Here is a 115,343-nt window from a genome sequence, read left to right as displayed (position 1 = left end):
GGAGCCGCCTCCCACATCAAGGAGGTACAGGATCTTCTCAAAAACGGCAAGTACAACGACGCGAACGGCATCGTCGGCCGGTATATGATCGGCGGCGGCGAGGCAAAATACCAGAAAGTAGGTGCTTTAAAGCTCAGCTTCGGACATGAGAGAGTCGGCGGTTATTCCCGGGAGCTCGACATGAATGACGCTGTTTCAAGAACAGTCTATACCTTCAACGGCAAAAAGTATACCCGTGAATCCTTCGTAAGTCACCCCGACCAGGTAATAGTTACACGCATAACCTGCGATACTCCCGGCTCGGTGTCGCTTTCGGCAGGCTACGACGGAGTTCTCAACGGCGGCGTCACCACCGACGGGAACGATACTCTCGTGGCCAACGGTCACGGCAGCGAGGATCTGTGGATACAGGGAGCTGTTTACTTCTCCTCACGCAGCAAGTTCATACCCGACGGCGGAAGGGTAAGCGCTGGCAGCGGCAAGGTAACGGTCTCCGACGCGGATTCAGTGCTCATACTAACATCTGTCCGCACTAATTTTGTGGACTACAAGACCTGCAACGGCGACGAAAAAGGCGGAGCTGCGGCAGATATAGAGAGAGCCTCAAAGCTCTCATACGACACCCTCTACGAAAATCACAAGGCTGACTATCAGGAGCTTTTCAAGCGGGTTGACGTGGATCTCGGCGGAGATACCGAAGCTGTACGCAAAATGACTACTCCGCAGCGTATAGCAGATTTCAACCGTTCTGACGACCCGAAAATGGTCAAAACCCTCTTCCAGTACGGCAGATACCTCATGATAAGCGCCTCACGCGACGCTCAGCCGATGAATTTACAGGGCATATGGAATAAATACTCCTCCCCGGCATGGGGCAGCAAGGCTACCACAAACATAAATTACGAAATGAATTACTGGCCTGCATTCACTACGAATCTTGCAGAATGCTTCGCTCCGTTCGCAGAGAAAGCAAAGGGACTGGCTGAGGCAGGCAGTGAGACCGCAAAGGTAAACTACGGCATAAACAAGGGCTGGGTGCTCCACCACAACACCGACCTGTGGAACAGAACAGGTCCTATAGACGGTGCGTGGGGACAGTGGCCAACAGGCGGCGCATGGGTATCGAATATGCTCTATGACGCTTACCGCTTCAATCAGGACGAGGAGTACCTTGCGGATATATACCCCGTTATCAAGGGCAGCGCAGAGTTCCTCAACGAGCTCATGACAACTGCAAAGATAAACGGTCAGGAGTACGCAGTGATAAGTCCGAGTACCTCCCCCGAGATAAATCTCCCTGCTTTCCCCGACGCCTGTATAGATCAGAGTGTTACCATGGACAACGGCATTGCCCGTGAGCTCTTCAAGGACGTTGCGGAAGCCTCGGAGATACTTGGCAAAGACTCCGCTCTACGGGACACTCTCAACTCAAGGCTCACAATGATACGCCCCGAAACTATAGGCAAATGGGGACAGATACAGGAATGGGCTCAGGACTGGGACAATCCCAACGAAAAGCACCGTCATATCTCGCATATGTACGCTCTTTACCCCGGATTTGAGATCACTCCCGAGGACAATCCCACCACCGCTAAGGCAGCTGCCACATCTCTCAACGGCAGAGGCGACGACGGTACGGGCTGGTCCGAGGCATGGAAACTCAACTGCTGGGCAAGGCTCGAGGACGGAGCTCATGCATATAACCTCGTAAAGCTCCTTATATCGCCCGTAAACAACTACGGCAGGCTTTACGACAATCTCTGGGACGCACATCCGCCCTTCCAGATAGACGGAAACTTCGGTTTCACATCGGGCGTAGCGGAAATGCTCCTGCAAAGTCAGAATGACGTTATAACGCTTCTCCCTGCTCTCCCGAAGCAGTGGGCGAACGGTCACGCAAACGGTCTCTGTGCACGGGGCAACTTTGAAGTGACAGAGATGAGCTGGAAAAACGGTATACTTGAAAAAGCGGCTATACTCTCCAAGTCAGGCGGCACCTGCACTGTGCGATACGGCGGCACAGTAGTCAGCTTCGACACCGAGGCAGGCAGGGAGTACAGACTCAGCGGCGAATTACAGCTTGACAGCTCAGTAAGCGAGCTGCAGAATCTTGCGCTGAATAAGGAAGTTACAGCCTCGGGCTCCGAGAAGAACGCAGACGCTTCCAACATCACAGACGGAAGCGACAGCACAAAATGGAGCCACAATGACGGGCTCAGCGGCGAATGGGTACAGATAGACCTGGGCGAAAACTACGATATACAGCGCTGGAACGCAAAATTCGCAGGCATAAGGGACGATATAAGGTACAATCCCCGTGATTTCAGACTTCAGGCCAGCTCAGACGGCAAAAGCTGGACTGATATAGCCGTTGTATACGGCAACACAAAGAGCTCCTGCGGACGCAATGTCAGCGGAGTTTCGGCAAGGTACATCAAACTGGAAATGCTGACTTCAACTCAGACAAATGATGGAGGAGCTTCAGTCTATGAACTGGAGATATGGGGCAAGGACGACAAACCGCCTGTTCCCCGCTCAGCTTACAAAAAGTACAGCGGCAGCAGCTATAACTTCATGTACGGCGGTATCCGCAAGGACGATGAGGCAGGCAATGCGATAGGCTACATCACCGACGGTTCGTACATAGTTTTCCGCAATCTCGACTTCGAGAGCGGCGCGGAGGGATTCCGCGTAAGCGCAGCAAGCGCTACAGAGGGCGGTACCATTGAGATACGCATAGGAGGCTCCGACGGAACTCTCATAGGCACGTGCGATATCCCGGGTACCGACGGCTGGAACGAGTATCAGGAAATGAGCTGCAATACAAAGCAGTGCACGGGAGCTCACGACGTCTATCTTGTATTCAAGGGAGACGACGGCTACCTATTCAATGTGGGCGAGCTCGGATTCTACGGCATAAAGGGCGATATCAACGGCGACAGGCGCGTTGACGTATTCGATATGATACGCTACAGAAAAGCCCTCACAAGCGATTTAAAGCTCACAGGTCTTTCCCTTTCAAACGCCGATGTCAACGGCGACAGCGAAACAGGAGTTGCAGACGCAGTAATGCTCCAGAAGCTGCTTCTCGGAAAGGCTTCATAACTCAGAAAAATTTTCCCATATACAATCATCCCGAAAGCCCCTGTGACCGCATGGCCGCAGGGGCTGAAACTTTGTTGACATACACCTTCAACAGTTCGTATCAGGACAGGGGCTATGCCTGCGAAAGCCTTCGCAGTTTTATGAAATATGCCTTTGGCTATCTCGGTGTCCGCCGCATCATGGCTGAGATAGACACAAGGAACTCCCGCTCATACAGGCTTGCGGAAAGGCTGGGTATGCGCCGTGAAGCCGAGCACAAGGAACTCTTTCCGCGCAAGGAGAACAAGGAAATATTCAATAATTTCTACGTTTATGCCATACTAAAGAAAGAATTTGTACAGTAACAGCACAAAAAAAGCCCTGAAACAGTCGGAGACTGCTTCGGGGCTTTACATTTTCCTGCTGTTGGAATACCTTTTCCTGACATTCATGAGTATCGCCGAAAACAAGATATATGCTTTCGTATTTGATACGAACCTGAGTATTTCGGGCTCATCAGACATATTTATCTTCAGGAGCACTCTCGAAGCCACGAGTATAAAGGCGAATACGACCAGCATACGGCTCTGTGAGATAGTGAAGTCCTTCAGTATCATGCGTATCATGAACGCAAAGAACAATATAACAAGGAGAGCCGAAAAGATATCCATTGCCATTATACCGTAAAAATAGGACTGCTTCTCCCTGATTATATACAGGTAGTTCCTGTACTCCTTGATTATCTGTGCGATCTCCACCAGTATTCCCGCCACAGGGAATACCAAAAGCAGAGCGGAACGTTCACTGACCATTATAACGCCAATGAATAATATGAAGATAAGCGGCAGCAGACCTGCTGAGACAGTATATATAACGGTCAGTACATGGTCGTTCCCTACCATTCCGAAGTAACTGTCGTCAAGCGAGCGGATATTTGATCTAATGCCAAGAATATTTGCTATACCGTTTACTGCACAGATAACTGCGTATAAAGAAGTCAATATGATCGATACATAATATAGTGTTTTGCTTGAACGTTTGTAGGAGCGGCGTTCTTCTTCGCTGCCCGACTCACAAACGGGGCATTTTTCTGCATTATCGTCTATTCTGCTTCCGCATTTCGGGCAGACGCGCATTACAGCTTCCAGTCATCACAGAGCTTGTGGATAGCCTCTGTGAGCTGCCTCATATCTGCATTCGTTCTGCCGTCGGAGTCCTTGATAAGAGCCGAAAGGCGATCCGAAGCCGCGATAAGGTCGCTGTATGCGATGTTGAAGTTTGCGGTGTTCCTGCGCTTTGGTATCGGAATGGGCTCTGCGTCAACAGTAACGACATTCTCCGCTATATCGAACTCCGCACCGCTGAACGGAACATATACCTCAGCGCCGAGCTCCTCGCGCAGACGCTCGGCAAAGCTCTCGGAGGAGCTTGCCTCGCCGTGATTGATAAAGTATCTCTGAACTCCCGATACGGACTTAGCCCATGCAAGAAGTCCGTTCACATCGGCATGACCGCTGATACCCGGGAGCTGAGTTATATGGGCTGCTACCCTGACGGTCTCGCCGAAGAGCTTTACGCGCTTTGCGCCGTCAACAAGGGCTCTGCCCAGGGTATTGCTCGCCTGATAGCCGACGAAGAGAATAGTATTCTCCTTTTTCCAGAGGTTATGCTTGAGGTGGTGCTTGATACGTCCTGCCTCGCACATACCACTGGCGGAAATGATGACCTTAGGGCGCGTATCCTCGTTGATAGCGCGGGAATCATCGCTGCTGACGGTCCTGATAAGGTCGGTGAAGCTGATAGGGTTTATGCCCTGACGTACAAAGGAAAGAGCCTCCTCATCGTAGCAGCTTTCACGGTTGCTTATGAATATATCCGTAGCCTCATTGGCAAGAGGACTGTCCACATAAACGGGGAACCCGTCATGTCCCTTCACAAGTCCCTCGGACTTGATATGGCGTATGAAGTACAGCATCTCCTGCGTTCTTCCAACTGCAAAGGACGGGATTATAACGCTGCCTCCGCGGTCGAAGGTCTCCTGCAATACTCTTGCAAGGGACGAGGTATAGTCCGTAGGGCGGTCGTGAACGCGGTTTCCGTAGGTGGACTCCATAACAACGTAATCGGCAGAAGCGATATACTGCGGATTGCGTATGAGGGGCTGCTCGGTGTTTCCGATATCGCCCGAAAAAGCAATAGTCTTTGAAACTCCGTCCTCAGTGAGGGTGAGAAGTATACTTGACGAGCCGAGAAGATGACCTGCGTCGCGGAAAAGCACCTTTATGCCCTCGCAGACCTCAAATTCCTGATCGTACCTGTGAGGTACAAAGAGCTCAATAGCACCGATGGCGTCGTCCATTGTATAAAGGGGCTCATAGTCGGGCTCGCCGCGGCGTGCAGCCTTACGGTTGCGCCATTCCGCTTCAAACTCCTGTATATGGGCACTGTCGCGGAGCATTACCGAGCAGAGGTTTGAAGTAGCCTCCGTAGCGTGTATCTCTCCCTGAAAGCCTCCCGAATACAGCAGCGGAAGAAGTCCCGAGTGGTCTATATGAGCGTGAGTTAAAAGAACAAAATCTATATTTGAAGGAGAAACAGGTATCTGAACATTCTCGAAAACGTCCTCGCCCTGCTGCATACCAAAGTCCACGAGGAACTTTTTGCCGCAAGCTTCTATATAAGTACAGCTGCCCGTTACTTCGTGGGTAGCACCGATGAAAGTCATTTTCATGTGGTTTCCTCCCTGTTCAGATCAAAATCATGCTTCACATGGTTTTGATTCAACTTTGTAGTGAACGGCGCCCTCGCCGTTCACTACATATATTATATCACATTTCCGCGCCATTGTCTACAATAAAACTATTAAAAATGACCGAAGCCCACAATTTACCTTTCGCTATTTAATGATAAACGATAAATTTTTATCGTGAAATCTGCACAGTCCACAGTCCGTATTCATATCTGATTTATGTTTAATCATACAATATTTAATGATAAACATTAAAAACGTATTGACAAACATTAATTGCAGTGATATTATAAGCTCATGGAACGGAGCTTCAATATTCCAGTAACAAACTACAAAAGGAGAAAAGCAAAATGAGCTTATCAAACACATCGGTAATAAAGAAAAGCAGCCTTGTGATAATGATATTATCGCTGCTCGGAGCAGCTATATGTGTAATGGCAGGAATATCTGGCTTAAAAACTCTGCATCTGCCTGTATACGGCGTAGAGGCCGCCGCTTTTGAAGTTTTCATAAAAAGACTGATATACGCTGCAGTTCTTGTTGTCGCCGCATTTATATTTTTCATGATATTCCGTAACGGAAGACCTTTCACACGCGGCAATGTATGGGCTGTAAGAGGAATAGCAGGACTTTTCCTTGCCGCGGCTGTAATCCCTTTATTCATTGAAAAACAGGGCATTGACATATTCAGAGCAGCTTTGGAAGGCATAGGTCCTGCATTCATAGCGGTGCTCTGCCTGTTCTTTGCGGAAATAATGCGATACGGCAGACTTCTGCAGAACGAATCCGACGAGACGCTTTAAGAACAAAGGAGAGATAAATATGATAAATAAAAATATAAATATAATAAAAAGAAGCAGTCTCGTTATAATGATATTATCGGTACTCGGTGCGGTATTAAGCGTCATTGTAGGGATATCATTCTTAACGCTTCCGATGAAGGAAAAACTTACAAAAGATATTTACATCGGACAAATGCTTAGCTACTGCATTCAGGGCGCAATACTCGTCCTTGCTGCCATCGTATTTTTCAGAATATTCAGAAGCAACAGACCATTCACACGGGGCAACATATGGGCAATAAGAGGGATCTCAGGCCTTTTCCTGCTGAAAGCTCTCATTCCCATATTCACCCAAAGTGCCGCTCTCGGAATTTTAAAGGCAGGACTCATCGGATCAGGTTCTGCTTTCATATGCGTACTCTTCCTGTTCTTTGCAGAGATAATGCGATACGGCAGGCTGCTTCAGAACGAGTCCGACGAAACTCTGTGAGGTGAGCCCGTATGTCCATAATTTTAAGACTTGACCGAGTAATGGCTGACAGAAAAATGAGCCTTAACGAGCTGAGTGAACGTGTTGGGGTAAGCAATGTGAATCTTTCAAAGCTCAAGACAGGCAAGGTCAGCGCCATACGCTTTTCCACCCTCAACGCCATATGCAGGGCGCTGGGCTGTCAGCCGGGGGATATACTGGAATTCATCGACGACGGAGTAAACGATTAGCCGATGATATCCTTGCTGAAAAGCCGCATTACGTCCATTTTAAGCGCACGGTTCTGCGGCTTTTCCAGCATCGGGTCGTCCGCAAGCAGCTCCCTCGCACAGTTCTGAGCGCGGTTCATGAGCTCCATATTACAGGCGATATCCGCTATTTTAAGCGGCGGCAGACCATGCTGCGCGTTGCCGAAGAAATCTCCCGGACCGCGCATTTTCAGGTCCTCCTCCGATATTCTGAAGCCGTCGGTGGTGGAGGACATTATCTTCATTCTCTTTACGCACTCGTCCGAGGTGTTGTCCGTGATGAGTATGCAGGTGCTCTCGAAGCTTCCTCTGCCCACACGCCCGCGGAGCTGATGAAGCTGTGAAAGACCGAAGCGTTCGGCGTTTTCGATGACCATAACAGCAGCATTGGGTACGTCAACTCCAACCTCCACAACGGTTGTACAGATAAGCACCTGTATCTCTCCGTCGCGGAACTTCTGCATGACCTTGTCCTTTTCGGCAGCTCTCATCTTTCCGTGGAGCAGAGCCGTAGTATAGCCCATAAGGTCGCCTTTTTCTGCATTTTCCGCATAGGTCTTGACCGCGAAGAGCTCGCTCTCGCTTTCCTCTATCATGGGGCAGACCACATAAGCCTGCCTGCCCTCGTCGAGGCGCTCCCTTACAAAGCCGAATGCACGGCTGCGGAGTTTTCCCGTAACGGCGTAGGTCTTTACGGGCTTCCTGCCTTTCGGGAGCTGAGTTATCGCCGATATATCGAGGTCTCCGTAGATAATGAGGGCAAGCGTCCTCGGTATGGGAGTTGCGGACATTACAAGTTTATGAGGAGAATCCCCCTTTTCTGCAAGAGCAGCACGCTGAGCTACGCCGAAGCGGTGCTGCTCGTCTGTTATCACGAGCCCGAGGGAGCTGTACTCCACGTCCTTCTGTATGATAGCGTGAGTGCCGACTATCACACTTATCTCACCCGAGGCTATTTTTTCGCGTATCTGCGCCTTTTTCTTAGTGGTGGTCGAGCCTGTGAGCAGACAAACGCTGACGCCGAAGGGTTCGAGGAAGTCGCTGAGTGTGCGGAAATGCTGGGACGCAAGTATCTCCGTAGGAGCCATAAGCGCCGACTGTACACCGTTTTTCGCTGCAAAATAGCAAGCTGCGGCTGCAACAGCTGTCTTTCCGCTTCCAACGTCGCCCTGCAAGAGCCTGTTCATAGGAACTCCCCTGCACAGGTCGGCAGTTATCTCCGCCACAGCCTTTTTCTGGTCGTCGGTAAGCTCAAAGGGCAGCCCTTTCATGAACTCCTCAACCCGTGAGGGCTCACTCATTCTGAAAGCAGTGCTGCGGCGGCTTCTCGACTTCATAACGGACATACCTATCTGGAGCTTGAGCAATTCGTCAAAGGCGAGCCTGCGCCTTGCAGTCTCGGCAGCCAGCTCGCTTTCGGGGAAGTGGATATTCTCCAGAGCCTGCATGAGGGGGCAGAGGTCATATCTCCGCATTATATCGTCAGAAAGAGTCTCAAAGGGCTCATTCCGCATTATTTCCAGCGCCTGACGCATATTTGTGCGTATCATATTGACGGAAAGCCCCTGAGTAAGGTGATATTTCGGCTGTATCAGCACCTTTTCGTCCGCGCTGATATACACGGGCGAGCTTATCTCCTTACGCAGGAAAGAACCTGTTACCTTACCGTACATATAGTAGGTCGCGCCCTCTTTCAGCGCCTGAAAATAGTACACATTGTTGTACACGACGATGAGGATATCGTCCATGCCGTCCGTAGCGGCTGCCTTGCAGATGACAAGACCTCCCTTTATGCGCTGCGGCGGCATTTTCTTGAATACAGTCAGTTTCAGCACGTTGTAATCGTTGAGCACAGCCTGCTGAACAGGCACATGGGTGCGGAAATCCAGATAATCACGTGGGATATGGTATATCAGCTCATAGGGAGTGTTCACGCCCAGCTTGCGGTACTTCTCACCGCGTGCCTTGCCGACTCCCTTGAGGTATTCGATATCGCTGAAAAGTGTAGTTGCCATAAAAACTCCTTGTTACGAATAACTGCGGACATTAAAAAGGGCGGACAATTTGTCCGCCCAGTGTGTTTTACCGATTATCTCTGCTCGCAGATAAGCTTGATAGCGGTTCGCTCCTCACCGTCGATCTGGATATTAGCGAAAGCAGGTATACAGATAAGGTCAATACCGATAGGTGCAAGATAACCTCTTGCGATAGCTATCGCCTTAACTGCCTGATTTGCCGCACCAGCACCGACTGCCTGAACCTCAACAGCCTTCTGTTCTCTTATAACGCCGGCAATAGCACCAGCTACAGAATTCGGTGATGAGTGTGATGATACTTTCAGAATTTCCATTACAAATAACCCTCCTGATATAAATATTTGTACGTTTATTGTCAAATGCCTTTAGGCTATTGTACAATTGTATTATAACTTATTATTATAAAAAATGCAATAGTTTTTAGCCAACTTTGTAGACTATCTTATAATTATTCTTTCCATTTTGTGCGTTTTGCCACATTTTTCATCAAAATTAACTATAGTTCCACAAAGGAAGCAATCGCCCTCTGCCACCTGGAATTTAACGGGCATCCTGAACCTGAGCCTGTCCACTGCCGACGCTGTATCCACGCCCAGACAGGACATCTCGGGACCCACCATTCCCACATCTGTGATATATGCCGTATGACCGCCGAGTATGCACTCGTCCGCCGTCTGAACGTGGGTATGGGTTCCGAAAACTCCGCTCACCTTTCCCGTAAGATAGTGTCCCATAGCCTTTTTCTCGGAGGTAGCCTCCGCGTGGAAATCCACGAAGATGTTGGGCGTATCTATCTCACTCAGGAGCTTGTCCATAGTACTGAACGGATTATCGAGGGGGTCCATGTAGACCGTTCCCATAAGGTTCACCACAGCCACCGAGTACGCTCCCATATCCATGATACGGACTCCGCTGCCCACACAGCCTCCCTCGGGGAAGTTTGCAGGGCGCACGATGTAGTCGTACTCGAAGAGCTCCATAGCGTCCTTGTGGCGGAAAGCGTGATTGCCTGTGGTTATCACGTCAGCCCCGGCTCTTACCAGCATTTCCGCAGAGACCCGTGTTATGCCGTTGCCCTGGGCAGAATTTTCACCGTTAACGATAGTTATGTCGATATCGTGAGCCCTTTTGAGCGCTCCGAGCTTCTCGGTGAGGAAGTCGCAGCCCGCTTTTCCCACGACGTCGCCGATAAAAAGAAGATTTTTCATATTATACCGTCACTTTTTCTTTTTTCCGCCAAGATTAGTATCGTATGAGATACCCGTACCCTGCAGGCTGACAGTGGCTTTTTTCTTGTCGTTAACAGTCAGCTTCACCTTTTTTCCTGCAATAGTAGGACCGTCCACGGTAATGCTGCCGCCCTTCTTATTCTTGTTGAACTTGAACAGCTTGCCTATTTTAAAGCTTTTTTTGAAATGGAATCCCATGACAGCTCCTCCTTTTTCAGATATCTTCCATTGAAAGCGTAGCTACTGCGTTAAGGCTTTCGTCGGCGGTAATGCCTGCCAGCAGATTATAGCTGCCCTGACAGGCTATCATAGCTCCGTTGTCGCCGCAGAGCTTCTTTTCGGGCATATAGAACTCGAACCCGCGCTCCCTGCAGGCTTCCGCAAGAGCTGCGCGGACTCCCGTATTTGCGGAAACTCCGCCTGCAAGAGCGACCTTTCTATAGCCGAGAGCCTCGGCGGCGCGTATCGTCTTATCCGTGAGGATATCCGCGATAGTCGCCTGCAGGCTTGCCGCAAGGTCGTTCCTGTTTATTTCCGTACCCTTCTGCTCTGCGTTGTGGAGCAGATTTATCACGTTCGTCTTCAGACCCGAAAAGCTGAAATCGAACTCGCTTCCTGCAACAGCAGGGTGAGGGAGCCTGAAAGCGTTCCTGTCACCCGACTGCGCCGCATTGTCGATATGCACGCCTCCGGGATAAGGAAATCCCATAGCACGGGCGCACTTGTCAAAACACTCCCCTGCCGCGTCGTCGTGAGTCCTTCCCACTACACGGAATCCGGTATAGCTCAGTACCTCGATGATATGGCTGTGACCGCCGCTTGCCACAAGGCAGAGATAAGGCGGTTCAAGCTCTCCGAAAGTCAGATAGTTCGTGGCTATATGACCTGCGATATGATGTACGGGAATGAGCGGTTTACCCGAGGACATGGCGAGTGCCTTTGCAAAGCTGACTCCGACCAGAAGAGCTCCGATAAGACCGGGAGCATAGGTAACGGCGATACCGTCAAGGTCTGCAAGGCTCACCTGCGCCTCGCCGAGAGCCTGCCTTACCACGCCGAGAATGTTCTCGCAATGCCGGCGCGAAGCTATTTCAGGCACAACTCCGCCGTATTTCCTGTGCTCCTCTATCTGAGTGGATATGACTGACGAACGGATCTCGCGGCAGTCCTTTACCACGCTTGCGGCGGTCTCGTCGCAGGAGCTTTCTATTCCGAGTATAAGCATATATTGATTCCTTCTTTTTCCGTTTTAGCTGATCTTGCGGACCATTATGTCCGCGTCCTCAACGGGATCGCTGTAAAAGCGCTTCCTTATCCCTGCCTTTTCAAAGCCGAAGTTCTCATACAGGGATATAGCGGCTTCATTTGAATGTCTTACCTCGAGGGCTATAGTCTCCACCTCTTTCGGGAGGTGGGAGAAAAAGTTCTCGAGAAGCATGGTAGCGATGCCCTTCCTGCGATACTTCTTGGCTATCGCAAGGGTCAGTATCTCGCCCGTATCGGACGAATTGAACCCTGCCAGAACACCTGCGGGCTCTGACATACAGTATACTGCAATGACTACGCCCGTAGGCATTGCTGCTTCCGAGATAAAATCCTGTGCCGACCAGTTTTCGGAGTCGAAGCACTCACTGTCCAGCTCGGAGAGCTCTTCAAATATACATAGCGGAAAGTCTTCAGTAATCCTCTTCAAATTAAATTTACACATAATTATCAGCCCTTTGCGTCATACCAGCTCTTGCCCTGATGAACATCGACTGCAAGCGGAACTCTCATATCGTAAACGCCCTGCATTTCCTCCCTGAGAAGCTCCGCACACCTGTCTGCACAGGCTATGTCTGACTCGATGATGAGCTCGTCGTGTACCTGCAATATGAGCTTAGCGTCGAGTTTTTCGGCTTTGAGGCGGTTATATACGTTTATCATTGCTATTTTTATGAGATCTGCGGCTGTTCCTTGTACAGGAGTGTTCATTGCTATCCTCCTGCCTGCCGCCTGTAACATTTTGTTGGACGATGAAAGCTCGGGGATACGGCGTTTTCTTCCGAACATTGTCGTAACGCAGCCGTCCCTGAACGCATTGTCCACGGTGGTTTCCATGAAGCTGTTTACTTTCGGGTACTTTGCAAGGTAATCGGCGATGTATTTCTTTGCCTTCGCTACGGAAGTGCCGATATCCTTTGCAAGGGAGAATGCTCCGATACCGTAGATGATACCGAAGTTTACGGCTTTGGCTGCGCTTCTCATCTCGGGAGTCACCATGAACAGCGGCATATCGAATACCTGTGCCGCAGTAGATGTGTGTATATCCTCTCCCGAATTGAAAGCCTCCACCATATTCTCGTCGCCGCAGAGATGAGCCATAACGCGCAGCTCGATCTGACTGTAATCGGCGTCGATAAGAGTTTTTCCCTCACCTGCGGTGAAGAACTTTCTCATCTGCGCTCCAAGCTCTGTGCGGACGGGGATATTCTGCATATTCGGCTCTGTCGAGCTGATACGTCCCGTCCTTGTTTCGGTCTGCCGGAACCATGTGTGTATCCTGCCGTCGGGCGCTATCTTGTCAAGAAGTCCCACAACGTAGGTGGAATTGAGCTTTGTGTACTGCCTGTACCTGAGCACGTTGTCAACTATGGGCGCGTAATTTCTCAGCTCCTCCAGCACCTCCGCATTTGTGGAATAGCCGCTTTTGGTCTTTTTCTTGGCAGGAAGCCCCATTTCCTCAAAAAGAACTGTTCCCAGCTGCTTCGGGGAGGAGATATTGAACTCATGTCCTGCCTCGTCGTAGATCATCTGCTGAGTCTCCTCGATCATTTCCGTGAGAGACACGCCGAAGTCCTCAACGCCCTTCCTGTCAATAAGTACGCCGCTGTCCTCCATAGAGGCAAGCACCTCTGTCATTGGGAGCTCCACCTTTTCGAGGAGTTCTGTCATACCCTCCGACTCTATCTCGGCTCTAAGCTTTGCGACAAGTCCGCGGAGGGACAAAAGCTCTGCAAGGTCGCCGTTCTCGCTGTAATAGTGTACGCCGTACTCGGCGCAGAGCTTATCAACAGCATAGTCGGAAGCAGATGTATTCAGCAGATAACCGCATATAGCCGCGTCGCTCCTGAGCCCTTTCAGCCCGCCCCCACGAGCCATAGCCCAGCGATAATGCGCCTTTGCGTCATCTGTAGCCTTGCAGCAGTCCGAAGAAAGAAATGCAAGTATAGTCTTTTCGTCCTCAGTAGTGTAAACTCTGTCACCGCTGCGGACGGACAGCTTGCCGTCGCGGAAAAGATACTCGCATTCGCTTATCTTGCCGATGATATCCTCCGTGAGGCCGCTCACCTCGGCGTTTATCGCCTCAGTCTCCTCAGCCTTTGCCTCGGGAGCCGAATTAGCGCTCTCCGCAGCGTTTATGCCCAGCTTGTCGAGAAGCTTGAACATCTCCAGCTCTGTGAGCATACGTCCGATAGCTCCGTTATCGGGAGTACCGGGCTTATAGCTGTCAAGCTCCCTGTCTATGGGAGCGTCGCGGACGATAGTCGCCAGCCATTTGCTCTCCTTTGCCGATTCTGCGCCTGCCGCAAGCTTTGCCTTTACGCCTTTTGTGAGTCCCGACTCCTCGTACTTCTCATAGAGAGTCTCTATGCAGCCGTACTCCTTTATGAGCGCTGAAGCGGTCTTTTCGCCGATACCTGCAACTCCCGGGATATTATCCGAGCTGTCTCCCATGAGAGCCTTGAGGTCTATGAGCTTTATGGGTTCAAAGCCGTAATCCTCCGTAAATCTCCCGGGAGTATAGTAGATATTCTCCTTGTTCGTTGCAAGTATTACCGTGACCTTATCGTCAATGAGCTGCAGGCTGTCACGGTCGCCCGTGAGAACGTAACACTCGTTTCCGCTGTCCGAACACAGCTTCGAGAGCGTTCCGAGAACGTCGTCCGCCTCGTAGCCCTCGCATTCCACAACTTTTACGCCCATAAGGGTCAGGAGCTCCTTAACCTTCGGGAGCTGCTCAGCAAGCTCGGGGGGCATACCCTTTCGGTTCGCCTTGTAGTAGGATACCGCCTTATGGCGGAATGTAGGCGTCTTCAGGTCGAAAGCCACCGCTACTGCGTCGGGCTTTACGTCCTCCGTATTACGCAGGAAGATGTTCATAAAACCGAAAATAGCGTTGGTAAATTGCCCTTTTTTGTTTGTAAGCAGCTTTATTCCGTAGAAAGCTCTGTTGAGAATGCTGTTGCCGTCGATTGCGAGAAGCTTCATTGCGACCTCCGTGAGTAAGGATATTGGTCCGACAAATGAACCATATATTCATGATTAATTTATGTGCTTAGTTTATATGATACCATAATTTTTTATAATAATCAATACGAAAACCATATTTTTTTGCATAACGACGTATATGTTTTTTAAAAACTTTCGCCAATTTGATGATTAAACAGTCAAAATGCCGAAAACTTGCAATTTTTCACCCTTCATGATATAATAAATAAAATGATATATCTGGAGTGGTAAAAAATGGAAATCATATTTGCAGTCGGAACAGCAGCACTTTTACTCCTGATTTTTGTCGTTCTGCGCGTCAGGAACAAAAAAGCCATAGAATTCTGCATAAGGCATTCCTATGGCGACAAAAACCGCGTAAAGGACGATGTGAGCGACCGGATGGAAGCTGTTTCACTGCTTTATGAGAATGAAAAGAAAAATTACAGCTCCTCAGAGCTCGTTGACGACGTAACATGGGACGACCTGAACATGGATTCGATATTTCTCCGCGCCGACCATACGGACAGCTTTGCCGGGGAGCAATGCCTGTACTCCTCGCTCCATATTCTCAGCGACAAGCCTCAGAGCAGCGTAATGAACAGTGAAAGCGCCGAATTTTTCGACAAGAATGAGGAAAAACGCAATAAGGTCAGAAAGCTGCTGCACAGTGTAGGCAAGCCCATAAACGGCTATTATTCTGTGAATATCGCAGCTGATCTCAGCAATCAGTATCTTCCCTGCAGGCACATCTATCCTCTTCTGCTCATTTCTCTTGTGATCCTCGGAGTTCTCGGTCTGGTCCTGAGAAGTCCTGCCCTGCTAATGCTCTGCTTCGGCAACTATCTTCTTAACCTTGTGATACATATTTTTCTCAGGCAAAGCTTTGAAGCAAGGCTGGAGTCGCTTTTCTCAATGGGGCTTACCATAAATGCAGGCTTTTCCATAAGCAGTATAGTTCCCGGGCTTTCCGGCGAAGTCACCGACAGTCTCAAAAAGCTGAAAAAAGCCGCCTCGGTCATGAATCTTCTCAATATGAAAAATTCCATGCTGAAGTCCGACGATCCGCTTTCTTCACTGGCGTCCTACATCATCGGACCTTTCATGCTGGATATGATACTGTACAACATGGGGCTGAAAGAGCTTTCCGACAAGACCGGCGAGTATCTGAAAGTTTACCGGTTTGTCGGGGATATCGACTGCTCTATCGCCATAGCTTCATTCAGAAGGAGCCTTTCAGGGTATTGCGTGCCCGAGTTCAGTGACGGCAGAAGTATAGAATTTACGGGAGTTTTCCATCCAATGCTCACAGATCCCGTAGCAAACGACATAAAACAGAAGAAAAATATCATACTTACAGGCTCAAATGCCTCGGGAAAGTCCACATTCATCAAATCCGTGGCGATAAATCTCATACTTGCACAGACATTATTCACCTGTACTGCTGAATACGCAAGTGTCCCGCGCTGCGGAGTCATAACATCAATGGCGGTGCGCGACGACCTCGCTTCGGGAGAGAGCTACTATATCCGCGAGATAAAGTACCTAAAACGTATGACGGAATGCGTAAAGCAGGGAAAGCTCCTCTTCCTTGCCATAGACGAGATACTCAAGGGAACCAACACAAAGGAGAGGATAGCCGCTTCAAAGGCAGTGCTCCGCTATTTCAGCAGCACCGACTGCATTCTCATGGTGGCAACTCACGATGTTGAACTTGCGGAAGCTTTTGAAGGCTTGTATGAGAATTATTATTTCTGCGAAAAGCTGGACGAGGAGGACATAATCTTCGATTATACCATACATAAGGGCATATGCCGCTCCAGCAACGCAATAAAGCTTCTCAGCGTCATCGGTTTCCCCGATGAAATAGTAAATTCCGCTCTTTCGGAGCTGTGATAAAAATTCTTCCGTTCAGGTATTGTAAATCATATAAGTTTGTGTTATAATTAATGTGCACTCTGTAACCGCCGTTAGGCGGTTATTGCCCTGAACATAGTTCAGGGAGCGCAAATTCTTTTAAAATTTGGAATTTGCGCTGCACATTTCTTTATGTCAAGCTCATTTTGCCCTTTCGGGCAAAACAAAGTGCAGGGAAAAGAAGTTTTTCCTGCACTTTGACAACTTAAAATTGGCTATAAAACAAATTTTATAGTCAATTTTAAGTTGTTGAGCAGACATTAATTACTAAGATAGCGGTCAGTTTTTTTACCGCGGCAATTTTTACCAAAGGAGTGACGACCACATGGTAGGCTTTGAAAATCATATCGGAAAGATCACTATTTCGGAGAATTATCTCACAGAGCTGGTAAAACACGCTGTCAGCGACTGCTTCGGCGTTGCGGACGTGAGCAATGTCAGCACCTTCCGTTCTGCCGTTTCCGCTCTTACAGCAGGCAAGGCTTTCAGGAAGAACAAGGGAGTCCTGATACGCACCGATAAGGACGGCGGTCTCATCATAGACCTCCATATCAAAGTGACATATGGTACGAATATCACTGCAGCCGTAAACAGCATTACTCATAAGGTCAGCTTCACAGTAGAGGAAGCGGCAGGAATAAATGTCCACAAGGTCAACGTATTCGTTGACGATCTTAACGCTTGACACGTAATATCTTACCTGTTATAGAATTGGAGGATTTAACTGTGATAAACGGTTCTTTACTCAGAGATGCGATAATCTCCGCAGCTGTTACCATAACAAACAGAAAGCGCGAGGTCGACGAGCTGAATGTATATCCCGTTCCCGACGGCGATACAGGAACTAATATGTCAATGACCATCGGCAACTCCATTGCAGAGCTTAAACGTCTTGACTCAAAGGCTCCCGTGTCCGAGGTAGCTTCAACGGCAGCTTCGGCATTTCTGAGAGGCGCAAGAGGAAACTCGGGCGTTATACTTTCACTTATATTCAGAGGATTTTCAAAGGGACTTGCAGGCTGCAAGGAAGCAAAAAGCGAAAACTTCAGAGACGCTCTCCACTTCGGTGTCGAGGCTGCATACAAGGCTGTAATGAAGCCTGTTGAGGGTACTATCCTCACAGTAGTCAAGGCAGCCGCTGCAAAGGCTAACGAGATCTGCGCTGAGACCAACGACGAAGTCGCTTTCTGGGAGGAGGTCTGCGCGGAAGCAGAGGCTACCCTTGCAAAGACCACGGATATGCTCCCGCAGCTTAAAAAGGCAGGCGTAGTCGACGCAGGCGGAAAGGGTCTGTGTATCATATTCAGAGCTATGTGCGATGTGTTCGCAGGCGGAAAGATAGCCGAGCCCGATGAAGCTCCCGCAGCTCAGGAGAGCCAGCCTGATTCGTTCAGAACAGCCGTAAGCGAGTACGATGACGATATAACCTTTACATACTGTACCGAGTTCATGCTCGAAAAGGAGAGCGGCTGCCCCGACGCGTCAATTCTCCGCGCTTATCTTGAAACTATCGGCGACTGCGTTGTTGTCGTTGACGATGAGAAGATAATAAAGGTACACGTACATACCGATAATCCGGGCAAAGCTATACAGAAAGGCCTCGAGTTCGGACACTTCACGAACGATCCCCGTCCGAAGATCGAGAATATGCGTATCCAGCACGAAAACAAGGTCAAGGACGCCCGTGCTGCCGAGGAGGGACTTACCCCCGCAGAGCCCGAAAAGGAATTCGGCTTTGTTGCAGTTGCGGCCGGACACGGTCTTGAGGCTATGTTCACAGACTTGGGCGCAGACGTTGTTGTAAAGGGCGGTCAGACCATGAACCCCTCTACCGACGATATCCTCCGCGCTATACTGAAAACTCCTGCGAACACAGTATTCGTGCTCCCGAACAATAAGAATATAATCATGGCGGCTGAACAGGCTGTGAAGCTCACAGACAGAAAGGTCTGCGTGCTCCAGACAAGGACCATACCCCAGGGTATTGCGGCAATGCTGGCATTTGACGACAGCCGCAGTCTCAACGACAACCGCAAGGATATGACCAAAGCCTTTGAAAAGGTATCGACGGGTCTTATCACCTTTGCCGCAAGGAACTCGGAATTTGAGGGACATCAGATAAAAGAGGGCGAGATACTTGCTCTCGATAACGGAAAGCTCTCGTTTACCGAGCGCGATATAAACAAGGCGACCTACAAGCTTGTAAAGAAGCTCGCAAAGGGTGATGTGAACTATGTTACCCTTATCCACGGTGCTGACGTACCAGAGGAAAACGCCGAGGAGCTGCAGAAGTTCATACAGTCCAAGCTCGGCGACAAGATCGAGGTAATGCTCGTAAACGGCGGACAGCCCGTTTATTACTATATCATCTCCATAGAATAAGATCAGCATATTTTTTCAGAGAGGGCGTATTCAGTACGCCCTCAGTTTGTCAGAAAAACTATATTTTTTAAAGAGACGCCCTCGCTTGCAGGAAGCTTTGAGGGAATATGCGGGGCTTTGCCCCACTCCCCACCAGAGGCGCTGCCTCTGGACTCTGCCAAAGAGTTGTGGACCCTTTGGAATCCCTTTCATGGGCAGAGTGACTTTTTCGCAAACAGAACACTTCCTATAAGGGGGCTGAAATCCTGTGAAATTAAACGGGAAACCGTTTAATAAGAAAAAAATAATTTTCAGATTCTATGTTCCGCACAAAAATAAAGCGCTCATATTGTGAATATATCACAATATGAGCGCCTTTTTAATTATGCATTGCTGCTCAGCCTTTGAGCGCCTTTTCAAGCCATACGTTGGCAATATCAAGCGCCTCGTAAAGTCCGCACTCCCGCTCCGCATTCTTGACGAAAGCCTTGAGAGGGTCAGGTTCGTTCGTATCCATCTGTACGACCCTCACCTTTGAAGTCATCTGCTCCCCGTTCTCCTCTTCTGTCTCGAGGATCTGTATGAAAATTACATAAGGATCTGACATATAACCGTAGTATATCTGATTGCCGCTTCTTACAAGCGGATATCCCTTGTATGTGTTGAATTTCTCGATCATTATATACCTCCTTGAATTACCATGTCGTGACGAAAGCTTCATCCGACTCCAATCTGCGTATGTTGTCCAGAAGAACGCTGACGAATGCCTTTGTGCAGTAATACTTGCTCTCCCCGTCAACAACTATGAGCGAACGCATTACCGAATCATCGTAGAAATCATAGGTCTCCGTCTTTCCCCTGTATGAATCATAGAGCTTTATAGTAGCCTGCGGCTCTCCTGTCGGTACAGGAACTCCGAGGGCAAATTCCTCGGCATTTGAACCGTTGACAAAAGCAAAGAATTTTCTGTATCTCTCCGCGTCGAACTCCTTGCCGTCAAGAGTCACCTTATAGTCATCAGACGAAGGAGTTTCGGGCTTGTTATCGGGATCAACAGGCTTTATGACAAAGTCTGCCTTTTCGCCGCCGCAGCTCGCGCTCAGTTCGGTTATGTTCCATACATAGGAAGTAATGAGCATTTTTGAAGCCACGTCTATAGGCTGAACTGTCAGCCACGGAGCGTTTTCCGCAGCGATGATATATATCACATTATCGCCCTCAAGCATTCCGTAGCAGCACTTTTTGCCGGAATTATCGGCAAATACTTCACTGAGGAGAAGAACGTTCCTTGTGCCGTCCTTGCACTCAACAGTTACTCTGCAGAAGGGCTCGCTGAGACCTGCGTCCTTTATATCTGCATCTTTGCAGTGCAGCACATAGATCTCCGAAGCGGTAAGTCCGAACATTCCCGTTATCGTAGGCGTTGAGCCCTCGACTGTAAGGTAGCTCTCCGTCGGGCTCTTCATCTTGAACGGTGAAGAAGTTCCGCCTGTATGGTCGCCCTCGCTGGTCTTGTCGTACTCGATATAGATATTGGTGTCCATATCTCCGCGCTCCACCTCAACGCTCTTTACGTCGGGCTCTGAGCCGTCGGCAGGCTTTTCAAGCACTGTAGTCTTTACAAAATTCTTGAGTTCTCTCATGTATACGGCAACATTTGACGGCTCAACAGCGTAAACGTCGTTCTCACCGTCCACCATTACGTATATCGACTCTGTTGAGGGAGCTGTATCTCCTATGATGAACTTAGCCTTGTTTCCCGATTCATAGGTGAATTCCACTGTTGCGTGGGGCTTGTCAAAACCGTATTTCGCAGTATCAGCGCAATCCCTTGCAACTGCGGACTTTGCAGCCATGCCGTTTCCGTTGTTGACAAGAGACGCCACCATTCCCTCATCGAGCTTCAGGTCTGTAAATCCTTCGATAGTATAAGCTGCGTCCTCTCCCTCTGCTGTGGGAGCAGACTTCTTTACAACGGTCATAGTGCCGCCTTTGTTGGTTATTACAGCTTTTTTTACAACTCCTGTCTCGCTGCCGCCGTCACTTACAAGGACGGTTCCCTCGCCGTCGGCTGAAGTTGCCAGCAGCTGGAGCTCGCTGGACTTGCCGCCCTTGTCGCCGCTGTCCTCGGGCGTGAGCTTCATATAAGCATATCCTCCGCCCAGCAGCGCTGCAAGTACAGCGCTGAGAGCGATTATTCCCTTTGCCTGCTTTTTCATTACTTATTTCTTCTCCTTAACAGCACGAATACACCGATCGCAGCAATAATGAAAGGTATTACCCACATTACGATAATCTGGATATTTCTTGCCTGCTTTGCGGTAGGAGCTATGAACGAGCTCTGGAGGTTCTTATCGGGAATTACGATACTGCTCTCCTTGCCTGTCATATTGTTGATCGTATAGAGAAGTACGTTTGCATTGTTGAACGTTGTGTTCTGCTGGATATAGGTCTGTCCCGTCATAAGAGGGCTTCCTATTACGAGAAGCTCGCTTGCCATGAGCTTGAACTCCTCGGAGCGCTCTTTTCTTGAGAGCATAACAACAGGTCTTTCGCCCTTTTCGCCGAGCACCTTGTTCTTGCCAGTTATATCCACTGTATAAGAAGTATCGAATGATTTGAGAACTTCCTTGACGATATCGTCGTTCTTCTTGTTGATCTGAGAAAGCTCTCTTGTGTCCTCTGCAATGATAGGCAGCTTTGAGTTTGGCAGCTCGCCTACCGAATCTGTATCACTGATGTTGAGCATTATCATGTCGTTTCTGACAACTGCGTTATCATCATCGAAAATATAGTTGTCCTCAACCTTGATGCTCCAGTCGGCAAGGAATCCGTCGATATTGGTGAGACCTGTCTTGCTGAGGTCGGGGGTATATATCATGTTCTTGCCGTATTTTCCGCCGTTGTAGAGGAAATCGCTGAGGTTCTGGATTATATTCTCGGTAAAGTCAACTGACGGAGCAAAAATTACTACCATATCGTAATCTTCGGGAGAGATCGAGTCCTTTGCTATGTCGATCTCGGTGCAGTCATAGCCGTTCTTGGCAAGAAGTTCTTTCTCAAATGTGACTGCTGCGTTCTGATATAACTGAGCGTCGTAAAGAGTTGCGCCGTTCATTGTGTTCGCAAAGGCTACCCTTACAAGATTATCGTCTGTAACGCCCTTGATAGCTGATGTTATCATGCTCTCGCCTGTGAAGTTGAATATGAGCTGCTGGTTTCTAAGGGCATTCTCGTCCATTGCCAGCATTTCCGTTACCTCGGAGGGTGAGATGACTTTTACTCTTTCGCCGCAGCTTACGATAATGCTGCCGCTTCCGATATCGCCGTTGTAGTACTCCTTGTACTTGTTGATGATATCGGGGTCTACGTCCATATTAACGTATTTTACGTTGACGCTTCCGCTGCCCTGCTTTGCGTATACCGAGTACTTATCCAGTATCTCAGGTATCATCTCGTAGGGTATATCTGAGGGAACACCGTAATTCTGTGCGTAATAGTTCTCTCTGTAGGCGCTGAGCGAATCGAAGTAGTCCCTTGTGGAGGTAACTGTTATGTCAACGTCCTTATCGAGAGCTTTCAGTACACTTATCGACTCCTCGGTGATATCGTACCTGTTATCGGGAGAAATGTCGATCTTGAGCGGTGATCTCTTTGCCACAATACTTACCATGACGTTGATTACCACTACTATTGCTATAACAAGAATTATGATGATGTAGAACATCGTACCGTATTTCAGTCTTCTGCCGTTCCATTTGCTGATCTTTTCCTCAGCAGCTTCACCGGCTGCTTCCGCAGCTTCGGTGACTTCGCCGGCAGTTTCTCCGATCTTCTGCTCATCGAGATCTTTTTTACTCATCTGTATCAAAACCTTCCTTTCACGTATCTCAGCTCCAGCGTCTCTTCTCCAGACCCTTGACGGTCAGGAAATTGAAGACAAATGCTGTGCTGACAAAGAATAACACACTCGGAAGGCTGAATACTCCCCTTGTAAATTCAACATATCTCGAATAGAATGCCATATTGGTAACTGCCTTGTAAGCAAGTCTCTTTGCAAAGTTTCCGTTCTCAAAGGTAGCTACAAGGTTCTCCGAAAGGTAGATAACGAAGAGTACTACCAGGCAGACTACCGCAGAAGCCATCTGATTTTCGGTAAGCGAGGATATGAACAGTCCTACTGCTATGAATGCAGCTCCCAGGAACAGCATTGCGAAGTAATTGCCAAGCAGTGACGGCCATATGACGTCGCCGAGATAATTGATGATGAATGCGTATACGAATATGATGGACTCGGCAATGATGTACAGTGTAAGAGCTGCGAAGTATTTGCCGAGAACGATGTCCCAAAGGCTTATGGGAGCAGTCAGGAGTCCCTGATCTGTCTTGTTTTTCTTCTCCTCGCTGAGGAGCTTCATTGTGAGTATGGGAATGAGGAACAGTACAATGATGAACATTGACTGGAAAAGGTTTGAAGTATCCGCATTTTCCGCGGCTATTACCGTATTATAGAAGAATATTCCCGAAACGAGCCAGAACACCGCAAGGAATACATATGCAACGCCCGATGTAAAGAACGAGCCCATTTCACGTCTGTAGATCGCCAGCATTATTCCTCACCTCCATTGTTTTCTTCATTTTCTGCTGCCTTTTCAGGTTCGGCTTCTTCCTTTTCTTCCTCTTCGCCTTCCTTAACGGCATTGAGTCTGCCCTTATCGTCGACCTTCAGTCCTATTTTCGGAGAAGCAGCCTTTTTCTTCTTGTCGTTCTTGCTGCCTATCCCCTCGTCCATAGTGATCTTCAGGAAGATGTCCTCGAGAGTGAGGTCTGAAAGCTGGAGCATAAGGATATTCCAGCCGTTCTCGCTGCATACCCTGTTTATTTCGCGCCTTACGTCGGTCTGACCGTCGGTCTCCACGTCGTAGTCGTAAATGCCCTTTTCGCGCTCCATATCGGCGCGGATATACTTAACGCCCTGTATGCCCTTGATCGCGTCCGTGATAAGGCGCTTGTCGTCGGCAGTATGAGTAGGTCCCTCGATACGCAGGGTCATCTTGTGTTCGTTGGTGATATTGTTTGCGATCTCGTCCGCAGTTCCGTCAGCAGCTACCTCGCCCTTGTTGATGATGATTATTCTGTCGCAGACAGCCTGTATCTCGGGGAGGATATGAGATGAAAGGATAACTGTGTGTCTCTTTCCAAGCTTCTTGATAAGGCTTCTTATCTCGATTATCTGGTTCGGGTCGAGACCGACTGTAGGCTCGTCAAGGATAAGCACGGGCGGATTGTTTATAAGCGCCTGAGCAAGTCCTACTCTCTGACGGTAGCCCTTTGAAAGGTTCTTGATTATCCTGTGCTTTACGTCCTCTATCTTACAGAGAGAGCATACATCTTTTATATGTGCGCTTCTCGGGAGCTTGCACTTTTTAAGATCGTATATGAAGCTGAGATATGCTTCAACGGTCATATCCACATAAAGCGGCGGTATTTCGGGAAGATAGCCTATGTTAGCCTTTGCCTTCCTGGGATCTTCAAGAATATCCGTACCGTCTATAAGGACCTCTCCCGAGGTTGACGAGATATATCCCGTAAGCATATTCATGGTCGTTGATTTTCCTGCACCGTTCGGTCCGAGGAAACCGAGTATCTCACCCTTTTCGACCTTGAAGCTTATATTCCTTACAGCGACCTTGTCACCGTACTTCTTAGTAAGGTTCCTGACCTCTATCATTGGGTTTTACCCTCCTTATTGCGTATGTTGGCAGCAGAGCGCCTGCCCTGCCGCCGGAATTTACAGCCTTTATTATGTTAATACCTGTATGTGATAACAGAGTGAAAGCAATACGAATTTTTTAAAATATATTCATGACAGACTCTACATCTGCGTTTATCTGCTTTTTCAGTTCGTCAAGCGAGCCGAATTTCCGCTCGGGACGCACAAAATCCCTGAATCTGACAGTTACGGACTTTCCGTAAAGGTCGCCGCTGTAGCCGATGATATGCGTCTCGGCAAGAGGTCTGCGCCCGCCCTTTATTGTGGGCTTTACTCCCACATTCGTCACGGAGCGGTATTCCTTTCCGCCGAACACGGTCACAGTGCTGTAAACGCCGTATTTCGGCACGAGCTGACCGTTCCCGAAGTCCTGATTTATTGTTGGGAAATCAATGGTCCTGCCAATGTGGTTCCCGTCCGCGACCCCGGCGCTTATGAAATAGTCAGAGCCGAGCAGACTGTTTGCCGCGGTGATGTCGCCTTTCAGCAGGAGCTCCCTTATACGGCTCGATGATACCGCGCTTCCGCCGATGTCCACCTCGCCTACGATCTCCACCTCAAAGCCGAAGCGCTCGCCGAAGCCTTTAAGCTCCGCAGCGCCGCATGAAGCCATTTTTCCGAACCTGAAATCACAGCCGCAGCACACATGAGCTGCACCCATGCGCCCTGCAAGTATCTCACGGGCAAATTCCTCGCCCGAAAGTCCGCACATACTCTCGAAGGACGGGCTGAAAACATCGTCCACGCCCATCTGCTCCCAGAGAAGTATGTCCTTTTCGGCTTTTGTGTAGATGTATCCCGACGAGCCCCCTGCCTTACGCAGAGCACACTCGGGCTCAAAGGTAAAGACCGCCGCTGTAAGCCCGTTTTCCCTCTGTGACAGCGCCGCGTTTATAACTGCGCGGTGTCCGAGGTGTACTCCGTCAAATATTCCCAGTGCGACTGCCGAATGTCTTTTCTCCATACAGTCACCCTAAGTTCTTTCCGATACGGAGCTCGCCGCTTTCAAAGTCTGCAAAAGCAGTACCGATAAAGCCCCCGTCAAAGCCGTAGACTCCGTAGCGGTCAACGCCGCTGCGGATATCCCTTAGCCTTGATATATCGAGCTTTACGCCGTTCCTGTACATTTTTGTCTGAGCCTCGCCCAGCCTCAGCTTCGGGAGCTTCTCAAACACACGCTCTATCGGCAGAATGAGCTCTTCGAGCCTGTCCTCGTCCCTTGCCTGCTGTATCTCCTCAAGAGTATGGCAGTCCTCAAGGGTAAAGCCTCCCGACGACGTTCTGACCAGCGAGGTCATTATGCCGCCGCAGCCCAGCTTTTCTCCGATATCGCTGATAATAGTCCTTATATAGGTGCCCTTGCCGCAGGCTATGGACAGAACTCCCTCACGGGCGCTGCTGTCATACTCCTCCAGCACAAGGCTTTCGACCTCTATCTCACGGGCCTGACGCTCCACCTCTATGCCCTGCCTCGCAAGGTCGTAAAGGCGCTGACCGTTCACCTGAACAGCCGAATACATAGGCGGAAGCTGCATTATCCTGCCGATGAAACCGGGGATAACAGCTTCTATCTGTTCGCGGCTCACAGCCATATCCGAGTATCCGCGCACCTCGCCCCACACGTCCTGGGTGTCCGATACGGCTCCCAAGCGGAAGCCTGCACGGTAGCTCTTTGTATTGTCGGGCATTATATCGCAGGCCTTAGTGGCATTGCCCACAAATACGGGCAGCACCCCTGTAGCCATAGGGTCGAGAGTTCCGCCGTGACCGAGCCGCTTTATCCGCAGTATGCCGCGGAGCTTTGCGACTACGTCAAAGGACGTGAAGTCCTGCGGCTTGTCAACGCAGAGTATCCCGTTCATTCGCCAAGAGCCTTTCTGACAGCTTCTATGAGCTGCTTCTTAGCGTCCTCAAGAGGTCCGCTTATAGTGCAGCCTGCAGCCTTTGCGTGACCGCCGCCGCCTATGGACTGGCATATAGTGGATACATTAACGTCCTTTGCGGAACGGAACGAGCACTTGTATACTCCGTCCTCACGCTCGCGCATGAGTATTCCCACCTCTGTGTCCTCAAGCTGGATAGTGAGCGGTGCGAAGCCTTCAAGCTCCTCCATGGACACGCCCATATCCTTCATCATTTCCTGAGTTACGGCAGCTATCGCAAGCTTTCCGCCGAGACAGTACTCCATGAGCTCGTTGACTCTTGCCTCGAGCTTGAGTCTGCCCATAGACTTTACGTCGAACATATAGCGGTTTATACGTGCGAAATTGATATCAAAGCTCCTCATCATCTCTGCCGCTATCTCGTGAGCGCGCGGAGTGGTACAGTCGTACTTGAAACAGCCAGAATCCGTAGCTATGCCCGTATAAAGGCACATAGCGCAGTGCTTCGTTATCTTTATGCCCATGTACTTCGCAAGGTCGTAGATGATCTCGCATGAAGCCGTGGCGTCGCCGCGGAGAAGAGTTTTCTCCGCATAGTTCTTGTTTGAGATATGGTGGTCGATACAGAGCTGCACTCTTCCTCCGTAGATGTCCTTATAATCGCCCATAAGGGTCTCGTCAGCTATATCAACAGCGATGATAGTCTTTGGTTCAAACTCCTCGCCTGCCCCCTCTTCCGTGAGGAAGCTGTAGCGCGACGGAAATTCGTCATGGCATACTACTCTGCTTCTGATGCCCATCTGTGTGAAAATATCCTTCAATGCAAAGCCTGCGCCTATACAGTCTCCGTCGGGATTGCGATGGGTGATTATAACTGCGTCCTCGCAGTTTCTGAGAAAGAGCTCAGCCTCACTGAATCCAATGAACATACAAAGCCCTCCTTTACAGCAAGTCGTGGAGCTTCTTGCTTATCTCCGCGCTTCTTTCGATAGAATTGTCGGCGATAAACGTGAGCTCGGGCGCCTTGCGCATTTTAAGTCTGTGAAAAAGCTCGCGCTTTATAAAGCCTGCGCCGCTTTTCAATCCCTCAACCGATTCCTTTGCTCTCTCGATGCCGTCAAAGCTGGAAACGTATATCTTGCAGCTCGACATATCGCCCGAGAGGTCCGCTCTTACAATGGTGAGCATCTTGTCTATCCTCGGGTCTTTCAGTTCGCGGAGGATAGCCGTCATCTCACGCTTTATATCTTCAGCCATACGGCTGTTCTTGAAATTAGGCATTTTTTTCCTTTCTGTCTTTACAGTTTGACGGTAAAGCCGCCTCCTGCTGTCTCTTCATGCTTCTCGGGCTCGGCAGTTTTTTCTTTCTTCGCGGCTGTCTTCTTTGCAGCCGGCTTCTTTGCGGCAGTCTTTTTTTCTGCCGTTTTCTTTGCTGTGCTCTTTTTTGCGGCAGGCTTCTTTGAAGTCTTTGCCGCAGACTTTTTCTCAGCTTTTTCAGCCTCCGCCTCAGCTGCCTCTACAGCGGCTGTGCCCTCCGGGTCGTTGAAAAATCCGCCTGTGAACATCTCTGCCGAAAAAGCCTCGTCCTCAGCTGTTGCGCTGTAGTCGGGGATATCGTCGTCGCCCTCTTCGCCGTAATAGATATCGGCATATTTTCCGTACTCGGGCTCCAGCTCCACGTCGCTTACGGGACGCTCGATACCCATGAGGTCTCCGAGATCCTCCTCAGGCTCTTCCATTGCGCTGCACTGACCGAGGAGTATCTTCTTTACCGACTGAAAGAAGAAAATATCTATCGGTCCGAAATCGTCCCATGCCAGTGCCTCGTTGCAGTACTGCAGCATATCCGCAGTACTCATTCTGCTGTTATCCATAAGAAATTCCCCCTTTATCATTGATCTGCGAGGAAATTGCCGTTAATCCTCGCGGTATTCCTCAACGATATAAGTCTCGAATATGTCGCCTTCCTTGACGTCGGCAAACTTTTCAAGGCTGATACCGCACTCGTAGCCCTCTGCAACTTCCTTTACGTCGTCCTTGAAGCGCTTGAGGCCTGCGATCTTGTCGTCTGCTATGATGATACCGTCACGTACAACACGTACCTGACTTCCTCTTGTTACCTTGCCGCTGAGTACGTAGCTTCCTGCTACCATACCAACGTTGGATATCTTGTATACCTGACGTACTTCAACACGTCCCTGCTCAACATCGCGGTACTTCGGAGCGAGCATACCCTTCATGGCTGTGGAGATCTCCTCGATAGCGTCATAGATGATACGATAGAGTCTGATATCCACTCCGTCGCGGACTGCATTCTCTGCCGCAACAGGGTCCGGTCTTACGTTGAAGCCGACGATGATAGCGTTTGAAGCGCTTGCCAGCATTACGTCGCTCTCCTTGACAGCTCCGACTGCTCCGTGGATAACTCTTACTCTTACCTCGTCGTTCGAGAGCTTCTCAAGAGACTGCTTTACAGCCTCAACAGAGCCCTGTACGTCAGCCTTGACAACAATGGGGAGCTCCTTGATCTCGCCCTCTGCGATCTGGCTGAACAGGTTGTCGAGAGTTACCTTGCGGTATGCGTTGAACTGCTCCTGCTTAGCTTCGTGCTTTCTCTGCTCAACCAGCTCTCTTGCAAGTCTTTCGTCCTCAACAGCGTTGAAGATATCGCCTGCGCTCGGAACTTCTGCAAGACCTGTTATCTCAACAGGTACGGAAGGACCTGCCGCCTTTACGCTTCTGCCCTTGTCGTTGGTCATTACGCGGACTCTTCCCACAGCAGTGCCTGCGATAAGGACGTCGCCCTGCCTGAGAGTACCGTTCTGTACGAGAAGCGTAGCGATAGGACCTCTGCCCTTGTCGAGACGCGCTTCGATGACTGTACCCTTTGCAAGTCTGTCGGGGTTAGCCTTGAGCTCCTTGACCTCTGCAACGAGAAGAACGTTCTCGAGAAGCTCGTCGATACCCTCGCCTGTCTTGGCTGAAACAGGTACGCAGATAACGTCGCCGCCCCAGTCCTCGCATACGAGGTCGTACTTTGTGAGCTCTTCCTTGATACGGTCGGGATTTGCGCCCTCCTTATCCATTTTGTTGATAGCAACGATAATGGAAACTCCGGCAGCCTTCGCATGGTTGATGGACTCTATGGTCTGCGGCATGATACCGTCGTCTGCTGCAACTACGAGGATAGCGATATCCGTGATGTTCGCACCTCTTGCACGCATTGATGTGAACGCCTCATGTCCGGGAGTATCGAGGAATGTGATGTCCTGTCCGTTGATATTCACCTGATATGCGCCGATATGCTGTGTGATTCCGCCTGCCTCGCCTGCGGCAACGTGAGCGTTTCTGATACGGTCAAGGATAGAAGTCTTACCGTGGTCAACGTGTCCCATTACGACTACAACAGGGCAGCGAGGCTGGAGGTTTGTATCGTCGTCGTCCGTGTCGTCGATAAGACGCTCCTCAATGGTAACGATAACTTCCTTTTCTACCTTTGCGCCCATTTCGTCTGCAACGATAGCGGCTGTATCAAAGTCTATCTCCTGATTGATCGAAGCCATTACGCCCAGCTTCATGAGCTGCTTGATAACGTCTGTGGCTGTAGCTTTAAGACGTGTTGCAAGCTCGCCGACTGTGATGTTGTCGGGGATAAGCACCTTGAGCTGCTGCTTTCTTGCTCTTTCAAGCTCCAGTCTCTTGAGCTTCTCGGTCTCCGACTCCTTCTTGGAGAACTGCTGACGTGTTCTCTGTGCTGATTTCTGATTTATCTTCTGCTTCTTTGAAGAGTAGTTGTCGTTCTTGTGCTTGTTGGAAGTAGCCATCTGGTCGTATCTCTCATTGTACTTGTCGAGATCGACATAGCTTCCTCTTGTATCGACTGTACGGCGCTGAGTGGACGTCTGCGCTGTCTCGGAGCTGAAGCTCGCGTTGAACTTTGTTCTCTCGCCTCTGTCCTGAGCCTTTGCAGGTTCCGTCTTCTTCTTGTCCTTTTTCTTGTCGTTCTTCTTGTCCTGTACAGGTGCGGCAGGCTTGGGAGCTTCCTTTGCGGGAGCTGTCTCCTGCTTCTTCTCGGGCTCTGCCTTGGGAGCCTCCTGTACCTTTACGGGCTCTGCCTTTGCCTCGGGCTTGGGAGCTTCCTTTACGGGAGCTGCTTCCTGCTTCTTTTCGGGCTCTGCCTTGGGAGCTTCCTGTGCCTTTACGGGCTCTGCCTTCTTCTCGGGCTCTGCTTTTTTAACCGCAGCAGCCGCTTTCTTCTCGGCAGGCTTCTCAGCAGGCTTTGCTTCAGCCTTCTTCGGAGTGCTCCTGGGCTCCTCCTTTTTCTCCTGTTTCGGAGCAGCTGCCTTCTTCTCGTCCTTCTTCGGCTCGGCAGACTTTTTCTCAGCAGGCTTCTTTGCTGCTTTTTTCTCCTCCTTCGGCTCCTCTGCCTTTACAGGACGGGGATCGTTCTTGGAGTTGAAGTAGTCGTTGAAGGAATTGACGGAATAGCGGTCCTTTGTGTAGTGCTCGAGGACCGTATTCATCTCCTCCTCAGTAAGTGAAGAGCCTGTTTTCTTCTTTGTGTCGCCCTTCTCCGCAAAGAGATCAATGATCTCCTGTGCAGGGATATTAAGATCTTTTGCAGCGTCGCTTATCTTTATCTTTTTTGCCATAGGCTTGATTACCTCCATAATCTTTGCCGCGCGAATATGCGGCATTATAAAATGTTTTGCATAAACATCTATATCAACGCATTACTGCGATACCTCGGATATTATCTTTTCAAAGCCGTCCGAAAAGCCCTTGTCGGTAACTGCGATGACACCTGTTTCCTTTCCGCAGAGCCTTCCTATATCGTACTTGCTCACGTCTGTATCCAGGTGCTTTATGCCGAACCTTTCACAATAGAACCCGACTTCCTTTTTTGTCTTTCCGGAAGTGTCGCAAGCTGTAAGTATACAATGAGCTGTACCGTTTTTCGCAGCCTCGACAGCGCTGTCGAAGCCCTTTACCGCCTTGCCTGCCCTGAGACATATGCCCAGCAGATTAAGCGTCCTGCGATTCTTTTCCGAGCTCATTCATCATCACCTCGTATACGCTTTCCTCTATCCTGCATGAGAATGATTTCTCGAAGCGTCTTGCCTTCCGTGCTTTTTCAAGGCATTCGGTGCTTCGGCATATATAAGCGCCTCTGCCTGCCGCCTTGCCCTTGAAATCAAGACTTATCTCGCCCTCGGGAGACTTCACCACGCGGATCAGCTCCATTTTCGGTTTCATCTCATTGCAGCCGAGACACATTCTCATAGGTATTTTCTTCGGCTTCATGATTATTCCTCGTTTGCAGGAGCTTCTGTGCTTTCCTCTGCTTCTGCGGCAGCTGTCTCAGCAGCTGTTTCCTCTGCTTCGGCATTCTCGCCGATCTCCTCGGCAGGAGGAGCTGCTTCAAATACGGGAGCTACGAAATCAGGGCTCAGCTCGGGAGCTTCCTCGTTGGTAACTGTGTCGAACTGAGGCTTGATGTCGATCTTGAAGCCTGTGAGCTTCGCAGCAAGCTTTGCGTTCTGACCCTTGTTGCCGATAGCAAGTGAGAGCTGATTGTTTGGAACGATGACAGTACAAGCCTTCTCCTCCATGGAAGTGATGACTGTTTTCAGCACCTCTGCCGGAGCAAGAGCTCTTGCAATGAACTCCTCGGGCACCTCGCTCCACGGGATAATGTCTATCTTCTCGCCGTTGAGCTCGTTAACTACAGCTGTTATTCTTGAACGCTTCGGACCGATACAAGCTCCGACAGCGTCAACGTTCTCATCCTTTGACCATACGGCTATCTTTGTTCTCGAACCTGCCTCACGGGATATGGACTTTACTTCAACAGTGCCGTCGTATATCTCGGGGACCTCCTGCTCGAAGAGTCTCTTCACGAGGTCCTTGTGAGTACGTGATATCTTTACTACAGGCTTCTTGTTCTTGCCGATGATGCCTGTGATGTAGACCTTGACCATTCTGCCCTCTTCCAGGTTCTCGCCCGGTATCTGCTCGTTGCGGAAGAGGTAGAGCTCTGTTCCGTCATAAACGACTGTGACCGTACCTCTGCCCGGTTCTACCTGAGATACCTTTGCAGTGATACATTCATGCTCCTTCTGCTCGAACTTGCTCAGCATCTGCTCGCGGTTGATCTCCCTGAGGTCGCCCTTGATGGACTGCTTTGCGGAGAGAGCCGCCATTCTTCCAAGCTTGGAGATATCCAGCTCCTTCATTATGGTTCCGCCGACCATAGCGTTGGGGTCCATAGTCCTTGCGACGTCGATGTTGACCTCGTTCTCGTCGATAGGCTCATCGTCGATGATATCCTGTCTGATGTACATTTCAAACTTTTTCGTTTTCGGGTCGATCTCAACTGTGATCCTTTCCTCGCTGTGGGGATAAGCTCTTCTTGCAGCCTTAAGCATAGCCGACTTTACCTTTTCGATGAGAAGGTCGGTCTCCACGCTGTTTTCCTCGCCGAGAGCCTCAAGCGCCCTGAAAAAGTCCTTATTCATGTTCATGTCTGTAAATTCCTCCAATATATTTTATTTTGTTTTTTCACATTTCAGAAATCGAGATACAGCTTTACAAAAGCTATATCCGCCAGTGGGAATTTCTTTTCCTCACCGCTTTCAAGTGCGACTGTCACGCCGTCCTTGTCTGCGCTCACAAGCTGAGCCACGATCTCCTTTTCGCCGTCCACTGCTCTTATGAAGCGTACCCTTACGGTATCTCCCTGACAGACCTCGAAGTGCTCCTCTTTCACGAGTTCGCGCTCCAGTCCTGCCGAGCCGACTTCCAGCATATAGCTCTGTGCAATGGGATCCTTCTCGTCGAGGATATCGCTTATGGGAGCGTTTGCGCGTTCACAGTCCGCAATAGTTATCCCCTCGTCCTGATCGATGAACACGCGCAGATACCACATAGCGCCTTCCTTTTCGTAGCAGACGTCCCACAGATAGTAGCCAAGCTCATCGGTTATGGGCTTGATAAGATCGTATACCTTTTGTTCCGTACCGCCGAACTTTTTGAATTTCATAGGCAGTTTTTCCCGATATATCGGGTCTCTCCTTTCTCTGCAATGTAATAGTGCCGATATAAATACTAAAGACCGGAAGGGCTCCGGTCTTTGGGTTTACTATCATCATGTAATATTATATCACGGTTTTTCGCAAAAATCAAGTGTTTTTCGGAATTTTTTTCAAAAAACCTCAGTTTTTTCTGAAGTGAGAAAAAAACGGACCTGTCCGTTATCATTTTCTTTCCGCAAAGCACAGAAGATCTCCCCCGAAAGCCGTGCAGAGGCTTCAAGGGGAGATCTCATTTATTATCAAATCCCAATATATCTTTTATCATGAAAGTTATTATTACATCATTTCCGTCAGCGGATATTCTTTGCTACTTCCACAGTAGTCGTTTTGATATTGTTTGCCATATAATAACGGTCGTCGATCTCGAACTTGTCCCTGATAGGATCAGTACAAGGGTTTATCCACGTTCTCGGAGGCAATTTTGTATAAATTTCCGTCCATGTATTCGGAGGCAGTTTTGTCAGGACAATAGTTGTCCGGACAGGTCTGAACTCCTGAGAAGGAGTTGTTCCCCTGAACTGAAACTCCTCATTTTTGAGCTGGAATTCTTCGTTTTCAATTACCATTCGGTTGCCCTTCTCATATGTGTCTGCATTCGCTATCATGCTGAACATGGGAACTGCACACATTGCTGTCGCTGCTATCGCAGTCAAAGTCATCTTAAAATCAGCTTTCATAATGATTCTCCTTTACAAATAAAATTTGTTTATCACCCTTATTTTTTGTTTTGTGTTCTTCTTTTTCCGTTCTTACATATTGATGTTGATGTTGGTTTTCGTTCGTATTGCTTTTGATTAGGTGTCGCGCAACCCTATGCTTTTATTATACTCAAAAACTGCCGTTTGCAAAGATGACATCTGTCACTTTTCCGGTGACATTTGTAATTACATGAATGACATATGTAACTTTTGATAGATAAAGAATACAGGCGGCTGTATATAGCCGCCTGCGTATATATCCTTTTTCTTTCTTCCGTTCATCAGTCCCAGCTGTCAACTGTAAGTCCCAGCTGCGGGCAGGCTATCGAGCCCGACTCGTGTATCCTGAAATCCAACTCATAGCTTTCATCGGGAGGTTCATTGATCAAGTTCTCAATACTGTCGCTGTAATACACTTTATGATTCAATGTGAATTCACCCTTATAACCGCCAACATCTATGGCGATCAAAGAATCGGGACACACATCATTTCCCCAGTTCTCAGTGTAAAAGCTGTATTTCACTTCCTCGCAGAAAGTTACCTTCTCCTTATCCCCCACATAGTCGGAAGCGATGAGGAGAGTCGGAAACGTATCAAAGGAATTTTTTGTAACGTATACTTCAAGCTTTACATCACCGAACTGTTTCGATATCCTGTTATAACCCTTTATCTCATCGCCGAATCTGTACCCTGCGAACAGCGAATCCTCAAGCTGCTCATCTCTGTAAAAACGCACACTCGGATATACTGCCATTTCTTTCTTCTGACTGTTCATTTTCGCACTGAACGCTATCATTATTATCAGCCATACCAGTATCATTCCGCCCAAAGCGCTCAGTATTGTGACGATAACGAACTTCACAGGCGGCATCATCGGTTTTATATCCGCTTCTCTGCCCTCTGCAAGGCGTTTTTTTATCCTTCTGCTGTATATGGTCTTATAAACCGCAAATGCAGCGGCTACTATGACCGCGATCGCTAATACAGGCAGAACGATACTTACGATACTTATTCCTTCTTTCATGTTTACCCCTCCTTAAATCCCTAAGAATTCCTTGAATATGTAGTAATACGTCCGCGTTACGTCCACCTTTGCGCCGTTTTTCATAGTCAGCAGGAACTTCTGTGACAACGCGGGACGTATGCTCTTTATATGCGATACTGACACTATCACTGAGTTGCTAACACGTATGAATTCCTTGGGGTCGAGTATCTCCTCAAGGCGTTTCAGTGTTTCCGAGAGCCTGTACTCGTCATCTCCGCAGTACGCCGCAATGTCATGGGCAAAGCTCTCGATATGAGAGATATCCTTCGTATCGAGCCTGTATATCTCGTCGTTCCGCCGCGCTATGAGGTAAGATACCGTCACGTTCTGCTCGGAGAGTATCAGCTCCGCGTCGTCGTCAACGTCTATCCCAAGTTTTACCAGCTCAGCCGCTATCGAGTCATAGTGTTCATCGCTTACAAGCAATCTTATCTTCATTGCCGGCTGCCGCCTCCTTTTCCCTGTATCATTGATAAGCTTATCGTTCAGACGCAGTCTCTGCCGCTGTCTGTGATTTTATTATAATAGACCCGCTGTTAAAAATCAATACTCTCAGCACACCTTGCACTCACGGATTCACAGCTTGCATACAGGTCAGCATACCGTTCGGGTAAAACGAAATGTATAAACATCGGCACTGATATGATAACAAACAGCAAATTCATAGTATAATATTACAAATTGTAGTAAAATATTATGCCATTTTTGCTGTTGTTCACGATTTATTCATCTTTACCCCCTTGCCAAACGTCCTATTACATGGTATACTTAGAGTGATATTTCCTGCCCGAGGAAAGCACTGTCCAACGGCAGAATGATAAGGAGAATGGTTTTTATGCAGTACGGACACTTTGACCTTGAAAACAAAGAATACGTCATCACTAACCCCGCTACCCCCGCACCCTGGGCAAACTATCTCGGAGATCCCGAGTACGGCGCTATGATATCCAATAACGCCGCAGGCTACAGCTTCGTTAAATCAGGCGCAAACGGCAGACTTTCACGTTTCCGCTTCAATTCGGATATGGCACTGCCGGGACGTTACATTTATATAAGAGACAACGATACCGCCGATTACTGGTCGGCTTCATGGCAGCCTGTGGGCAAGCCTCTTGACAAGTACAAGAGCGAATGCCGCCACGGTACCGCTTATACTGTTATTTCCGCTGAATATGCGGATATAAAGTCCGAAACTACATATTACGTTCCCTACGGCAAGACCTATGAGGTATGGAGAGCAAAGGTGACAAACAACTACTCAAAGGAGAGAAAGCTCTCTGTTTTCGGCTTCATCGAGTTCACAAACGAGCCGAATTACGAGCAGGATCAGGTAAATCTCCAGTACACACTGTTCATCACACGCACAAGCTTTGAGGGCGGCAACCGCATACTCCAGCACATGAACGAGAACACAGGCTTCGACGAGAACGGCTACAACGGTCAGGAGCGCTTCTTCGGCATGGTAGGTCAGCCCGTTACAGGCTGCTGCGGAAGCTTCAGCGACTTCATCGGCCCATACAGGACATTCTCGAACCCTATCGCTGTCGAGAACGGCAAGTGCAGCGGCGTTATGAACTATAACTCCAACTCATGCGGCGCTCTCCAGAGCGATATCACTCTCGCTCCCGGCGAGACAAAGGAGTTCATCTTCGTCCTCGGCGAGCGCAAGGACCCCGAGGCTGCTGCTATACTTGAAGAATACAAGACAGCAGGAAAGGTTGACGCTGAAGTAAAGCAGCTCAAGGACTACTGGCACGGACAGCTCTCAAACTTCAAGGTTGAGACTCCGTCAGACGAGTTCAACAACATGATAAACGTATGGAACGCTTACCAGTGCTTCATCACTTTCATATGGTCAAGAGCAGCTTCATTCGTATACTGCGGACTCAGAAACGGCTACGGCTACCGCGATACGGTTCAGGACATACAGGGTATAATCCACCTTGACCCCGAAATGGCAGCTGAGAAGATACGCTTCATGCTCTCTGCTCAGGTTAGCAACGGCGGCGGTCTGCCCCTCGTTAAGTTCGACCACAACGCAGGCCACGAGACCTGCCCCGACGAGAACGACGAGCACAGCGTTTACGCCAAGGAAACAGGTCACCCCTCATACCGTGCAGACGACGCACTGTGGCTCTTCCCCACTATCGTCAAGTACCTCGGTGAGAGCGGCAACAAGGGCTTCCTCGACGAAGTTATCACCTATGCGGAAGAGGGCGGCGGAAAGGCTACCGTTTACGAGCACCTCAAGAATGCTATCCGCTTCTCCATGGAGCGTCTCGGCAGTCACGATATGCCCGCAGGTCTCCACGCCGACTGGAACGACTGTCTCCGCCTCGGCGCACAGGGCGAGTCCACATTCGTGGCATTCCAGCTCTACTACGCTATGAACGTTATGCGCGACATGGCTAAGGACAGGAACGATACAGACTACATCGCATACCTCGACGGCGCTCAGAAGAAGCTGGGCGACGCACTTGAAAAGTGCTGGGACGAGGACAGATTTATCCGCGGAATCCGCGACAACGGCGTTATCGTCGGCGCTAAGAAGGACCCCGAGGCAAATATGTGGCTCAATCCTCAGAGCTGGAGCGTTATCTCACGCTTTGCTTCCGACGAGCAGGCTGAAAAGGCTATGAACAGTGTTCACGATATACTCAATACACCTTACGGAGCCAAGCTCCTCGAGCCCCCTTACAAGTATCACCACTTCAAGGGCGCACTCATGCAGGTGTTCAACCTTGATACAAAGGAAAACGGCGGTATCTTCTCACAGTCCCAGGGCTGGCTCATACTTGCCGAGGCTCTTCTCGGTCACGGCGACCGCGCATTCGAGTACTTCCTTGAGAGCTCGCCTGCCGCTATGAACGACAAGGCTGAGATACGTGTTATGGAGCCATACGTACACGGACAGTTCACCGAGTCCAAGGCTTCTCCATATGAGGGACGTTCTCACGTTCACTGGCTCACAGGTACTGCTTCAACAGTTATGGTCGGCTGTGTTGAGGGTATATGCGGTATGAGGCCCGACCTCGGCGGACTTGCTATAGCTCCGTCTATCCCTGCTAAGTGGGACGGCTTCAGGATAGAGAAGAACTTCCGCGGCAAGAAGCTCAACATCACTATCGACAACTCCGCACACGTTCAGAGCGGTGTCAAGGAGCTCACACTCAACGGCGAGAAGCTTGCAGGCAATTACGTTCCTGCTGACAAGCTGGCAGCTGTAAACGAGATAAAGGTAGTTATGGGCTGATGCGTAATGTGTAATGCATAATGCAGAATTAAAGGCGAATCCGAATAATCGGGTCCGCCTTTTTTTGATATGTAGAGGAGCCCGCCCTCGGGCTCCCGACATGGATTATACGCCTATCACGGGAGGGCATGGGCGCCAGCCCCTACAGATTTTTGTGCATATGCAACTATCCACGCACTGTCTGATTGGCCAAAATCACGAAAATGACAAGTTTGCTTTGCAAAGTCTTGACAAGTACACTTGGCAGTGCTATAATACAATTACCAAGTATACTTGTCAAAAACCGCCAATAAAACTTTGCATGATATGGGAGGTAACATTTATGAATAAAGAAGAAATACTCGCTAAAAGCCGACAGGAAAACAAGAACCGCGATTACGCAGAGATAGAACGCCTGAAAAAAAGCACCTTTTTCGCTCTTATGTGCAGTATAGGCTTCACCTGTCTGTGGACCGTACTTTCGCTCATCGCTACATGGCGCGTGAATTTCGCTGTTATCGCCACGGAGTTCTTTATGATATTCTCGATGCACCTTTATAAAGCTGTCAAAAGCAAAAAGCCCGTGGATATATTCTGCGCGGCAAGCGCCTGCTTTTCGTTCCTCATTTTCTTTACTATAGCAATATGCGAGCTTTTCAATATCAGACCATAAGGCGGTGGCTAAATGATGGACGATTCACTTATACTCCGGAACCGGCTTAAAGAGATACGCAAGGAACAGCGCCTCTCACAGGACGAGCTTGCCAAAATGGTTGGTGTTTCCCGAAATACCATAAGCTCCATAGAAACGGGACAGTTCAGTCCCACGGCAAAGCTTGCGCTGATACTATGCATTGCTCTTGACAAGAAATTTGAGGACATATTTTATTTCGACTGACAAAAAGCGCTTCCGATAAAGGAAGCGCAAAATATTTTCCGCAGGCTGTAATTTTCTCCGCACAGCGGGTACTAATATACAGATACGTATCATATACCACAAAGCAGGAGGTGAATGCCTTTGAATGAATTTGAAGAGATATACAACAAATATCAGCCCGAAGTCATGCGATTTCTCATGCACCTGACTTCATTCGACCTCGCCGCCGCAGAAGAACTCACTCAGGAAACATTCTATCAGGCGTTCCTCTCGTTCGGAAAATTCCGCGGCGAGTGCAGTCTCAGAACTTGGCTTTTTCAGATAGCCAAAAATATCTATGCCAAATACATACGCAAAGAGACTCGTCAGCGCGATATCAGGGAACAGCAGTCAGACCTGTCAGTTCCGCCGCCCACCGACGATATCGAGCAGAAGGAAGTGCTCTCAAAGCTTCGGGAGCTCATTGACGAGCTCAATGAGCCTGCCCGTTCCGTTGTACAGTACCGCCTGTATTCGGACATAAGCTATGCGGAAATTGCCGCGATACTGAAAATACGCCCGAATACTGCGGCTGTCATCTATAACCGCACAGTTGTGAAGTTCCGGAAAATAATGAAAGAGAGGTACGGATATGAAATATGACCATGAGATAATACGCGACCTCATGCCCCTGTGCATTGACGGTATAGCGTCGGAAAAGTCCAGAAAAGCCGTAGAAGAGCACTTAGCCGAATGTGCCGAATGCAAAAGCGAGTGGGAGCAGATGAAAGGCAATATACAGCCCTGCGAGAATATCCCTCTGCCCGAAGATACGGCTAAATACACAGCGACCGCAAAGCGCGTCCGCAAACACCACCGCTGGATGCTTCTTAAAGTCACCTGCGCTGTGATAGCTGCTCTATTCGTTATAGGCATAATCGGAAATTTCATCGACGGCGCAAGATTTTCTCCCAAAAGTATCGCAAAGCAATTCATAGGCGAATGGTGCGACCTTTCAGAAGCTAAGATAACATTCCTTGGCACTGTAAAAAGTCCCGACAGACAGTGTGAATCCACTTTTGCCCTTGTAGACCGCCCAGGCGAACCTACTATGCTTGCAGAAAGCACCGCAGACCGCAGCGACTTGCTGAGAATCGGAATGTGGAGCGGCACAGGAGGCAGCATAGGAGACCTGCAAACAGATAAAGCTATAATCGTTGAAGGTGGGGCGTGCTCCTATGATAACGGTCTTAAATACTGCGGCTGTACTGCATTTTACGTAACAGACAAACGCATAAAGAAAATAAGCTACGTGGAACACGGAAAAACATATACTCTTTTCCCCGACGAGAACGGCTTCTGCGGTACAGGCTATTCTATTGCTGCTCAGTATGAGTTTGAAACAGATCCCTTTATAATCAGTGAGGGTACTGCCACTGACGAAAACGGAAAGGTACTTTATGAAGTACAGGAAGTTTCCAAAGGCATAAAAAAAGGCAAAGAATACTCCAAATACGACTGGGTAAAAGTCGAATAATTACACAAAAAGCGCTTCCGTGTACATGGGGAAGCGCTTTGTTATCATTGATTATTTCTTGACTCTTCAAATGCTTTGGAAGCCTCTTCGTAAGCCTCCTTAGCCTTGGCTGAACCCTCACTGATCCTTGCCTCGGCTTCGGCGATCTTAGCCTTTACCTTTTCGTACTCCTCAGAGTTCTTGATATCGTCACTGGCATTTTCAAATTTAGCCTTCATATCGGCAACTGCCTTTTCGTACTCGGCTTTCATTTCTTCCCTTGCCTTTTCGGACTCGGTCTTTACTTTTTCAATTCCCTCGTTAAACTCGGCTTTAGCCTCTTCAGCCTTTTCCTCTATCTCAGCCTTCATCTGTGAAGCTGCATCTTCAAGCTGCTCCATCTTTGACTTCTGATAAGCAAGCGGTATCGACTTTCCGTCCTCGTCGTAGAAAACGATATTGTCTATATACATATCCGACTCGTTAGCGATTCCCCAGCGCATGATAAGGAAATTGGCGTCCTCCATTTCCTCTGTCCAGCACTGTCCGTCATCGGCAAGCAGGAACTTGAACACCGCGTGAACGTTGCCCGAGGTCTCGAAATTGTACTCGCCGCCGCTGAACTCCTTGAAATCGTACCACTTGTTGTCCTTTGCGGTGACAGTACCGCCGCCTCCGCCTATCCAGCCGGGAGCTCTTACGCCGTCTGCGTCGTCGGTCTTGAGGTGGTCTGCGGTAGCCTGAGCGTACATATCGAACTCGATGCTCCTTACCTTTGCCGCACCCTCGTTTCCGAGCAGCTTTGTAGCGCTTATTATTACTTTCTGGACCTTTCCGTCCAGCGGAACTGTATTATCGTCTGCAAATCTGAGCATTTTATTGCCCATGAGCTCAACTACGGAAATAGTTCCCGAAGCGCAGTCCTTGTCCTCGTTCCTTGTAGTCACGAAGTCGAATATACCGTCGTCAAATGTGACAGTATTAGGGTCTGTAGCCTCAACAGGTACAGGTGGGAGAAGCTCCTCGGTGGTCTCCTCGGCAGCTGTAGTTTCTGTGGGAGCTGTAGTTTCCTTATTGTTATCCTGCTTGGAGTCGGAACTCTTCTTGTCCGAACATCCTGCCGCACAGGCTGCAAGAGCAAAAGCCATAGCGCCTGCGATAAAGCTTTTGTAATTCATATGTGTATCTCCTTTGTGTATGTGAAAGCGCAATGTGTCTGTTTACAAATCCATTGTAGCACAAAAAGCTACACGTGTAAAGTGATTTTTCGATTTTTCACAAGCCTATCATAAGAGTTTCCGACTATCGGCATAGTTGGGGAACATATGTCAGTCCGCTCCTGAGCTTCAACAATGTTTGTCTGTTCCTTCCCTTTGTCCCTTCCGATATACAGGGATTTTTTATAATAATCAAAAGACAAGGGGAGCAAGGGATAAAGAGACAAAGGGACAAAGCTGCTAAAAGCTACTTGTCGCGGTGCTGATAGAATATGTCGACCGTTTCTATCATCATCTCAAACGGCAGCACCTTAGGCGATATCTTTACGGACACATAGGACTTCCCTGCGCCGTTGAAGGCAATCCTGCCCTTGTACGCCTTTTGCAGAGCCGCTATCTGGTCTGTCGAAATGTACTCGGTATAGAAGTACATCGCGCCGTTTTTCTGTGATATCTCGGTTATTCCCAGGTGTGCAGCCTTGTTTCTCAGCAGTGAAACGTCGATAAGTCCCACCACTGACTTTGGCGGTTCGCCGTAACGGTCGATAAGCTCGTCTATGAGGTCAGTCTTGTCGCTCTCGTCGTTGACAAGCATTATCTTGCGGTACATATCTATACGCTGATTAAGGCTTGAAATGTAGTCCTCGGGGATATGGGCGTCGATCTGTATATCCACGAGACACTCGGGTATCTTTTCGGGCTGTATGCCCTTTTCCTCCGCGATAGCTTCCGAAAGGAGCTGCAAGTACATATCGTAGCCTACAGCCTCCATGTGTCCGTGCTGTCTGCCGCCGAGGATACTTCCCGCACCTCTTATCTCAAGGTCGCGGAGAGCTATGCGGAAACCGCTGCCGAACTGTGTGAACTCCCTCATGGCGTTCAGTCTCTTCGTAGCTATCTCCGTGAGGACCTTATCCCTCTGATAGGTGAAATATGCATAGCCTCTGCGGTTTGAACGTCCAACACGTCCGCGGAGCTGATACAGCTGCGAAAGTCCGAATCTGTCGGAATCCTCGATAATAAGGGTATTTACATTAGGTACGTCCACACCTGTCTCTATGATAGTGGTGCATACAAGGATATCCACATCATGCTCCACGAGCTGCTCCCATATGTCGGACATCTCGTCCTCGCTCATCTGACCGTGAGCCACGGCGATACGGGCTTCGGGGAGCATTTCCTGCAAACGTGAAGCGCAGGCGCGTATGGTCTCAACGCGGTTATGGATATAGTAGACCTGTCCTCCGCGTCGGAGCTCCCTGACGATAGCCTGTACTACCGTACCCATATTGTACTCGATGACGTAGGTCTGAACGGGATATCTGTCCTGAGGCGGCTCCTCGATGACAGACATATCGCGTATGCCGCTCATTGCCATATTGAGGGTCCTCGGGATAGGCGTTGCCGAGAGCATGAGCACGTCAACTCCTGCAAAGCTCTCCTTGAACTTCTCCTTGTGAGCCACGCCGAAGCGCTGTTCCTCGTCGATTATGGCAAGTCCCAGGTCCTTGAATACCACAGACTTCTGTATTATCTTGTGAGTACCTATCAGGAGGTCAATACGCCCCTGTTTCAGCTTCTTGATTATCTCCTCCTGCTGTTTCGGGGAGCGGTATCTGCTGAGGAGCTCGATATTCACGGGGAAGTGCTCGAAACGCCGCAGAGCCGTCTGATAGTGCTGATAGGCAAGAACCGTCGTAGGCGCAAGTATAGCGCACTGCTTGCCCGAAAGGACGCACTTCATGGCAGCTCTCAGAGCCACCTCGGTCTTGCCGAAGCCAACGTCGCCGCAGAGCAGTCTCTCCATAGGACGGGGGCGCTCCATATCAGCCTTTATTTCGGCGATAGATGTGAGCTGATCGTCGGTCTCGACATAGGGGAAACGCTCCTCGAAATCGCGCTGTATCTCGTCGTCGGGATAGAATGCGAAGCCCACGCTCTTTTCACGCTTTGCATAGAGGGCGATGAGCTCGTGAGCCATGTCCTTGACAGCGTGTTTTACGTTGTTCCTGGTCTTCTGCCACTCGCCTGAGCTGAGCTTGCTGAGCTTCACGCCGCTGTCATCGCGGGGACCGATGTATTTGGACACCATATCCAGCTGGGTTACAGGGATATAGAGCTTATCCGTACCTGCGTACTGTATGGTGATGTAATCCTTTGTTATTCCGTCCATTTCGAGCTTGCGTATACCGATGAAACGTCCGATACCGTGACCCGAATGTACAACGAGGTCGCCCTCGGTGATATCCGCAAGGGAGCGTATCTCCTCTGCCTTATTCTTCTTTTTGCGGCGCTTTCTGCGGACCGAGTCCATAGAACGCCCCTGTGTTATGAGAACTGTTTTGTTTTCGGGATATTCAAATCCGCCGCTGAGACTTCCCGACATGAGCAGCACACGTCCGCTCACAGCCTCGGAGCTGTCAGTGAGGATATCGCAGGGAATGCCTTTTTCTCCGAGGTCCTGCTGTATGATAGGCAGGGTCTTGTCGCTGCCTGCCGCAAGTATCATCTTGTAGCCGCGGCGTCTGAAGTCCTCAAGGTCCTCGACGAGCTGCTTCATCTCACCGCTCCACGCGGCAGTCTGCATTGCCTCGAAGCTGACGAGCCTGCGGAAATCTATACGCTCTCCGCCCTGCATGAAGCTGCTCATATAGAGGCATACTTTCTTTTCCGCGATATGCTGCACTTCGGAGAGCTCCAGCACATAACCGTCAAGTCCCTTGCAGAGCTGTCCGTCCTCCATGAGTATCTTTATATCTTCATTATGGCGCGTAAGAACTCCTGCGGCGTTGTCCATAACGTCGGAATAATCGCTGAAAAGCACAACTCCGTCTATGTAGTCGAAAACCGTGGAGGGCTCGCCGTAGACAAGTGGGTAGTACTTGACGCTGTGAGCCAGTATCTCCCCTGCCCTCAGCCTGTGAACGTCTGCGCCGAGATGCTCGCGGACCGCGTCCATGCGCTTTCCGCGGACTTTTTTGCACAGCTCCTCTATCCTGTCCGCAAGCTCGTTGTTGTCATAGAGGACTTCGCCCGAGGGGTAAATCTCCACCTTTTCGAGAGCCTCCGTGCGTCGCTGAGTATCGGTCTCGAACTCTGAAATGCTGTCTATCTCGTCGCCCCACAGCTCTATACGGACAGGCTTATCCGCCTGCACGGGGAAAATATCGAGGATAGAGCCTCTTATTGAGAACTGTGAAGCACCCTCAACCTTTTCGCAGCGCTGATAGCCGCACTTTGCAAGAGTCAGCGCAATATCCGTCAGGTTTATCTCCTGACCCTGCGTCATCTCGATCCCTGCAGCGATAAGAACTCCCACAGGGATAACGGGCTGCATAACAGCCTCGATACTTGCACATATCACGGAGCAGCGGCTCTTTGCCGCCTTTATGAGCGCTGATATGCGCATATGCTCGTACTCGTGGTTGGTACTGTCAACAGGAGTGAAAACAAGCTCCTTAGACGGAAAAAGCACAGCCTCCTCACTGCCTGCCATAGTGTTTATGTCATCGCAGAGCTTCTTTGCTTCGGCTTCTGTGCCTGTAACAACGAGGTTTATCTTCTTTCCGCCGAGAGCGTGAACGAGCTGCGCCCTGTGTATATGGGAAAGGCCCGTCACGGAGACGGGTGAGATATTCTTATCAATGGCTTCACGCAGACTTTTAAAGCCTGCAAGCTCGGTAAACGTGTCTTTAAAGATGTTCATTGCTCTCTCCGTTAAAGAATGGATGTCATGAGTTGTACTTGTTCATGGCTTCGTCCGTTTTGCCCTGTACCATGAGCTTTATGCACTCGCAGGCGTTTTTCACGGACTCATTCATGAGCTCTCCGTCCTCCTTGCCGAACTTTCCGAGCACCCACTTTGCAAGGTCGTAGTCGGGGTGAGGCTTCTTGCCCACTCCCATTTTTATGCGTGGGAAGTCGTCCCTGCCGGTCAGTTCGCATATGCTGCGGAGACCGTTATGTCCTCCGTGGCTGCCCTTGCGGCGTATGCGGAGCTTTCCGCAGTCAAGTGAGATATCGTCGCATACCACAATGAGGTTCGCCGCGTCTATCTTGTAGAACTCCAGCGCCTGTACAACGGCTTCGCCGCTGTTGTTCATAAAGGTAGTAGGCTTCAGCAGCAGACAGCGTTTACCCTCGATAGTTACCTCGGCAGTCTTGCCCTTGAAGCGCAGCCGGCTTATATCTTCGCCCAGCTGCTTTGCAAGCTCGTCAAGCACCATGAAGCCTGCATTGTGACGGGTATTCTCATATTCAAGTCCGGGGTTGCCCAGTCCGGTTATCACATATTCTATTTTACCTCTTGCCGCGGAAGAATTTGCGGCTATCCTGTCGAACACATCAAAAATACTCATTCAATCTCTCCTTTTGTTCCGCAATTATCATTGCAGGGACTGATACCTGCATCAGCCCGACCGCATATGTGAAACATCACGGGACAGTATAGACACTGCCCCTGCATTTTTAATCTATCATATTGGCGCATACCCTGCACCCCGCATACTAACGGCTTTATCATTCCAGGCCGTGAAGCGATTCGACTATTTCAAGTCCGTATCTGTCTGCGAACTCCCTGCCTCTCTTTATTGCTGCGCTGTCGCAGAGGGCTCCGGGGATATGTGCGTCACAGCCGATTATGGCCTTGTTGCCGATCTTCTGTGCGATACTGAAAAACCTGTCCGAGGGATAGTGCCTGCCGCCTGCCATACCCAGCAGATTAATCTCAACAGGGATATCCTTGACTTTAAGGTACTCGCACAGGCGCGTCATATGCTTTTCGTACTCCTCGTCGCCGCCCATGTAGCGTATCAGGTCGGGATGAGCTACATAGCGGTATCTTCCCGACTCCATTCCCTCTATTATCCTGTCGACGTACTGTATGAGCAGACTCTCCCTGAATACGGGAGCTCCCATGTAGTCCCCCTCGTACTCGGGGTCGTTGAAATGCTGTCCCATTATCATATAATCAAGGGGATAATCAGCAAGAAGTCTGTCCTGCGCTTCGATGAGCTGAGGTATGTACTCCGCCTCAAAACCTATATATATCCTGATATCGTCGGAATATTCCTTTTTAAGGTCAGTGAGCGACCTGAAATATCCCTCGACCTCCGATAGTTTCATTCTTATATCCGAAACATACCCGTTATCAAACACCCACGGACAGTGATCCGCAAAGCCGAGGACCTTTATTCCGCCTGCAATAGCGTGCTCAACGAACTCCCTGTCCTCTCCCTGCGCGTGTCCGCAGCGGCAGGTATGCGTATGGTAATTGGCAAACATTCCAATCTCCCCTTTCAAAGTATGATTATACCACTTTTCGGAGAAAAAAACAAGTAGGGAGACGTTCCGCCTGCTATCAGCCATTCTCCGGAAGAGTTCCTCATTGACAAATCCCGCATACAGATGTATGATTAAAGAAAAAGGAGGGCATAAGCTATGGTAAGTATCGGTTACAGAAAGTCAAAGGCAGGCTTTGACAACTGCTTTGAGCTGAATTTCAACGAAAAAGAACTCATACCGTCAGTTTTTTACAAAAACGGTGAACGCGGAGCTGCTCTGCGCTTCTTTATTGAACTGCTCAGAAAAGCTGATATGCTCGCCGGAACCGAAAACGGCCAAGAACTCATGTGGTGCAGACAATATAGATGTAATATGGGAGATGTTCCCTTTACTATGGTGTATGACATTGATTACGATATCGTTTCTTTCTCCGTTGAGCCCGAAAACTGCAAGTACAGAGAAGAGATCGCTGAAAGGCTCCGTTATTTGGTTGAAACGGCAGAATAGCACAAAAAGTCCGGAGGTATACTGTGTACTCATTTAGCAGTTTTGTACTCTATATAGGTACCACAGTATACTTCCGGATTTTATTATTCGTTATTTCTGTGCGTTTGCAGCTGCTGCTTTCTTTGCCTTTTTCTTTATTATCCTGTTGGACTTTCTGAAAACGAAACCAAGGAGGAGCTCCGCGCCGCCGATTATGAGCAGTATCACTGATAACGGGAGAAGAAGGCTCTCGGACAGGTAGAAGCCCACATTATGTGTGAATGTGAAGGCTACTGCCGAGCCTACGATGATAACAAGTCCCGACAGGAACACTATTATTCCCACGATATTGAATATCGTTGCAAAGAAGCCCGTTACGTGCTTTGCGCGCTTGTCCACGATAGCGCTTATCCATATAAGGAAGAGCAGTACGATACCGCCGATGATTCCGATAGTTATGAATGAGAACAGGTAGCTGAGCTTGTCAATGTCAAAGCCGAGCTGTCTTCTCCACTCTCTTACGCTGAGAGAATCGGAGAAATTGTCCTTGTCGAGATTCTTTTCGAGAAGCTCATAGTCCTCGTCGGTGAGCTCGTATCCGAACTCGTCCTCTGCGGCGCTGCTGTTTGCTTTCACGAAATCATTCACAAAATCGCCTGCTGTTATTGAAGGATTTGAACCTTCGCCGTCTATTATGAAATCAAGGTAGTCCTCCGCAACCCGTCCTGCGTACTCACGGAAGTCGGTCGCAAGGAGATATCTCTTGAAAGCCGCTTCGTCTGCCATTCCATGAGTTGCAGTCCTGAAGCCGAGTGAGTTGTACAGCGTCTTTGAAAGCTCCTTGCCGTCAAATTCGGCTGTGAGAACGGTCTGGTCGTTCAGCTTTTCAAATCTTCTCCTGATGACCGAGCCGTTTGCACCCAGCTTTATCGCAAGTACAAAGCTGAACAGGAGCATGAACAATACTGCGAATATAGTCACAAGTGAAGCTCCGAAGATACGTCCTCCGCCTACCTTTTTGCGGACCTTCGGCTGCTCTGCCGGCTGCTGCGGCATGGGCGCAGGCTCGGGAGCTGTCTGTACCGGCTGCTGGGGCGGTATTACGGGAGCGCTCTGCTGTGCGGCATACTGCGGATTGCTGTAATAGTCCTGTCCGCCCTGAACAGGTATCTCCATTGTATTGCTGTTGTCATTGAAAGCGTCGGCAGCGCCATTCACAGCAGCTGCGGGAGCCTCCTGTTTCGGGAACTCCGCAGGCTTATCCCCGTCAGTATGTAAGACCTCCGTAACGCTTTCGGGCTCGGGAACAGGGTCAGGCTCGGGGAGCTCTATTGTCTCCGAGGAGCTGAGTATCTCCGTAGGCTCGTCGTTGAGGAGCTGCACGTCCTCCTGAGTAAGGCTGAGAGCCTCCTCGTTATTTGCGATGACCTCTTCAAGATGAGGAAGAATGGAGGTTGGCTCGTCGTCCCTGAAAGTTTCCTTAGCCTCTTCTGCGGCTTGTTCTGCCGTTTCCTTTATTTCTCCGGCAGTTTCCTTTATTTCCTCTGTAGTCTCGTTCACAGTTTCTGTAACAGGTGTATCTTCCTTTTTGAGCGAAGCTCCGCACTCCGTACAGAACAGAGCGTCCTCGGGCATTTCGCTTCCGCACTTTTTGCAGATCATAATATTCCTCCTGTTTTTTGTGTATTCCGTATCTTTAAGCTTACAGCCGCCTTAAATCGGCTTCTGAATTTATAATTATTATAAGTCAAAAGGTAAAATATGTCAAGTAAAAAAACTGTTACATTATATTACATATCTGCTTTTTTGGCGATAGGATACGTTTGATGTCGAAAGAACAGAAAACAAGCCCCTGACATAATGTCAGGGGCTTAAAAAACTAAATATCAGTGATGATAAAGGCAATACCCTTGTCAAGTCCGCGGAGAACGTCCCCGGGAGTATCTTTTTCGCTGTCAAAGTATACGAAAACAGGTTGCTGCGCTGTATCCGCCCTGCTGTCAAGTACAGTGAAGGACACGTATCTGTAAGGGCGGAATCCGCTCTCCGATACTATAAGCTCGCCAAAACAGCGGTCAGTGTCAACGTCTGCCCAAAAGTGTCCGGGAGAGTCGTTCTTTACCGTTATTTTTACTTTGCCCTGATATTTCTGCGATATCTCCTGAAGCCAACGCTTCACCGAGGAGTATATCTCCCCGTACATTTATCTTACCTTTGAGCCGACAGGTATGCTGTCGTCCACAAATATCACCTTAACTCCGTCGGGAGTATCAGCCGCGCAGATCATGCCGTTGCTGTCAACTCCTCTGAGCTTTACGGGCTTGAGGTTTGCAATGAGCTGGAGCTTCTTTCCGATAAGGTCCTCGGGCTGGTAATACTGAGCGATTCCCGATACTACCTGACGTCCGCCCATTCCGTCGTCAAGCTGCAGGCAAAGGAGCTTGTCCGACTTCTTCACCTTTTCACAGGCAACTACCTTTGCAACTCTTATCTCTACCTTTGCAAAGTCGTCGATAGTTATCTCGGGTGCGAGCTGTACAGCTTCTGCGGGAGCTTCGCCCTTTTCCTCTGCTGAGAGCTTTGCCTTTGCAGCCTCCATATTCTTTGTGAGTATGGCGTTGAGCTCCTCTATCTCCTTGTCAACGTCTATTCTCGGGAAGAGTATCTCTCCCTTATGGACTGTTACATTCTCGGGAAGTACGCCGAACCTGCCGAGCTTTTCGTACTCGACATCTGCTGCTGTTGCGCCTATCTGCTCCCATACCTTCGGCATTGTGGTAGGCATGAAGGGGGCGAGGAGAGATGAGGTTATACGGATAGCTTCAAGAAGATTGTAGAGAACTGCCGCAAGGCGAGCCTTCTTAGCCTCGTCCTTGCCAAGCTTCCACGGCTCTGTCTCGTCGATGTACTTGTTTGCACGGTCAACGACCTTTGATATCTCCTCGAGAGCCTGTTTGAGCTTTGTCTCGTCGATACATTTGTCAACTTCGCCGCAGAGTGCGGAAACTGTTGCCTTGAACTCGTCGTCGAGAGCGTTGCTTTCGCGCTCTGTCGGGAGAGTTCCGCCGAAATACTTGTCAGCCATTGCGACGGTACGTGAAACAAGGTTTCCGAAGCCGTTTGCAAGGTCGGAATTGATACGGTTTATCATTATCTCGTTTGAGAAGAGGCTGTCTGCTCCGAGAGCCATTTCGCGGAGGATATGGTATCTTATGGAGTCGCAGCCGTAACGCTCGCCAAGTACGAAGGGGTCAACTACATTGCCGAGGGACTTCGACATCTTTACGCTCTCGCCGCCCTTGCTCTGCATTGTGATATAGCCGTGTACTGCAAGGTGCTTCGGGAGAGGCAGGTCGAGAGCCATGAGCATTGCAGGCCATATGATAGCGTGGAAACGCATGATGTCCTTTGCAACCATATGAACGTCGGCAGGCCAGTACTTCTCAAAGTCGCTGTGTGCCGAGTTCTCATAGCCGAGAGCTGTGATATAGTTTGAAAGCGCGTCTATCCATACGTATACAACGTGCTTTTCGTCGAAAGATACGGGAACTCCCCATGTGAATGAGGTTCGCGATACGCAGAGGTCCTCGAGACCGGGCTTGATGAAGTTGTTTACCAGCTCAACAGCTCTTGTCTTCGGACGGAGGTAGTCTGTCTCCATGAGGAGCTTCTCTATACGCTCAGCAAAGGGAGACATCTTGAAGAAATAAGCTTCTTCCTTTGCGAACTTGACAGGTCTGTGACACTCGGGACAGCAACCGTTCTCGTCAAGCTGGGAGTCTGTCCAGAAGCTCTCGCATGGAGTGCAGTACTTGCCCGAATATTCGCCCTTGTAGATGTAGCCCTTGTCGTAGAGAGCCTTGAATATCTTCTGTACCGCTTCTACGTGGTAGTCGTCAGTGGTACGGATATATCTGTCGTAGGAAATGTTCATGTATTTCCAGAGGTTCTTGAATTTGCTCACGATAACGTCAACGTACTCCTTGGGAGTTACGCCCTGCTCGGCAGCTTTCTGCTCTATTTTCAGGCCGTGCTCGTCTGTGCCTGTAAGGAACATTACGTCATAACCCTGCATTCGCTTGTAACGGGCTATAGTATCGCAGGCTACTGTGGTGTAGCAGTGTCCGATATGCGGATCGCCCGACGGATAATAAATCGGTGTGGTAATGTAAAAGGGTTTCTTTGACATAAGGATCGCTCCAATCTTAGTGTTTATTTCCCGTTTCCAAATGAAAGAAAGGGATACAAATTATATTATAGCACATTTTTCCTGCGTTGTCACGCTTTTTTTGTATTTTACATCTGTATAATTATTTCAGCCTGACAGCACAAAATCAGTTGACAAAAACCGCTTTTTTGGTATAATATAAACATAGACCTGCCATACAGGCAAAAAGAAGGAGTGATCATAATGAAATTACGAAAAATATCAGCAGCATTTCTCGCGTCAGCTATGCTCATTATTCCGTTCGGTTCAGTCACAGCCGCGTCTGCGTCCGAGAGTGATGCAAAGCAGACTGTCACGGAGATAAAAGTCGTTCCGATAACAGAGGAAAAGCTTGTGGGCGACTGGCATATATACAAGGTCATCGACAAGGCAAGCGGAGAAGACCTTACGGCATCGAAGGGAATATATATCGACTGGATATACACCTTCAGTCCCGACGGCTGGGTACTGATAGACCACGGCTCGGGCAGCAGTCCTTCCGTGAAATGGCAGATAGTCAGCGGCGAGGTCGTTACAGACTCAAGCGAGACCCTTGTTTATGACGGTACCGACCTCATACACAAGGAGGGCGTTGACGGCTGTTCGTTTTACTGGCGCAGAGTCGTCAGGCTCGGCGATCCCACAGGCGACGGTATCATAGACGCAGTTGACGCTTCAAGGGTGCTGAAATCATATGCTGTATTCTCAACGGGAACCGAAAGCCCAACAGAACAGGAAATTGCGACCTCCGACATAAACAAGGACGGACTTATCGACGCGGTGGACGCTTCAAGAATACTGATATACTATGCTTACAGATCCACAAACGGAACCAGGTCGCTGGCGGAATACTTTGAATTAAAAATATAAATTTTACGCTCCAAAAAAAGCGAAAAATTAACACATTATCTATTGAAATGGTAATTTCGCAATGTTATAATATATATAGAAATATAACTCGGAGAGGAGAATTTCTATGAAACTTGCGAGGTTACTGGGAGCGGCAGTAGCAGCGTATTTTATTGTTTCAGCCAATTTTCTGCCTCATTTTGCAGTCGCGGACAAGGCGATAGGAGACCCGTACATACTCGAGGACATAGACCCGTTTGATTCGCCCGTAAAGCCTACGCTCTCCCTGAGCCGCCTTGAGCTCACACTCGAGGAAGCAGAAGCCGAGCCCGTCCGTACCATAGATATGACCATTAAAGGCGCAAATAATAAGTATGCTCCTACAGCTCTGCATATCAATTACGATGAAAGGCTTACCCTTGTTATGGACGGCGATTTCTGCGCCGACAGGGGCAAGGCCATTGCAAAGCTCGATGACGTGCAGTTCGTTTCGGGTCCGCACAGCTTCTGCCTTGTCACAGCAGGCAGTACTGACAGCGGCAAGGACGGCGTTATGTGGAGCTTCAGCTTCAGGCTGCCCGACGACGTAAAGGCAGGGGACGTTTTCCCTGTCTGCATAGAGTATCAGCACAAGGAGCTTACAAACGACCTTTTCACCAATATCAACAACGACCGCACAGGTCAGCTCATGGAAGCCTGGATATTCACAAACGGTATCCAGCACGGCTATATCAGGATAAAAGAACCCGTTACCACTACTACCGTGACTGAAACTACCACGACTACTACTTCCACTACTACAACGACTTCCACCACAACAAGCACGACCACTTCGACTACTTCAACCACGACCACCGTAACGACAACCCAGCCCGTTACTACAGCTCCGAAAAGCTTGTATATGCTGGGCGATCCCACGGGGAACGGCATTATCGACGCTGTGGATTCATCTTATGTTCTCGGAGCTTACGCGAGGTTCTCCATCGGCGAGGAAGCCCCCGACGAGAAATGCCTTGCGACCTGCGATGTAACAGGCGACGGCCTTGTGGACGCAGTGGACGCTTCAAAGATACTTTCCTACTACGCTTTCATCTCCTCATCAAGTGAACCCAAGAGCTTTGAGGAGTTTCTTACAGGCTGATACAAAACGCCCCGAAAGAGTATGTGTGATACGCATAGAGGAGTATTTGTGAGAATTTATTGAGGGAAACCCTTTTGAAAAAGGGTTTCCCTAACAGGGACCTGTCCCCTCTGTCCTTCGGACATCTCCCCGTACAACGGGGAGTAATCCTCAAACTCCTTTCCTAAAACTTCCAGCTTAAATTTTTCCAAACAGGACGCCCCCTGTAAGATATACAGAGGGCGTTTTTATTATGTCAGGCGTCCTGTTTGGAAAAATTTGGGTTAAAAGTCTTTGGAAGGGGGTTCGGGGGAGAACCTTTCCTCAGAAAGGTTTCCCCCGGTAAATCCCATATAAACTTCTTTACGAGTACCGCGCATATTCTTTCGGGGCGCTTTTCTTATCTCTGCTTCAATAATACTTCTGCTATGGCGATATCCTCGGGAGTCGTTATCTTTATGTTGGTATAGTCGCCTACGGTCATTGCCACCTTGCCGCCGATAGCTTCAACGAGCTGGCAGTCGTCGGTGAAGTCAAGTCCGTGCTCGAGGGCAAAATCTATTCCCTCAAAATACAGTCCGCGCTTGAATATCTGCGGAGTCTGGGTGATATAGAGTGTGCTCCTCGGCGGAGTATCGACTATAAGTCCGCCGTCCACTGATTTTATGGTATCCTTTACGGGAACCCCGAGAGTTGCGCCGCCGAATATGGAAGCGTCCTTTATGACCTTTTCGATGTGTTCGGGCTTTACGAGGGGGCGAGCGCCGTCATGGACTGCAACGAGCTCGCTGTCCTTTGATATCTTCTTAATGCCGTTGATTACGCTCTCCTGACGGGTGGCTCCGCCTGTGGTGCAGGCTGCGAGCTTCGTAATGCCTGCGAGCCGTGCTTCCTCCTGTATCGCCGGGATATCGGCTTCACGGGCAACTATCACTATCTCACAGACGCTCCCGCAAGCCTGAAAAGCCTGCATGGTCACGCCTATGACCTTCCTTTCGCCAAGCGGGAGCAGTATCTTGTTCACGCCGCCCATTCTTGTGGAATTTCCTGCACATACTATAACTACAGATGTTTTCATATCAGCTGTTTCCTTTCTTTTTATCCTTATCGGGCTCTATTGGAGCTGTTCTTATGCGTATCACGGGGAGCTTTTCGAGGGTGAAGCTGTAACTGAACATTCCGTCCTCTGCTGTGAGGTCGTTTTCACCGCTTGCCGGAGGTGCAAAGAGCTTCAGTGTCAGCTCGCTGCCGCCCTGTATATTCTTTTCGTAAAACGCAGGCATGAGGTCAACGCATTTCGTCGCCGGAGACTTGTAGAACCAGCGTCCGTTGAGCTCCAGCATAAGGTTTGAGTCGTCCTCGAAGTACAGCTCGCAGAACACGGGCGGAGCTTCAAAATAAACAGGTATGGCTATTCCCTCCGCGTCCTCGGAGCTTCTCCATATGAGCTTCACAGGCAGCTCCGTCTCGCCGCCCATAGTCATCGAGGGGAGGAATCTTTCCCTGTTTATGAGCTCCCTGTAGGTCTGCATTACGGGCTGTTCTATGCCAACAGCGGCGTTGTTCGGGTCTTCGCGCTCAAGTCCTAGCCGTCCGCGGTCGCGGAACTGATAAAAGCAGATGCCCGACAGCCAGTCCGCCTTTTCTTCTTCAATAATATCGCAGAAAAGCCTTATCATATCCGCCTGTTCATAAGGACCTGTCACGTTTCCGTCCGCATTATGCTCCGACATGACCATAGGCTTTGAAATGCCGCCGTTAAGGTACCTGAACCGCTCATAGCTCCGTCTTGTGAGCTCGAATATCTCACGTACAGAGCACCTGTTGTGAGTAGTACCGCCGCTCTCGGCAACATCTGTCGGCCAGCCCCAGTGGAGAGCCATATACTTGTCCACCGACCATATATCCGTATCGAGGACAGCCTGTGCGAACTCCTCTTCTTTCACCATTTTTTCGGCATTTATGTCCTCGATACCTCCGATACAGAGGACAGTCCGGACATTCGGCGCGTGTTCTTTTATTATTTTCACGGCGCGGCAGTAAAAGTCCGCCACCTGCCGGTAATCCGCTCTCCTGTTGAACTGGAACCAGTTCCCCGTAGCCTCATGGTTTATACGCAGGAAAAGCCTGCCGAAGCTTTTCAGGTCCTCGCCTATAGCCGCAAGGTGCTCGTCGGAAACAAACGGGTCAATAGTGAGTGTAAGGGTAACGTCCTGACCGTGCCTGCGTATATCGCGCATGGACTCAAAGGGCTCCCCGTCCCTGCTGCCATCAAGACCACCGAGATACGGGAAATAGTCGTCATAGGGGTAGTCCCACTGGAATGCTATCTTCTTGTCCTTGTAGTACTCGGATATACGCGCAGGCCACTCCTTGTCGAGAGGATAGTAGCAGTACATGAGACTGACGCTCCTGTGCGGTCTGCCGAGCCTGCTGAGTATGTAGTCCTGACTGACGTATTCGCCTCTTTCGCTGCCGTCGCCGAGGTCAGCTGCACAGACAGCTCTGCCCATTTTTATCTTATACGCCTTTTGCATTGGATAGTTTCCTTTCCTGGTGATAACTGATATTCACACTTATTATAATATACATTATGAAAAGTGTCAACGAAAAAAATCTCCGCAAGCTGAAAAACCGCAAGGAAGCAGAGCTCCCTTGCGGTTCCGACTTTTTATTCAATTACATCGTAACGATGAAGCATACGCTCTTGCCTGGCTGATTGAGTACGTGTATCTTGAACTTATGCTTGTCTGCAACTGATTTTGCGATCGCAAGTCCAAGTCCGTAACCGCCTGTAGCACGGTTTCTTGATTCGTCGCTGCGGTAGAAGCGCTCGAATATCTTTTCGGTATCGGCTTCCTTTATGCCCTGACCTGTGTTGTATACCGAGAACAGCTTTCTTTCGCCCGAACGTTTAAGCGTTACCTGTATCGTACCGCCGTCGTTGGAGTACTTGAGGGCGTTGTCGATGAATATCGCCGCCATCTGCTTGATGTGCTTCTCGCTGCCGCTGAGCATGATGTTGTCCTCGATATTGACCTCGAACTTCTTATTGCTCTCGAACGCCTGACACTCAAATGGCAGAGCCGTATTCGCAATAGCCTTGCTGAGGTTAAAGTATCTGCGCTCCAGCTCATTATTGCTGTTTTCCAGCCTTGTGAGGTTAAGAAGGTCGTTTACGAGAACGCTCATACGGTCGGTCTGCGATTTTATGTATGCAAGCCACTTGTTATCGCCTATCTCACCCTCGAGAACGTCCGCATTTGTGGATATTACAGTAAGAGGAGTTTTCAGCTCATGGCTCGCGTCGGAAACGAACTGCTTCTGCTTGTCGAATGCTTCCCTGATAGGCTGAATGCTCTTCTTGCTGAGGAAGTATGCGAGCACTGAAAGAACTATAAGGGCTATGATACCTACGATTATTGTAGTGCGCTTGAGCTGGTTGAGCATATCCTTTTCCGAGCTCTTGTCCGTAAGTATCATGATAGTGCCGTTCGGCTTGCTTGCCCTGTAGTACTGATACGAGTTTATCATACCCGTATCCTTTCTGTCGTTTATGATAGCGCTCGTGTACCTCTGGGCTCTCTCGTCGATGATGTAGTCGTTGTAGAGAGTTGCAAGGTACTTGCCGTTGGTATCAGCCATTATGGCAAAGTACTTGATAGAACCGATATTCTCAGGTATAGCCTCAACGCTTGTCTTGTTCTTAGGAGTTGAAGAGCCTGTATTCGAATACGGAGCGTAGCTTTCTCCATAGAAGCCGAGCTGTACTATCTGATAGTCGCCGCTGTCGCAGGCTGTCTGAGTGAGTACCGCGTCGCTTGACTCGCTGTCCGTATCTGCCTCTGCCTCCTCTGCATCGGGAACGCCGCTGCTTACCTTCGGGGTAAGGTGTTTATCGTATTCATTGAACTTCTTGATGTACTGATTATCGGGGTTCATGGGGTTCATGGGGTTGTTAGGCATCCACCATGTGTAGGGATTCGAGCTGCCCCACCAGTTCTCGTTCTTGCCCTGAGGCTGAGTGAACCAGGGAGGAGTTCCCTGACCGTCCCATGTGCTGCCGTCCTCGTTTACCCATTTGGTTCCGTCCCATTTCCAGCCGTTTATGCCGTTGTTCCAGTCCTGATTCTGGTTCTGATTGTTCCACTGGCTCCAGTCCTGGCCGCTGTTCTGGTTGTTCCACTGACTCCAGTCCTGACTGCCGTTCTGGTTGTTCCACTGACTCCAGTCCTGACTGCCGTTCTGGTTGTTCCACTGACTCCAGTCCTGACCGCCGTTCTGGTTGTTCCACTGGCTCCAGTCCTGACCGTTGTTCTGCTCGCTCCACTTTTTCCAGTCATCTTCACTCCACTTGGTCCAGTCCTGACCGCCGCCGAATCCAAAGCCGCTCCAGTTCTGACCGCCCTGACCGTTATTGTCGCCCTTGTCCTTGTTCCAGTCGCTCCAGCTCTGACCGCCGCTGCCGGGGACAGTAAATCCGCCTGGGCTGGTCGGGATAGCGAACCAGGTAAATTCTTCGCTTTTGGGCTCGGTCTGCTGTGGTTCAGTGCCGGGTTCGGAAGTATTTCCATCGGAATTATCTCCTGATGTATTTTCCTCGCCCTCAGTTGCCGCGTCTGTGTTTTCAGCCGTAGTCTCCGTGGATGCGGGAGCTGTTCCCGAAGAGGCAGCAGCAGTTCCCGAGGAAGAAGTCACCTTCTTATCGTCTGCGGGCTTCGGCGGAGGATTATTGTTCCTGCCGTCATTGGCAGTATCTCTTGAATCAAAATAGAATTCGTGCTTTTCCTCATTATAGCCGAGATTTGCGGCGATATCCTGCAATACCTCCTTTGACTCCTCACTCATGACCGCTTCCGTGATAACGTTTATTCCGATTATAAGTGCAATAAAAACAGCAAGAAGAATACTGACGATCATACCGAAAAGCTTCATCTGCGCTTTATTGAACATTCGGTCATGTACTTTTCTGAACATCTGTCATTCCTCCTTTTTATAGTTTTATTCCAGTGAATAGCCTATCCCGCGGGCAGTTTTTATCTGTACGGGAGCCGATATCACCGAGAGCTTCTTTCTCAGGAAAGAGATATACACTTCAATATTATTGTACTCCACGTCGCTCTCATAGCCCCATATCTTCTCGATTATCCTTTCCTTTGGAAGTATCTGCTTCGGGTTTGATATGAGGAGCTCCATTATCTGGTACTCCTTGAGGGAGAGCTTCACATCGTTTCCGCGCCACATTACGGAACAGGTATTTTTATTCAGCTCGAGACCGTTGTAGTCGAGCCTCTTTTCATCAACGAGCTCGCCCTTTCTTCTTGTGAGAGCGCGTATACGCGCAAGGAGCTCGCCCGTAACGAACGGTTTAGTTATGTAGTCGTCGGCGCCGCAGTCGAGGCCGTTTATCTTGTCCTCTATCTCGCTGCGCGCGGTAAGGAGCAGTACAGGAGTGTTTATCTTTTCCTGTCTCAGCTTCCTCAGGATCTCGATACCGTTCATGCCGGGAAGCATGATATCGAGTATTATACAGTCATAAACGCCTGTGAGCGCATTATCGAGCCCGTCTATTCCGTCGTAAACGGTATCGACATTGTACATATTTCTTTTAAGTATCTCGGACAGGGCGTCCGCAAGCTGCATCTCGTCCTCTACAACGAGAAGTCTCATAATAAATACCCCCTTGATATTTCAGCCGCCGTATGCGGCATAAATAAGCTGTGGAAATGCTGAGATCAGCTCTTGATGAGTATACCATTCCACTCTAATACTATTATAACACAAAAAATTGAAATAAGCTTAAAAAAACAAAATGTTCAATATGTTGATTAGGAAAAAAATTCGTTGCATTTTTGTGCACTTCAACAGTTTTGTATTATAAGGTTCCGCAAATGTTGACTATAAGATAGATTTGTGCTAAAATTGATATACAGAATAGAAACTATAATTTACTGTTTTTACTCATTATATGTTTTTTGTAATGATACTATATAAATTGTTATACGTACACTACATTAATATAGATAGGAGGGGCGCAAATGTTATCACCTATGGAGCGTAAAAAAATAGGATTTCCGCTGCTTGCTTCGAGTGCAGCCGAGCTGAAAAAATATGTGGACGTCTATAGTCTTTTCGTTGAGAACGGCTATACCAGAGAGCTCTGCGACGCTTATTCGGACGCTTTCATCGACAACGCCAAAAAGCCCGCTCCCTTCGATATCATACAGCTCGCGTCCCTTTACGACAAGATAATGGACCATAAAACGGCGGCCTTTTACCTTGACAAACTTGCCGAAAAGAAGCTCGGCGGCGAGGAGCGCTTCGACTATTGCACGGGTATGCTGAGAACTATCAGCAAGATTGGCAACTGGCGCGACGCCGAGGACTTCCGTACACGGAATATAGGCTTTTTGCAGAAGCAGACACCTAAAATGTCGCAGAAAAAGCAGGCAGACCTGTATATCGCCCTTTCACTGGCGGACTGTGCCGCTAAGAGCTACACTCCTGCACTGAAACTGCTGAAATTCGGCTATAAACCGCAGGGCAAGAACGATGTCACTCTACTGGAGATATTCGTAACGGCAGTGTATATCTTTGCGAGGGCAGGCGACAGCGAGGGACTCAACGGAGCTGTCAGCAACGCGGAGGGCTGTCTGAAGCTCTTCAAGAATATGGATTTTTCATGGGAAGAGGCTTATTACAAGAGCCGCATCGAAAACGCCGAAAACGGTATAATATGACATCAGGCTCCGACTGCGGTCGGAGCTTTTATGCTTTCTACAGACAGGAAATTTTAATTAAAAAATTAGATTATGTAAAAAATCAGTATATTTTGCAAAAATTGCGGCCACAAGTCAATTGTTGCTATTTTTAATAATATTTAAATGAAACATGGTCAGTTCGGCTTTTGAGCATAATGACGAACATATCACTTTTGTGCTGTTAAATATATCAACTCTGCAAACGGCGTAATTATAGGAAATATTCAATTGCTTTTTTGTTCTGAAAAATATACTAACAATATTTCACTCGGATTGTAAACAAAATATTAACAAATCAAAACAGAATGATTGTTAATAATTTCTTAATTTAAAACTTTATATCAATTTTAGCAATATAGTGCTAATTTCGAGCAATATAATCAATTGAACTTCCGCCCCACATGGTCTATAATACAATTGTTGGAAGAGAAATGTGCCGAAAAATCGGCTTCTCTACCACCACATAATAATGTTAAGATATATTATGTGTCCTGTAACAAAATCGGCAATTATATCCTGTGTTGCTCGATCCGGTTTTAAACTCCGCCGGATCCCAATTCCAACCATCCAGTTTCAGCAGACTTCTGACTAATCACAACTGTTATTAAACATTAATGCCTATAATATGTTTAATCGCCTAAAGCAGTTTAATGACGCTTGATACGTTAGCGCAGTCGTGGCAGCATAGCAAACAGGTATAAGGCACTGCGGAATTTGTGCCCGCCGTAAATGACGTCTGAGTATAGAGGGTGCTCGGCGTCACCTGATAGCGACCTTGATTGGCTATTGAGAGGGTGTCAATGAAGGTCGTTATTCTTTTGCTGTTTTCGTTCTATACCATATATGAAAAGGTCTGCTCACGGGCAGACCTTTTTCTCGTTCCATGCAGTTACTGCGTCCGGCAGCTCCCGAACGCAATAATTGCTTTTTTATTTATTTTCCAAGCTTTGTCTTGAGCTTTCTGAGGGTATAGCCCTCGTTTATCTTCATAACGCCTCTGTCAATGGCAAGCGCGTAATCGGGAACATCTCTCGTCACTGTTGTTCCTGCGGCTGTATAAACGGCTTTTCCGAGCTTTACGGGAGCTATAAGGTTTGTATTGCAGCCGATGAAGCAGTTGTCGCCGATAACGCAGCGGCTCTTTGCAATACCGTCGTAGTTTACGGTAACGGTTCCGCAGCCGATGTTCACGCGCTTTCCGATGTCGCTGTCGCCGACGTATGCAAGGTGTGCGATAGCCGTCTTTTCACCGATAGTGGAGTTCTTTATCTCCACGAAGTCGCCTATCTTTGCCTCAGACCTGATAAGGCTGTCGGGGCGGATATGTACGTAAGGGCCAATATGAACGCCTGATTCGATAACAGAATCATAAGCCTGAACGGTATTGAGCTTTACGCTGTCGCCTATCTTGCAGTTCTCAACTACAGTATTGGGTCCGATAACGCAGTTTCTGCCCACCGATGTGTTCCTTCTCAGGATAGTGTTGGGGAGTATCTCCGTGCCTACACCTATCTCAACGCCGCGCTCGATGATAACGCCGTCAGTACAGGTGAACTCCACGCCGTTTTCGAGGTGCTTGTTGATAACCGCCATTCTTGCGTATGTATTGAGCTCGAGGAGATCTTTCCTGTCGTTTGCCCCCTTGATTATGTCGGCATTGTCCGACTTGAAAGCTCCTGCGTTCTTGCCCTCAGAAATGGCTATGGAAACCGTATCCGTCAGGTAGTACTCGTTCTGGGCGTTATCGTTGGTGAGCTTTCCGAGGAGCTCCACAAGATCGGCAGTCCTGAACCAGTAGGCGCCGGAATTTACTTCCTTTACGGCTTTCTGCTCGTCAGTCGCGTCTTTCTGTTCAACAATGCCGCTTATTCCCTTTGCGCTGCGGATTATTCTTCCGTAGCCGAAGGGATTTTCCAGTTCTGCGGTTATTACTGTTACTGCATTTCCCTGTTTTTCGTGCATTGCAAGGGAGTTTCTGATAGTTTCCTCGTCGATGAATGGGGCGTCGCCGCAGAGTACAAGGGTATTGCCGCTGGTATCGTTCTCAAGGAAGGGGATAGCCTGCTGTACCGCATGGCCTGTACCCAGTCTCTCAGCCTGAAGGACAGTTGTGTACTTCTTTCCGAGATATTCGTCGATCATTTCGCCCTTGAAGCCCTTTACCACGCAGATATCAGCTATATCTGCCGACTCGCAGGCAGTTATTACCCAGCGTAGCATAGGCTCGCCGAGGACCCTGAAAAGGGGCTTGGGCATTTCCGCTTTCATTCGCTTGCCCTGTCCGCCCGCTAAAATTACAGCTTTATTCATGTTTTATACCTCCTCAAATAGCCGCAGTGTCATTTCTGCGGCGCAGGCTCTGATGTCTCCTGCTCCTGTGTTGTCGCCTCTGCCTGTTCAGACGGCTGCTGTGTCATACCGAGAAGATACTCTTCCGACGCAGGTATGAGTTTCCAGCCTTCCCCCTCAACGAGGACTACCGTTACGGGATCGGTAAACTCACTGGTCTCGCCGTCTTTTTCTATGCCGATATTGACATTTACGCCGTAGCCGTCCTTTATCTGATAGCTCCTGCCGCTTATCTGCAGACCCAGAGCAAATGCGTCAAAATACTGCTGTGCGGACTTTATAGCCTCGTCGCTGAGTCTTTTTCCGCCGTCCGTGCTGAAAGTCCTGAGCGTTCCGCCTGCGCCCGAGCTCATAGCTGCGGCAAATTCCTGCTTCATGCCCGACTTTTCCATACCCTCTATCATTTCCTCGGGGTACATACACTTTATCATTGTATCAACTTCGCCTGATACACTGCTTTCCGCAAATTTCTTGAGAGTCTGTTCCGCTTCTGCCGGGACAGGCGTCTCAGTCTGCGCCTGAGCAGTTGCCTGAGCTGCGTTCTCCCCGCTCTTTGCCTTGCCCGGCTTTTCACTGCACGAAGCCGCGCAGACCGCCATCAGGCATACAACAAGCAATGCTGTAAGCTTTTTCATGTTTCACGTTCTCCTTTCATGCGCTCATACACCTATTTTTACATACTTTAGCCGTAAATGCAAGTGTTTTTTGCGAAAATTACTCCGCTTTGTTGATTTTTGTACAAATATAGCATTTTTAACGTCTTATTTTTGGCATTGAAAATATGGTAATTTTTTCTTTAATGTGTTATAATATGTTTAACTCGGATGATGTCCCTTCGGATAAGCGTCCGGTAATGTAAAAAATGGAGGTATACACCAATGGCAAATAAGTATTGTTACCTTTTCTCAGAGGGTAATGCCAACATGAGAGAGCTTCTCGGCGGTAAGGGCGCTAACCTCGCTGAGATGACAAACATCGGTCTCCCTGTTCCTCAGGGCTTCACCATCACAACAGAGGCTTGTACTCAGTATTATGAGGACGGCGGAATCTCTGACGAGATCATGGCAGAGATCAACGAGTATATCGTTAAAATGGAAGGAATCACAGGAAAGAAGTTCGGCGATAAGGAGAATCCTCTCCTCGTTTCTGTTCGTTCAGGCGCAAGAGCTTCAATGCCTGGCATGATGGATACAATCCTTAACCTCGGTCTCAACGAGACAGTTGTTAACACTATCGCAGAAAAGTCAAATAACCCAAGATGGGCTTGGGACTGCTACAGAAGATTCATCCAGATGTATTCTGACGTAGTTATGGAAGTTGGTAAGAAGTACTTTGAAGAGCTTATCGACCAGATGAAGGCTAAGAAGGGCGTAACTCAGGACGTTGAGCTCGACGCTAACGACCTCAAGGAGCTCGCAGGCCAGTTCAAGGCTGAGTACAAGGCTAAGATCGGCAAGGACTTCCCGGACGATCCTAAGGAGCAGCTCATCGGCGCTATCAAGGCTGTATTCCGTTCATGGGATAACCCAAGAGCTAACGTTTACAGACGTGATAACGATATTCCTTTCTCATGGGGTACTGCTGTTAACGTACAGTCAATGGCATTCGGTAATATGGGTGACGATTGCGGTACAGGTGTTGCCTTCACACGTGATCCTGCTACAGGTGAGAAGAAGCTCATGGGTGAGTTCCTCACAAACGCACAGGGCGAGGACGTTGTTGCAGGCGTTCGTACTCCTATGCCTATCCAGCAGATGGCTGAGACATTCCCTGAGGCTTTCGCTCAGTTCAAGGAAGTTTGCCAGACTCTTGAAAATCACTATCACGATATGCAGGATATGGAGTTCACTGTTGAAAACAAGAAGCTCTATATGCTCCAGACAAGAAACGGTAAGAGAACTGCACAGGCTGCTCTCAAGATCGCTTGCGACCTCGTTGACGAGGGCATGAAGACAGAGCAGGAAGCTGTTGCAATGATCGACCCCAGAAACCTCGATACACTTCTCCACCCCCAGTTCGATACAAAGGCTCTCAAGGCTGCTACTCCTATCGGCAAGGGTCTCGGTGCTTCACCCGGAGCTGCTTGCGGTAAGATCGTATTCACAGCTGACGACGCTGTAGAGTGGGCTGCTAAGGGCGAGAAGGTAGTTCTCGTTCGTCTTGAGACATCTCCTGAAGATATCACAGGTATGAAGGCTGCACAGGGTATCCTCACAGTCCGCGGCGGTATGACTTCACACGCTGCCGTTGTTGCACGTGGTATGGGTGAGTGCTGCGTATCAGGCTGCGGCGATATCAAGATGGATGAAGCTAACAAGAAATTCGAGCTCGCAGGCAAGACCTTCAAGGAAGGCGACTATATCTCGATCGACGGTACAACAGGTAACATCTACGACGGTATCATTCCTACAGTTGACGCTCAGATTGCCGGTGAGTTCGGAAGAATCATGGCTTGGGCTGACAAGTACAGAACTCTCAAGGTTCGTACAAACGCTGATACTCCTGCTGACGCTAAGAAGGCAAGAGAGCTCGGCGCTGAGGGTATCGGTCTCTGCCGTACTGAGCATATGTTCTTCGAGGCAGACAGAATCGCTGCTTTCCGTGAGATGATCTGCTCAGATACAGTTGAGGGACGTGAGGCTGCACTCGCTAAGATCGAGCCTATGCAGCAGAACGACTTCGAGGCTCTCTATGAGGCTCTCGAGGGCTGCCCTGTAACTATCCGTTTCCTGGATCCTCCTCTCCACGAATTCGTTCCTACTGAAGAAGCTGACATCGAGGCTCTCGCTAAGGCTCAGGGCAAGTCAGTTGCTGATATCAAGAATATCATCGCTTCACTCCACGAGTTCAACCCAATGATGGGTCACAGAGGATGCCGTCTTGCTGTAACATATCCTGAGATCGCTGCTATGCAGACAAAGGCTGTTATCAAGGCTGCTATCAACGTTAAGAAGAAGCACGCTGACTGGAACGTTAAGCCTGAGATCATGATCCCGCTCGTTGGCGACGTTAAGGAGCTCAAGTACGTTAAGAAGGTAGTTGTTGAGACTGCTGACGCTGTTATCAAGGAAACAGGCGCTAACCTCGAGTACGAAGTTGGTACAATGATCGAGATCCCAAGAGCTGCTCTTACAGCTGACGAGATCGCTAAGAACGCTGACTTCTTCTGCTTCGGTACTAACGACCTTACTCAGATGACTTACGGCTTCTCACGTGACGACGCAGGCAAGTTCCTCGGCGCTTACTACGACAAGAAGATCTTCGAGAACGATCCTTTCGCTAAGCTCGACCAGACAGGTGTCGGCAAGCTCATGGAAATGGCTATCAAGCTCGGTAAGCCTGTTAATCCAAAGCTCCACTGCGGTATCTGCGGTGAGCACGGCGGTGATCCTACATCTGTTGAGTTCTGCCACAAGATCGGCCTCGACTATGTATCCTGCTCACCTTTCCGTGTTCCGATCGCTCGCCTCGCTGCTGCTCAGGCTGCAATAAGCGAAAAGAAGTAATTCAAGACTATATCAAAATCGGCGATTTTACGCTGTTTCATGGCGATGCGGAGATGTACTTCAAAGCTAAGTCCGAGAAGCGTGAATTCCATAATTGGCGTGACATCCGTGTAAACGTGTATGTCTGAGCCGATAGAATAGTTAATGATAAGGCTCTCACAGTTTCGGCTGTGAGAGCTTTTTTGTGTCTTGAAATATAGGCAGATTACGTAAAAGTGTGTTTTAGTTGACAGATTTTTGCGTAAAATGCGTTTTTACTTGACACTTTTCTTTTAACATGATATAATCAAGAAAAAGTGCGAGGTGATGCCTTATTACTGCGGTAACTGAACTTTTGATCGAGCTTTGTGACTTTGATCCGCTTGAACCTATAATTGCAAGCAAATACTATAAAGAAAAAGAGCGTAACAATCGCTGGAGCGAGGCATACTATTATAAGCTGCTTGAAAGAGCCTGCAAAGAAAAGAAGCTGATCAGACTGTGCAACGGTATGTATTGCCGTCCCAAATATACACCCTTTAGCTTTAAGCTGACAAATGATGATATAGTTGAGATATTCACTGCCTCGGGACGAGGTTTTGAAGTCGGTGAGAAGCTGTTTCATGACACCGGAATCATGTTAGGCGATTACAAAACCAGAACAGTTTATACTTCTCTGCTGCGTGACAGCAAGATGAAGATAGGTAATGTGCAGTTTATCAGGCATGAAATAGAATATTCTACTCTGTATACTGATACAATAGCTATGCTCGAAGTCTGTGCCAACTATTATAAAATATGTACAGTGGATCATACTAAGTTGATAAAGATGTATACAAAGTTCTTACGATCATACAATGATGAGGTCACGCATGAAGTGATAGAAAAGGTTGGTTATCCTAAATCCGCCATAGCTTTTCTTCGTATGATACTTGATACTCATCATATTCCTAATACGCTCGGTGAGTTCCTTTCTGCAAGGTCTGTCTACAAACATCCGACGATTTCTGAAATTCAGGTGAAGAGCGATTGGGATAGAAGAAATCTTAGGAGAAGGATAGGAGTCTGATAGTTTTTTATGGTATATATTGGTAAAACGTGATAAGCCAGAATCCTCATAGGTCGTTTCTATGAGGATTTTTTGATACGAAAGCAAAAATAACATCTGAATGAGAATTTTTCTCAATTAAGTGTTGACATTTTGCGCTTTTTGAGTATAATATATAGTAAGGAGAAAAAAAGGAGGCTTTACATTATGTTATTACAGTTCAATTTTAAGAATTTCAAATCATTTAAGGATGATACAATACTAGATTTATCGGCAACAAAGATTTCTGAATTTAATAATCATGTTGTTTCTATTGCAAATGAAAAGGTATTGCCTGTTGCAGCTATATTTGGTGCGAATGCAAGCGGAAAGTCTAATGTTCAGGAAGCTTTCAGATATATGTCAACGTATGTTATCAATTCACTCGATTATGGCGATGAATCTGATTCAAAAAAGAATTCGAGATTTTTTAAGCCGACTCCGTTTTTATTCGATAATACAAGCAAAAATGCAGAATCTTCATTTGAAGTGTATTTTATTGACTCAGAGGAAAATGGAGCAAAGACTTATAATTATGGATTCACTGTCGACAGTAATGGCGTATGTGAGGAATGGTTAAACTATAAGTCAAAGTCTTCAAGAGGCGATTTCAAGCGTATTTTCTATCGTAATGGAGAAGAGTTAGATTTTGCAGGTATTCCTGCTAAAAGTCGAGAGAACTTGATTATCGCATTAGAAAAGGAAACCTTGGTTGTCTCACTTGGTGCTAAGCTAAAAATAGCAAAGCTTAAGTTTATAAGGGATTGGTTTGTGCATAATGATTTTGCGGATTTTGGCAGACCAATAGAGAACTTTTTCTTATCTCAGCTTATACCGGAAGGATTTGAAGAAGATGAAAAGGTTAGACAGAAAGTAGTTGATTACTTCTCGTCATTCGATCCTTCAATAATTGGTTTTAATGTTGAAGTTATCAAGTCTGAAATCGATGATTCGGATAAGAAGCTCAGAATTGACGCTGTTCATAAAATGATAGACTCTGATCAGACCACCTCTATCCCGCTTCAGCATGAATCAGCCGGAACGCTTAAAATGTTTGCATTGTATCCAATGTTACAGGATGTGCTGTCAACGGGTGGCGTTTTCTTTATTGACGAGCTTAATGCCAGACTTCACCCCCTGCTTGTAAGAGCATTTGTTATTACGTTTCTCGATCCTGAGATCAATACAAATCATGCCCAACTTATCTTTACATCTCATGACTCTTGGCAGCTTAACGGTAATATCCTCAGAAGAGATGAGATCTGGTTCACTGAAAAGGATTCAAATGGAATATCATATCTTTTCTCATTAGCTGATTTTGTAGATGAAGATGGAGTTAAAATCCGCAAGGACGAGAATTACGAGAAGAACTATCTGTTGGGTAAGTACGGAGCAATACCGACTCTGAAACATTTTGATATGTTCAAGGGGGAATAAAGTATGGCTCATGTTGAAAGAAACGGAAAACGGAAAACTCGTGATCAACTTGCCAAAAGAAGAGTTCCAGAATTAGGTTACTACTTCATAGTTACTGATACGGAAGAAACTGAACAGAACTATATGTATGGACTAAGAGATTCTATTCCGAAAGAATTACAAGGCAAGTTGGTGATTAAGGTCATTAAAACCAAATCCAATAATCTTGTAGATGAAGCCAGAAATCTTGCCTCCATCAATCCGCAGTACGGCGAGATATGGATAATCTTTGATCGTGATAAGGTCAAGAACTTTGACGAGATAATTCGCCAAGCTGAGGATAAAGGCATTAACGTCGGCTGGACTAATCCATGTATCGAGGAATGGTTCAACGCTTACTTCGGCGCTATGCCTACATATCAGGATTCTGTCGCTTGTTGCAACGGCTTTGCACAGACCTTCAAAAGAGTTACTGGTCAGAAATATGCTAAGTCGGATAAAGATATCTATGAGAAGCTTAATCGTTATGGAGACGAAGGACAGGCAGTAAAACTCGCTCAACAGAAGTACAATGAGCACATAGCAATCGGTAAGGACAAGCCGTCAGAAATGTGTCCTTGTACTACTGTGCATAATTTGGTTGGAGAAATAAAATTGAAGATATCAAAGAGGTGATATTGCATGAACGAAATTGAAAAACATATGCAGCATGAAATGATAAAAGACATGATGAAACAAGCGATAGACAATAATCCCCTTCTGAACCCAATTCAGAAAGAACAGCAAAAAGCACGTGTAGATGCCTGTGCCGCTCAGGCTGACAGAATTGAGAATATGTTATCTATGATCAAATACTTAGGTTTATGAACCAGAGAGAAAGGGGTAACTTATGGTAAATGATAACACTGCCAATGCTCAGGAAGCAAAAGAGAAGGAAATCGAAGCAATCAAGAACCGAAAGCCACGTATGGCTATTTGTTATGACTTTGATAAGACCCTCTCTCCAGATGATATGCAGACATTCACGCTTATTCCTTCTTTTGAAATAGATGCAGCGAGCTTTTGGGAAGAGTCTAATAAGCTGGCTAAAGATAATCTCATGGAAACAAATCTTGCGTGGATGTATCAGCTGCTTCATTATTCAAAGTTTAAGAGAAAGTCAATCCGCAAAGAATATTTCCGAGAAATAGGAAAGGATGTTGCCTTATACAAAGGTGTAGAAGACTGGTTTGACAGAATGGATAAGTACGCAGAGAAACAAGGAATCATTCTTGAGCATTATATTATATCTTCGGGTCTAAAAGAAATCATAGAGGGAAGCAGGATAGCAGATAAATTCAAGCGAATTTATGCTTCATCATACTATTATACTCCAGATGGTGTTGCTGAATGGCCTGCCCAAGCTGTTAACTATACAAATAAAACCCAGTTCATTTTCAGAATAGCCAAGGGAATATTTGAAGAATATGATGACAGAGTTAATGATTCCATGCCAGAAAATAAGCTTTACATACCATATGAAAACATTGTTTACATTGGTGACAGTGCAACAGATATTCCTTGTATGCGTCTTGTGAAGAGTAAAGGTGGGTACTCAATAGGTGTTTATGATCCTGATAAAAATATACGTAAAAAAGTGTATCAGCTTTTTAATGATGGAAGAATCAATTATTTTGCACCTGCGGATTATTCATCTCGCAGTGAACTAACAAAATATGTCAAGCAAATTATTGATGCTGTTGCTGCTAGAGAAAAGATGAAAACTGAGCAGATGGTATTAAATGTTGATGCGGCGTTATTCAACTCTATTAAAGCATTTGAGCAAATGTATGATTTGACTAAACACCAAGCTTCTAAAAAGATGAAAAAAGATATGGAAGAAACTATCAGCGAAATGAAGGCATTTATTCCTGGAAATATAGAATAGTGTATTCATTGATAAATAAGAAGCTAAATAAAGAGGTGATAAAATGGATGAGAAAAAGCCTACAATCAACCTAAATATTGTGCTGTTTAAAGAAACAGTAAAAGACTATACTGATGCATACGAAAAAGGTCCTGATATAAATGCTGTTAATATTAGAGAGGGCATAAAGTATAAGGGGATAATAGTCTACTCTAAAAGTAAACATACACAACCCAAATGGAAAACTTTGGTCGATGAAATATCTGAAAGCAAAATAGATCTATCTGCGAATACATCAAATAAAGCAGCAATTATTGTTAAAATAAGAAGCAGATTTATGGCTGTAGTTTTAGGATATGGAAAAAGCTTATTGCGTGCCGATAAGTTTGAACGGAATTTTGGTTTAAAAGCTGCACTGAACATGATTGAAGAAAAACAAATGAGAAGCATTCAATCAGCTGTAATAGAAGATATGATAGTATCAACTCAGCAACAAGCAAGTCGCAGAACGTCACAAGAAGAGTTTGATCTAAATGCTTACAGTGATATTCTTCGTTCTATTACTGGAAAACCGTATGATGAAGATTTGGGTAATACAATTAGTGGAAAAGATACATTATCCGTTTCTGTTCCTATGGACATAAACGAATTGGGTGAGAAACTAGAAAGATATTTAGAAGCATATCAAGACGATAGATACAAAAGAATTGGTTTCAAATGGGTTGATAATATTAATGAAATCCGGGATACAGAGTTAAAGGAAAAACTGAATGATTGTTTAGGAGAGAGTCTTATAAACAAGGATATTCATAATATGTATATTGCTCCTCCAGATATAATTGATCCGGAATTAATTGAAGGTTATTGTTTTTCAGGAGTCGGAAAGGACTTGAAGGATGTTAGTAATTATTCATTTGATCCGAATTTACTGGAATATTCTGAAAAGCTAGACTCAAACGACACCAAAAGAATAATTGATAAAATTCGCAGGGATAGATTGATGACAATAGATTCAAATGGCGCACAAAATGCTATCTGCAATGTTTTTTCATCAATAGTTTGGGAATGTATATTATCTAATAAAACATATATAATATGGAACGGATCTTGGTATTATATTGAGAACGACTTTTTTAAAGAAGTTAATGACTATATAAGTAATCTTCCGTTATGTCCTATCACGCTTCCATCGTGCGATACAAATGAAAGTGAAGGAGCATATAATGAAAGAGTGGCTCAGAATGATGCTGCAATTTGCTTAATGGACAAAAAACTCATTAGTTTAAAAGGTAGCGCAAAGCAAATTGAGTCTTGTGACTTGTTCGTCAACAACAAGATGATGATTCATGTGAAAAAAAGAGCTAATTCATCTCAATTAAGTCATCTGTTTTCTCAAGGAAGAGTATCTGCTGAGTGTTTTTTGTCTGATGAATTATTTAGAGAGCAAGTATATTTAAAGGTTAAAGACAAACTCGGTGATAATGTTTTTAGTTATAAGGGAAAGCCAAATCCAAATGAATATGAAGTAGTCTATGCGATTATTGCAGAAAAATCAGATTGCTCAGTCAAAAAACTGCCATTCTTCAGCAAAGTAAACTTAATGCTTACTTGTCAAAGCCTAGAACGTACAAGATTTGGGTATTCTATCTGCTTTATAGAGCAAAAATGATTACGTAGTACTTATTATCATAGATATTGAAATATTTACATATCAATTAAAAACGATAAACTTGATTTCTGGTATTGGGTTTATTGAGCTGCCCTGAGCGCCCAGCAGGCTGCAATCAACGAAGGAAAGTAATTCACGACTATATCAAAATCGGCGATTTTACGCTATTTCAGGGCGATGCAGAGATGTACTTCCGGGCTAAGTCCGAGAAGCGTGAATTCCACAATTGGCGTGATATCCGTGTAAACGTGTATGTCTGAGCCGATAGAATAGTTAATGATAAGGCTCTCACAGTCTAAGTCGGTAATAATATAGAAGTTTTTCAACAACTATTATGTAAAGACCTATACAGTGAGCTATGAAACAGAACAGGCAGATACTTCAAACGATGTATCTGCCTGTTTTTTTATAATAACGCTCGAACTTCGAGTAATCTGTTTCTTACAGCTGACAGCTTGCTTTTTCGACCCAATTATGCTACAATATGTATATACTATTCCATATTTTGATTAGAGGTGGCAATGTATGAGTAAGCCTAGTAATACACTGTATAAAGCATTGCAGGATTTTCCTCGTAAACGGATCACATTGGAGGAACTCAGCGGATTATGCTCAGATTCGGAACAACTTAACGAACAGATAAAAGAGCTTACCAATCAAGGTGTATTAGTGCCTATCAAGAGCAGTGGAACAAACGGAAATCAGAAAAATCCTTTGTTTATGCGATACACTATCTGCATTGAAAACACGATACAGGTGTCACCAGATGAGATCAATGCACTCCATCCGAGACTTTCAGCAAATGGATATCTGCTTCGTAATCGAATGCAGTTTGTCAATAACAGGGCGTTTTTGTGCCGTTTGACCGAATGGCTTACCAATCAAAAGGGCAATGATATGATGTCGAGGCGTGAGCGTTCTTTTGCCATCTTCGGTGAAGAGAAGGAATTGGATAATCATTTAAGATTATTGGAAGCTATCGGAATCACAGGAGATATGCTTCGATATTATGAAACGCCTGAACAGTGCTTTTCGGATTATATCCCCGTCCGAAAGTCAACTATGACCTTACTCATTTGTGAAAACAAGGATATATGGTTCAATATTCGTCGCCTTATGTATGAATCCCAAGCTAACACATTATTTGATACTCAAATTGATGGTGTGATTTTCGGGCAGGGCAATGACATCACGGGTAAGGATAAATTCCGTTCCTATGCTGCTTATCTTGGGGCTGATACAATTCGTTTTCTGTATTGCGGTGATATCGACAGAGCCGGCTTTGATATCTTTCTGCGGCTTTGCAAAGCAGCAGAGGAACTACATATCGAATTGTTCCTTCCGGTATATAAAAAAATGCTGGAACTGAGCCGTAACATTCAGCTCCCCGACAGTGAGGATAAGCGATGCATCATTCCTGAAATGTCTGGGATACTACTCAAATTTATGGTTGATGAACAGGAACAGATCACTCATATACTGCAAAATAATAAGCGTCTGCCACAGGAGATTCTTTCGTATCCCGTACTGGCGGAAAACATGAGGTAAGAACATGATTTCAGCAGAAACCAAAGAATTATTACTGGATTTTGAGAAGCGAATGCGATTCGTGAATCTTATCAAATACTGGCTGCAAAGAAGTAAGCCAACGGAGATTCGCGAATTGTTGCATAATGATGATGATAAGACCGACAATCTTATCCTTATGGTAATGGTTTTTATCATGGACAGTACTCTTCGATACGGCGAACGCTGCACAAAACAAGATATCACAGCGTTTCTGCGAGAACTTGCTGATGTGTACGATTATGAACTGGAATCAGCCAAGATACTGGCTGATTATATCATAACAGATGTATTACAAAGCAACGGAAAAGTGCGCTCATTTGATACTTTTTACAACAGCGAGGAACAGTTCAGAGATCAACGCTCACTTATTCTCCTTGAACAGCAAAGCGGCAGTTATGTTCTGACAAATGAAGCGTATGAGTTTTTGTTTAGAACTAAAGAGATTGACAGCGAACTGGATTTTTCTGTTAACCGTTTCAAATTACAGGAGTTTATCAAACGTGGTAACTACGGTAAAGCGCTTCGGGAGAGCCGTGAACTGGTCAGTCGAGTAAGGAATCTGAAAACAAGAATGGATGACTTTATGCTTCGGTGCAGGACCAATATTTCCGAAGTGTCTATTGATGAATATGAGGAGATCGTTGCACAGGTCAGGGATTCCTTTGAGGACGAAAACAAGCAGCTTAGTGATATCCGCACTCTTGTATCAGCAAAGCTGCAAGCAATCGCAGATGCCCAGATCAATACAGACAAAAATATTGGTCAGATAGAACAGGAAATACGAGAAATTCTCAAAAACATTGATATTGTAATAAGTGAGCAGAGCCGTGTATTCAATCAGAAATTTACACTAGCTGAACTATATGCCGTTCTGTTAGACGATAGTTTTTCTTATTTGCAGGCAGGTCGCTTTGACATTGAACAGGAATTATTGCTCCCGTTACAGAAAATGCAGCTGTTCGATACCAGAAGTGTTGGAAGTCTGTTTACTCCGCTTTATCGTCCTTCATTTCCACATTTGTTTGGTCTTGATTTCTTTTACAGCAGGCAGAATGATATCAGAGAGAGCAACAGAGATGACGGTATTGATATCAAAAGCGAGTATGCCGCCGAAAATGTAGCAGATATCAGAAATAAACGATATGTAGATATTATAAGCGGTTTGCTGTCATATACGGAAAACAAACCAGTTTTCTGTTTCAGCGAGTATCTTGCTTCTGCTTCAAAAGAACAGTTACAGGAGCAGATGCAGGAAAAATCATTGCCTGATGTCATGCTGAAGCTCTACGGAATTGGAGAGATTGATGTTGCAGGCTGGCGTTCAGAACAGCAGAATATTATCGTGCCTGTCGGTGAATTTGATCTTTCCTATTGCCTGAGCGAACTTCCCAAAGAATTCGTGCAGATGGAGTCGATACTGATACATAAGCTTGATGAAGTAATCACTTTACTGGATTCTGCGGGCGGCAGTATCAAAATGAATGATTTTAAGATCGAGGTGAGAAGATGAAACCAGAAGGTCTGAAACTGTTTGCAAAACTCATGGAAAAGGGATACATTACCCGTGAACAGGAACCAACATATTATGAGTATTACAACGATCCGGAAATTGCTTCTGAGCTTGCAATCATGGAGCAGGAACTTGACTTCAAGCTTTACAGGACAAACGGCAGGCTTTATCTTCTACCGAATCCAAGCAATGAACTATTTTCACAGGATAACAGCGATTTCCGACGCAGTGTCGGTAATGAAAAGCTGGAAGAGCTATACTTGTTAAATTATATGGCAATCTTTCTTTTGCATGAGCTTTACGGTGGAAAAGGAAATACGCTCCAAACAAGATATTATATAAAAGAGTCGGATTTTCTGGGTGAGTTTACACAGCATTGCGAGCAGGTGCGAACTGAAGGCGAAGTACTGAAAAATGCATCAGCTCAGTACAGTATAGATTTTCTGCGTCTTGCTGACAACTGGCTTGCTAAGCGTGGTGATGAATCCAACTCATCAGATACCAAACACGGCTGTTTTATGAAGATAATCAGAAAGTTCCGTGATGAGGATCTGTTGTATGAAGCAGACGGAGTGTGGAAGCCAACGGTCAAGTTAAATGACCTGATGCCGTATTATTTATCTCAGAATCGTATTGCTGAAATACATTCTATACTGGAAGGAGGAAAGTCAGATGCCGGCGATTCGTAAGATTAGAATTGTCAATTTCAGATTCAATGAAGGTACGAAGCTGATACCAGACGAGATATTCTGTACCGAGAATGCTGATGGAAAACCGATCGATACCCTGCTGAATCTTGATAACGGCGGCGGTAAGTCTGTGATCGTTCAGCTGTTGCTCCAACCAGTTTGCCCGAAAGCAAAGGTTCAGAATCGCAATATTAGCGATTATTTCCAAAAGGGTACAGATCATGCGTTTGTCCTGATAGAATGGGCATTGGACGGTTCCTCTAACAGTCTGCTGACCGGTATCGCATTGGCTGCAAGCACGACAGCAGATGATGAGAACGAAAGCAAAACGGTTCGTTATTACACGTTTATGCACGATTATACAAGAGCCGGCGATAAACTCGACCTGATCAATCTTCCACTTACCGAACGGACGGGCAATCATATCCGTCCTATGTCGTTTGATGAGCTTCGTAAGTATTTGCAGAACAGAAAGGTCGAATATTATCCTTCCGATTCGTTGCGGCGATATCAGAAACGCTTGGAGGAATACGGTATTCTCCACACAGAATGGGAAAATATCCTTGTTCGCATCAATGCAGTGGAGGGCGGTATTACTAAATTCTTTGAGGAATATCGAACCGCTGACAGACTGCTTGACAAGTTCATTATCCCCGGTGTCATGCCGAATGATGCAGCATCAGCGGAAGCGTTGGAAGAAATGTTTGTCCATTATGCTGACAGCTATGCAGGGCAGGAAGAAAATCTTCGCTTGCAGTCACAGATCAAAGCTTTTACGGAAAAGCTGCAAGGGATACTTCCGTTTATGAAGAATATGTGGGATGCCGAAGATGCAAGGATACAGGCAATTCGTTTGCTGGCTGACCATTTATTCACACTTGATCATCATATCAAACTGGAAAGTGAGAAGCAAGCGCAGATCGAACAAACAATAGCCAACTTGAAAGAAAAACTGCATCATATCAAAGTGGAAAAGGCATCGGAAGCATTTTATCTTGCGCAAGAAAGCTATGACAAAGCATTTGAGGAACTTGAAAAATGCAGACTGCAAAAAGATGATGCTGAAAACCAGCGTGACAAGTTTGTCCATATGGTCAAAGTATTGAATGCTGCCAAGGAATACGCAGAGCTACTTGAACTGCAAAATGATGAGAAAGCATTGACTGCACAAATCAGAGAGTTGGAACAGGGAACGCAGGATTTTCGCATTCTTTCCTTGAAGTATTCACTTTCCTTACTGGCAACTGAACTGATTCAACAGACAGAAAGCAATTTGCATCAGGAAGAATTTGCAAGGAAAGAACAATCAGATGCACTCTGTAAGGTAAAAGAAAAGATAGAACAGATTACCACACAACTTAATGAAAATAGTACCAGCTTAAATCAGACTATCGGCAGCCAAAAAATAATGCATGAGCAGATCAATCGGGGGCTGTCAGAGCTTGCTTTACACATCACGGTCATGCTTGACGGCAGTTATTCTAAGGAGGATATCGAGAGTATCCGTTTGGGCTATGATAAAATGATCAAAAATGCAAATAACGAAATTGAAAGATGTCAAAATGAAGCAGAACAGCTCGGGCAGGAGCTTGATGCTCAGGATGCAGAGCGCACAGAGCTGACTGAGACACGGGCAAATTGTAATGTCAGCCTGCAACAGCATGAGACCGCAATGAAACAATACAGCGATGCGTATAACTCTGTTCTTTCTGTACTGGAGCATCTGTCAATACCTGAAAGCCGGTTGTTTACTGATGAGCCGATAACAAATCTTGATAATATACTTGCAAAGCTGAGAGAACAACTGAGACAAACCGAGCATTCAGCTGAATTGCTTACAGAACAGCTCAGATGTATTGAAGCAGGACAGCTACACCTTTCTAAAACAGCAGTTGACTTCTTGCAGGAATCGGGCGTTTCTTTCCAAACAGGCGAGCATTATCTGAATTTTCAGTCACTCAGAATACGTGAGGATATTCTTGCAGTCAATCCGCTTGTCGCTTATGCCGTCATAGTTGATTCCGAAAAAGAGCAGATAAAGCTGCTGTCACAAACAACAGATTTATGGCTGTCGGCTGTTATTCCGGTATATACACGTTCTGAGCTTGCCGATATGGCTGACGGGAAATGGAGTGAGCATAACCGGTTCCTCTCTGCATTTGATAAGGAATACTTTAGTGATGCCTCTGCTTACAAAGATCTCATACAGCAAAGACTTAATGATGCAAAAGCTGAGATTGAACATATTAAGCGTCAGATAAGAGAGTGGGAATCAGAACGCCATATACTCACAGCATTTACATATACCGATGATTATGAACAGCGTATACAGGAACAGATCATTTCCTGTCAATTGGAACTCCGAACCATACAAGATAAGCTATCAGCGCTTGACAAAAGAAAAGCGGATATCAAAAAGCGCACAGAGGAACTTCGTGAACTTATAGATGCAGAGCAACGCATTTTACGCCAGACAGAAAATAATCAAAAAGAATTTGAGCGTATTTGCAGTACAATTTCGCAATATGAAGAACTAAGCAGACAAATAACTGATATGGAATCAGCCTGCAAACAGCTTGCCGCTCAGATCGAGTCAGAGCAAAGGAAAGAAGGCAGGATTACAGAGATCATACAGGAATGCGACGACAAAATCAAGCATTTCAATGAAAAACTGACAGAATATCAGAATTTGACTGTCGAGCTTAAAGACACACCGAAAGCAGAAGTGCTTTCCGAAGATTATTCTGCAATGCTTGCAGAATATCGTATGTATCAGGAGAGTCATTCTGCAAATCTTCAGGAGCTTAATAGACAACTGCAAAAGGTGCAGAAGAGCATAGGAACAAAAGAAAAAGGCATTCAAAGATTTCATATTGAACCAACAGAATATGAAAGCACCACATATTCCGACGATGCTTATCATCGTGTAGCGGAAATGTCTGCTCAGGCGCAAAAGGAATGTGATCAGGCTTCCGAACAGTATTCGGCTGCTGTGGAATGTCATGCTAGAGCCGAAAGCGCATTTGAACAGGCAAAGGCTAAGCTCTCAGAATTGCATACCGAGCTTCTGCCACGATCAGAAGTGGGGGCGGATTTTGAACGCCGTATAGCAGAATGTATGTCTGCTTTATGTGATTCTGAAAAGGTTGAACATGAATGTGCGGATAAATTGACTGATTTGAATGCAGACCGTAAATATACATCTAAATATGCAGAACGATTTAAAGTGGAATATGCAGATTACACGCCAAAACTGTCAGATGGTCTGCAAGATACCAACGAACTTCGTGATACCATAGAGAACTGCATTGAAAAATTGAAACAAACCGAAAGCAAAACGAAGAAGTATCACAGCACAGAGCTTGAACCGTTCAGAAACACGCACACCTTGTTTACGGGAACGCTTGACGGTATTTTATCTGTTATCGACAATCATGATATCGCAGGTGATAAATACTTCACGCTTTACGAGCGTACAGAAGGTGATATAAAACGTTATCAGGATCGCATCGCTCAGCTTGCTGTTTTGCTAAAAGATGTTGAGGACAGCAGAAAGCAGCTTGTCACAAATTGTCTTCAGCGTGTCGGACGGCTGTATGAGAATCTTACGATACTATCAAAGAAGTCAACGATACAGATCGGTAATGCGAAAAAACAGATGATACGAATTGATCTGCCTGTCATTGAACCCGTGAGCGAGCAGCCTGCTGAAAGGATAAATCAGTATATTACAGAGCAGGTGAAAAAATATCTGTCCGAACAGGATTCTTCGGCAAAATCACATCACGAACATCTGGCAATCAGGCGGCTTCTGAATTGCTATATCGGCAAAGAGACCATTCCAATCATTGTTTTCAAGATTGATAAGAATGTCCAGAACAGCCGTTATCGTTCATGGCAGGACGCATTGAAAGCTAATTCTGGGGGAGAACAGTTTGTTGTATTGTTCTCACTGATCGTTTCCGTAATGAATTACACACGGAGTCTAACGAGTAGTCTGAGCACTACAAGTGGAGTGTTGATTCTTGATAATCCGTTCGGACCTATCTCATCACCGCATCTTCTTGAACCGATGTTCCGTATTGCACGGCATTTCCATATTCAGCTGATCTGCCTGACACATCTTGGTACAGCTGCTGTAACGAGCTTTTTCGATATGGTATATCAGCTTCGTTTTAAAAGTCTTCCGCTATCAAACATGGAAATACTGGAAGCCGAGGCTAAACAGCATATGGAACACGCTTATTATTTGTCGGAACAGCTTTCACTTTTTTGATAATAGCAACAGGGCATTGCCAATCAACAGCAACGCCCTGCTTTTTTAATATTCGTCCTCGTCCGAACATTCCTCCAACCCGTGAAGGAGCTGAATGTAAACACACTCTGCTCGTTCGTGTTCTTAGCCGTCCGTGGACATCATGAGTTCAAGGAAATATGCCTTGGCTTCTTCGTAGTCCGTCCAAACCTCACGCTTACCATTATAAACGATAGTAACCTTACTCGATCTCGGCATTGCCAATTCAGGTGTTTTCAACATAGCTTCTGTGCAGAGCTGTTGTATTTTTCTGATAAAGAGGTATCAAATGATAATCTCATTTCTTCTCAAACCTCCCATAATACCTATCCAGCTTCTCATCGCAGATATCCAGTATCCTCCGCACCTCGTCATCGGTAAGATTCTTCCATACCGTCGGTTCGACTTCGATGATGCCGAGAGTTTTGGTATGGCGGAGCATCTGCATATCCTCAAAACGCTTGAAGGGATTGGAGAGGATATTACGTTGAGCATCTTTGTCGGTATAACCGCCCTTTGCAAAGATGCTGTTGGACTTCTCGACCACAAGCCCTGCGCTTCTGCGTTCCTCATAGAAACTGCGGAAGTATGCGGAGATATCATCGAGTTTGACACGCCCTTTGTTGTCAGCGTTGGCAAATATAGCTTTGAGCAGAACAGGCTTGTAGGAGTAGCTCATATCCATCTGCTCAACCATTTCCATGAAAAGCTCCTTGCGGTTGCTGTCGTTTATCAGTTTCCAGCCGTTTGCTTTTGCGGTGGCTTCGAGCGTTTCCTCGGTGAAGTATTTAAGCTGTTTGTGCTCGCTCATGGGTACGATCAGGTCGGGGATTATCTTTCCTTCACGGATATATTTCTCAACTGTCTCGGACTGCACATCAACACGGCGGATAAACTCCATCTGAGATATCATTCCAGCAGCTTCTTCCTGCCAGTTGAAAACATCAACGGCTTCGTAGTCGGTGGCACTTACGGGATAATCTACAAGTGCGACAGGCTTTTCGCCCTTTTCGTATAACGCTTCTTCGGCGGCACGGTCTTTTCCGAGAACCATTTGCCCGGGGCGGTACGTTTTCAGCCTGAATAATCTGTGCAGAGAATAAGGCATATTGTACTGGCTCGCGTTGTCTACGAAGTCAAACACCATGAGGAAATCCTTGCCGTCCGCAAGTCTCATGCCTCGTCCGAGCTGCTGAGTATACAGAACCTTCGACATGGTAGGTCTTGCCATGAACAGCACTTCCGTTTCGGGACAGTCCCAGCCCTCATTAAGCAGGTCGCAGGCGCACATCGCTTTGATCTCGCCTTTCTGGAACTTCGCAAGCATCTCCTTGCGTTCCGAGGATTTCATACTTCCGCTGACCGCGGCGGCGGTAACTCCTCGCTCCCTTATCATCTCCGCTATCTGCTCGGCGTGTTTTACACTTGCACAGAAAATGACAGTTCGTTTGGCGCTGACATATTCCATGAAAGTATCCACGATCAGCGTATTCCGTTCTGGGACAAAGATCTTGCTTTCAAGGTCACGGATATTGTACTGCACACTGTTGAATCGCACCTTTGTCAGGTCGATATTTGTATGTATACGGATACAGCGAACAGGCACAAGTTCGCCTATCTCAACGGCTGTCTGTATATCCAGCTTGTGTGCGGTATTCTTGAATATTTCGATGATATCCTTATCATCTGCACGCTCTGGAGTAGCGGTAAGTCCCAACGTGAATTTCGGTTTGAAATATGCAAGCACCTTTTGATATGTATCAGCAGAAGCGTGGTGAGCCTCGTCGATTATGAGATACTCAAACTCGTCCTCGCGGAACATTTCAAGGTTCAGCGCAACGCTCTGGATACTGCCGCAGACGATAAAAGCGTCACGTTCCTTGACCGCATCGCCGAACTTACCGACAGAAACACCCTCCCACAGTTTTTTGAAAGTTTCATAAGCCTGATTTACGAGCTCTATTGTATGAGCGAGGAAAAGTGTGCGTTTGCCGCAACGCTTTGCATCGCTCACGGCTGTAACGGTCTTGCCCGTTCCAGTTGCATGATAAAGGAGTGCGATAGTTTCGTGATGTTCACGCATTTCTTCAAGGGACTTCAATGCCGCAAGTTGATGCTCTTTGAGTTGTAGATCCTCGGCATTGATAGTCTTTCCACGCTGTGCGGGAAGATAATCTGCTATTTCACGAAACAGCGGATGCGAGCCGAGAAAAATCCTGAGTTCGTCCTTTACGGTATCGGGCTGTACCTGCAACTGACGCACCGCCCAGCGGTAAACTTCCCACCCGTTATGGATCATGCTGTTCTGTTTCAGCAGATCGTCATAAAACTTATTGCGTGATACAACAGACGGATTGTGACTTGCTTCATCATCTATCTCGATAGCGATACGCTTTCCGCCGTTTTCAAGGAAGAAATCAGCATAGCGGTCGTTCTGATATATATCGGTGAAGTGATACTGCGGGTAAAGAAACGCCGCCTTTTCCGCACCGAAGGCGTCCGAAAAAAGCTCTATAAACAGATTCTCGGGTGCGCTTCCGCTCGGTGTAACAAGTCGTTCACTCATTGCCGTCCTCCACATACTCCAGGTATATCTTGTCCTTGAATCCGCCGCGCTTTTCAGCCTTTTCACTGCGGACTTTTTCAAGTTCCGATACCGACCACCCTCTTGCTTGGGCGATAGCGTACATAACTTCAAGCATATCAGCAAGTTCCTCGATACTCTTATCAACTTGATACTCGGCAACTTCCTCGCCTAGCTTTTTATCCAGCTCGGCTATGTATTCATCTTCTGTGAGGATATGGGTATGTGCCGTCTTTCCGGCGTTTGCTATTATCTCAGGTATTTTGTCACGGACAAGTTTATTGTGTACTGCTCTCATTTTATCACGCTCCCTAGCAAAGGCTTTTATTTGCTTAAATTATACCATTTTATATGCTATATGTCAATGAATAAAAGACTATAATCCATATTAGTTAATGACTGTTCCATTATATGAAAAGGCTCCCAGAAATCCATCTGAGAGCCTCGTTTCATATTTATGGATAACAGAACGGAAACCACATCCGAAAGCCATTACAGACCTTTTCCGTTCGCCTGAGAGCATACCGCCTACAATATCAAAAAAGCTGACCTGAATTAGTATCCACCTTAACAGCAAACTTGTTCTGAAAGTGCAGTTCTTCTACGATGAGAACAGCTGTGTTATCGGGAGCATTCCTGAGTGAACCAACGAAGGTGATCGTTCCGCCTTTTGAATAGAGAAAGCTCACTGCACTTGCATTGTCATCAAACGCAAGGCAGGTGAATGTGTCTGTCTCGACAGCATCAATACCTTTCTGCTTAGGCTGCTCAACAGCGATGCTGAATTTGCAGTATTTGAGGTCGTCTTTGGTTGTAACAGCAGGCTCGGTCAGAAGCCTGCCTGACATCATGATCTTGTTCAACATAGTATGCTCCTTTCAATCCTCGTCCGAACACTCATCAAGTCCGTGCATGAGCTGAATATATACGCACTCTGCTCGATCGTGCTCCACGCCGTCCGTGGACATCATGAGTTCAAGGAAATATGCCTTGGCATCCTCATAGTCCGTCCAAACCTCACGCTTACCGTTGCAAACGGTAGTGATCTTGTTCGTTCTCGGCATTGCCAATTCGGGTGTTTTCAACATATCTGTGTACCTCCATAAGTTTTATCGTGAATCCATTATATCCGATAAAACAACTGGAGTCCAGCATATCGGAATGATTGTAATAATTCTTGTGAAAGGCGCAGCAAAATGTGGATTTTCCCCAGTGCATAGCGCTGTGATTGAAATGAAGCCCTTATCTGCTGATTGACCTTTCGCCCGTGATATGGTATAATTACCATACATGAATTATTCAGCAGGAGGCGCAGAAATGAACGAACGAAACGACAATATAGAGATCATCGGCGCAAGCGAGAACAACCTGAAACACATCAGCGTCACGATACCGAAAGGACAGCTTGTGGTATTCGCAGGCGTGTCGGGTTCGGGAAAAAGCTCCCTTGCCTTTGATACGATAGCGGTGGAGAGTGCAAGAGAATGGCAAAGTTCCTATCCGCTGTTTCTGCGTAACAAGATGCCGCACTATGAACGTCCGAAGGTGGAAGAGATACGCAATCTCACACCGTCCATTGTGGTCGATCAGAGGGCTATGGGCGCAAGCTCACGCTCAACGGTCGGAACGGCGATCGACGTTGCTCCGCTTGTGAGACTGCTGTTTTCCCGTATCGGTCAGCCATCGGCAGGCGGTTCGATGGCGTACAGCTTCAATCACCCCATGGGTATGTGTCCCGACTGCACGGGTATCGGTGAACAACTTGTTATGATCGAGGATAAAATGTTCGATCCGGACAAAACTCTTGCAGAGGGTGCTTTGCAGTTCAGTCAGTTCTCGGCAGGCTGGCAGACTTACCTATATCAGAATAATCCGCTGCTTGATCCGCACAAGAAACTGCGTGACTTCTCAGCGGAGGAAATGGAGATACTCAAACAGGGCGCAAAAGAGAAAGTACAGGTCGAAATACGCTCCAACAATACAGGGCGAGTTGATAAGGTGGATTATGAGGGTGTTATACCTCGTTTCTATCGGCTGTATCTCCGCCGTGACATCACAAAGCTTAAACAGAGTTTGCAGGACGAGATCATGTCTCTTGTCGAGAAAGGGCATTGCCCGACCTGCGGCGGTACGGGCTTGAATCCTGCCGCACTCGCTTCAAAGATCAACGGACGGAATATCGTAGATTACATGGATATGACAGTGACCGAACTACTGCCTGTGCTTGATGAGATCACCGAGCCGAGGGGGATTTCCCTTGCAAAGCAAATCAGGGCGTATATCCGGAGAATGATAGATGTGGGCATCGGCTATCTTTCATTTTCAAGAAGAACCGATACGCTTTCCGGCGGTGAATTACAGCGTATCAAAATGGTGCGCAATCTCGGCAGTAGCCTTTCCAACATCACCTACATCTTCGATGAGCCAACTGCCGGACTTCACCCTGCCGATGCGGAGCGCATCGGGAAACTGCTCATTGACCTGCGCGACAAGCACAACAATGTGTTCATCGTGGAGCACAGCCGTCAGATGATAGAGCTTGCAGACCATATCATCGAGCTTGGCGAAAATGCAGGAACACAGGGCGGCAGGATCGTCTATCAGGGCGATCTGAATGGCTTGCAATCTGCGGATACGCTGACAGCACAGATGATGCAGCAGAAGATTCAGCTCAACACCTCGCCGCTGCAATGGTCAGAGGGCTTCCTGATCGAAAATGCCCATTGTCACAATCTGAAAAATGTGACCGTGACCATACCGAAGGGCGTTCTGACTGCTGTTACGGGTGTTGCAGGTTCGGGCAAAAGCTCGCTTGTTTGCCATGAATTTGTGAAGCGTAATCCGCAGGCTATCGTCATCGACCAGAAAGCGATCGGCACATCTATCCGTTCCACACCTGCGACCTACACGGGCGTAATGGACGAGATCAGAAAACTATTCGGCAAGGAAAACGGTGTGGCTGCAAGCTGGTTCAGCTACAATTCAAAGGGCGGCTGTGCGGTCTGCAAAGGTACGGGACAGATCACCTACGATATGGCGTTTGCCGAGCCTGTTGTCGTTCCCTGTGAAGAGTGCGGCGGTCATCGCTATAACCCGACTGCGCTTTCCTATACCTACAAAGGAATGAACATCGAGGAGGTCATGAGCCTGACGATCGAGCAAGCTATGGACTTCTTTGACAGCAAGAAGATACGTTCTGCTCTGCAAAGTATGATCGATGTAGGACTTGGTTATCTCACCCTCGGACAGCCAACAAGTACGCTGTCCGGCGGTGAGGTACAGCGTGTGAAGCTGGCAAGCGAGCTGTATAAACAGGGCGAAGTCTATGTTCTTGATGAGCCGAGTACGGGACTTCACGGCAAGGATATCGAAAAGCTCCTTGCGCTCCTGCGAAAGCTCATGGACAACGGAAACACCGTCATCATAGTGGAGCATCGTCTTGAACTCATCGCACAGGCGGATTATATCATCGACATGGGACCGGAGGGCGGCTCAAACGGCGGTCAGGTCATGTTCAGCGGTACGCCGGAGGAACTGCTTTATTGTGAGAAATCAAAAACAGCGGAGTATCTGAGGAAAAGCATATAATAAGCGGAAGCTGTTGCATATCGCGACAGCTTCCGTTTTTATACCTTGATCTCTCCATTGCAGATACCCGCAAACACATCTTCGGGTATCATCGGAGAGCATATATCCGCAAGCAATTTTTCATCTATCTCGCCTGTATCAGCATACTGCTTTCCTGCCTGCTTCACAAGCTCCAATCTCGGCACAGTTACCTCTGCCGCTTCGGGTGCATTGAACATCGGACTTTCGGGTACAGTAATGATGGTATGATTATTCGGGAACATCAGCTTGAACTGCATGACCGCTGGCTCGAAATTCTGCTTGCTGTTCGGGAATCCGCAGCCGCAGATCATCATGTATTTCAGGTGCGAAAAGTCTGCCTGTCCGACATGAACGTACCTGTCGCCCTGCTTCTTCATCGCCATACTTGAAAGCGGCATCGTGCGGTCAGCAAAAGCCTTCATCGGCGCAGGCATTCCGTAGCAGTAAAGTGGGTAGCTGAACAGCAGAAGATCGCTCTCCAGAACCTCACCGAGTAGCTCTTTCATATCATCGTTATGGATACACTCTCCGCCGTTGCGCTTGCAGGTGAAACAGCCCGTACAATATTCGATATGCTTGTCGATGATATTGACGATGTGTACATCCTGCGAAGCGGCTTCTTTCATGCCGTCAAGGAACGCTCGTGTGATGTGCATCGTGTCACTTTTCGCACGCTTGGAACTGCCATTAAGAACAAGTATTTTCATAGTGATTTTTCTCCTTCCGTCTATCAGTTTTTCTGATGATATTTTTATTATAAATTAGTGCGGAAGTCACGTCAATCCACGCTCCGTAGAGTGGATAATTATATTCTTTTTTCTTATCAAAAATCCGGGGGTTTAGGGGTGTCCCACTAGCAAGCTTAGTATCATGTTTCCACGAAAGTTGTGGCCACATGATACCGTGCTTGCTAGATTGGTTTTTACTCTCTTTTGGGGTATTCAAATTTCATGCTGTTGGTTTCATGATTCGGGGGCTTGGGGGAGTATCCCTCAGCAAGCTATGCGAGGCGTTATCACGGGTTTCCGTGGGAACGAATTGCCGTGCTTGCTGAGGTTGATTTTTACCCCTTTGTGGCATCTCTGTTACCGAGCATCAGGCTCGGTATTTTTGCTCACTTGTGGTTCAAGGGATAGCATCAGTTCTTGTATATTTTCTCGGTCGGGGTCATAGGGGCAAAGCTCCTGTCAAGCTATGTATCACAGCATTCAATTTTCCAAAATTGTAATGCGGGGATACCGAGCTTGCTGGGAAGAAATCAATAATTACATTAGCATTCATTGTGTTAAGATATGTATTCGCCGTCTATAAAACAAGCAACATATTAATTTTGCTTATGGTTGACTATTTTTATTTTGTGTTGTATAATATAGCAAACATAATTGTAAAAGCGATTTGTAACTAACGTAATATAAAGATAGGAGGATTATTATGGGCATCTCATTCAGAGACTCTGCAAGCTTTGGAAAACGTATGGAATATAACCTTGTTGGTCAAATGCTAATGGAAGGATTAGATGTTTATCTTCCTCTTGTTGATGATCATGGAGTAGATTGTATTATCAAAAAGGCAGATGGGACTTTTATAGAAATACAGATCAAAGCCCGTTCGAGTAAGGTCACTGACGGAGATGCGGCTTTGTTTTCAGCAATTACACATGAATTAACTCCAAATTTTTATTTCGTATTTTACTCGGAACGTTTGGATTCAATGTGGATATTATCTTCAGAAGAATTTCTTAATGAATGCGTGACCAATAAAAATGGAAAGAATAAAGGAAAAAGAAGCATCTGGTTTAATGGCAATAGAACTGATAAGACAACAGGTAAAAAAAGAGAATACTGTAAGAAGCAATTTGAAAAATACTTGTGCACAGATTTTTCTCGTTTTCATTAATTACATAAATATGGACTATATCTATCACTATAACTCTCCGCTCGGCAGCATCACTCTCGCAAGCAGCGGTGAATCACTCACAGGCTTATGGTTCGACGGACAGAAATTCTTTCCCCATAAACCGATATCTGAAAGCACCGAAGAAGAACTACCGATATTCACGCAGGCTATCAAATGGCTCAATACATATTTCGGCGGCAAAGCTCCCGACTTTACTCCGCCTATAAGTTTGACTGCAACTCCGTTCCGCAAGGCGGTTTATGAGATACTGCTTTCGATACCATACGGACATACTATGACCTATGGCGAGATCGCAGCTATCATCGCCGAGCAGAAAGGTACCCATCGTATGTCAGCCCAGGCAGTTGGCGGTGCTGTCGGGCATAATCCCATTTCGATCATTGTCCCGTGTCACAGAGTTATCGGCACAGACGGCAGCCTGACCGGATACGCCGGAGGTCTGGATAGAAAGATCAAGTTGCTGACACTGGAGAAAGCACTATAAATCTAAAAATACCTATGAAGCACTGAGCATTATCGCTTGGTGCTTTTCATATTTCCAGTATAAATTGCACTGGGGAAAAATGAAATTCAACCTAAAGTTCATGCGCAATGAATCTGGACTTTTTGTATCGGTGTGCGCTATAATATTATCAGCCGATGGGGTTCGGCTGATTAACAGAAATATAAAAAGAGAGAAAGCAGGGGAAGTACCTGCTATGGAGGAACAAAAATGACATCAGAGAGAAAAAGAAAGAATGTCACACAGAATGCAACCAAGCAGGAGATCGGTGCAGCTTTGAAGCTGATCGGGCTTCTGTACGAACAGGGTGAGATACCTAAGCACGTTTACCGCAATATCTGCAACGAATATTACGGCAAAGGGCTTGACAACGGCGCAGATGCGCGCTATACTATACCAAACACAGAAGATAAGGAGGCGGTATGATGTACGGATATAATACAATCGCAATGCCGAAGAACGTTGTCATCTATGCAAGAGTTTCTACCGAGCACGAAGCACAGCTCTCGGCTCTGGAAAACCAGCTCGACTGGTACAAACCATTGCTTGAACAGCATCCCGAATGGACATTTGTCCGCAGTTATGTTGACGAGAGTATCACGGGAACATCGGCGAAGAAACGTCCTCAGTTCATGCAGATGCTCAGCGATGCGAAGAACGGCGACTTCAACCTGATACTTACCCGTGAAGTATCACGTTTCGCAAGAAACACGGTTGATACTCTGCAATACACCCGTGACCTGAAAAAGCAAGGAGTGGAAGTCTTCTTCATCAATGATAATATCAGGACTTTCGAGGGTGACGGCGAGCTTCGTCTGACTATAATGGCGACGCTTGCTCAGGACGAGAGCCGTAAGACTTCTATCCGTGTAAAAAGCGGTCAGCAGACCTCTATGGAAAACGGTGTGTATTACGGCAACGGAAATATCCTCGGTTATAACAGAGTCGGCAAAGAACTTGTTATTGATCCCGAGCAGGCTAAGACGGTGCGTAAGATTTACGACTGGTATCTCGACGGTATGGGCGTAAGGCAGATACAGTTCGAGCTTGAAAAAGAGGGAGCCCTTACTGCTATGGGCAAGACCAGGTGGTACGAATCCAACATCAGCAAAATACTGAAGAACCCGTTCTACGCAGGCATACTGGAATATCACAAACAGTTCACTCCCGATTTCCTTGAACAGAAGAAGATAAACAATTTCGGTGAGATAGACCGTCTGAGAGTTGAGGGTAAACACGAGACTATCGTTACGCTGGAAGAATTCAACAGGGTGCAAGAGATAATGGAAAGTAAAAGGCTGAAAAATCCTGCCAACAAGACAGGACGCAAGGAAAAGGGCAAGAAGCCTGTTTCGGACGTATGGTGCAGGCTTCTGGTATGCTCCTGCGGATGCACATTCAACCGCAAGGTATGGCACACCACATCAAAGGGTACGCAGTACGGGTATATGTGCTACTCGCAGATACGCAACGGCACTATAAAGACAAGGCTCAAAAAGGGACTGCCCATAGACGGTATCTGCACATCTCAGATGATACCCGGCTGGAAGTTACAGTTCATGGCGAAGAACCTGTTCCGTGAGTTTCTGAGGAACACCGACAGGATACTTGACATTGCCGAGGAGATGCTCGAAAAACATATCGACGATGAAGAGGTCGTTGAGGATAATACCGAACTCATCGCACAGAAAAAGGCAGAGCTTGAAAAACTGGAAAAGCGTCTGAACAAACTCATCTCCATGAGGGCAGACGATGAGATCACCAAAGAGCAGTTCTTGAACATGAAGTCGGAAGTAGATACGCAGATAGCTTCTTTGCAGGAGCAGATTAACGAGCTCTCACCGACGGAGAAAGTCAAGGATACAAATGATGTTCCCGACTACAACGAGCGTATAACTATGCTGAGATATGCTCTTGAACGGTACACTAATTTCGACACTGATGAAGATATTCCCGAGGCAGTTATCGAAGCATTTGTAGAAAAAATAGTAGTGAATGAGAACTCCTTCGATTGGTATCTGCACTTCACGGGCGATGACAAAACTCCGAAAACGTGCAATGTGGAAGGTGACAAAAAAGCTCATAAAATCGGGCTTTTCGGGGCATCTTATGCGCCTGCGTTGGTGGAGGGCTGCTCAGGCTGCTATCGCTGACAAGAAGTAATCCTTCTCCGGAGATAAAAGTGATATAAAATAATTAAGTCCTCACAGTTTCGCGCTGTGAGGACTTTTTGTACTTTTCCCCTCACAGCCGAAAAAAACAGCTCTCCGCAGCGGAGAGCTGTTTTCCATAATTGCAGTTGCCGTGAGGCTTTTACTCTGAAATCAACATCATCACTTCTGATACTTCGCCTTATCCATTTCGCGGATAGCAGCACGGCGTATCTTGCCGCTGCCGACAGTCTTCGGCAGTTCGGAAACGAACTCAACGACTCTCGGGTATTTGTAAGGGGCGGTACGCTCCTTGACGTAATCCTTTATCTCCTTGACGAGCTCGTCGGAGCCTGTTTTATCCTTGGTAAGGACGATAGTAGCCTTTACGACCTGTCCTCTGATCTCATCGGGAACACCTGTAACCGCACATTCGAGCACATAGGGAAGCTCCATGAGAACGCTCTCGATCTCGAATGGTCCGATACGGTAGCCTGAGGACTTGATAACATCGTCAACTCTGCCGACGTACCAGAAATATCCGTCCTCGTCCACCCATGCGGTATCGCCTGTGTGGTAGAAGCCCTCCCGCCATGTCTCGGCAGTATTCTCCTCATCGCCGTAGTAGCAGAGCGCAAGGCCCGGAACTCCGTAGCCGGGAACGCCTTCCTCTTTCAGTTTAACGCAGATCTCACCTGTTTCGCCGACGCCTGCAGGAGTACCGTCAGGGAGAAGCACCTGCACATCGTACTGCGGATTAGGCTTGCCCATACTGCCGGGCTTAGGCTCCATACCAACAACGTTTGCAATGGTAAGTGTTGTCTCGGTCTGACCGAAGCCCTCCATGAGCTTGATACCCGTTGCGCGGTAGAACTGGTGGAAGACCTCGGGGTTGAGGGCTTCTCCGGCGATACAAGCGTATTTCAGTGAAGAAAGGTCATACTTTGAAAGGTCCTCCTTGATAAAGAAGCGGTACATAGTCGGAGGAGCGCAGAAAGAAGTGATATTATACTTCTTGAACATCGGAAGTATATCATCTGCATGGAAGCGGTCGAAGTCGTAAACGAATACAGCAGCCTCGCACATCCACTGACCGTAGAGCTTGCCCCAGAGTGCCTTGCCCCAGCCTGTATCCGAGATAGTGAAGTGCAGACCGTTGGGGTCGGCATTCTGCCAGTAACGAGCAGTAACGTAATGACCGAGGGGATACTGATAGCTGTGGAGCACAAGCTTCGGATTGCCCGAAGTACCCGAGCTGAAGAATATGAGCATAGGGTCTGTTCCGCATGGAGTATCGGAAGTGCGCTCGAAGTGGGTGCTGTATGCAGAGAGCTCCTCGTTGAAGTCATGCCAGCCCTCGCGCTGACCGTTGACCATTATCTTTGTTCTGAGTGAAGGTGAAACAGCATTTGCCTTATCGACCTCGTCAGCCACATCGCCGTCAGCAGTACATACTATAGCCGAAACCTTTGCGGAATTGAAACGGTACTCGAGGTCGTGCTCCTTGAGCATATTGGACGCAGGGATAACAAGGGCTCCGATACGGTGAAGCGCGATTATCGAGAACCAGAACTGATAATGGCGCTTGAGAATGAGCATTACGCGGTCGCCCTTCTTGATACCGAGAGACTTGAAGTAATTCGCAGTCTGACATGAATACTTCTTGATATCCTTGAATGTGAAGCGACGCTCGTTCTTGTTTACGTCAACATATATCATAGCAGTCTTGTCGGGACATTTTTCCGCCATTGCGTCAACGATATCGTATGCGAAGTTGAACTTATCCTGATCCACAAAGTGAACTCCGCTGAGTATGCCCTCCTCGTTGGTCTCGCACTGTACGAACTTTTCCGATACAGGGTGGAGCAGACCTGCCTTATCCACATTGGTAAGGTGATGTTCTGCGACGTGCTCCTTGTATTCGGTCATACCCGTCGTTCCGCGCGGAGCCATTACGAAAGCGTATATCTCGCAGTCCTCGCCGCCGAGAGCGACTTCGTCATGGGGCATTGAGCTGTCGTAGTAGATACAGTCTCCCTCATGGAGCGTTTCTGTATGCGAACCCACTGTCATGCGAAGAGTTCCCTTGATAACGATATCCATTTCCTGTCCTGCATGGCTTGCCATATGGAGAGGCTGTGACAGAGCCTCCTCGGAATATGGAATAACAACATGGAAAGGCTCTACGGTCTTGTTCTTGAATCTTGAAGCAAGGCGGTTATAGGCAAAGCCCTTTCTGCGGACGATAGGAACTCCCTCGCCCTTTCGTGTGACAGTATAGCCACTGAGCTCAGGGCTGCTTCCTTCCATGAGTTCGGTTATCTCAACATTGAATTTATTGGCGCATTTATATATAAAAGTGAAGCTGAAATCCTGCTCGCCCGATTCGAGCTTCTTGTATTCCTCCACGGAATAATCCGTTGCGGCAGCCATTTCCTCGACCGAAATACCGAGGTCCTCGCGCAGATGTGAAATACGCTCTGCGACTTCCTTTATCCTTACTTCTGCATTCTGTAAATTCGTCATTTCGCTCATAATAATCTCTCCTTTAAAACTGTTTATTACTGGAAAATGAAACTGGCGCAGAAAAACTACTGCCGCTGTCCTTTGCCGCGAAAAACAAAAAACCCGTCTCAAAGATTTTTCTTTGAGACGAGTATCATTAACTGATCACCCGCGGTACCACTCAAATTGTGCCGCTATTGCGTAACACCACTTCAGACTCCAGCAAGTCCTATTCATTCACGCAGAATCACGGAAGCGCTTACTGACAACTTTCAGCACTTCGGCTCAGAAGGGATACACAGCATTGCTTATCACCGACTCGCACCCACCGTCGGCTCTCTGTAGACATTGGCGATACCTTGCTTGTCTTCCTCATAGCTTATGTTTGCATTATATCATACAGAAACGCATTTGTCAAGCCCTTTTTGAAAAAAGTCACGTCGATCTCCTGTCAGTTATCACGCAAACGTGCTGTTTTTATTTTCAAGTCCCAGGAAGTAGGTGTTATTCTCGGTAAAAGTCACGACATAAATGTTGTTTTTGACTTTTTCAATGTCCTCCTGCGGAGCTGACTCATGTCTGATGCACGAAGCGATAAACAGCTCCTTGACGGCTTCCTCAGTCTCGTTTCCGTACCTGTAGATGATAAGCTCTGCCGTTTCACTGAGCAGTCTGTCAAAGATATTGTCCATCCACCAGCCGTCATTTTTGCCGAATGACATTCCGTAGATTATAAACAGATCGGCTTTTTCGAGATAATCGCAGTACTTCTTGGCATACTGCGCCAGATATGACTTTACCATATTCTTTTCCGGCAAAAGCGTCTTGTCCTCAGCAGAGTCTATACCGAAAAGCATGGAACGCGGTATATCCTGAACTCCGTGGGGATGTACCACATCACACAACACATATGACGACCAAACTGTCGGATTGATATCAGAATCATCAACATAAAAAGTGAAATTGGTATCTACTGTACGATATCCATGAGGCTGAAACTGAAATTTATCCATATAAATATAATTATCCAGCAAAGATGTATAGTTGAAATTAGCAAAAACAAAATCAAATAAATCATAATGAGAGGTGTTTGCTCGGAATTTTAGTTTCCATAACGATTTATGATCTAAATCCAATAAAAACTGTGATAAAGACTGCATTGCAAGTTCTTTGCTCATAACGTCGCTGTTGACTTTAAGCAGAACATCAGCGTCAACGATATCATTCAGGAACTGGGTAAAAAGTCCCTGGAACCGGTCAACATCTTTTTCAAGCATCTCCAGATTCTGCTTGTTTGCGTTCCTGTCTGTCACAAACTCCGTTATCAGCTCATCGATAACCAATTCAAAATCGCTCCAGTTCTGTATGTTATCGTTTTTCTTTTCGGTCAGTCTCTTGTAAAGCATATTCCTCTCGTCTGTCAGGGAATAATAGGTTATGTAATTGTAAAAATCCACATAGCTCGTTGTTTTTTTCGCCATTTTCCCTTCTTTGTATTTATTCAGAAGAGCTATATCAAAACCGTTTCCCACAAGGACGAATATATTGCGCTGCCTGTTCAGCCTTTCAAATTCATTTTTAGTGTATTCTCCGAACATTATTACTCCTCTCCTCTTTTACGGTCTGTTATGATGATCATACGGATATTATATCATATTTTAATTATAAGCGCAAGGAGCTGTATACATAAAAACATATCGCCTAAGCCCTCCTCCACTATAATCTGTAACCCAACTTATACCTCTGTTTATTGACATTTGCGTCCGCATTATGATATAATAGATCAGATCACAGCAGCAAGGAGTACAGATATGGGCTACATTTCAGAACTTCGCAAAGCTCTTGGCAGCAGACCGCTTATCATGGCAGGTGCAGGAGCAATACTTATAAATGATAAAAACGAGATACTTCTCGGCAGGCGCACAGACAACGGCTGGTGGGACTATCCCGCAGGCTCAATGGAGCTTGGCGAGAGCTATGAGGAATGCGCGCGCAGGGAAGTCCTTGAAGAAACAGGGCTTTCATGCGGAAAGCTGGAATACTTCATGGAACTGTCAGGAAAGGACTCCTTCTATGAGTACCCAAACGGCGACCAGGTATATCTTGCGGGTATACTTTATATATGCCGTGACTTCTCAGGCAAAATGAAAGTACAGAAAGAGGAAGCCTTCGAGCAGGACTTCTTCCCTATCGACAAACTTCCCGAAAACATCGCACAAGGGAAAATGAAAACGATAATATTTGAAAGAGTCAGAGAATATCTGAAAAACTGCTGATACCGAAAACATAAAAAGCTCCCTCAGGATTTATGTGCGATACTCGTAAAGAAGTATATATGGGACTTACCGGGAGAAACCTTTCTGAGGAAAGGTTCCCTCTGACAGAGGGGACAGGTCCCTGTTGGGGAAACCCTTTTTCAAAAGGGTTTTCCTCAATAAATCTCACAAATACTTCTCTATGCGTATCACACATATAATCTGAGGGAGCTTATTTTCTCAATAATCCTTAGGCGTCTTGCAGACTGAGCATACTTTATCAAATATGCCTCTGAACTCGCCGCCGCAGTGCCTGCACCTGCCGATGTCCATATTTATCGGCTCCTGAGCCTTATTATACGCAGGGAAAGCCCAGTAATTCTTCTGGAGCATATTGTACTCTACATTCACAAGCTTAGGGCAGTTATGGAAGGTAGCCGAGTTTTTCTCGAACTTATACGGATTGCTTCCTCTGTAGAGCTCCGTGTCCCCTGCAAACGATACAAACTCGAGGTCTGTACAGTCCGCAAAGGCAAGAGGATAGATAGCTTTCACGCTTTCGGGAATATTCAGCTTTTTCAGCTTAGAGCAGCCCCTGAAAGCCTGATTTCCGATATATTTTACTGTACTGGGAATATTTATGCTGCTTAGGCTTTTGCAGTTTCTGAACGCATTCATACCTATTCTGAAAACTCCCTCGGGTTCACCGCCGTCCGGGTGCAAACACTCGAACATGATATCCTCAAGAGCTGTACACTCCGCAAAGGCAAAGTCCTCGATAGTCTTCACTCTCTGAGGGATAACGATATATTTAAGGCTCGTGCAGCCCTCAAAGATACGCCACGGGAGAAGCTCTATCCCATGAGGGATATTCACCGATTCGAGGCTTGTACAGCCTGTAAGGGCGCTTGCTTCGATATTTTTTATACTGTCAGGGAACCTGACCTCTTTCAGTCCCACGCAGCCGTTAAAAACATCTCTGTCGACCGTTTCGACGCTTTCGGGGATACGGACAGACCGCAGGTTCTTACAGCCTGCAAAGGCGCCCTCGCTGATTATCTCCACACCGTCGGGAATATACACCGACTCGATATTATTCATGCCCTGAAAAGCGTTTTCACCTATGACCGTGATACCGTCGGGTATCCTTACATCGCTTTTCGTATAACCGTTATAGCGTATCAGAACGCTTCTCTCCACAACGAAGTCGCTGTCATAATTGTAGGGAGTGATCTTCAAGTCAATATCCTGAGGAGCTGTTTCGTTGAAGCAGTTTACAGCCTTTTCAACGATAAAGGGCTTTTTGCAGAACGGGCATACAGAAGCGTCCTCCTTATCGTCGACGGCAAGAAATCCGCCGCATTTATAGCATTTTCCCTGTACAAACATTATGCTCCACCTTCTTTCAGCAATGAAATGAACCGATTCCGATAATTCTCCAGTTTATATTATTATATCGTATTTTTATTTACAAGTCAACAAATATTTTGTTAATTTGCAACAATTAATCAAAAGTTATTGCTATGACAAGCTGCATATGCGTAAGTTCTCCGCGAGAAAAGCTGCGAATCCGAAAACAGGCTGTACGCCTTTCCTGAAACCTGCAATGAACATATTGCAGGTGTTCCACACAGCAATTGAGGAACTTTCCGCATTTTTCGATGAATTTTATAACAAAATGCACAAAAAACGACTTGAAAAAAATACATAGCAATTTTTGCATAATCTATTGTATTATAATTCATTATATGGTATAATAGTGTAAATGCGATTTTTCAAACCGCTTTTGTCACCAAAAATAAAGGAGTAAAATTATGAAGTTCGGATTTTTTGACGACTCTAAAAAGGAATATGTTATCAATTCCCCAAAGACTCCCTATCCGTGGATAAACTACCTCGGCAATCAGGGATTTTTCTCACTTATCTCAAATACAGCAGGCGGCTACTGCTTCTACAAGGACGCCCGCCTCAGACGTATCACTCGTTACCGCTACAACAACGTGCCTCTTGATATGGGCGGACGTTATTTCTATATCAACGACAACGGTACCATCTGGAACCCCGGCTGGTCGCCTGTAAAGACAGCTCTCGATTCATACGAGTGCCGTCACGGTATGGGCTACACAGTTATCACAGGTAAGAAGAACGACCTCAAGGCTGAGGTAACATTCTTCGTTCCTCAGAACTACGACGGCGAAGTTCAGCAGGTAGTCCTCACAAACGAGGGCAAGGAGACAAAGAGCTTCTCTATCTTCTCAATAGCTGAATGGTGTCTCTGGGACGCACAGGACGACTGCACAAACTTCCAGAGAAACTTCTCCACAGGCCGTGTTGAGATCGAAGGCTCAACTATCTACCATGTAACAGAGTACAGAGACAGACGTAACCACTACGCATTCTATACTGTCAACGATACTATCGACGGCTACGATACAGACCGTGATTCCTTCCTCGGAAGCATCTACAACGGCTGGGAGAATCCTGAGACAGTAAAGGCAGACAAGCCTGCAAACTCATTTGCAGACGGCTGGTCGCCTGTAGCTTCTCACTACAAGAAGGTAACTCTCGCTCCCGGCGAGTCAAAGACTCTCATCTATATCCTCGGCTATGCCGAGAACCCCCAGGACAAGAAGTTCGCAGCTGAAAAGCCTGCAAACCTTCTTACAAGAGAGTCATGGGTACTCAACAAGGAAAAGGCTTATGCAATGATTGAGAAGTACAACACTCCCGAAAAGGTTGCAGCCGGACTTGAGGAGCTCCGCAATACATGGGAAGAGCTTCTTTCTATCTTCAATGTAAACACACCTGATGACAAGGTAAACAGAATGGTAAATATCTGGAACCAGTATCAGTGTATGGTAACATTCAACCTTTCACGTTCCGCTTCTTACTTCGAGAGCGGTATCGGACGCGGAATGGGCTTCCGTGATTCCAACCAGGATATCCTCGGATTTGTACACCAGATACCCGAGCGTGCAAGAGAGAGACTTATCGACATCGCTTCAACACAGCTTTCAGACGGCGGCTGCTACCACCAGTACCAGCCACTTACAAAGAAGGGCAACGCTGATATCGGCGGCGACTTCTCAGACGATCCGCTCTGGATGATACTTTCTGTTGCAGCATATATCAAGGAGACAGGCGACTGGGGCATTCTCGACGCAAACGTTCCTTTCGACGACGATCCGAACGGCAAGCACACAATGCTCGAGCACCTCAACGTTTCCTTCTATCATATCGTAAACAACCTCGGACCTCACGGTCTCCCGCTTGCAATGAGAGCTGACTGGAACGACTGTATCAACCTCTCATGCTTCTCAGACACACCGGGTGAGTCCTTCCAGACCTACACCAATCCCAAATTTGCAGCAGAGGGCGGCTACTCAAAGGTTGCCGAGTCCGCATTCGTTGCAGCGCTCTTCACATACACAGGTCCTGCATTCGTAGGCATTCTCGAGCACCTCGGCAAGAAGGACGAAGCTGCAAAGGCTCAGGCTGAGATTGACAAGATGAAGAAGAACGTTATGGAATCCGCATTCGACGGTGACTGGTTCATCAGAGCTTACGACGCAAACGGCGAGAAGATGGGCTCCAAGGAGTGCGAAGAGGGTAAGATATTCATCGAACCACAGGGCTTCGCAGTAATGTCAGAGATAGGCAAGGATCAGGGCGCAGATATCAAGACCCTCAACTCTATCGACAAGTACCTCAACTGCGAGTTTGGTCTCGTTCTCAATAACCCTGCATTCACAAAGTACTATATCCAGTACGGTGAGATCTCCACATATCCCGGCGGATACAAGGAGAACGCAGGTATCTTCACACACAACAACGCATGGATAATCTGTGCTGAAGCTTACGCAGGCAGAGGCGACAAGGCATTCGAGTACTACAGCAAGATAGCTCCTGCATTCACAGAGGAGACATCTGATATCCACAAGACAGAACCTTACGTATACGGTCAGATGATCGGCGGTAAGGACGCAAAGAACTTCGGTCAGGGCAAGAACTCATGGCTCACAGGTACAGCTGCATGGAACATGGTAGCTATATCGCAGTACATTCTCGGTGTACAGCCTGTATTTGACGGACTCAAGGTAGATCCTTCCATTCCTCACGAGTGGGACGGCTTCACAGCAGTTCGTAAGTTCAGAGGAGCAACCTTCAACATCACAGTCAAGAACCCCTCGCACGTATGCAAGGGCGTAAAGTCTATGACAGTTGACGGCAAGGCAGTAGAGGGATGTGTTATCCCTGTATGCAATGGCGGCACACACGAAGTTGAAATTATAATGGGCTAATAAAAAGGGCAGGCTTTGAGCCTGCCCTTTTCAGTTATTAGTGATTAGAAGGGGCTCACAGTGTGCGCCTGCAGCTCATGTTATATCACCGTAAATATATAGGTAACGCCGCGCCTGACAGGCAGACGTACCCTCTGTCCTACGGACATCTCCCTGCACTACAGGGAGTCACCCTCGGCGTTCCGAAAGAAAAACCTATACCCCGTAAAAGCCTCCCCCTATACGTCACCCGCACCACAAAAACGCAGTTGACGCTCACAAAGATTGTGCATAATTGCGCTTGAAAAATACGTAATACCGTGCTATAATAAATTCAACCTAATACATAGGAATTTAGTAGATAAAGGAGCGGTTATCAATGACACGGACAGCTCAGAATGACAAGATAAAGCGTTTAGTCCTGACAGGACTGTTTTCGGCGCTGATATTCGTATTTACAGCGTATATTCACGTACCCACAGGTGCAGGCTACACCCATGCAGGCGACGGATTTATCTATTTAGCGGCTTGTATGCTCCCCACGCCCTACGCAGTAGCGGCAGGAATGATAGGCGGAGCTCTTGCGGACGGTCTTACGGGCTTTCCTGTGTGGATACCTGCGACCATAGTGATAAAAGCCGTAACAGCGCTGTTTTTCACGAACAAGAGCGAAAAGATACTCACTCTGCGGAACATACTGGGAATACTCCCCTCTCTCATAGTCTGCGTAGTCGGCTACAGCCTCTATGAGGGAACCGTCATGGCAGGCGGCTTCAATAAGGGAGCAATAATAGCGGCATTCAGCCAGACCCCGTTTTACGCCATACAGGTAGCTGCAAGCTCTGTACTTTTCATAGCAACAGCGGCTGCATTTGACAAATCGGGACTGAAAAAGCGCATATGATATTAGGACTGCTTCGGCAGTCCTTTTTTATACTTATTATAATGTGCGGACGACTATTAGTCGTCCTTTTTTATTTTTATACATCAATTTTTTGTAGGGGACGGCGTTCTCAACGTCCAAAAAATAAAAAACCGTCCAGCTTAAACGTCCGATGATTTAATCTGTGCTTTGTGAGTTCTTCACAAGAACATATGTTCATAATTATGCACCCATACGAAACTGAAAATTATTTTTTCCTTATTAAACGGTTTTCCGTTTAATTTGGGCCCATTTCAGCCCCCTTATGAACAGCGTTTTGTTCAGACTAAATCAAAGGAGGTCTTATTCATTTGAAGAGAGATCAAAAAACGAAGCTCAACGCTTTCTGCTGCAATTATGTTATACTCGGCAATGCCGAGGAAGCCGCAGTAAGGGCAGGTTTCCCCCGTGAAACAGCCCTTTCCGGGAGCATAGAGCTGATGAAGACCGAGGAATGCCGACAGCTTATATCGCAGCTCCGCCAGCTTCTCAGCGACGGCGGCAGCGTAGCCGCAGGACTGAAAAGACTTGCATTCGGGAGCTGCTCCGACGCGGTATATCTGGTTTTCGCAGACGAGCTGCCACCGCCCGATGTTATCGGCAGGCTCGACCTTTTCAACGTGTCCGAGATAAAACGTGTAAAAGGCGGCGGAGTTGAGGTGAAGCTTTTCGACAGGCTTAAAGCTCTTGAAAAGCTGTTCGAGCTGGAAAATGCTTTCAGCGACCGAAGCAAGGCGGAAAGCCTTATAAAGGCGCTTTCCGCAGACGAGGAGTGTGAGGAGCTTGACGATAACTGAGTTTTCACCGAAGCAGCGGCTTGCCATGAAATGGTGGAATATGCGTGATTACGGCAGACGCGACGCGATAATCTGCGACGGAGCCGTAAGGAGCGGAAAAACTCTTTCCATGTCCCTCGGTTTCATGTTCTGGGCAGGCAAGTGCTTTGACGGCTGCTCATTCGCAATGTGCGGCAAGACCATCACATCTCTCCGCAGAAACGTCATAACGCCTCTGCTCCCCATGCTTGAAAGCAACGGCTTCATCGTAAGTGAAAAGGTCAGCAAAAACTACTTCGACATCACTCTTCTTGGCAGGACCAACAGGGTCTACCTTTTCGGCGGCAAGGACGAAAGCTCCGCCGCACTGATACAGGGTATGACTCTGGCAGGAGTATTCTTCGACGAGGTGGCACTTATGCCGCGTTCCTTCGTGGAACAGGCTCTTGCAAGGTGTTCTGTGAGCGGCTCGAAAATGTGGTTCAACTGCAATCCCGACAATCCCTCCCACTGGTTCTACACCGAGTGGATAAAGAAGCTGAAAGCAAAAAACGCACTCTATCTTCATTTTACAATGGCGGACAATCCATCGCTTTCCGACAGCGTCCGCAAGCGCTATGAGCGTATGTATTCGGGTACCTTCTACGACCGTTTCATACTTGGCAAATGGACGCCCTCACAGGGTGTCGTCTACCCCATGTTCAGCGAGAACAGGCACGTATTCAGCGGTGATATCGACTGCGAAAGATACGTGATATCCTGCGACTACGGAACGGTCAATCCCTCATCTTTCGGCTTGTGGGGACTTCATGACGGAGTATGGTACCGCCTGAGGGAGTACTATTACGACTCGCGGAGAGAGGGCATATCCCGGACCGACGAGGAGCACTATTCCGCTCTTGAAGAGCTCGCAGGCGGCAGGACTATCGAAAAGGTGATAGTCGATCCGTCGGCGGCAAGCTTTATCGAGTGCATACGCAGGCACGGAAAATTCCGCGTAACAAAGGCAGATAACGACGTCATATCAGGCATACGCCTTGTTAGCTCCGCCCTTAAACAGGAGAAGCTGAAATTCAGCAGCAGCTGCCGCGATATACTCCGCGAGTTCACGCTGTACAGCTGGAATGAAAAGGCAGGCACGGACGCTCCCATAAAGGAAAACGACCATGCAATGGACGATATGCGCTATTTTGCGGCGGATATCTTCGGCAGACAGGACGCCTGCGACTTTATCGCACTGTCCGTCTCACGACAGAACGCAGTTCAGTAAGGGCGTTTTTCCAAAGCCGTGCGCGGCAAAGCAGACATTTGCAGCTGCAAAACGCCCTTGAATAAAACACGAAAGGAGAAAAAATGAAGCTTTTTCAGAAGAAAAGCGCTCCCCGACCCGTTCCTGAGCTTGTAAGCGCGCAGAGAAGCGGCGGCTGCGGATTTTCCCTGCCTGCGGCAGTTCACCCCTGCGAAAAGGAGCTCTACGACAGGCTGCGATACGCAGTTCCTATCATAGACGCTGCCATAATGAAGATAATCAGGCTCACAGGCGGATTTCGGGTAAAGTGCTCGGACGAGAGCTGTCAGCAGGAGCTCGACAGCTTTCTCGAAAACGTCCCTGTAGGGCTTACAGGGCGGTCTGTAGGCTGTTTCGCGGATAATTTCCTCGACAGCCTCATCACCTACGGCAGCGCTGTGGGCGAGATAGTCACAGACAACGCCTGTCAGCGCATTGCAGGTCTGTGGAACGGCGATATATCGCGTATCCGCATAGCTTCGGGGGCAGACCCGTTCAGCAGGAGCTACAGTATAAAGGCTCCCGACGGAAGTTTCCGTAAGGTCGCTCATCCCGAGCGCATAGTCTATTCATCACTTACAGGCGGTCACTCCGTTCTCCGCGGCTTGCCGTCACTCAGCGGGATCCTCATGAGGATATACGAATGTATCGGTCAGAACTACGACCGCGCAGGCAATGTCCGCTACGCAGTGACCTACAAGCCCCAGGGAGAAGCAGGAGATATGCTTAATACCCGTGAAAGAGCTCAGCAGATAGCCCGTGAATGGGCTGACGGCATGAACTCGGCAAAATACGGACAGGTCAAGGACTTTGTTGCGGTGGGCGACGTTGATATAAAGGTCATCGGAGCCGACAACAAGCTTTTCGATACCAATGTGCCCGTAAGGCAGATACTCGAGCAGCTCATCGCAAAGCTCTCAATACCGCCGTTCCTGCTGGGTCTCTCCTGGAGCTCAACGGAGCGTATGTCCTCTCAGCAGGCTGATATACTCACCTCTGAGCTGGAGTACTACCGCAGGCTTCTCACACCCGTGATATGCGATGTGGGAAACGCATTTCTCGCTTCCACAGGTTCGGAGGCGACCTGTTCTGTAGAATGGGAAAACATCAATCTGCAGGACGAAACAGCCCTTGCGGAGGCAAGGCTGAAAAACGCACAGGCGCGCGAAATTGAAATGCGCCTTGAAAAAAATGTATAACATGGAGGTACGAATATGTATAACGATATCAAACTTGAAAAGGGACTTTACAATCTCAGCGGAAAATCATTCACAGCAGCTCTCGAGGAGCTTGACCCGTCTTCTGCATATGCAGGGACTCCCCTTGAAAAGCTGGACGCTTTCGAGAGACAGCTCAAGCGCTTCAATATCAGGATAAACGGTCAGGACTGCGACTGCGTCGAGAAGTTCTTCTCCACAACGGAAACTGCCGTTCTCTTCCCCGAATTCGTCACACGCTGCATAAGAAAGGGCTTCAACGAGACCGTTCTCAAGTCGGTATGCGCCGCAAAGACCGTATGCTCAAGCAGCCAGTATCTCGGCTGCGTCCTTGACGACTCCGAGACATATACATCTACTGCTCAGGCAGTTCAGCTCCCCGAGGCTACCGTAAGAGAGGGTACTACAGCCACAGTGCTCTCCAAGTTCGGCAGACTTATCAGCGCTTCATACGAAGCTATACGTCAGCAGAGACTTGACGTTTTCGGCGTAATGCTCAGAAGCGTAGGCGTAAGACTTGCGGTATCGGTAGTCAAGGAAGCTGTTGATGTCCTTATCGACGACCTTACTCCTATAACAACTTCCGCACTTACCTATGACGACCTTGCAAAGCTCTACGGCGAGTTCGACTGCTTTGACATGACAACTGTCATCACTTCCCCCGAGCTTGCTTCAAAGATAGCTGCTATGGAGCAGCTCAAGGACTGCTCTGCGAATGCGGACGGAAAGCTCATTCTCCCCTTCGGCTCTGAGCTCGTAAAGACCTCGGCTGTGGACAGCGATACTGTTATCGGTATCGACCACGATTTCGCACTGGAGTTCATCACCAGCACAGACCTTGTAATGGAAACGGACAAGCTCATCGACCGTCAGCTCGACCAGATGACCGTATCTATCACCTGCGGCTTCAGAAGGATAACTCCCGACGCAGTAAAGGTGCTTACAGTATCGGCCGGGGAATGATTTTTCGCTCCCTGATAAGGGACGCCCTCTCTTTCAGGGCGTCCCTCTTCACAAAACATTCCCCCGGACTGTTTTGTGAATTTACCATTGCTGGGCTTTGACTCACACCCCACAAGGACTTTCAGTCCTTGACCTGACCAAAGGGTCGTGAACTCTTTGGAATCCCTTTGTCATGGGTCATTTTTACAATTGAAAGGAGTTACCATGAACAATATTATTCTCGACAAGATAAACCGTTTCACGCGCAGAAAGCTGAGCGAAGACGAGGTCTACGTCTTTTCGGTCATTCTCTGCGACAACGACATCGACCGCGACTGCGAGCGATTCTCCGATGAAGCTCTCGAAGCACTGAAAGAACGCTTTATCGGCAAAACAGGCATTTTCGACCACGAGGCAGCTGCCGCAAATCAGAACGCCCGTATATTCGATACGGAGCTCATAACGGACAGCTCCCGAAGCACAGCCTACGGCAAGCCCTACAGATACCTCAGGGCTATGGCTTACATGGTCCGCACCGACGAAAACAAAAACCTCATCGCCGAGATAGACGGCGGCATAAAAAAGGAGGTCAGCATTTCCTGCGCCGCCGCAAAGCGTATCTGCTCGGTCTGCGGCTGCGATAAGAATACCGCCTCATGCTCCCATATCAAGGGCAGAAAGTACGGCGGTCAGCTCTGCCACACCGTCCTCGATGACATCACGGACGCCTATGAATGGAGCTTTGTCGCCGTACCTGCACAGGTAAACGCAGGAGTTACCAAAAAGTACAGCGAAGCCGATACCGTTAAGGCTCAGGCTGTTCAGACAAGCTCCGCAGCCGATGAGGAGCTCCGCCGCGATATACGAAAACTCGCCTATTTTTCGGGTGGAAGAGCTGCCGCGGACATTGCTTCACTTTCGGCTGCGAACCTCGATACTCAGCAGCTCATAGCTCTCCGCAAAGCCTTTGAGAAGCAGTGCGGAAAAAGCCGCGCGGAGGTACAGCTCAACACTTCGGCGGCAGAAGAAGAAACAACGGATATGTTCTCAATGAAAGAGGAGGGATAATATGGACAGGCAGACTGTTACCGCGATCTTTGAACTGTTTACGGGAACTCACAACGGCATCGAGTACTATCAGATAATCGACCTCGCTATCTACGAAACAGGCAGTATGCTCCTGCCCGACGCCGACAATACCGACCTGCGACTCAATTTTCTAAGCGCCGCTGTCGCCTTTTACCGCTTGCAGCAGATATTCGCAGCAAGAGAACGCGCGGAGTGTACCTACGCAGGCAAGGTCCTGAAGGAATCGCAGAATACGGCTTACGACTACTCAAAGCGACTCCTCAGGGACTATGTTTCACTTTGCAGCGACCTTATTTACACTAAAAACTTCATTTTCAGCAGCTTTTCAAGCGGAGAGGACGTGATCTCATGTTAAGGGAAATCATCGACGATATCATCGAAAAACTCGCAGAAAATCAGGTATCCCCCGTTTACAGCGCCTTTGACGCAAGAGCTCTTGACCGCAAGGGCAGCAGCTTTTTTACCATTGTGGGCATAAACAGCTTTGAGTCCTCGCAGCCTATCTACTCGCAGTACAAGGTGTACATACCTTTCAAGGCGGAAATAGAGCTTACCGTGGCAGCTCCCGACAGCTATTCCATGACGGAGCTCTATGACTACTACGATACAGATATCGCGCCCGTTGTCTTCGATATGTCTGGACTTACCTGCACTCTCAGCAAAATGGGCGTGAAGTTCGACAATAATATCAGGCGCCTTGTCCTGTCCGTGAGGATAGCGGCAAGCGGCATAACCTCCGCCGAAAGGAGCAACCTATGAGCACTGTTACAGAGCTTTCACACCGCGAAGCACAGCCCGTAAACATCAACGGTATCACCGTTTACTGCGAGCGCTTCCGCGCTTTTTCGGCAAGGAACATCAATGAGGAGTCCACTGTCGACGGGAATACCGTCGTCACCGAAAACGCCATAAGGAGCACAAGGCTCGTCTTTTACGGCAGAGTATGCACGGAGGACTCTCCCGAGGACTTCATACTCAATTTCAATCAGCTGGTACATTCAGCTTCTGCGTTTATCGTGGATTTCACGGGACTTACATTCCCCTCCTGCCGTATGCTCAGCTACAGCTTCGACAGCAAGGGCGGCGACTGGGCTGACGTCACCGTTACTCTCGTCACTTCCGATACCATAATAAGGAGCAATGGAGCATGAACGTCTATATTATCCTCAGAACTGCGGACGGCGCCTATTATACCCAGAGCAACGTACTTTCCTTCAGTTTCAGCAAAGACCTGTACACGCCTTATACGACTCTTACGGCGCATATCTGCACTTCTTCACCCAAAATACCGAATATTGCGGAGATCACTCTCAATGTAAACGGTTTCCCCGTTCATCACGGTCTCATAGACAGCGTAAAACAGGAGAAAAAAGGAAACTGCCGCTTTATTTCCATAAGCTCTCGCGGCTTTACTTCCCTGCTCTGTCAGAACCAGATAGAACCGGGACTGAAAATGAACATCTCCTTCAATATGCTCATGGAGGACTTCTATACCCTCCCATATGTTTTCCACGAAAACGACTCCGACAACAGCAGCTATATCTACGTGAAGCCCAATACCTCAATGTGGGACGCGGCTGCAAATCTCACCTACAAGCGCAGGGGCACTTACCCGTATATAAGGGGTACGAATACCGTTATGATGAGCCCCGTGACGACTCCTGTCACCTTTGACTACAGCGGTGAGAAGTTCATTTCCACGGGCATAGAACACGTAAACAGCAGACTCGGCAGCGATTACCACATGGCTGATATCAACGGCGACTACGGCAATTTCGACCTCAGCGACAGCGACGTTTCGGATCTGAAGATCGTCCGTCACAAGTACTTCGACCTGGATATGCGCTTCCTCTACGCCCCTCAGCAGGCTCTTGTCTACCGCGATAAATACGACTTCCGCGGCAGGGAAAGAGTTTTCTGCTCCTATAACGGCTATCACGGCGAGGACCTCTGCGATATCGTCAGCTTCGACAGTGTAAGCTCCGAGCGCGTAGGTTCGGTCACTATCCGCGGCAGCAGCAAGGGTATTTTTACAGAGGTGGGCGTTTACAGGGATAAGTTCCCGCATATAAGCCCCAATGCATAAAAAAGTCGGAGCCAACGCTCCGACTTTTATTTTATTACTTTGTCTCGGGAAGCTCGGGAATGAGACGGAGCAGATACTTCTGTATGGTCACGGCGTCGCCTGTGGTCATACCGTCCTTTCCGCTTACGTCTGCGTTCTTCACACCCTGCGCTGTTATGCGCTTTTCGTCCCTGCCGTCAACTCCGTACTTGTTCGGATTGGCAAGAGCCTGCATTATCAGTACTGCATCGGACATATCTATCGCGCCGTCACAGTTTACGTCGCCTGCCTTATAGTCCTTGTCATACCCGAAAGGAGCTGTTGAAACAACAGGCTTTGTAGTCGAAACAGAGGGCGTTGTAGTTGCCGCTGAAGTTGTGGTCGTTGTTGTAGTTGTAGTCTTTGATGTGGTAGTTACGGGCTTTGTGGTAGTCGTTGTGGTTACGGGAGGCTTTGTCTTGCCGTCCGAAAGCTGTCCGTAAACTATTCCGCAGCCGACAGTTGACATATAAACCTTTCCGAACTCGTCAAGGTCGCCTACAAGGTAGTTTCCGTTTCCTGTGCCGCCATAGAGGTGGTCTGTATTTATGCAAACCCATGAAGCGCCGCCGTCTGTTGAACGGTAAATGCCTTCCTTGTCGGACTCCTCGGGCTTTCCGTAGATGAACAGTGTGTTCAGTCCGCCTGACTTCTCGGGAGCGCCGTAGCCTATGCACTTGGCATACGCAACGTTCTCAAGGTGCTTGACTGTCTTGCCTTTGTCGGAGATGATATAAACACCGTGATTTGCACCTGCAAGAGCAACTGTGCCCTTTCCGAGGTAAGCAAGGTCGCCTGTATGCTCGAACTTCCATGAAAGTTCCCAGTTGTACGGGCAGATACGTGTTTCGGTAAATGTTGCGCCGTAGTCCTCGCTGATGAAGTAGGAATAGTGGGACTCGTCGTATGTAGGCTCAGTCTTGGTCATATCCGATGACCAGTAGTCGTTGTGCTGAGCGCCCGATGCATAAACTACAGCAGGATTCTCGGGATCAACAAGAGTGTACACGCCCTTTGAGCCCTTAATTCCTTCGCTTGTTTTCCATGTTGCACCGAAATCGTCGGTATATGAAACGCTGCCTGTTGCGCTTGTGTTGATTATTCTGTACTTGCCCTTTGAAAGCTCGGTTATGGAGAGCTTTCCGCCTGTGCAGGCAGGCTTGAACACCTTCCATGTCTTGCCGCGGTCAAGGGTATAGTAGCCGCTGCCTGTGTTGTTTGTATCGCCGTTGGCAGTTCTTGCCCATACGTCTGTGTTCTGAGGGCATACTGCTATTGCAGAGGTAGAGCCCATGTTCGGATTGTACTGAGGAGGTATACCGTCAACGGACTGATGTACAAATCCGTCGTAGTCGCCGATAGCGGAAAGATCAAGTCCGTCTGCGGTGCTTACAAAGTCAAGGGAAACAACTTCCTCTATGCCGTCGGGCTGGAAGTGGAACTGCGGAAGATCGCTCCATGTATTATCACAGGCAAATACGCCGTTGCCCGATGTGGAGAAGGTCCTGTCGGGATTTACAGGGTCGATAACGTAAGAACCTACCCAGTGGATAGCCTTGTCGTATATCCAGTCATAGCCGCCTGTTGAGAGGTAATCCGCAAGGGGATCCTGTCCCCAGTTCGGCGAATAACCGGGAGATATCTCTCTCCATGTCTTTCCGCCGTCTGTGGAGCGGAAGAACTTGTCGCCCCAGCACGGACCGTGCTCGTCTGTCCATGGTCCCCAGAGCTGAGCGTTTGCGAAGAGTCCGCAGGTCGAAGATACCATATGATCGGGATTTGCAGGGTCAACGCTTATGCCGCTGTAGCCGCCCTGTCCTGCCGCCTCCATAGCGTCCTTTCCCGGGTTATAGAGATGTGCGAGAGGCGATATATCGGTAACAGTGCCTGTCTTTGAGTCGAGCTTCTTTACGCTGCCCGAGGTTCCGCCGCTGCCGACCTGGACAGCTCCCTGAAATGCGAAGAAGATATTGCCCCTGCCGTCGCCTGTGATCCTTCCGGGATAGTTCTTGGAGTCAAGGTCGCCGCTGATATCCGTGAATTTATCGTCCTTCACATCAGCGACAACAACGCTGTTCTTGCCTGTTGTGGAAGCTCCTACGTATACCTTGCCGCCGTAGATGTAGATGCAGGCGATACCGTTCTGAGCGTAGTATTCGTCGCCTGTAAGGGCATGACGCATATTGGAGCCCCATGTAGGCCACTTTATCTCGTGCTTGAAGAGCCCGAGGTCGCCGTAGCTCTTTACAGACTTCCATGTCTTGCCGCCGTCCGTGGACTTGATAAGGCATGAGTCGCCTGCGTATACGTCGCCGCCGCAGTATATGGTCTTGGGATCGTCGGGGTCAACGGCTATGGACTCGCCTGTCTGTCTGCCGTTTCCGTTACCGTGTACCTGTATCATATCGGTAACGTCGATCTCCTCGAAGGTCTTGCCGCCGTCGGTTGTCTTGAAGATAACGGTCTTTTCAGCTGAGAAGTATGCACAGCCGCAGAGGAAATATACCGTATTATCGTCTGTAGGGTCTATCGCCATTGCGTCAACGCTGAGGAGACCGCGGTCGTCCTCGTCGATGAAGCCGAGAAGCTGCTCCCAGCTGTCGGTATCATAGTTGAATCTGTATGCTCCGCCTACGTCGGTACGTGCATACATTGCCTTCCTGCCTGTAACTATTCCCGAAACGAAGCCGCCTCCGCCTATTTTGAGGGTGCCCCATTCCATTTTGTCGGCAATGCTCGATGTGGCTGCATTTGCTGTGCCTATGCTGCTTTCCGGTGTGCCTATAGCGGAAGAACAGCCTGCACATATGCTCAGTGCACAAAGACCTGCCAGTGCTTTTTTCATTGCTTTCATTGTTCTTTTCCTTTCTGTTTTATATGTTTATGTTCGTATTCCCAATTCTTTATCCTTGCCTGTTTTTCGACTTTATTTTAACATTTTAAATGTACGGTGTCAAGGCGTTTTCGGCGTTATGACACTATAGGATATAATGAGAATACTATTTTGCAGAAGGCAAAAATAATCATTTCTCTAATTCCCGAGAAACTGCGGATATGCTGTGGTAAATGTATAGAAGGTACAGGATTTCTATACAGTTGCCACAGTATCGTAATGTTACGGGCAAAAAAAATACGCAGCCTTTCGGCTGCGCGAGAGTGTTGAGCAATGAAACATATGACATCTGAAGATCTCATTATAAGCGCTTTCCTTTTTTCTTTGCGGAAAGCGTGGAATCTGCTAATAAAACATACCTCAGAGTAGTAGAGAAGGCAGACACCACAGCCCGTTTTGATCGGTACGCAACCTGATCAGCACTGTTTTCCCCCCAGTTCCTTCACGACTGCAGCGTCCGGCTCCCTTCCTACATTCACGATATATACATATCATATCCCGAAATATATTCTATCATAGGCTGTTCCACATGGTTCAACAAAAAAATTACTTATTTTCCGGCGTCAAAAATGACGCTTTTTGGCAATATTTGGATATTTGCACGGCTGTTAGCTGATAAAAGGTGCTTCAATTTTGAAATTCCCCACAAAAAATGTTCTGTTTTTGCTTTACAAACAGTGCAGAATGTGATATAATGTTATTATATATTTATTTTGATTCAGTAGGTGTCGCTTCAATGAAATTGGTTTCAGAATTTCTGCAATTGAATTTACTGTCTGTCGCGCTTATTCTCGGTATCATAATAATGCTCATTGAAAACCGCAGGGAACGTCCTTACGGTACGGATCATGTTATAGCCATTGTCATCATGCTTTCGGTCATTGTCGTAAATGCAGGTATAAGGGACTGGTTCATGCTGTTTGGATATGATTCTGAACGAAACTACAGCCGCGACGTGGTATTGACACTTTTTAACCTGCGTACGGCTACCGAGCATATTCTTTTTCCGCTGATAGCCTATGTGGAGCTTCTCCTGATAGCTCCTGTGCAAAAGAAGCATATCATATTCATTCCCGAGGTCGTCTGCATAATCTCGGAGATAGCCAATATCGCAAAGCCCGGTATAATATTCAGATACAACAAGCACCTTGATTGCGCTGACGGGCCTCTGATGATGCTGCCTTACTTTGTGGGTATGATATATCTGCTTCTGCTCATGAGGTACTCTATCCTTTTCATCAAGGAAAAGGAAATGAGCAAGGGTGCCACGGTCATATTCATCGTTTTCCTTACTCTTGCGGAATGTTACCTTGAGGCGGCCGGCAAAGTTAAAGACCTTATGGACGAGATCGTTGCACTCGACGTTATTATATACTACTTCTATCTCGTCGCTATCTATCAGAGCGAGATGAAGATAAAGCTCCGAACCAGCGAGCTCGAGCTTGAGCGAAGTAAGCGTATGCTCATGATATCGCAGATACAGCCCCATTTTATGTACAATTCCCTGACTTCCATAACCTATCTCTGCGATAAGGACGCTTCTCAGGCAAAAAAGGCTCTCATCGACTTCTCAAAGTTCCTGAGAAAGAACCTCGAAGCCATGAGCCACAAGAACCTCGTTCCCATTACTGAGGAAATAGAACACACAAAGGTCTACCTTTCGCTGGAAAAAATACGATTCGGCGAGGACCTTGACATTGTTTTCGACATTAACGATATCGACTTCATGCTGCCTGTACTGACTGTACAGCCTCTCGTGGAAAATGCCGTTAAGCACGGTATCAACAGGTCCGAGAGCGGCTGCGGAACAGTGTGTATCTCCACCGAGGAAACGGAGGAGTTCCACAAGGTCATAATCAGGGACGACGGCGGCGGCTTCGACGTCAACACCCTTAAAGACCTGGACGGAAGCCATATCGGTATTTTCAACGTCCGCAAGCGCCTTTACGACGAGTGCGGAGGCAAACTCATTATAAAGAGCGCTCCCGACGAGGGAACAGAATGTACTATTCTTATTCCAAAGGAGATCCACGATGAAAATTCTGGCAATTGATGATGAACGTTTCGCATTACAGCTTCTTGTAGATACACTGCACAAGGTCTGCCCCGAGGCGGAGATAGTCTCGTTCCGCAGGCCGTCGCAGTTCATGGAATACGACAACAGCGAGCCCTTTGACGCCGCATTCCTCGATATCAGAATAGGTCAGATGTCGGGCATACAGGTGGCTATCGAGCTCAAAAAACACTCGCCTATGTGCAATATCGTATTTGTTACCAGCTATTCCGAATACGCCTTTGCGGCTATACAGATGCGACCCAGCGGCTATATCATGAAACCCTACACGGAAGAGGATATCCGCAACGAGTTCAATAATTTCAGATACACCACCCAGCCCGAGGACAAGAACAGCGACAAGCTGAAAATACGTACCTTCGGAAATTTCCGCGTTTTCGGCAAGGACGACTCGCCTATGAAGTTCTCGAGGACTATCTCAAAGGAGATCTTCGCCTACCTCATCGACCAGTGCGGCTACCCCGTAACAAGCAAGGAGATCGCCGCGGACGTTCTTGAGGTGGAGGACTTCGACAGACCTACCTCAAAAAAGATATCCCAGTATGTCTCTGACCTCATAAAGGATATCGAAAACGCCGGATTCCATAACGTCATAATCAAACAGAACCGTCAGATACTTGTGAACAAGGAGGCTGTGGACTGCGACCTGTATGACCTTTTCGCAGGCGATACCGCTGCTTTCAATACCTATCACGGCGAGTATATGATAGACTACTCATGGGCTGAGATAAGCGACTCGGCAGAAAGAATAAAAACCCTTGGGTATAAATTCTGAATTCTACGGAGGCGCCTTCACCTGCAAGGCGTCTGTCGTATGTGGGGAGTCACCCTTGACCTGACCAAAGGTTGTGGACCCTTTGGGATCATATGTTAAAAAATGCCCGAAATAAACACTTTCGGGCATTTTGTCATATCAACGATCTGAAGAAATCACACTCGTCCTTGTTGGCTTGTGCGGCTTCGGGGGTCTTTATATTACAGTGGAATACATGATACAGCTGCGTGTTTTCGTCGCCGTATTCCCTGAATACGCAGGGAACTCCCCTCTCCTGCAATGCCTTTTCGAGCAGCGGCGACTCGCTCCTCAGGTGGTC

The 115,343-nt window shown here is 47.6% G+C and carries 98 protein-coding genes, 1 pseudogene and 1 other annotated feature (2 of these 100 cut by a window edge); of the genes and pseudogenes, 47 read left to right on the top strand and 52 right to left on the bottom strand.

What is annotated here, in order from left to right; genetic code table 11:
* Together IKW96_RS12400 and IKW96_RS12395 are read left to right on the top strand one after the other, a co-directional pair.
* A protein-coding gene (locus IKW96_RS12400) for a glycoside hydrolase N-terminal domain-containing protein (RefSeq protein ID WP_296575323.1) crosses the window boundary here: on the top strand, positions 1–3,105 show its 3' portion. The gene continues 342 nt to the left of window position 1, outside the view; 3,105 of the gene's 3,447 nt are visible here — the last part of the coding sequence; its start codon lies beyond the left edge, outside the window; the stop codon is at positions 3,103–3,105.
* A 71-nt stretch (positions 3,106–3,176) separates the two neighbouring features.
* Positions 3,177–3,449 (top strand): GNAT family protein, encoded by a 273-nt coding sequence (locus tag IKW96_RS12395; protein ID WP_296575321.1) that lies wholly within the window; start codon positions 3,177–3,179, stop codon positions 3,447–3,449.
* A gap of 45 nt (positions 3,450–3,494) precedes the next feature.
* On the opposite strand, the gene IKW96_RS12390 is transcribed toward IKW96_RS12395, so the two are convergent.
* Entirely contained in the window at positions 3,495–4,220 is a 726-nt protein-coding gene (locus tag IKW96_RS12390) for a zinc ribbon domain-containing protein (RefSeq protein ID WP_296575318.1), read from the bottom strand.
* Positions 4,220–5,815, bottom strand: a complete 1,596-nt coding sequence (locus IKW96_RS12385; RefSeq protein WP_296575314.1) for an MBL fold metallo-hydrolase — start codon at positions 5,813–5,815, stop codon at positions 4,220–4,222. Before IKW96_RS12385 ends, IKW96_RS12390 begins: the two co-directional genes overlap by 1 nt.
* Before the next feature lie 368 nt (positions 5,816–6,183).
* Between IKW96_RS12385 and IKW96_RS12380 the strand changes: the two genes are divergently transcribed.
* From IKW96_RS12380 to IKW96_RS12370, 3 genes are read left to right on the top strand one after another with little or no spacing between them, the layout of a single operon-like run.
* Positions 6,184–6,636, top strand: coding sequence for a DUF2975 domain-containing protein (locus tag IKW96_RS12380; RefSeq protein WP_296575311.1), 453 nt, complete (start codon positions 6,184–6,186; stop codon positions 6,634–6,636).
* Positions 6,637–6,655: 19 nt separating this feature from the next.
* Positions 6,656–7,105 (top strand): hypothetical protein, encoded by a 450-nt coding sequence (locus IKW96_RS12375; RefSeq protein ID WP_296575309.1) that lies wholly within the window; start codon positions 6,656–6,658, stop codon positions 7,103–7,105.
* 11 nt (positions 7,106–7,116) lie between these two features.
* Positions 7,117–7,335 carry a helix-turn-helix transcriptional regulator gene (locus IKW96_RS12370; protein WP_296575306.1) on the top strand — a complete coding sequence of 73 codons (219 nt, stop codon included), beginning with the start codon at positions 7,117–7,119 and terminating at the stop codon, positions 7,333–7,335.
* On the opposite strand, the gene recG is transcribed toward IKW96_RS12370, so the two are convergent.
* From recG to polA, 7 genes are all read right to left on the bottom strand, one after another.
* Positions 7,332–9,368, bottom strand: a complete 2,037-nt coding sequence (recG, locus tag IKW96_RS12365; protein ID WP_296575303.1) for an ATP-dependent DNA helicase RecG — start codon at positions 9,366–9,368, stop codon at positions 7,332–7,334. The two genes, IKW96_RS12370 and recG, sit on opposite strands and share 4 nt — an antisense overlap.
* 74 nt (positions 9,369–9,442) lie before the next feature.
* Positions 9,443–9,703, bottom strand: a complete 261-nt coding sequence (locus IKW96_RS12360) for a stage V sporulation protein S (RefSeq protein WP_024861514.1) — start codon at positions 9,701–9,703, stop codon at positions 9,443–9,445.
* A 123-nt stretch (positions 9,704–9,826) separates the two neighbouring features.
* Positions 9,827–10,597 (bottom strand): TIGR00282 family metallophosphoesterase, encoded by a 771-nt coding sequence (locus IKW96_RS12355; RefSeq protein ID WP_296575300.1) that lies wholly within the window; start codon positions 10,595–10,597, stop codon positions 9,827–9,829.
* Between the two features lie 9 nt (positions 10,598–10,606).
* Complete coding sequence (locus IKW96_RS12350) at positions 10,607–10,816, bottom strand: DUF4236 domain-containing protein (protein ID WP_296575297.1); 210 nt, start codon at positions 10,814–10,816, stop codon at positions 10,607–10,609.
* Between the two features lie 16 nt (positions 10,817–10,832).
* Positions 10,833–11,843, bottom strand: a complete 1,011-nt coding sequence (gene tsaD / locus IKW96_RS12345; protein ID WP_296575294.1) for a tRNA (adenosine(37)-N6)-threonylcarbamoyltransferase complex transferase subunit TsaD — start codon at positions 11,841–11,843, stop codon at positions 10,833–10,835.
* Between the two features lie 24 nt (positions 11,844–11,867).
* Positions 11,868–12,311, bottom strand: coding sequence for a ribosomal protein S18-alanine N-acetyltransferase (gene rimI / locus IKW96_RS12340; protein ID WP_296575291.1), 444 nt, complete (start codon positions 12,309–12,311; stop codon positions 11,868–11,870).
* Positions 12,312–12,331: 20 nt separating this feature from the next.
* Positions 12,332–14,869, bottom strand: a complete 2,538-nt coding sequence (gene polA, locus IKW96_RS12335) for a DNA polymerase I (RefSeq protein WP_296575288.1) — start codon at positions 14,867–14,869, stop codon at positions 12,332–12,334.
* 255 nt (positions 14,870–15,124) lie between these two features.
* Between polA and IKW96_RS12330 the strand changes: the two genes are divergently transcribed.
* From IKW96_RS12330 to IKW96_RS12320, 3 genes are all read left to right on the top strand, one after another.
* Positions 15,125–16,765: a DNA mismatch repair protein MutS gene (locus tag IKW96_RS12330; RefSeq protein ID WP_296575283.1), complete on the top strand. Its 1,641-nt coding sequence runs from the start codon at positions 15,125–15,127 to the stop codon at positions 16,763–16,765.
* A gap of 346 nt (positions 16,766–17,111) precedes the next feature.
* A complete protein-coding gene (locus tag IKW96_RS12325) occupies positions 17,112–17,471 on the top strand; it encodes an Asp23/Gls24 family envelope stress response protein (protein WP_296575280.1) in 360 nt (119 codons plus the stop codon).
* 41 nt (positions 17,472–17,512) lie between these two features.
* On the top strand, positions 17,513–19,168 hold the full coding sequence (locus IKW96_RS12320; RefSeq protein ID WP_296575278.1) for a DAK2 domain-containing protein: 1,656 nt from the start codon (positions 17,513–17,515) through the stop codon (positions 19,166–19,168).
* 376 nt (positions 19,169–19,544) lie between these two features.
* On the opposite strand, the gene IKW96_RS12315 is transcribed toward IKW96_RS12320, so the two are convergent.
* The 18 genes from IKW96_RS12315 to IKW96_RS12230 all read right to left on the bottom strand — a co-directional run bounded on the left by IKW96_RS12315 (position 19,545) and on the right by IKW96_RS12230 (position 36,079).
* Positions 19,545–19,826 carry a hypothetical protein gene (locus IKW96_RS12315; protein ID WP_294752295.1) on the bottom strand — a complete coding sequence of 94 codons (282 nt, stop codon included), beginning with the start codon at positions 19,824–19,826 and terminating at the stop codon, positions 19,545–19,547.
* Between the two features lie 16 nt (positions 19,827–19,842).
* A complete protein-coding gene (locus IKW96_RS12310; protein ID WP_296575275.1) occupies positions 19,843–21,366 on the bottom strand; it encodes a DUF4340 domain-containing protein in 1,524 nt (507 codons plus the stop codon).
* The gene (locus IKW96_RS12305; RefSeq protein ID WP_296575272.1) at positions 21,366–23,009 is read right to left on the bottom strand and encodes a Gldg family protein; all 1,644 of its coding nucleotides are present in this window, start codon (positions 23,007–23,009) and stop codon (positions 21,366–21,368) included. The genes IKW96_RS12310 and IKW96_RS12305 overlap by 1 nt, the downstream gene beginning before the upstream one ends.
* A 28-nt stretch (positions 23,010–23,037) precedes the next feature.
* On the bottom strand, positions 23,038–23,757 hold the full coding sequence (locus tag IKW96_RS12300; protein ID WP_296575269.1) for an ABC transporter permease subunit: 720 nt from the start codon (positions 23,755–23,757) through the stop codon (positions 23,038–23,040).
* On the bottom strand, positions 23,757–24,878 hold the full coding sequence (locus IKW96_RS12295) for an ABC transporter ATP-binding protein (protein WP_296575267.1): 1,122 nt from the start codon (positions 24,876–24,878) through the stop codon (positions 23,757–23,759). The genes IKW96_RS12300 and IKW96_RS12295 overlap by 1 nt, the downstream gene beginning before the upstream one ends.
* A gap of 121 nt (positions 24,879–24,999) precedes the next feature.
* Entirely contained in the window at positions 25,000–25,884 is an 885-nt protein-coding gene (ribF, locus tag IKW96_RS12290) for a riboflavin biosynthesis protein RibF (RefSeq protein WP_296575266.1), read from the bottom strand.
* Positions 25,885–25,888: 4 nt separating this feature from the next.
* Positions 25,889–26,782, bottom strand: a complete 894-nt coding sequence (gene truB, locus IKW96_RS12285; RefSeq protein ID WP_296575264.1) for a tRNA pseudouridine(55) synthase TruB — start codon at positions 26,780–26,782, stop codon at positions 25,889–25,891.
* The gene (locus tag IKW96_RS12280; protein WP_296575262.1) at positions 26,779–27,732 is read right to left on the bottom strand and encodes a DHH family phosphoesterase; all 954 of its coding nucleotides are present in this window, start codon (positions 27,730–27,732) and stop codon (positions 26,779–26,781) included. The genes truB and IKW96_RS12280 overlap by 4 nt, the downstream gene beginning before the upstream one ends.
* Before the next feature lie 13 nt (positions 27,733–27,745).
* On the bottom strand, positions 27,746–28,084 hold the full coding sequence (gene rbfA / locus IKW96_RS12275) for a 30S ribosome-binding factor RbfA (protein WP_296575259.1): 339 nt from the start codon (positions 28,082–28,084) through the stop codon (positions 27,746–27,748).
* 17 nt (positions 28,085–28,101) lie between these two features.
* Positions 28,102–28,677, bottom strand: a complete 576-nt coding sequence (locus IKW96_RS12270) for a hypothetical protein (protein ID WP_296575257.1) — start codon at positions 28,675–28,677, stop codon at positions 28,102–28,104.
* 42 nt (positions 28,678–28,719) lie between these two features.
* The gene (infB, locus tag IKW96_RS12265) at positions 28,720–31,455 is read right to left on the bottom strand and encodes a translation initiation factor IF-2 (RefSeq protein WP_296575254.1); all 2,736 of its coding nucleotides are present in this window, start codon (positions 31,453–31,455) and stop codon (positions 28,720–28,722) included.
* 81 nt (positions 31,456–31,536) lie between these two features.
* Positions 31,537–31,860, bottom strand: coding sequence for a ribosomal L7Ae/L30e/S12e/Gadd45 family protein (locus IKW96_RS12260; RefSeq protein WP_296575251.1), 324 nt, complete (start codon positions 31,858–31,860; stop codon positions 31,537–31,539).
* Positions 31,829–32,107: a YlxR family protein gene (locus IKW96_RS12255; RefSeq protein WP_296575246.1), complete on the bottom strand. Its 279-nt coding sequence runs from the start codon at positions 32,105–32,107 to the stop codon at positions 31,829–31,831. Before IKW96_RS12255 ends, IKW96_RS12260 begins: the two co-directional genes overlap by 32 nt.
* A gap of 2 nt (positions 32,108–32,109) precedes the next feature.
* Complete coding sequence (gene nusA / locus IKW96_RS12250) at positions 32,110–33,327, bottom strand: transcription termination factor NusA (RefSeq protein ID WP_296575243.1); 1,218 nt, start codon at positions 33,325–33,327, stop codon at positions 32,110–32,112.
* A gap of 44 nt (positions 33,328–33,371) precedes the next feature.
* Entirely contained in the window at positions 33,372–33,845 is a 474-nt protein-coding gene (gene rimP / locus IKW96_RS12245) for a ribosome maturation factor RimP (protein WP_296575240.1), read from the bottom strand.
* 342 nt (positions 33,846–34,187) lie between these two features.
* Positions 34,188–34,574 (bottom strand): hypothetical protein, encoded by a 387-nt coding sequence (locus tag IKW96_RS12240; protein WP_296575238.1) that lies wholly within the window; start codon positions 34,572–34,574, stop codon positions 34,188–34,190.
* Positions 34,575–34,876: 302 nt separating this feature from the next.
* On the bottom strand, positions 34,877–35,620 hold the full coding sequence (locus tag IKW96_RS12235; RefSeq protein ID WP_296575235.1) for a hypothetical protein: 744 nt from the start codon (positions 35,618–35,620) through the stop codon (positions 34,877–34,879).
* A gap of 12 nt (positions 35,621–35,632) precedes the next feature.
* Positions 35,633–36,079, bottom strand: coding sequence for a LytTR family DNA-binding domain-containing protein (locus IKW96_RS12230; protein ID WP_296575232.1), 447 nt, complete (start codon positions 36,077–36,079; stop codon positions 35,633–35,635).
* Between the two features lie 397 nt (positions 36,080–36,476).
* On the opposite strand from IKW96_RS12230, the gene IKW96_RS12225 reads away from it, so the two are divergent.
* From IKW96_RS12225 to IKW96_RS12205, 5 genes are all read left to right on the top strand, one after another.
* On the top strand, positions 36,477–38,894 hold the full coding sequence (locus tag IKW96_RS12225) for a glycosyl hydrolase family 65 protein (protein WP_296575229.1): 2,418 nt from the start codon (positions 36,477–36,479) through the stop codon (positions 38,892–38,894).
* Between the two features lie 322 nt (positions 38,895–39,216).
* Positions 39,217–39,546 carry a DUF6442 family protein gene (locus IKW96_RS12220; protein WP_296575226.1) on the top strand — a complete coding sequence of 110 codons (330 nt, stop codon included), beginning with the start codon at positions 39,217–39,219 and terminating at the stop codon, positions 39,544–39,546.
* Between the two features lie 15 nt (positions 39,547–39,561).
* Positions 39,562–39,771: a helix-turn-helix transcriptional regulator gene (locus IKW96_RS12215; protein WP_028514108.1), complete on the top strand. Its 210-nt coding sequence runs from the start codon at positions 39,562–39,564 to the stop codon at positions 39,769–39,771.
* A gap of 120 nt (positions 39,772–39,891) precedes the next feature.
* Complete coding sequence (locus IKW96_RS12210; protein WP_296575223.1) at positions 39,892–40,392, top strand: sigma-70 family RNA polymerase sigma factor; 501 nt, start codon at positions 39,892–39,894, stop codon at positions 40,390–40,392.
* Positions 40,382–41,266 carry an anti-sigma factor gene (locus tag IKW96_RS12205; protein ID WP_296575220.1) on the top strand — a complete coding sequence of 295 codons (885 nt, stop codon included), beginning with the start codon at positions 40,382–40,384 and terminating at the stop codon, positions 41,264–41,266. The genes IKW96_RS12210 and IKW96_RS12205 overlap by 11 nt, the downstream gene beginning before the upstream one ends.
* Positions 41,267–41,310: 44 nt before the next feature.
* Here the strand turns inward: IKW96_RS12205 and IKW96_RS12200 are convergent, their stop codons facing one another.
* The 4 genes from IKW96_RS12200 to IKW96_RS12185 all read right to left on the bottom strand — a co-directional run bounded on the left by IKW96_RS12200 (position 41,311) and on the right by IKW96_RS12185 (position 47,745).
* Positions 41,311–42,423, bottom strand: a complete 1,113-nt coding sequence (locus tag IKW96_RS12200; RefSeq protein ID WP_296575218.1) for a hypothetical protein — start codon at positions 42,421–42,423, stop codon at positions 41,311–41,313.
* Between the two features lie 286 nt (positions 42,424–42,709).
* A complete protein-coding gene (gene mfd / locus IKW96_RS12195; protein ID WP_296575215.1) occupies positions 42,710–46,168 on the bottom strand; it encodes a transcription-repair coupling factor in 3,459 nt (1,152 codons plus the stop codon).
* 25 nt (positions 46,169–46,193) lie between these two features.
* Entirely contained in the window at positions 46,194–46,820 is a 627-nt protein-coding gene (gene pth, locus IKW96_RS12190) for an aminoacyl-tRNA hydrolase (protein ID WP_296575212.1), read from the bottom strand.
* A gap of 160 nt (positions 46,821–46,980) precedes the next feature.
* Positions 46,981–47,745 carry a histidinol-phosphatase gene (locus tag IKW96_RS12185; protein WP_296575209.1) on the bottom strand — a complete coding sequence of 255 codons (765 nt, stop codon included), beginning with the start codon at positions 47,743–47,745 and terminating at the stop codon, positions 46,981–46,983.
* Between the two features lie 156 nt (positions 47,746–47,901).
* Between IKW96_RS12185 and IKW96_RS12180 the strand changes: the two genes are divergently transcribed.
* Positions 47,902–48,252, top strand: a complete 351-nt coding sequence (locus IKW96_RS12180; RefSeq protein WP_296575206.1) for a hypothetical protein — start codon at positions 47,902–47,904, stop codon at positions 48,250–48,252.
* Positions 48,253–48,342: 90 nt separating this feature from the next.
* On the opposite strand, the gene IKW96_RS12175 is transcribed toward IKW96_RS12180, so the two are convergent.
* The 3 genes from IKW96_RS12175 to metG all read right to left on the bottom strand — a co-directional run bounded on the left by IKW96_RS12175 (position 48,343) and on the right by metG (position 52,420).
* Positions 48,343–49,893 (bottom strand): zinc-ribbon domain-containing protein, encoded by a 1,551-nt coding sequence (locus tag IKW96_RS12175; RefSeq protein ID WP_296575204.1) that lies wholly within the window; start codon positions 49,891–49,893, stop codon positions 48,343–48,345.
* Between the two features lie 217 nt (positions 49,894–50,110).
* Positions 50,111–50,410 (bottom strand): hypothetical protein, encoded by a 300-nt coding sequence (locus tag IKW96_RS12170; RefSeq protein ID WP_296575201.1) that lies wholly within the window; start codon positions 50,408–50,410, stop codon positions 50,111–50,113.
* A 24-nt stretch (positions 50,411–50,434) separates the two neighbouring features.
* Positions 50,435–52,420 (bottom strand): methionine--tRNA ligase, encoded by a 1,986-nt coding sequence (metG, locus tag IKW96_RS12165; RefSeq protein ID WP_296575198.1) that lies wholly within the window; start codon positions 52,418–52,420, stop codon positions 50,435–50,437.
* A gap of 222 nt (positions 52,421–52,642) precedes the next feature.
* Here metG and IKW96_RS12160 point away from each other — a divergent pair, with 222 nt between their 5' ends.
* The gene (locus IKW96_RS12160) at positions 52,643–53,308 is read left to right on the top strand and encodes a dockerin type I domain-containing protein (protein WP_296575195.1); all 666 of its coding nucleotides are present in this window, start codon (positions 52,643–52,645) and stop codon (positions 53,306–53,308) included.
* A 106-nt stretch (positions 53,309–53,414) separates the two neighbouring features.
* Positions 53,415–54,428 (top strand): hypothetical protein, encoded by a 1,014-nt coding sequence (locus IKW96_RS12155; protein WP_296575192.1) that lies wholly within the window; start codon positions 53,415–53,417, stop codon positions 54,426–54,428.
* A 56-nt stretch (positions 54,429–54,484) separates the two neighbouring features.
* Here the strand turns inward: IKW96_RS12155 and IKW96_RS12150 are convergent, their stop codons facing one another.
* From IKW96_RS12150 to IKW96_RS12130, 5 genes are all read right to left on the bottom strand, one after another.
* Entirely contained in the window at positions 54,485–54,619 is a 135-nt protein-coding gene (locus IKW96_RS12150) for a hypothetical protein (RefSeq protein WP_296575187.1), read from the bottom strand.
* 188 nt (positions 54,620–54,807) lie between these two features.
* Positions 54,808–55,485: a 2-C-methyl-D-erythritol 4-phosphate cytidylyltransferase gene (gene ispD / locus IKW96_RS12145; protein WP_296575185.1), complete on the bottom strand. Its 678-nt coding sequence runs from the start codon at positions 55,483–55,485 to the stop codon at positions 54,808–54,810.
* Position 55,486: 1 nt separating this feature from the next.
* Positions 55,487–56,944 carry a hypothetical protein gene (locus IKW96_RS12140; RefSeq protein ID WP_296575182.1) on the bottom strand — a complete coding sequence of 486 codons (1,458 nt, stop codon included), beginning with the start codon at positions 56,942–56,944 and terminating at the stop codon, positions 55,487–55,489.
* Between the two features lie 142 nt (positions 56,945–57,086).
* The gene (locus IKW96_RS12135; protein ID WP_296575180.1) at positions 57,087–59,384 is read right to left on the bottom strand and encodes a HAMP domain-containing sensor histidine kinase; all 2,298 of its coding nucleotides are present in this window, start codon (positions 59,382–59,384) and stop codon (positions 57,087–57,089) included.
* 24 nt (positions 59,385–59,408) lie between these two features.
* Entirely contained in the window at positions 59,409–60,077 is a 669-nt protein-coding gene (locus tag IKW96_RS12130; protein ID WP_296575177.1) for a response regulator transcription factor, read from the bottom strand.
* Positions 60,078–60,445: 368 nt separating this feature from the next.
* Between IKW96_RS12130 and IKW96_RS12125 the strand changes: the two genes are divergently transcribed.
* Complete coding sequence (locus tag IKW96_RS12125) at positions 60,446–61,147, top strand: hypothetical protein (RefSeq protein WP_296575175.1); 702 nt, start codon at positions 60,446–60,448, stop codon at positions 61,145–61,147.
* Between the two features lie 954 nt (positions 61,148–62,101).
* Here IKW96_RS12125 and glmU read toward each other — a convergent pair.
* Both glmU and IKW96_RS12115 read right to left on the bottom strand, forming a co-directional pair.
* On the bottom strand, positions 62,102–63,478 hold the full coding sequence (gene glmU / locus IKW96_RS12120; RefSeq protein WP_296575173.1) for a bifunctional UDP-N-acetylglucosamine diphosphorylase/glucosamine-1-phosphate N-acetyltransferase GlmU: 1,377 nt from the start codon (positions 63,476–63,478) through the stop codon (positions 62,102–62,104).
* A 29-nt stretch (positions 63,479–63,507) separates the two neighbouring features.
* Positions 63,508–64,152: a hypothetical protein gene (locus tag IKW96_RS12115; protein WP_296575171.1), complete on the bottom strand. Its 645-nt coding sequence runs from the start codon at positions 64,150–64,152 to the stop codon at positions 63,508–63,510.
* Between the two features lie 243 nt (positions 64,153–64,395).
* Between IKW96_RS12115 and ppdK the strand changes: the two genes are divergently transcribed.
* From ppdK to IKW96_RS12060, 11 genes are all read left to right on the top strand, one after another.
* Positions 64,396–67,023: a pyruvate, phosphate dikinase gene (ppdK, locus tag IKW96_RS12110; protein ID WP_296575169.1), complete on the top strand. Its 2,628-nt coding sequence runs from the start codon at positions 64,396–64,398 to the stop codon at positions 67,021–67,023.
* Between the two features lie 334 nt (positions 67,024–67,357).
* Positions 67,358–68,071 carry a hypothetical protein gene (locus IKW96_RS12105; protein WP_296575165.1) on the top strand — a complete coding sequence of 238 codons (714 nt, stop codon included), beginning with the start codon at positions 67,358–67,360 and terminating at the stop codon, positions 68,069–68,071.
* Between the two features lie 186 nt (positions 68,072–68,257).
* Complete coding sequence (locus tag IKW96_RS12100; RefSeq protein ID WP_296575163.1) at positions 68,258–69,526, top strand: ATP/GTP-binding protein; 1,269 nt, start codon at positions 68,258–68,260, stop codon at positions 69,524–69,526.
* A 3-nt stretch (positions 69,527–69,529) separates the two neighbouring features.
* Positions 69,530–70,180, top strand: coding sequence for an RloB family protein (locus IKW96_RS12095; protein ID WP_296575160.1), 651 nt, complete (start codon positions 69,530–69,532; stop codon positions 70,178–70,180).
* A 6-nt stretch (positions 70,181–70,186) separates the two neighbouring features.
* Positions 70,187–70,372 carry a hypothetical protein gene (locus IKW96_RS12090; protein ID WP_009984301.1) on the top strand — a complete coding sequence of 62 codons (186 nt, stop codon included), beginning with the start codon at positions 70,187–70,189 and terminating at the stop codon, positions 70,370–70,372.
* A gap of 22 nt (positions 70,373–70,394) precedes the next feature.
* A complete protein-coding gene (locus IKW96_RS12085) occupies positions 70,395–71,432 on the top strand; it encodes an HAD family hydrolase (RefSeq protein WP_296575156.1) in 1,038 nt (345 codons plus the stop codon).
* A gap of 43 nt (positions 71,433–71,475) precedes the next feature.
* Complete coding sequence (locus IKW96_RS12080; protein WP_296575153.1) at positions 71,476–73,080, top strand: DUF6119 family protein; 1,605 nt, start codon at positions 71,476–71,478, stop codon at positions 73,078–73,080.
* Positions 73,081–73,605: 525 nt separating this feature from the next.
* Positions 73,606–74,628, top strand: coding sequence for a Wadjet anti-phage system protein JetD domain-containing protein (locus IKW96_RS12075; protein WP_296575151.1), 1,023 nt, complete (start codon positions 73,606–73,608; stop codon positions 74,626–74,628).
* A gap of 4 nt (positions 74,629–74,632) precedes the next feature.
* Positions 74,633–76,159: a hypothetical protein gene (locus IKW96_RS12070; protein ID WP_296575148.1), complete on the top strand. Its 1,527-nt coding sequence runs from the start codon at positions 74,633–74,635 to the stop codon at positions 76,157–76,159.
* Complete coding sequence (locus IKW96_RS12065) at positions 76,156–76,848, top strand: DUF6063 family protein (RefSeq protein WP_296575144.1); 693 nt, start codon at positions 76,156–76,158, stop codon at positions 76,846–76,848. The genes IKW96_RS12070 and IKW96_RS12065 overlap by 4 nt, the downstream gene beginning before the upstream one ends.
* Complete coding sequence (locus tag IKW96_RS12060) at positions 76,832–81,124, top strand: hypothetical protein (RefSeq protein WP_296575141.1); 4,293 nt, start codon at positions 76,832–76,834, stop codon at positions 81,122–81,124. The genes IKW96_RS12065 and IKW96_RS12060 overlap by 17 nt, the downstream gene beginning before the upstream one ends.
* Before the next feature lie 45 nt (positions 81,125–81,169).
* Here IKW96_RS12060 and IKW96_RS12055 read toward each other — a convergent pair.
* From IKW96_RS12055 to IKW96_RS12035, 5 genes and pseudogenes are all read right to left on the bottom strand, one after another.
* Positions 81,170–81,385 (bottom strand): annotated as a pseudogene (locus IKW96_RS12055) (hypothetical protein).
* 55 nt (positions 81,386–81,440) lie between these two features.
* Entirely contained in the window at positions 81,441–83,708 is a 2,268-nt protein-coding gene (locus IKW96_RS12050) for a DEAD/DEAH box helicase (RefSeq protein WP_296575137.1), read from the bottom strand.
* On the bottom strand, positions 83,701–84,024 hold the full coding sequence (locus IKW96_RS12045; protein WP_296575134.1) for a nucleoside triphosphate pyrophosphohydrolase: 324 nt from the start codon (positions 84,022–84,024) through the stop codon (positions 83,701–83,703). The genes IKW96_RS12050 and IKW96_RS12045 overlap by 8 nt, the downstream gene beginning before the upstream one ends.
* Before the next feature lie 238 nt (positions 84,025–84,262).
* Complete coding sequence (locus IKW96_RS12040; protein ID WP_296575132.1) at positions 84,263–84,592, bottom strand: single-stranded DNA-binding protein; 330 nt, start codon at positions 84,590–84,592, stop codon at positions 84,263–84,265.
* A gap of 12 nt (positions 84,593–84,604) precedes the next feature.
* Positions 84,605–84,814, bottom strand: coding sequence for a hypothetical protein (locus IKW96_RS12035; RefSeq protein WP_296575130.1), 210 nt, complete (start codon positions 84,812–84,814; stop codon positions 84,605–84,607).
* 229 nt (positions 84,815–85,043) lie between these two features.
* Here IKW96_RS12035 and IKW96_RS12030 point away from each other — a divergent pair, with 229 nt between their 5' ends.
* The gene (locus IKW96_RS12030; protein WP_296575128.1) at positions 85,044–87,314 is read left to right on the top strand and encodes an excinuclease ABC subunit UvrA; all 2,271 of its coding nucleotides are present in this window, start codon (positions 85,044–85,046) and stop codon (positions 87,312–87,314) included.
* 38 nt (positions 87,315–87,352) lie between these two features.
* Here the strand turns inward: IKW96_RS12030 and IKW96_RS12025 are convergent, their stop codons facing one another.
* Positions 87,353–88,042: a flavodoxin family protein gene (locus IKW96_RS12025; protein WP_296575125.1), complete on the bottom strand. Its 690-nt coding sequence runs from the start codon at positions 88,040–88,042 to the stop codon at positions 87,353–87,355.
* Between the two features lie 724 nt (positions 88,043–88,766).
* On the opposite strand from IKW96_RS12025, the gene IKW96_RS12020 reads away from it, so the two are divergent.
* From IKW96_RS12020 to IKW96_RS12005, 4 genes are all read left to right on the top strand, one after another.
* Positions 88,767–89,231 carry a hypothetical protein gene (locus IKW96_RS12020; RefSeq protein ID WP_296575122.1) on the top strand — a complete coding sequence of 155 codons (465 nt, stop codon included), beginning with the start codon at positions 88,767–88,769 and terminating at the stop codon, positions 89,229–89,231.
* A 10-nt stretch (positions 89,232–89,241) separates the two neighbouring features.
* Positions 89,242–89,736, top strand: a complete 495-nt coding sequence (locus IKW96_RS12015; RefSeq protein WP_296575119.1) for a methylated-DNA--[protein]-cysteine S-methyltransferase — start codon at positions 89,242–89,244, stop codon at positions 89,734–89,736.
* A 228-nt stretch (positions 89,737–89,964) separates the two neighbouring features.
* The gene (locus tag IKW96_RS12010) at positions 89,965–90,180 is read left to right on the top strand and encodes a hypothetical protein (RefSeq protein WP_296575116.1); all 216 of its coding nucleotides are present in this window, start codon (positions 89,965–89,967) and stop codon (positions 90,178–90,180) included.
* Positions 90,177–91,907, top strand: coding sequence for a recombinase family protein (locus IKW96_RS12005; protein ID WP_296575113.1), 1,731 nt, complete (start codon positions 90,177–90,179; stop codon positions 91,905–91,907). The genes IKW96_RS12010 and IKW96_RS12005 overlap by 4 nt, the downstream gene beginning before the upstream one ends.
* 180 nt (positions 91,908–92,087) lie before the next feature.
* On the opposite strand, the gene IKW96_RS12000 is transcribed toward IKW96_RS12005, so the two are convergent.
* Positions 92,088–94,439 carry an AMP-binding protein gene (locus IKW96_RS12000; protein ID WP_296575110.1) on the bottom strand — a complete coding sequence of 784 codons (2,352 nt, stop codon included), beginning with the start codon at positions 94,437–94,439 and terminating at the stop codon, positions 92,088–92,090.
* Positions 94,440–94,549: 110 nt separating this feature from the next.
* Positions 94,550–94,794, bottom strand: a binding site (T-box leader).
* A 73-nt stretch (positions 94,795–94,867) separates the two neighbouring features.
* On the bottom strand, positions 94,868–96,007 hold the full coding sequence (locus IKW96_RS11995; protein ID WP_296575106.1) for an AbiH family protein: 1,140 nt from the start codon (positions 96,005–96,007) through the stop codon (positions 94,868–94,870).
* Between the two features lie 213 nt (positions 96,008–96,220).
* Here IKW96_RS11995 and IKW96_RS11990 point away from each other — a divergent pair, with 213 nt between their 5' ends.
* Positions 96,221–96,685, top strand: coding sequence for an NUDIX hydrolase (locus IKW96_RS11990; RefSeq protein ID WP_296575104.1), 465 nt, complete (start codon positions 96,221–96,223; stop codon positions 96,683–96,685).
* A gap of 219 nt (positions 96,686–96,904) precedes the next feature.
* Here IKW96_RS11990 and IKW96_RS11985 read toward each other — a convergent pair whose 3' ends face one another.
* Positions 96,905–98,053, bottom strand: a complete 1,149-nt coding sequence (locus IKW96_RS11985; RefSeq protein ID WP_296575102.1) for a leucine-rich repeat domain-containing protein — start codon at positions 98,051–98,053, stop codon at positions 96,905–96,907.
* A 425-nt stretch (positions 98,054–98,478) separates the two neighbouring features.
* On the opposite strand from IKW96_RS11985, the gene IKW96_RS11980 reads away from it, so the two are divergent.
* The 11 genes from IKW96_RS11980 (at position 98,479) to IKW96_RS11930 (ending at position 109,264) form a co-directional block, all read left to right on the top strand.
* Complete coding sequence (locus IKW96_RS11980; RefSeq protein WP_296575099.1) at positions 98,479–100,965, top strand: glycosyl transferase; 2,487 nt, start codon at positions 98,479–98,481, stop codon at positions 100,963–100,965.
* 358 nt (positions 100,966–101,323) lie between these two features.
* A complete protein-coding gene (locus tag IKW96_RS11975) occupies positions 101,324–101,848 on the top strand; it encodes a TIGR04002 family protein (protein ID WP_296575096.1) in 525 nt (174 codons plus the stop codon).
* 329 nt (positions 101,849–102,177) lie between these two features.
* Positions 102,178–102,663 carry a terminase small subunit gene (locus tag IKW96_RS11970; RefSeq protein WP_296575093.1) on the top strand — a complete coding sequence of 162 codons (486 nt, stop codon included), beginning with the start codon at positions 102,178–102,180 and terminating at the stop codon, positions 102,661–102,663.
* Positions 102,664–102,688: 25 nt separating this feature from the next.
* Positions 102,689–103,912: a PBSX family phage terminase large subunit gene (locus tag IKW96_RS11965; RefSeq protein ID WP_296575372.1), complete on the top strand. Its 1,224-nt coding sequence runs from the start codon at positions 102,689–102,691 to the stop codon at positions 103,910–103,912.
* 83 nt (positions 103,913–103,995) lie between these two features.
* Complete coding sequence (locus tag IKW96_RS11960; RefSeq protein ID WP_296575090.1) at positions 103,996–105,129, top strand: serine/threonine protein phosphatase; 1,134 nt, start codon at positions 103,996–103,998, stop codon at positions 105,127–105,129.
* A gap of 15 nt (positions 105,130–105,144) precedes the next feature.
* Positions 105,145–106,110 (top strand): hypothetical protein, encoded by a 966-nt coding sequence (locus IKW96_RS11955; RefSeq protein ID WP_296575087.1) that lies wholly within the window; start codon positions 105,145–105,147, stop codon positions 106,108–106,110.
* 204 nt (positions 106,111–106,314) lie between these two features.
* Positions 106,315–107,157 (top strand): hypothetical protein, encoded by an 843-nt coding sequence (locus IKW96_RS11950; RefSeq protein WP_296575085.1) that lies wholly within the window; start codon positions 106,315–106,317, stop codon positions 107,155–107,157.
* Position 107,158: 1 nt separating this feature from the next.
* The gene (locus IKW96_RS11945) at positions 107,159–107,533 is read left to right on the top strand and encodes a hypothetical protein (protein WP_296575082.1); all 375 of its coding nucleotides are present in this window, start codon (positions 107,159–107,161) and stop codon (positions 107,531–107,533) included.
* Positions 107,527–107,937, top strand: a complete 411-nt coding sequence (locus IKW96_RS11940) for a hypothetical protein (protein WP_296575081.1) — start codon at positions 107,527–107,529, stop codon at positions 107,935–107,937. Before IKW96_RS11945 ends, IKW96_RS11940 begins: the two co-directional genes overlap by 7 nt.
* Positions 107,934–108,329 carry a hypothetical protein gene (locus IKW96_RS11935; protein WP_296575079.1) on the top strand — a complete coding sequence of 132 codons (396 nt, stop codon included), beginning with the start codon at positions 107,934–107,936 and terminating at the stop codon, positions 108,327–108,329. Before IKW96_RS11940 ends, IKW96_RS11935 begins: the two co-directional genes overlap by 4 nt.
* Positions 108,326–109,264 carry a hypothetical protein gene (locus IKW96_RS11930; RefSeq protein ID WP_296575076.1) on the top strand — a complete coding sequence of 313 codons (939 nt, stop codon included), beginning with the start codon at positions 108,326–108,328 and terminating at the stop codon, positions 109,262–109,264. Before IKW96_RS11935 ends, IKW96_RS11930 begins: the two co-directional genes overlap by 4 nt.
* Positions 109,265–109,298: 34 nt before the next feature.
* On the opposite strand, the gene IKW96_RS11925 is transcribed toward IKW96_RS11930, so the two are convergent.
* Positions 109,299–112,136, bottom strand: coding sequence for a dockerin type I domain-containing protein (locus tag IKW96_RS11925; protein ID WP_296575073.1), 2,838 nt, complete (start codon positions 112,134–112,136; stop codon positions 109,299–109,301).
* A 775-nt stretch (positions 112,137–112,911) separates the two neighbouring features.
* Here IKW96_RS11925 and IKW96_RS11920 point away from each other — a divergent pair.
* Positions 112,912–114,228, top strand: a complete 1,317-nt coding sequence (locus tag IKW96_RS11920) for a sensor histidine kinase (protein ID WP_296575070.1) — start codon at positions 112,912–112,914, stop codon at positions 114,226–114,228.
* Complete coding sequence (locus IKW96_RS11915; RefSeq protein ID WP_296575067.1) at positions 114,209–115,024, top strand: response regulator; 816 nt, start codon at positions 114,209–114,211, stop codon at positions 115,022–115,024. Before IKW96_RS11920 ends, IKW96_RS11915 begins: the two co-directional genes overlap by 20 nt.
* Positions 115,025–115,157: 133 nt before the next feature.
* Here the strand turns inward: IKW96_RS11915 and IKW96_RS11910 are convergent, their stop codons facing one another.
* A protein-coding gene (locus tag IKW96_RS11910; protein WP_296575064.1) for an alpha/beta hydrolase crosses the window boundary here: on the bottom strand, positions 115,158–115,343 show its final stretch. The gene runs 684 nt beyond the window's last position; only the last 186 of its 870 coding nucleotides appear in the window; its start codon lies beyond the right edge, outside the window; its stop codon occupies positions 115,158–115,160.

The organism is Ruminococcus sp. (assembly GCF_017549005.1).
Lineage (GTDB): Bacteria > Bacillota > Clostridia > Oscillospirales > Ruminococcaceae > Ruminococcus.
The sequence above is the reverse complement of the archived record's forward strand: the minus strand, read 5'-3'. Positions and strand labels throughout refer to the sequence as shown.

Bases quoted from the DNA above. Each gene is read 5' to 3' on its own strand.
- IKW96_RS12000 (WP_296575110.1), bottom strand. From the start codon at position 94,439: ATGAGCGAAATGACGAATTTACAGAATGCAGAAGTAAGGATAAAGGAA.
- IKW96_RS12095 (WP_296575160.1), top strand. From the start codon at position 69,530: ATGGCTCATGTTGAAAGAAACGGAAAACGGAAAACTCGTGATCAACTT.
- IKW96_RS12140 (WP_296575182.1), bottom strand. From the start codon at position 56,944: ATGCAAAAGGCGTATAAGATAAAAATGGGCAGAGCTGTCTGTGCAGCT.
- IKW96_RS12080 (WP_296575153.1), top strand. From the start codon at position 71,476: ATGGATGAGAAAAAGCCTACAATCAACCTAAATATTGTGCTGTTTAAA.
- IKW96_RS12375 (WP_296575309.1), top strand. From the start codon at position 6,656: ATGATAAATAAAAATATAAATATAATAAAAAGAAGCAGTCTCGTTATA.
- IKW96_RS12300 (WP_296575269.1), bottom strand. From the start codon at position 23,757: ATGCTGGCGATCTACAGACGTGAAATGGGCTCGTTCTTTACATCGGGC.
- tsaD (WP_296575294.1), bottom strand. From the start codon at position 11,843: ATGCTTATACTCGGAATAGAAAGCTCCTGCGACGAGACCGCCGCAAGC.
- IKW96_RS11920 (WP_296575070.1), top strand. From the start codon at position 112,912: ATGAAATTGGTTTCAGAATTTCTGCAATTGAATTTACTGTCTGTCGCG.
- infB (WP_296575254.1), bottom strand. From the start codon at position 31,455: ATGGCAAAAAAGATAAAGATAAGCGACGCTGCAAAAGATCTTAATATC.
- IKW96_RS11955 (WP_296575087.1), top strand. From the start codon at position 105,145: ATGTATAACGATATCAAACTTGAAAAGGGACTTTACAATCTCAGCGGA.
- IKW96_RS12370 (WP_296575306.1), top strand. From the start codon at position 7,117: ATGTCCATAATTTTAAGACTTGACCGAGTAATGGCTGACAGAAAAATG.
- ppdK (WP_296575169.1), top strand. From the start codon at position 64,396: ATGGCAAATAAGTATTGTTACCTTTTCTCAGAGGGTAATGCCAACATG.
- IKW96_RS12240 (WP_296575238.1), bottom strand. From the start codon at position 34,574: ATGAAAGCTGATTTTAAGATGACTTTGACTGCGATAGCAGCGACAGCA.
- nusA (WP_296575243.1), bottom strand. From the start codon at position 33,327: ATGAACATGAATAAGGACTTTTTCAGGGCGCTTGAGGCTCTCGGCGAG.
- IKW96_RS12255 (WP_296575246.1), bottom strand. From the start codon at position 32,107: ATGAAGCCGAAGAAAATACCTATGAGAATGTGTCTCGGCTGCAATGAG.
- pth (WP_296575212.1), bottom strand. From the start codon at position 46,820: ATGAGTATTTTTGATGTGTTCGACAGGATAGCCGCAAATTCTTCCGCG.
- IKW96_RS12175 (WP_296575204.1), bottom strand. From the start codon at position 49,893: ATGATCTGCAAAAAGTGCGGAAGCGAAATGCCCGAGGACGCTCTGTTC.
- truB (WP_296575264.1), bottom strand. From the start codon at position 26,782: ATGAACGGGATACTCTGCGTTGACAAGCCGCAGGACTTCACGTCCTTT.
- IKW96_RS11930 (WP_296575076.1), top strand. From the start codon at position 108,326: ATGAACGTCTATATTATCCTCAGAACTGCGGACGGCGCCTATTATACC.
- IKW96_RS12060 (WP_296575141.1), top strand. From the start codon at position 76,832: ATGCCGGCGATTCGTAAGATTAGAATTGTCAATTTCAGATTCAATGAA.
- IKW96_RS11980 (WP_296575099.1), top strand. From the start codon at position 98,479: ATGAAGTTCGGATTTTTTGACGACTCTAAAAAGGAATATGTTATCAAT.
- IKW96_RS11960 (WP_296575090.1), top strand. From the start codon at position 103,996: ATGAAGCTTTTTCAGAAGAAAAGCGCTCCCCGACCCGTTCCTGAGCTT.
- IKW96_RS12135 (WP_296575180.1), bottom strand. From the start codon at position 59,384: ATGTTCAGAAAAGTACATGACCGAATGTTCAATAAAGCGCAGATGAAG.
- IKW96_RS11965 (WP_296575372.1), top strand. From the start codon at position 102,689: ATGAAATGGTGGAATATGCGTGATTACGGCAGACGCGACGCGATAATC.
- IKW96_RS11915 (WP_296575067.1), top strand. From the start codon at position 114,209: ATGAAAATTCTGGCAATTGATGATGAACGTTTCGCATTACAGCTTCTT.
- IKW96_RS12085 (WP_296575156.1), top strand. From the start codon at position 70,395: ATGGTAAATGATAACACTGCCAATGCTCAGGAAGCAAAAGAGAAGGAA.
- IKW96_RS12155 (WP_296575192.1), top strand. From the start codon at position 53,415: ATGAAACTTGCGAGGTTACTGGGAGCGGCAGTAGCAGCGTATTTTATT.
- IKW96_RS12125 (WP_296575175.1), top strand. From the start codon at position 60,446: ATGTTATCACCTATGGAGCGTAAAAAAATAGGATTTCCGCTGCTTGCT.
- IKW96_RS12030 (WP_296575128.1), top strand. From the start codon at position 85,044: ATGAACGAACGAAACGACAATATAGAGATCATCGGCGCAAGCGAGAAC.
- glmU (WP_296575173.1), bottom strand. From the start codon at position 63,478: ATGAATAAAGCTGTAATTTTAGCGGGCGGACAGGGCAAGCGAATGAAA.
- IKW96_RS12385 (WP_296575314.1), bottom strand. From the start codon at position 5,815: ATGAAAATGACTTTCATCGGTGCTACCCACGAAGTAACGGGCAGCTGT.
- IKW96_RS12350 (WP_296575297.1), bottom strand. From the start codon at position 10,816: ATGGGATTCCATTTCAAAAAAAGCTTTAAAATAGGCAAGCTGTTCAAG.
- IKW96_RS12100 (WP_296575163.1), top strand. From the start codon at position 68,258: ATGTTATTACAGTTCAATTTTAAGAATTTCAAATCATTTAAGGATGAT.
- ribF (WP_296575266.1), bottom strand. From the start codon at position 25,884: ATGGAGAAAAGACATTCGGCAGTCGCACTGGGAATATTTGACGGAGTA.
- IKW96_RS12020 (WP_296575122.1), top strand. From the start codon at position 88,767: ATGGGCATCTCATTCAGAGACTCTGCAAGCTTTGGAAAACGTATGGAA.
- IKW96_RS12310 (WP_296575275.1), bottom strand. From the start codon at position 21,366: ATGAAAAAGCAGGCAAAGGGAATAATCGCTCTCAGCGCTGTACTTGCA.
- IKW96_RS12025 (WP_296575125.1), bottom strand. From the start codon at position 88,042: ATGAAAATACTTGTTCTTAATGGCAGTTCCAAGCGTGCGAAAAGTGAC.
- IKW96_RS12045 (WP_296575134.1), bottom strand. From the start codon at position 84,024: ATGAGAGCAGTACACAATAAACTTGTCCGTGACAAAATACCTGAGATA.
- IKW96_RS12010 (WP_296575116.1), top strand. From the start codon at position 89,965: ATGACATCAGAGAGAAAAAGAAAGAATGTCACACAGAATGCAACCAAG.
- ispD (WP_296575185.1), bottom strand. From the start codon at position 55,485: ATGAAAACATCTGTAGTTATAGTATGTGCAGGAAATTCCACAAGAATG.
- IKW96_RS12040 (WP_296575132.1), bottom strand. From the start codon at position 84,592: ATGTTGAACAAGATCATGATGTCAGGCAGGCTTCTGACCGAGCCTGCT.
- IKW96_RS11945 (WP_296575082.1), top strand. From the start codon at position 107,159: ATGGACAGGCAGACTGTTACCGCGATCTTTGAACTGTTTACGGGAACT.
- IKW96_RS12200 (WP_296575218.1), bottom strand. From the start codon at position 42,423: ATGAATTACAAAAGCTTTATCGCAGGCGCTATGGCTTTTGCTCTTGCA.
- IKW96_RS11990 (WP_296575104.1), top strand. From the start codon at position 96,221: ATGGGCTACATTTCAGAACTTCGCAAAGCTCTTGGCAGCAGACCGCTT.
- IKW96_RS12015 (WP_296575119.1), top strand. From the start codon at position 89,242: ATGGACTATATCTATCACTATAACTCTCCGCTCGGCAGCATCACTCTC.
- IKW96_RS12160 (WP_296575195.1), top strand. From the start codon at position 52,643: ATGAAATTACGAAAAATATCAGCAGCATTTCTCGCGTCAGCTATGCTC.
- IKW96_RS11935 (WP_296575079.1), top strand. From the start codon at position 107,934: ATGAGCACTGTTACAGAGCTTTCACACCGCGAAGCACAGCCCGTAAAC.
- IKW96_RS12005 (WP_296575113.1), top strand. From the start codon at position 90,177: ATGATGTACGGATATAATACAATCGCAATGCCGAAGAACGTTGTCATC.
- IKW96_RS12390 (WP_296575318.1), bottom strand. From the start codon at position 4,220: ATGCGCGTCTGCCCGAAATGCGGAAGCAGAATAGACGATAATGCAGAA.
- IKW96_RS12065 (WP_296575144.1), top strand. From the start codon at position 76,156: ATGAAACCAGAAGGTCTGAAACTGTTTGCAAAACTCATGGAAAAGGGA.
- IKW96_RS12380 (WP_296575311.1), top strand. From the start codon at position 6,184: ATGAGCTTATCAAACACATCGGTAATAAAGAAAAGCAGCCTTGTGATA.
- IKW96_RS12205 (WP_296575220.1), top strand. From the start codon at position 40,382: ATGAAATATGACCATGAGATAATACGCGACCTCATGCCCCTGTGCATT.
- IKW96_RS12260 (WP_296575251.1), bottom strand. From the start codon at position 31,860: ATGAGCTCGGAAAAGAATCGCAGGACGCTTAATCTGCTGGGCATATGT.
- IKW96_RS12075 (WP_296575151.1), top strand. From the start codon at position 73,606: ATGAGTAAGCCTAGTAATACACTGTATAAAGCATTGCAGGATTTTCCT.
- IKW96_RS12130 (WP_296575177.1), bottom strand. From the start codon at position 60,077: ATGAGACTTCTCGTTGTAGAGGACGAGATGCAGCTTGCGGACGCCCTG.
- IKW96_RS11940 (WP_296575081.1), top strand. From the start codon at position 107,527: ATGTTAAGGGAAATCATCGACGATATCATCGAAAAACTCGCAGAAAAT.
- IKW96_RS11985 (WP_296575102.1), bottom strand. From the start codon at position 98,053: ATGTTTGTACAGGGAAAATGCTATAAATGCGGCGGATTTCTTGCCGTC.
- IKW96_RS11975 (WP_296575096.1), top strand. From the start codon at position 101,324: ATGACACGGACAGCTCAGAATGACAAGATAAAGCGTTTAGTCCTGACA.
- rimP (WP_296575240.1), bottom strand. From the start codon at position 33,845: ATGAAATTCAAAAAGTTCGGCGGTACGGAACAAAAGGTATACGATCTT.
- IKW96_RS12360 (WP_024861514.1), bottom strand. From the start codon at position 9,703: ATGGAAATTCTGAAAGTATCATCACACTCATCACCGAATTCTGTAGCT.
- rbfA (WP_296575259.1), bottom strand. From the start codon at position 28,084: ATGCCTAATTTCAAGAACAGCCGTATGGCTGAAGATATAAAGCGTGAG.
- IKW96_RS12305 (WP_296575272.1), bottom strand. From the start codon at position 23,009: ATGAGTAAAAAAGATCTCGATGAGCAGAAGATCGGAGAAACTGCCGGC.
- IKW96_RS12215 (WP_028514108.1), top strand. From the start codon at position 39,562: ATGGACGATTCACTTATACTCCGGAACCGGCTTAAAGAGATACGCAAG.
- IKW96_RS12280 (WP_296575262.1), bottom strand. From the start codon at position 27,732: ATGTTCATTGGATTCAGTGAGGCTGAGCTCTTTCTCAGAAACTGCGAG.
- IKW96_RS11925 (WP_296575073.1), bottom strand. From the start codon at position 112,136: ATGAAAGCAATGAAAAAAGCACTGGCAGGTCTTTGTGCACTGAGCATA.
- mfd (WP_296575215.1), bottom strand. From the start codon at position 46,168: ATGAACATCTTTAAAGACACGTTTACCGAGCTTGCAGGCTTTAAAAGT.
- metG (WP_296575198.1), bottom strand. From the start codon at position 52,420: ATGTCAAAGAAACCCTTTTACATTACCACACCGATTTATTATCCGTCG.
- IKW96_RS12235 (WP_296575235.1), bottom strand. From the start codon at position 35,620: ATGAAAGAAGGAATAAGTATCGTAAGTATCGTTCTGCCTGTATTAGCG.
- IKW96_RS11995 (WP_296575106.1), bottom strand. From the start codon at position 96,007: ATGTTCGGAGAATACACTAAAAATGAATTTGAAAGGCTGAACAGGCAG.
- IKW96_RS12295 (WP_296575267.1), bottom strand. From the start codon at position 24,878: ATGATAGAGGTCAGGAACCTTACTAAGAAGTACGGTGACAAGGTCGCT.
- IKW96_RS12050 (WP_296575137.1), bottom strand. From the start codon at position 83,708: ATGAGTGAACGACTTGTTACACCGAGCGGAAGCGCACCCGAGAATCTG.
- IKW96_RS12180 (WP_296575206.1), top strand. From the start codon at position 47,902: ATGGTAAGTATCGGTTACAGAAAGTCAAAGGCAGGCTTTGACAACTGC.
- IKW96_RS12225 (WP_296575229.1), top strand. From the start codon at position 36,477: ATGCAGTACGGACACTTTGACCTTGAAAACAAAGAATACGTCATCACT.
- recG (WP_296575303.1), bottom strand. From the start codon at position 9,368: ATGGCAACTACACTTTTCAGCGATATCGAATACCTCAAGGGAGTCGGC.
- IKW96_RS12070 (WP_296575148.1), top strand. From the start codon at position 74,633: ATGATTTCAGCAGAAACCAAAGAATTATTACTGGATTTTGAGAAGCGA.
- IKW96_RS12090 (WP_009984301.1), top strand. From the start codon at position 70,187: ATGAACGAAATTGAAAAACATATGCAGCATGAAATGATAAAAGACATG.
- IKW96_RS12315 (WP_294752295.1), bottom strand. From the start codon at position 19,826: ATGATCGAGAAATTCAACACATACAAGGGATATCCGCTTGTAAGAAGC.
- IKW96_RS12330 (WP_296575283.1), top strand. From the start codon at position 15,125: ATGGAAATCATATTTGCAGTCGGAACAGCAGCACTTTTACTCCTGATT.
- IKW96_RS12270 (WP_296575257.1), bottom strand. From the start codon at position 28,677: ATGGATAACAGCAGAATGAGTACTGCGGATATGCTGCAGTACTGCAAC.
- IKW96_RS12230 (WP_296575232.1), bottom strand. From the start codon at position 36,079: ATGAAGATAAGATTGCTTGTAAGCGATGAACACTATGACTCGATAGCG.
- IKW96_RS12035 (WP_296575130.1), bottom strand. From the start codon at position 84,814: ATGTTGAAAACACCCGAATTGGCAATGCCGAGAACGAACAAGATCACT.
- IKW96_RS12220 (WP_296575226.1), top strand. From the start codon at position 39,217: ATGAATAAAGAAGAAATACTCGCTAAAAGCCGACAGGAAAACAAGAAC.
- IKW96_RS12355 (WP_296575300.1), bottom strand. From the start codon at position 10,597: ATGAAAAATCTTCTTTTTATCGGCGACGTCGTGGGAAAAGCGGGCTGC.
- IKW96_RS11950 (WP_296575085.1), top strand. From the start codon at position 106,315: ATGAACAATATTATTCTCGACAAGATAAACCGTTTCACGCGCAGAAAG.
- IKW96_RS12185 (WP_296575209.1), bottom strand. From the start codon at position 47,745: ATGTTTGCCAATTACCATACGCATACCTGCCGCTGCGGACACGCGCAG.
- IKW96_RS12115 (WP_296575171.1), bottom strand. From the start codon at position 64,152: ATGAAAAAGCTTACAGCATTGCTTGTTGTATGCCTGATGGCGGTCTGC.
- IKW96_RS12325 (WP_296575280.1), top strand. From the start codon at position 17,112: ATGGTAGGCTTTGAAAATCATATCGGAAAGATCACTATTTCGGAGAAT.
- polA (WP_296575288.1), bottom strand. From the start codon at position 14,869: ATGAAGCTTCTCGCAATCGACGGCAACAGCATTCTCAACAGAGCTTTC.